This window comes from Pseudarthrobacter sp. NPDC058329, from assembly GCF_042879835.1.
In the GTDB taxonomy this organism is placed as follows: Bacteria; Actinomycetota; Actinomycetes; order Actinomycetales; family Micrococcaceae; genus Arthrobacter.
In genome coordinates this window covers 1-113,833 of record NZ_JBHVZR010000005.1, presented here as the reverse complement: position 1 = coordinate 113,833, position 113,833 = coordinate 1, and the positions used below count along the sequence as shown (strand labels likewise).

Sequence of the window (113,833 nt, the reverse complement as noted above, 5' to 3'; positions counted from 1 at the left end):
ACAGGCCGGGGATTCACCAACGCCAGCAACTACAAAACGCGTATCCTGTTGCGCAGTGCCGCCAGAACAGCGGCATGAACATCCTCACGGCAGAACGTTCACCACGAACCGTGAAGAGCCAAACGCACTCTCTGAGGTCCCAGGAGAGACCCAAACACAACGAGAGACTGCCCATAATTCAGCTCCAGGTTTTCTGGCGGCTAGCCATGCAGAACAGACACTTAAGGCCTTGGAAGAAGAGATCAACTGGCTCTGCAGCAATGCAACCACCCAAGGATGGTCCGTGGTCAAGAACAACCCGACGATGCTTCGCCTAAGGTCGCCCAGGGGGAAGGAATTCACGCTTCCCCGCAAACGCCCAGCTGGCACCCGTGCTGAGCTGAGAAAGTTCGTCACGGAACTACGAGCCAACGGGCTGCGAGTAAACCGGGCACTTCAAGACACCGTCGAGAACTCCCCGTTCGGCTAGACAAGGTCAGGCTCCCCTCGCGCTTTCTGCCAACTCAATGTCACAGTCCCCGCGAGGGGAACAGCGCTCAAACCCGGCCACATACCGGGAGCACCCTACGGGCCGCTGCACCTTGACTTCGTCCCTGAGCTGCTTGGGAGGGCATCGCGCCACAGCACCACCAGGGTGCCCCCGTACAACTTGTAACTCAGCCCTAGAAGGATACGTGATCCATTGAGAACCCTCGCAAACACAGACCACGGCGGCCGCCTCCTTCCTTTGTGGAACAAATGACTTTGATACGTGAGCTCGATATGTCGAGGGCCCGTATCAAACGCGCCCACGAGAACATCAAGGAATTTGCTGAAGTCGTGGATGAATACATTGGAAGACGTCCTGCCGACCTCGCAGCGGACCTAAACGAGCTAGGGCAAGGCAACCTACGCGCAGTCCGTCGTGAACCTATCCCCATTGAGCTACCGATTCTTCTTGGGGAGGCGCTTCAAAATCTCCGCGCCGGCCTGGACAACTGTTTATACGCTGTTGCGATCATCGATTCAGGTATGAATCCACCCCCAGGCGGGACGAAGCTTCAGTGGCCAATAGCCCTTACGCCCAAAGAATGGAGGGAGAACAAGAAGCGTCTAGAGCACTTGTCGCCGCACCTAATCGCGGCACTTCACCGGATCCAGCCATTCCAAGCAGAATGGCCCGAGTGGAACTGTCTGCGTATCCTGCACGACCTCGCGCGGCTGGACCGCCACCGTTCCCCTCATGAACTGTGCATGTGGCTGGAGGAGGTAAAGGGAACCTACGACAAGGAAGCGATTCACAATTTGGCGGTGAAGGAAGGGCCGGTCGGCGAAGACGGCGTTGTCGTGACCTTCACCAAAGTCAGCCCAGAAGAGTTGAGCCCGCAGATGCTCAGCTTGAACGTCGTATTAGGGATCGACGTTCAAGGACTCGAACTTTCTCCTCATCCCAGCACAGGGCAACCTTCTCGACCGTGGGGGCCTCTCGACAACCGCCTGAAAGGCATGTGCAAGGCCGCGGAAGAATACGCCGAAGGTTTGGTGGACATGGCTCAGAACCCTGATGCATGGCTGGGCGACGAGTAAGCAAAAACCGTCGTTTCTGACCTGGGATGAGTAACGCCCTTCCGCAGTAGTGCTGTCCGGGCAGTTCTCTGTCTCATCTATGGATCCCTTGCTGAGATACGTCCGAGGATGCGTCATGTGAACCGCAACAGTAAGCGGCGACGTTTCTGCAACACTAAATATCACCTTGTGGTTCAGAGACGACCCGAATTTTCCCCGCTAACAATCCCAACTCGGTTCTCGAAACCTCGGTATTTCGAACCCATCGAATGAACCGCCGCCTGGCACGGAGGCCATCGATCGATCACAAAACGCGTCACTTACCGCCAAGCTCCACGCCGGTGTAGCTGTGGGGCCATTCAATAGGGACCATGTTGTTGTGCCAGAAGGCGTGCGTAGATGCGATGGGCTTGGCCAGGGGAACGAACGGCGGCGAGAACAGGCCAACTTGACGGTAGACGGTTGAATCGAATCTACGCCGACTCGTCCCCTTTCAAAAAAACTCAACCGATCACTACCGTGGTCTCCGCGAGTTAATCGAACCTGATCGATGACGGGCTCCCCGAACAGCGGTCAGACAGCGGATGGCATTACGGAACTGAGATGCGCCAGTCGAGGGGCAAACAGTGCGGAGGCTCTTTCGAGACGTTCGTAACCCGCTCGCGAGAGATAGACGACAGCTTTTCGTCTGTCATCCGGCGCGGGGCGGCGAAACACGATCGCTCCGTCGGTGAGTTCATCTATGAGCCGGCTCACCGTGGCAGCAGGGATTGTGAGTCTCGATGCGAGTTCTCCCATTAACATCCCGGGGGTTGTCGCTAGAGCATGCATTATCCGCCAAAGGTTAAGGCGCAGGCCGTCCTCCGCGAGGATCTGGTTCATCTCGTGTTCCAAGGCGTGGGCAGCGTTCAGCGAGTTGGCAATCGACTCCAAACGCTCCACATTCTCTCGCTCCAAAAGATCCACCAAAGGTTGCTCTACCCCTCCATTTGCACGACACCTATGCGCCCGTTACACCACAATACAGGATCTGATCCCTCCCATCTGGTAGTACCTTGGCGATTTTCCTGCAATAGGGCGCTTGAGTGCCGAGGGACCAGCGCCTCTGGCCCAGACGGGACGTTTGGATACCGGGCAGCGGATGTCCGGGGCTTCGCTAAAGAAGCCCCTGTGCGTAAGGGAGCAGTGGTCGCCAGAAGCCCAATCCGAGCTGGCTTAACGTACTCGAAACACAGTCGAAACGGCCGAGATATGAGGCCCCCATATGCTTCCACATGAAAGTAATTCATGCGCCCGCCATGGTTCACGGCATCAAAGAATCTGAACACCGGGCAATACGGAATGGCGCAGTCGTGCCTGCGGCCAACTCTATCGAGACCGCGACCTTTGAGAACGACGAGCTTCGGTTTGCGCAGGAATACTTACGCCCGCCTTGACATGATCCACCGCGCGAGCGGCCTATCGAGAGACAACAGCATGCCACTCTGGAAGAAATTCACCGCCGTCGTGCTAACCGCCGGTCTAATATCAGGACTAGCTGGATGCTCCGGCTCGTCTGCCGGCGCCGAAAACGAGACCAGCCTCACGCTTGGACTCAACATCCCGGTAACGACATTCTCCACGGCCGAGGCGGGGTGGGGCGACCAGGCGCCCTATCTTCAGGCCGTTTATGACACGATCCTCCGCGCTGATCCTAATGGGAGCATTGTCGAGGGCCTCGCAACGGCATGGGAGTACAACGAAGACAACACCGTCCTAACATTGACGATCCGTGATGGAGTCGAGTTTACGGACGGCACGGCTCTCGACGCTGATGCCGTCGCGCAGAACCTCCTCCGATTCCGCGATTCGGCCGGCTCCTTAAGCGCATACTTGGCCACTGTCACTGATGTGACTACCACTGGCCCGAACACCGTTGTACTCACGTTGTCAGACTCCAATCCCGCGCTTCTGACTTACTTGACAATGGCAGCGGGTCTTGTCCAGAGCCCCGCAGCGTTTGAGAACACCGATCTGCAAACCAACCCAGTCGGCTCAGGACCATACGTCCTGGACACGGCTAAGACCGTAGTCGGTACGTCCTACGTCTTCGAGAAAAAGGCGGAGTACTGGAACCCTGAGAGCGTGCATTACGACGCGATCACCATCAACGTCTACGGCGACACGACCGCGCTGCTCAACGCGATTAAGGGTGGACAGGTCAACGCCGCGAACTTCAACAACAACAACGTCGCCCACGAAATCGAGGCGTCTGGTTTCACGCTGAACTCCTTCGAGCCGAGCTGGGCTGGCCTCCTGCTCCTTGATCGTGCCGGATCGCTCACGCCCGCGCTCGGTGATGTCCGTGTCCGTCAGGCCATCAACCATGCCTTCGACAAGGATGCGATGATTCAGGCCGTCGGAGTCGGATACGGCACCGCGACCACGCAAGTAATTCCGGAGACCTCAGTTGGTTTCGACTCGACATTGGATGACCGCTACCCCTACGACCTCGGCAAAGCAAAAGAACTTATGGCCGAAGCAGGCTATGCCGACGGGTTCACGATCAATCTGCCGACGACTGCAGTTCTAGGCACGACCGTGTACAGCCTGATCCAAGAGCAGCTCGGACAGATCGGGATCACAGTCAACTACACCGATGCCGGCGACGGTGCTTCTTACGTCGGTGAACTGATCAACGCCAAGGTGTCGGCCGGCTTCCTCAACCTGCAGCAAGACCAGGACTGGGCCCTGATCGGCCTACAGATCGCTGCGGACGGCACCTTCAATCCCTTCCATACCCGGGACCCGCAGGTTGATGCGCTGACGTCACGGATCCACGACGCAACCGGCGACGAGTATGCGACCGCTCTCCGAGAGCTGAACGCCCACGTCGTCGAACAGGCGTGGTTCGCCCCGTGGTATCGCTCGGTCTACTTCATCGCCACGGACGAGACCACGTCAGTGACCACGCAGGTAGGCAACTCGTTCCCGTACCTCTGGAATTTCATTCCCGCCTAATGGTCTGAGGCGCCGGGCATCACTGCGCGGCGCCTCACCCGTCACCTGCGCAAAGGACTCCCTGTGCTCTTCTTCATAGCCAAACGTATCGCCTCAGGCGTCGTTCTCTTGGCAGCCATCTCGCTCGTCGCGTTCTCCCTCCTTTTCGCGGGCGGTGATGACGTCGCTCGACGCATCCTCGGACCGACCGCACCTCAGGCGACAGTGGAAACGAAAGCCTCGCAGCTAGGTCTCGACCGCCCGCTGTGGGATCAGTACGTGGACTGGCTAAGCCACGCAGTTACCGGCGACCTCGGAATTTCCTGGTTCACTGGCGAGCACGTCTCGACCTCTATCGGTTCCCGCATCGCGGTCACCCTCTCGATAATTGTCGGGGCCACCGTCATCACCGCTGTCGCCGCGGTACTTCTCGGCGTAACGGCCGCGCTCCGGCGAGGATGGATCGACCGAGCTGTCCAGGCGATCTCATTCCTCGGATTCGCCGTTCCCGGCTTCCTCGTCGCACTTGCGCTCGTCGTGGTGTTCGCGATCAACCTCGGGTGGTTCAAACCGACGGGTTATATACCTCTGGCTGATTCCCCTGTCAAATGGGCCTCGACGGTCACCCTTCCCGTTATCGCACTGTCGATCGCCGGCATCGCCGGCGTCGCGCAACAAGTGCGCAGCTCCGTGATCGACGCCCTCGAGCGCGACTACGTACGAACCCTCCGCAGCCGGGGCCTCTCCATGAATCGGGTCGTCTTCAAGCACGTCCTGCGTAACGCGGGTGGCCCAGCCTTGTCGGTTCTGGCGCTGCAGTTCATCGGATTGCTCGGCGGAGCCGTGATCATCGAGCAGATCTTCGCGATTCCCGGCCTCGGCCAAGTTGCCGTCTCGTCGACCACTAAGGGCGACACCCCCCTCGTGATGGGCCTCGTGCTAGCCACGGCGATCATCGTCGTCGTCGTCAACCTGCTCATCGACCTCCTTCAAGCCTGGCTCAACCCGAAAGTGCGACTGTCATGACCGCTTCCGTTCACACCGCCCTGCCGATGGTCCCCGATACCGTGGGAGCGGTCCGCCGCCACCTCTTCATCAGATTGCTGACCAATCCTTCTTGGGCCGCCTCGGTCTTCGTTCTCTTCTCCCTCGTCCTGGCGGGCGTCCTCGCGGGACTGCTCACCTCCACAGATCCGAATGCGGCGTCGGCATACGACGGGCTGGCGCCGAATTCCGCGGCTCACCCGCTCGGCGCAGACAGCGCCGGACGCGACGTTCTCGCACGATTGCTCCACGGAACACGTTTCAGCCTGGCCGGAGCCGCACTTTCCGTCGCGATCGCGATGAGCATCGGAGTTACCAGCGGACTCATCGCGGGATACGCCCGAGGCTGGTTCGACTCGGTGTCGTCCTGGGTCAGCGGATTGGTAATGGCCCTCCCCGGCGTAGTCGTCCTTCTCGCCGCGCGCAGCGTCCTCGGATCCTCGATGTGGATCTTGATGGCGATCTTCGGAGCGATCATGGCACCGTCCTTTCACCGCCTCGTGTACGCCTCCGTAGCGGCGGTGCGCAACGAACTGTACGTCGACGCAGCCCGCGTCGCAGGCCTCTCGGACCTGAGAATCATCACCCGACACATCCTCACCGTCGTCCGAGCTCCAGTCATCATTCAGTCCGCGATGATCGCTGGCATCGCCATCTCGGTCCAGGCCGGTCTCGAACTCGTAGGCGTGGGTGATATGACCATCCCAACGTGGGGTGGACTGCTCAATGAGGGCTTCACCAATATCTACCGAGCCCCGCTGCTCACCCTCTGGCCGAGCCTTGCGATCGTAATCGCAACTGTCGCCCTCACCCTCTTGGCCAATGCCACCCGCGACGAACTCGAACGAACCGGTGCGGGAGCTCCTCGGCGTCAAGGCATCCGAAACGCTGCCGCAGCGTCCCTGGATGTCCCCAAAACTTCGACGCCGATCGTCCGGCACCCTGAATCCGATAACTCCGCCACGTCTCGAAGCGGGAGCGAGTTCGGGCCGGAGATCCTGCGCGTCTGCGACCTTTCGGTGGGCTATAACCAGCAGGACGCCTCGACGAAGACGGTCGTCCACGACGTGTCACTCACGATCCGGCGGGGTGAAGTACACGGGCTAATCGGAGAGTCGGGGTCGGGTAAAACGCAGACGGCATGGTCAATCCTCGGCCTCCTCCCGGCCGCAGGCCGCGTTATCGGAGGTGCGATAGTCTTCGACGGCGTCGATCTCGCTCGAGCCGATGAGAAGCAGCTGACCGCGATAAGGGGGCGGCGGATCGGTTACATTCCCCAGGAACCGATGTCCAACCTCGACCCCTCGTTCACGATCGGCAGCCAGTTGGTGGAGCCGATGCGTACCGCTCTCGGTATCACCAAGAACGAGGCAAAACAACGAGTGCTAGCACTCCTCGCTCGCGTCGGGATTCCTCATCCAGACCGTACTTTCGCCGCATACCCCCACGAGATATCGGGTGGTATGGCGCAGCGCGTCCTCATCGCCGGCGCCGTGTCATGCAAACCCGACCTCCTGATAGCAGACGAGCCGACGACAGCACTCGACGTCACTGTACAGGCCGAGGTGCTAGATCTGCTCCGTGACCTTCGTGAGGAGTTCGATATGGGCGTCCTGATCGTTACGCATAACTTCGGTGTCGTGGCCGACCTCTGCGATCGTCTCTCAGTTATGCGCTCGGGTCGGATAGTCGAAACCGGACCCGTCCGTTCCGTCTTCGCTTCTCCACAGCACGCCTACACCCGAGATCTATTCGGGGCGATCCTCGATGAAGAGCATTCACGCGGTGCATGGCAGCCACCCACGTTGGCTACCGCGACCGAAGGAGTGCTGCGATGACTGAACCGATCCTCGACATGTGCAATGTCCAAGTGCAGTATCCGGTCAAAGGCATGAGAAAGCAGCCGTTCATCGCACTGAACGGGGTGAGCCTAGACATCCGACCGGGGGAAACGGTCGGCCTGGTCGGTGAATCTGGATCCGGCAAGACGACTCTGGGACGGACGGTACTGGGCCTTGCCCCGGTGTCAGGCGGACGCATCAACTACCGCGGCCGAGACATCACTCACCTCAGCCGCCACGAACGGCGGGAGCTCTCGGACGAGATCCAAGTAGTGTTCCAAGACCCGTACACGTCGCTCAATCCCGCGATGACGATTGAGCGGATCCTCACCGAGCCGCTCACCGCGCGCCGAATGCCGACGGCGGAGGCCTCCAAGAGGGTCCGAGACCTTCTCGACAGCGTCGGTCTGCCATCAAACGCTGCTCACCGGTTGCCGCGCGAATTCTCCGGGGGCCAGCGCCAGCGCATAGCGATCGCCCGATCGCTAGCCCTGGAGCCGAAACTGATCGTCTGCGACGAGCCGGTATCCGCACTCGATCTTTCCACCCAGGCCCGCGTGACGGACCTCCTCATCGAGATTCAAGAGCGCACCGGAGTGGCCTACCTCTTCATCTCGCACGACCTCGCTGTCGTACGGCATCTCAGTCATCGGGTCGCCGTGATGTACCGAGGAGAGATCGTCGAATGGGGAGATGGTGACACCGTCACGTCTGACCCCGAACATCCCTACACACAGCGACTCCTCCTCTCCTCACCAATCGCCGACCCCGTCCTGCAGGACGAACGACGGGAGAGGCGCGCTCGGTCAGTCGTCGGATGACTGCATCGGCCCATCGCCCGCGCTTCTGTCGCGAGACGAGAAACCAAAAATCGAATGGAGATACCTAAACAATGACCACCGAACAACTCCTGGACGCGGCCTTCAACGTGGCAGCGGTAAACGCGAAATCCGCGCCTGACTGGAACCTCACCGCGGGAATCGAGCTCGCAGGAACTATCCTCGCCCAAGCGGCGGCAGACCACATCGCGCTCGTCGTCTTTCCGGAGCTGTGGCTCCCGGGCTTCGTAAACGACGACTCGGTCCCTCCGCCGAAGAACTTCATGGACTACGTCGACAATGCGATCGAGGTCGGTGACGACAACTGGCTTGCGCTGCTCCGCCTCGGCGCGGAACATCGACTGCACTTCTCAATGTCGTTTGCAGAGCGGCTGGGCAGCAACCTCCACATGGCACAGGTTCTCGTCGGCCCGGACGGAACGGCACTCAGCCTCCGCCGGAAGTTCAAACCGTCGGGAGGTGAACGTCGTTTCTTCTCTGACATGCCCGACCATGAGAACCTCGAAGTCATAACCACTCCTCTGGGACGCATCGGAGCACTCTCATGCGGCGAGCATTTCAAACCTCAGATGACGTTCCCACTCATGGCGCAGAACGAGAACATCCACATCTGCGCCTTCCCCTACAATCGGGTCGAGCCCGACGGCTACGACTGGTCGAACGATGACCACGCATGGTGGCTCCGCTACGAGATGAATGAAACCTGCGCCGCCTACTACTCAATAGTCTCCGGCAGCTGGGTCGTCATGGCTTCAATCGGGCGGTTGCTGATCGTCGACGCGAGGGGTCGTGTTGTCGCCAGGGCCGACAACTCCGACAGCAACTACGCAGTCGCTCGTATCGACCCAACCGAATTCCCGCCAGCGGCCGAGGGAGAAACGAACTACCACTCCTGGGGAGTCCTGCAGCAGATGATCAGTAGCTACCCAGGACCGAAGGAGCCACACTCCTTCTATAGCGGTCTGACGAAAATCGACTACGCCGTGCTCTGAGGGGGTGGGGGGCACGTGATACCGCGCCCTGCCCCCACGCTTCCCTTATCAAGCACGGCCGGACTGCGTCGTTTGGACTTCCTGGGGGAGGACCTCGAACATGAAACCCCGGGCTACGGCGAGATGGGCGCGCGAGTCGTGGGCGTAGGGCTCGTCGGCGTCGTCCGCCGGCACCTCCCTCAAGCGATCCAGGGATGTCGTCAGCTCTCCGCGGGCGTCAAGTTCTGCGAGGTGGAGCAGCGAGTCGTACGCGTGTTCGCCCCAGCTCGTCAAGACCGGCGCATCGTCCCCGACAGCCTTGATCTGCCGCTGGTGCAGCTCCCGCCTTCGCTCTGAATGCACGGAGTTGAACGAGTGCATCGAGGAATACAGATTGCCGCTACGGTCGCCGCCGAGCGCCAGAAGGGTATTTTCCTCGAGCCGACCAGGGGAGTATCGAATTATTCGTCGGTCGTGGCCGAGAGAGCGGGCGGCCTTAAGTAACGTTACGAGGTCCCGGCCGATGACGTTCATGATCACTGCCTGGGCACCACTTGCTTGCGCTCGGTCAACGAGAAGACGTGCCTGACCGGCGGTCAACCCCGGTCGCGTGAGTTCGTCATGTTGAATCCTGCCGCCAAGAAATTCGATCTCATGGCGTTGTGCCTTGCGCGCGGCGCGAGGCCCGACGTAGTCCGTGCCGATGATAGCCCACTCACTCACGCCTCTATAGCAGTTGAACCACTTCAGATGTGACTCCGAACTCACCAACGAGTCACCGCCGCAATAAAAGCCCGGCTCCCCATGTAGTCCCTCATGGTGCGGAATATAAATGTAGGGAGCAGCACGGCCAGCTCGTTGAATGGCCGTTAGATTCTCGTTCGAGTGAACACCGAGAAACGCGTCCACAGTTCCTGCGGACTCAAGGTCGATGATTGACGATACGACGGCGTGGGCGTCCTGCCCAGAATCGACGACAACCAACTCCACGCGCCTAAATCCGCCTGAACGGTTGTAATTCAGTTCTTCGGCGGCAAGCGAGACGGCGTGAAAGATAGTCGGCCCCATGAGGCCGAGATTGCCCGTCATCGGGGCGACAATTCCGACGCGGAATGCCCGCCGGTCAGGGCCAAGAAGCATCGCTTCCCAGCGATCGATCATGACTACGGGACGCGACATAATTCGATCCTACGGGATGACGCAGCGCGTTCTCTGGGGCCGCGCAACCCTATGGCTCGAAGTGCATGCAACTTTCACCCTCGCAACAGCGGCGTGACCCGTGTGACACATTCTGGAAACGCGAACATCATATAGTTCCATATGGAGATAGTTTGGGTTACGAACATAAAATCAAAAGGAGAAACATGAGCTTCACTACACCTTTTCGTGTCGCTGCAGTCAATGCCGAGTCGGCTAAGTGGAACGTTAATGACGGGGTACAGCTTGCGAATCGCATTGTAACCGAGGCCGTCACGGCGGGAGCATCACTCGTTGTCTTCCCGGAACTCTGGCTCCCGGGCTTCGCGAACACCGACTCGGTCGCCCCTCCTGAGGATTTCCAGATCTATGCCGACAATTCCATCGAGGTCGGTAGTTCTGTCTGGAACGACCTTGTCCAGGTCAGCGTACGGAACTCGGCCTATGTGGCCATGTCATTTTCAGAGCGTGAAGGGCAAAATTTGTTCATTGCGCAGGTCCTGATCGGACCCGACGGATCCGTGCTGGATCGCCGGCGCAAGTTCAAGCCATCTGGGCCGGAGCGATTTCTCTTTTCCGACGCACCGGACCATGAGAATCTCAATGTAGTCGATACCCCGCTCGGCAGGATCGGTTCGCTTTCCTGTGCTGAGCACTGGAAGCCCCAGATGACATTTCCAATGATGGCCCAGAACGAGAACATCCATATCTGCGCCTTCCCATACAATCTCGATAAGACGAAAATTCCAGCGGAACATCTTGACTCCCACATCTGGTGGGAGTTCTACGAGATGAACGAGACGAGTGCGACCAATTACGCGATGATCTCGAACACGTGGGTGATCATGGCATCCGTAGGTCGATCAATAGTAGTAAACAACTTCGGGCAGGTGGTGGCGTCCGCAGAAAATTCGGACAGTAACTTCGCTCTTGCAGACGTCGATCCAGCCAGCTTCGGCGACGCCTATGACAATGTGTTCACTTGGGCGACGCTTCAGCGCATGGAAAATTCCTTCCCAGGCCCTAGAGTTCCCGACGAGTTCACTGACACGGATGCAATGGTCGATTACCGCACCGTCGATACCTCGAAGTACAAGTTGAAATATGGCGTCCAGATTGATTGAAAGCGGCCTCTTCCGAGCACGACCCGAAACACCTGCGATGATCGGCACGCCACGACGTCAGAGCAAACCTTTCGCTACGTGTCCGTATGCCCAGGGAATTCAACAATGATCGGTGTTTCATGGCAAACCTCCCCTGCTTCTTCGTTCGGGATACCGAAAACTGTCACCGGAGGCAACCTCTTCGGGTGGCAACTAAAAGCACGACCGCTCCGACCAGGCACACCCAGAACCGCAAGACGGCGGCCTCGGTAGCATGATGACGAAGAACGATACTCGAAGCGGTGAACTCAATGTCGAGGCGGAGACAAGTCCCACACAAAGAGGCCAGGATCGCCATCGCCCCTTCGACGCGCTCCGCGTGCACAATTTCCGGATCTACGTCGCTGCGAATCTTGCTGGCACGACCGCCACATGGGTGCAACGTATCGCTCAGGACTGGCTTGTGCTCGAGCTCACCGGCAGCGCATTTGCAGTCGGAATTACGGTTGCCCTGCAGTTCTTCCCGATGCTAGTCTTCGGACTCTACGGCGGGGTGCTCGCGGATCGTTTCGACAAGCGGCGCCTTCTAATTCTCGCGCAGAGCGCGCAGATGGTGCTCTCTGCCGCCCTCGGGCTACTGGTTCTTTTTGATCTACTGATGCCCATCCACATCTACGTCGCTGCATGCATGCTCGGATTCGCCACGGTCATCGATATGCCGGTGCGTCTCGCTTTCATAGGCGAGATTGTTGGCAAGCAGCATATGGCCAATGCACTGACCCTGAACTCGGCCACCGTTCAGGTTGGGGCGCTCCTAGGACCGGCCGTCGGCAGTGCTCTTCTAGCGTCCGTCGGCGGTGGGCCGGCCTTCCTATGTAATGCACTCGCATGCCTGCTTGCTGTCGCGGGCATCCTCTCCATGAGGACGCGTGAACTCAATCCAACACCGCCTTCAGCCCACGGAAGTGGCCAGCTTCTCGAGGCCCTCCGATTCGCCCTCGGGCGGCCCGACATGCTCTTGCCGCTCGTTCTCGTCGTCGTAGCCGCATTGTTCGCGGTGAACACGGCCATCGTCTACTCCGCGATGGCAGCGACTGTTTACGACGTTGGCGCGGGTGGCTACGGCCTTTTCCAATCGCTAACCGCGGCGGGTGCGCTCGGTGGCGCCTATCTCGCGATGCATCGCCGAACGCTGCGGCTCAGAACCGTCGTCTTCTCCGCGCTGCTCTACGGAGCCGCCCTGCTGCTCGCCGGAATGTTGCCTTGGTACGGTGCATTCGCTGCATCCCTGGTTCTCGTCGGCATCGGCAACATCCTTTTCATCACGGCGACCAACGCGCTCCTGCAATCGCTTGCTCCCCCAGCGTTCCGCGGACGAATTGTGTCTATTTTCATCCTCGCACTTCTTGGGAGTCAAACTATCGGCGGACCCCTTGTCGGCGGGATGACCGAATTGCTCGGTGCTGCGGCCACGCTCGTCGTCATGGGTGCCGTGATGCTGATATCTGCGACAGTGACGGCGTTGCTCATCGCCGTTCGTGGAAACTTTGGAGTTCGATTCAGTCGATCAGGGATGACAGTGGTCGCACCAGGAGAGTGAGCGTGATCGTGCAGTAGGTGAATACCTCAAAGTTCTTCGGAGGCACTACCCGGCTAACGGCCGACAAATTCGTCGACGTCGTGGACTTTCACGTTGCTCCGTCCGACCATGCCGTGCCGAAGAAATCCAGAAACGCCATCGTAAGCTGAGGAATTTCCTGTCGAACAAGGCACGCGGCATATAACGTTCACAGGTTGCCGCCAAAGAGCGATCAAATCCACGCCTCGCCCAGATCCTCCCAATTCCTGTCTCAATAACCGATCCTTTATCAAGATCAAAGGAGCGGCTCGTCGAAGTTTTTCCAAGCCCCGTCTTTTAGCTGTGATTTGCGGCGATAAATGGCGGCGTTTTCACAGCGCTATTTGACGCATGGAGTGTCAGCACAAACTTCCTCGTCGTTTTCGACGCGACGTCAACGGTCCAACGCCTGCCGTTCTCTAGCCTTAGAGGACGCACAAGCATCCGGAGACAAGGAGTAGCCACACCCTTGAAGGTCCCTTGCCCACCCATCGCAGTTCTGCCCGACACGGCCAACACAAGACTGTTAGTCGAGCTGACAAGCCACGCAGGTGACCTCTCGGAAGCCGCGCACGCCTTGAGCTGTGCACTAACCGCGGGTGAGGACTCAGAGCTGTGGATGCCGCTGACCTCTCATGCTGTCACGGCATATATCCGTCCCTTTATCCACTCCAACGTCCGAAGCCGACTCGACGAGATGTCAGTGGTTCCGGCCATTCCGGCCAACCTTCAACCCGTACATGACGTTATTCGGAATTATCGGAACACCACCATCGCGCACTCACAATCGACGCTGGCTATGCCCGTGCCTGTTGCCATTCTCGATGCCCAGGGGAAAGGGGTCGACGTACTGGGTGTCTCTGTCATCCATCAGATGCCGTTAGCCGTGGCTGAACGTTTCAGCGACCTTATCCGTACCGTGGAAGACATTGTTGAGCAGGCAACACAGCCAGTTTTGGAGCGGTTGCGGACCTGGTTCAAGGGGCTAGACGCCGCAGCCATCGACGGCTGGGAGCTACCCGAGATCATTGGCGCCCTCGACTCCGATTTCACGGCTGCCCATCGAAGAAAACGAACCCCTCAGTTCACGGCCTATTGGCGCGTCTTGGAGGAGAACTGCCCGTAGGGGGCACTTCTCCCCGCAGGATCCCTGGTCCAATCCAAGAAATGGCCTCTTTCTGTGATCGCCATATTTCCATGACAGACCCGTGAGCTGTCGCGTATCGCTTGGGTTACGAGGCGTCTTAGCCACTGGGAACACTCCGCATGCATGGAAGCGGTTTTCGAGGCCAAACGGTTCTTACAACTATGTATCGCAACTGGGTGCTTCAACTTCCGTCATCGTCATCGGTTGCGAGACAGAGTTTCCTGGGGAATAACCAGTGTTGGTCCGAAGTCTTCTGCTGGAATGTCCAGAGTCCCTTCGTCAGTTCACTGGTGGCCGGCGTGTCTAACCTTCAAGGCGGACCGTCTACGAACTAATCAACTCGTTTACCGAAAAGCCTCACGGTAACGTCAACCCCCGGAAAGCCTGTCGGTCCCCCACCGGCAGGCTTTCTTGGTACCCGTACGAGCTGGCATTGACGCAGCAACCGAGCCGGGTCCGACTGCTCGATTGGAGTGGGGCCGACTTCACGTGTCCACTTCCCTGGCCGTGCTCACCGCCAAAGGAAGGAGCCTTCAGTGATCGGCTCGTCGGGGCTTAGGATTAGCCTAATCATCTAGCAATCCGGTACTTACCGGTGGGTGGCGGGCCTTACAAGCCCGGACGCCGCAACGGTGAGCATCGCCGAAAGCTGGAAACAGTATGTCTGACAACGACCCACGCACTGATATCTCAGCTGATATCCCTGCCGATGCTTTTACTGATGTCTCTGTGCCGGGGATGCTGCAGGACATGGTGCTTGAAAGTAATGACGTCGAGGGATTCCTGACGAACCTAGCGAAGCTAGCCGCAGAAAGGTTTTCTTCCCCTGACGCTGAGGTTCTCGCCGCGGTGACACTCCTGCGACCGCGAACCAAAGTGACTGTGGCTAGCAGCAACGAACACGCGCAGAAGATGGATGAAGTTCAATACAAGTTCGACGACGGGCCCTGCCTGCGAGCCGCCCGCGAAGAGAAAACCTACACGGTCACGGACTTCCGAACCGAGAGCAGATTCGGCCAGTACCCGGAAGCCATTGCCGGCCACGGCGTTCTCTCAGCGATGGGTATTCCTATCCCCCTCGACGGGGACGCTAATGCAGGACTGAACCTCTATGCACCGACGGCGCGACACTTCACCGCGGAGGACATTGCAGAAGCCGAACTGCTGGCACGCCAGGCGTCGAAGGCTTTGCGCATGGCCGTACGGATCGCGAAGGCCACCGATACAAGTGATCACCTCAAAGCAGCTATGAGTTCCCGCACCGTCATCGACGTGGCTGCCGGGATCGTCATGGCACAGAACAGGTGCAGCCACGACACAGCCATGACGATCCTGAAAGCCGCCTCCAGTGGACGGAACATCAAACTCAACTCTGTAGCCGCCGCTGTCGTGCAATCCATGGGCCACGGAATCCCCAACACCCACTTCGACGGCTAACCGAAACCTGCCAGACAGCGCAAGCACTGCATGCAGCCTTGAACGCGTGCCCGTTGGCGGGTCGACCAACGGGCGCAAAAATTCGAACGCTTGCCCACGCCGGGGCGGCGTCGAGATGCCCGTCAGTGAGCCCGACGGAGGCTTTCCTCAACACCTATTTCGTACCAAAAGATGGCACACGGTTCCGGCGTATAAGTATCAAGGTTTCGATAAAGGGCATCCAGCAGTCGGGCTAGTTCTTCATCCGACAAGCTGGAAGTGATCACTTCCGGCCCTCTGGGGTCGGCGATGATCCTGAAAAGTTGTTGGTCCGTCATCGCCGGCTGTTGCCACTGCCCGGCGCCACAGTCCTCCTGCTGCGTCCCCAGGACGGGCTCCTATATCCGGCCCGCGGCAAGGTCTGGGTCAGCGTCAAGATCCATGCCGCCGTTCTCCTGCACAGTTAACGAGGGTGCTGGCTCTTCCCTAGACGCCTGTGTAAGCGGCAACTTTAAACTGACCGGAGACGGAAAATCTGGCTGACTGTTCGCGGCAGCGGTTTGACCAGCGGCGGCAAGCATTTTTGAACACCACTAGGCCACCTTTTGGTGGTCTTGCGTGCCGGGATTCCCTTGTCCATCCCTCGTGTCGTTACGGGGAGAGCCCCTTCCTTCCGCGGTGAAATGGCGATGCCAATCGTCTGTATTTCACCCGTTGTGGGAAGGAAGGGGCTTGTTGTGAAGTCTCCAGGAGAGTTCATGGAAATTTTAGCTGCTTATGATTTGACCCGGTCGTACCGGGATGCTGCGAAGATCTGCGGTGTTTCACACAACACGGTGCGCTCGTATGTGAAGGCCCGTGAGGAGGGCGCGCAGGCGCCCGTGGCCCGGCAACGCGGTCGGCTGACCGACCCGTTCCTGCCGCAGATGATCTCGTGGGTGGAGCAGTCCCGCGGGAAGATCCGCGGCGATGTCGTGCATGAGAAGCTCCGGGCTTTGGGCTTCACCGGGTGTGAGCGAACGACCAGGACCACCCTGGCTGAATTGAAGGCGAAATACGGGGCCCGGAACGTGCGCGTGCACCGCCCCTGGACTCCTGAGCCGGGTCTGTGGCTTCAATATGACTACGGGGACGGGCCCGTCGTTGACGGAGTGAAGACCGTACTGTTCGTGGCCTGGCTGGCCTTCTCGCGGTTCCGCATCGTGATCGCGTTGCGGGATAAGACCATGCCGAGCGTGTTCGCCGCTCTGGACCGGACGTTTCGCCTGATCGGCGGGGTCCCGACCTACGTATTGACCGATAACGAGAAGACCGTCACGGTCGAGCACGTCGCCGGGATCCCGGTCCGGAACCACCAGATCGTGGCGTTCACCAGGCACTACTCGACCTCGCTACAGACATGCCTGCCGGCCGATCCTGCCTCGAAGGGCGGGGTCGAGAACGCGGTGAAGATCGCCAAAGCCGACCTCGCCCCAAAAGAGACCAATCTGCTGCCCGAGTACCGGCAATGCAAAATCCTTAAACCTCTGCGAGAGATCCTTCCGCCCGGAACGACGCCTCCCCCGCGGACCTTCCTCAGACATACGTAGTGTCTCCCCCGTTGACCTGGACTCAAACTCAATCCTAGAACCGCCAGGTCCAGCATTTTGTCACTTTTCTGCCAGGGGATGGCAGTCAGCGCCACGCCAACTAAGGAATGCTCAGCAGCTGATGCGGAGGGGTTGTGAGGAGCTGCTCCAGGCGTTGGTTGTATCCGGCACCTGGTACTGGGCCTCAACCGCGTATTCCCACGTCCCGCTGGCAGCAGAGTTGGACGAGTACCCTCTTACGGTGGTGGTGAGATCGCGCGTGACCTTGTTGTTCGATGGATCTGTGATGGTCAGGGCGTAGGCGTTCGCTTTGGGCACGGTTCCGTGGCTGACAACAATGATGTCCAAGCGGTGTTTGCCGCTGTTCCCGAGCGGCAGGCAGGTTGCCGTGATGATGTTGTCGGCGGGCGCAGCGAGGATATGCGTGCCGGCTGTGAGTTTGGCGGTAGCGGCCGAGGTGAAGAAGGCGTGTGCGGCTGGTGCGCCGGCGATGAGGCACGACAGGAGCAGGAGCATCACAGCGGTGATGGTCCTCCCATGGATCCTGTCTGTTCCCACAATGCGTCCCTCCCGTGACCTGAGTCCGACCATTGCACTGTGACAGAGCCCGGGACAGACGTCTTTTCTCCACCTTCGCGGAAGAATCTCAAGACCAGGTCAAGACAGTATCTGGAAGTCCTAAATTCACTGGCCCGGACTGTGATTCCCGCCACATTGCACGGCTGACCTGCGGAAATGCGAAGTATTGCGTGATTCTTGAGCCTCTGTGTGGACTTCTCTTGATGCTGTTTTGGGAGGGTGTTCGTGTCAGGCCAAGCAGTGCGCCTGACGTTCGCGCCGACCCATGGGGGGTGGGCCAGTTACCGAAAAGGACTACTCTCTTGGGCATCAGCATGAAGACCACCACCGGTAAGATCCTCGCTTCCGTAGCCTTGGTGGGAACGGCGGCCGCAGTTGCGGGCATGGGCACCTATGGTGCGTTTACCTCTACGACTTCTGCTAGCGAGGAAGTTACTGCGGGCACCGTGAAGATTGCTGTTGGCACTGGAGCGAACAACACGATGAACGTTCCCGTCACCGGTGTCCTGCCCGGGGATAAGAGCGAAAAGCTCGTAACTCTCGCCAACTCCGGCGACTCCGACCTGAATAACGTCACCCTGAGCACGGCGGCCGCCGGTACTACAGCCTCCCTGCTGACGACCGATCAGACTCACGGTCTGCAGCTGACCATCGAGAACTGCACTGTCCCCTGGACCGGGTCTGCCGCACCGTACACCTGCGCCGGTGGCACGTCCTCCGTTGTTTTGACCAGCCCGATTATCACCGGCACCCCCAAGGCCCTGGCAAACCTGACAGCCTTGACCGCCGGCAACACCGACAACCTCAAAGTCACCACGACCCTGCCGGGCACCGCCTCAGACGATTTTCAGGGTCTGACCAGCACCGTCGACTTCACCTTCACCGGCACCCAGCGGACCGCCACCACCAAGTAACGCCGGCCGCTCCACCCCGGAACGAGGACCACCCATGAGTGCTGCCATTGACTTCGCCCAGACCCCCGTCCAGGGCTCGGTCCGGTCGCGCCACGCGACCGGTTTCCGTGCCGGTTTCGGGCCGGTGGTGTGTGTTCTTCGCCGGTCACTGTCGTTCCTGGCCACGGGCGCGCTGGTCCTGGCAGCAGTAGCGTTCCTGATGCTGGCCGTCGGGCCCCGCCTGTTCGGCTACCAGACCTCTACGATGCTGACCGGCTCGATGTCCCCACTCATCAACCCCGGAGACGTCCTCGTCACCAGACCCGTCCCGGCCAACGACATCAGGGTCGGTGACGTCATCACCTACCACATCCCCATTGAGGACCTCCGCGTTGAAACGCACCGGGTAACAGAGGTGGTCACCAACGCGGACGGCAGCATCGCAGTACGGACCAAGGGCGATGCGAATAACGGGGTGGACCCCTGGTTGGCGACTATCAGCGGATCCACCGTGGACCGGCATGTCCTGACCGTCCCCCATCTTGGACAGGTCATCCGGGCGGTCCGCGAACCCCTCGTGCTCAATACGCTCATGTATGGGGCCCCCGCCATCCTGGTTGTAGGGATGCTGGCCAGCATTTGGATAAAGAAGCCCGAGCAGACGGCACCGGCAGCTGAGAAGAATGCCTGAACGGCCAGCACTCTTTGACCCGAACGTCATCAGAAGCCTGGCAGATGAACTGAACAGCCCTGACATCGCACTGCGCTTCTTGGGTGAATATCTCCGCATGCTCCCGGAGCGCCTAAAAAGCATCCTCACCGCCCTGGACGACAGGGACACGGCAGCGTCCCTCGATGCTCTCCTCAGCCTGAAAATCACCTCATCGATGACCGGCGCGCTGCGGGCCGAAGCCTGCTGCAGGACCCTGCACGCACTGGTTCGAGAGAAAAACGTCGAACAGGCACGCGTGGAAGCTGGAGTACTGACCGCCACCGTTGCCCACCTTCACGCAGCAGCACCAACCCTGCTGGGGTGGGCAAAGACGGACCTTGAATACAAATCAATTCAAGGACCGGCGCCCCAAGGGAGTCGTCGCTTTTGATGCGTTCGGAAGTAACACTCCCTGCCCGGTAGCCCGGGCAGGCCTACAGTGGTGGCAACCAAGGTAGCCGGGGGCGTTGATGAAAGAACAGCGGGTGTGCGTTGTCGTTGAAGACGACGCCGATATCCGGACACTGATCGAACTGGTGCTGAAACGTGCCGGCTTTGACGTGCGTGCCGTGAGAACAGGGGCCGAAGGTATCGCCGCTGCCAGTGACCCTGCCGTTGCCCTGATCACGCTGGACCTGGGACTGCCCGATATGGATGGCCACGTCGTTGCCCGGGCGATACGGGCACTGAGCAATGCACCCATACTTTTCCTCACCGCCAGGGCAGACAACGATGATGTTCTCGCCGGCATGGCCTCCGGAGCGGCCGGTTACCTCAGCAAACCTTTCCGCCCCAGGGAACTCGCCGAAACTGCTTTGGACCTGTGCCCGGCAGCGCATGCCCCGAGGCTGAAATCAGCCCCGGACGCCGGGCAGAACAGGTCCAGGCCCAACGGTGCAATACCGGCACCTGCCGCCGCCGTTGTCCTCGACTAGGGCAGGAAAAAGCCATTCGTCCAGGACGGTTCAACGCGCTGCCCTTTGCGCTGACACCGAAACGCCGGGCAGTAACCGCTACTCGTCAATCCTTCGTTGGCTTCGCGATCCTTCTGGGTCTTTCCGGGATCCCGCATGGATCATTGAAGTCCTCAAACTTTCAAAGCGATTTCATGAGCCTGCGGGTTGTAATGGGTGCTGGCTCCAGACGTGCTGAGACCGGGAGCCAGCCCCACCCCCTAGCAGCTACTCCCCGGGCGAAGACACGCTCGTCCTCCCCCCAACAAGGACGAAGAGCAGCCCACTGCAAATCATCGTGCAATACCCGGCACCAGGCAACGGCTGCATACCCGCCGTTCTGCCGAGCAGCCGCCCACGGCAAAGGAAAACCCGCGCTGCAATGTCCCGTTGCAATAAAGACATCCGGTTCGACGGGCGCGGGAGATAATGGCCAAGACCGGAAAAGGCGCACCCCTCTACCGGCACTTCCTCCCCCGCTCCCCTCAACTACTCCGGAGACGGCCGCCGATGCCTGATGCTGCAACGCTTTCCTTCGCCCTCACATACATGGGAACGTTGGCCGTGGCTGCTCTGTTGTTCTTCGGCCAACTAGCTGCCCTCACCATCCTTCTGGCCCTGGCCGGGGTAATCAGGCTGTTAACTCTCCCCTTTTACGCGCTGATTCGGCGTGCGGAAAAGTGAACCCACTGCTGCTGTGGCCGCCGCAGCGGCCCTGCGCTGAACTGCTCGCCGGCGCCGTCCTCTCTCCGGCCTTTAGAGTCTTCAGGGTCATCTTGGGGGCTGAGTCGTCCAACGGGGCCTGTGGATAGACTCGAAGGATCATTCGACGGCACTTTTGGGGAAAAGGCATGAGCGAAGCACTCGTCCACATCAACAATTTCAGGATGGATTTCGGAGACAAGACGGTCATCCGGGATTTGTCCTTCGATGTGGGGCGGGGTGAGACGTTCGGGTTCCTGGGCAGCAACGGGTCCGGGAAAACCACGACCATCCGGGCTCTGCTGGGCATCTACCAGCCCACCGCCGGGACCCTTCACATTGACGGGCGGCCGTTCCGGCCCGAGGACGGCGGACGCCTGGGGTACCTGCCCGAGGAACGCGGCCTGTACAAGAAGGAAAAGGTCATCGACGTGATGACCTACTTCGGCCGGCTCAAGGGCCTGGAGCGGCACGCCGCCAAGACCTGGTCGTTGGAGTATCTGGAGCGTGTCGCCCTGGTGGATAAGTCCGAGGTGCAGCTGGACAAGCTTTCCGGCGGGCAGCAGCAGAAGGTCCAGCTCGGTGTGACCATCATGAACGAACCTGAGCTGCTGATCCTGGATGAACCGACCAAGGGTTTTGACCCGGTCAACCGGCGCCTGCTGATGGACATCATTGGCGAGCAGAAGACCAAAGGCGCCACGGTAGTGATGGTGACCCACCAGATGGAAGAAGTGGAACGGCTCTGTGACCGGGTGATCCTGCTCAAGAACGGCACCGCCGAGGCCTACGGAACCATCGATGACGTGCAGAACCAGTTCGGCGGCCGCGTCATCCGGCTCAAACACACCGGCCCCATCCCGGTGTCAAGACGGTACACGATCACGGTGAACGAGACGAACTACTCCGAGCTGTCCATCGGCGAGGACGCCGACGAGGCCGACATCCTTAAGGAGCTGATCGCTGCCGGTGTCACGGTCCGGTCCTTCACCACCACCAAGATTTCCCTGGAGGAGATCTTCATCCGGGTCTACGGCACCCAAAACGAAGCCCGGACCAGCACCTTCGACATGGCAGAGGCATAACAGTCATGGCACAGCACAACCTCGGCACCGTCGTCAGCTTCGAGTTCGTCCGCACGATCACCAAGGCACGCTTTTGGGTCGGTACCTTGTCCGTGCCGCTGATCATGGCCGTCGTGTTCGGCCTGATCTTTGTTAGCAACAGCGCCACCGCGTCCGCCTCTGATGCCCAGGAGAGCGCTGAGTTCTCCATCTCCTACAGGGACGCCTCAGGGCTGATCACCCCTGAACAGGCTGCGGTGTTCGGAGCCAACCCGGCTGCGTCACCGCAGGAGGGCATCAGCGCAGTCCGGACCGGGGCGGTGGATGCGTTCTTTGACTTCCCGGCCGACCCTGCCACCGCCGAAATTAAGGTCTACGGCGCCGACGCGGGGTTGTTTGAGAACAACAAATACTCCGCTGTCACCCAGGCCATGCTCGACCAGGCCGTCAGCGCCCGGATCGGCGCCGAGGCACTGACGACCCTCGCCGCCGGCGACGCTTCCATCGACGTTACGACGTTTAAAGACGGCAAGGAAACCGGCGGGATCAACGCCGCCATACCTCCGTTGATGTTCCTGGTGATCTTCTACGCCCTGATCATCCTGCTCGCCGGGCAAATGCTTAGTTCCACACTGGAGGAGAAGGAAAACAGGGTCACCGAAATGATCCTGACTACCGTCAAACCCACGACCCTGATCAGCGGCAAAGTCCTGGCGCTCTTCGGCATCGGACTGGTCCAGATGCTCATCTTCGCTTCCCCGGTCATCATCGGCTACGTCTTCTTCCGCGAACAGATCAGCATCCCCGAACTCGACCTAGCCGCGCTGGTCTTTGACCCGGTCCCGATGATCATCGGGTTCCTGCTCCTGGTCGGCGGGTTTGCCCTGTTCACCACGACCCTGGTCGCGATCGGCGCGGTCATGCCGACCGCCAAGGAGGCCGGGAGCTTTATGGGTGTGATGATGGCCCTGATCTTCGTGCCCTTCTACACGATCTCCCTGATCTTCTCCAACCCCGAGTCCCTCATCGTTCAGGTCTTCACCTACTTCCCGTTTTCCTCCCCTGTCACCGCGATGCTCCGCAACGGCCTCGGATCCCTCAGCATTAGCGAGGCCGCCACCGTCCTCGCCATCCTCTACATCGGGGCGGTGCTAATGTTCTTCACTTCCTAGTACGTAAATAGATGGTGAGTTATGCGCTTGCCGGCGTGAGGCTGACCTCATAGCCGAGGGTTTTGAGCTGGCGGACGGCTCGGTTTCTGGCCTTGTCCGGATCGCGCCTGAGGTAGTAGTCGGGTCCGGGGTCGATGTAGATCTCGCCGTTTGCGAGCATGTTCCATGTTGCGGTCAGAATGACGCGTTCAATTGCAACAAGGGCTTTCTTTGGACCCCGTCGGGCAGCGATCCGCCGGTATTTCTGGGAGAGGTACGTGTCCTTGAGCCGGGCTGCCGTCAGCGCAGTCGTGCCCAGGGCAGCCTTCAGGTAATTATTGCCCGGTCTGGTTCTGGTGGATTTGATATGTTCGGCGGACTCATTCGAGCCGGGGCAAACGCCGGCCCATGAGGCCAGATGCGCCGAGGTGGGGAAGATGTTCATGTCCGCGCCTGTCTCGGCGATGATGACATCGGCGACCAGAATGGAGACTCCAGGGATTGTGATCAGTGCCTCTCGTGCGCCACGAAAGGGCGCGATCGCCATCTCGATGCGCTCGGTGTAGTCAGTGACGGCGCTGGTGTGGTGATCGATTTGGTCCAGGTGCACCCGGACCATGAACGCTTGGTGTTCTCCGAACCTGCCGGTGAGCGCTTCGACCAGCTCTGGGATTTTTGACCGCATGCTTTTCTGCGCGTATTCCGCCAACACTTCTGGGTCGCGCTCACCGCCAACGAGTGCCTCCAACATTGCCCGGGAAGAGACGCCGGTGAGGTTGCTGACGACGCTGGAGAGCTTGATGCCGCTGCCTTCCAGAAACTTCTCCAGGCGGTGGATCTCCCGCGTTCTGTCCTGCACGGCAATGGCCCGGGCACGGGTCAGATCCCGCAGTTCCCGGATCGGTTCTGGCGGCACGAAGGAGCCCCTCAAAAGGCCGTGGGATGCGAGCTGTGCCAGCCACGACGCGTCAGAGACATCGGTCTTGCCCCCCGGAATGTTCCGTGCGGCCTTGGCATTGACCAGCATCACGGGCAGGGCCGATTCCAGCAGATAGTAGAACGGCTTCCAGTAGTCACTGGTCGCTTCCATCACCACTACTATGACCTGCTGCTCCTCGAGGAAAGCGCGCAACTGCAGGATCTCATTCGTGGTTGATCCCCAGGTGGTTACCGTCGAGCTGAACCGGCCGCGTTGATGTCCCGGGACCCGCACGCAGACCTTCGCGTCGTGTTTGGAGATATCCATGCCGACGGCGCGCTCATGCACAATATCCATTGTCTAGTCCTTTGTTCAGTAGCGGAGCGTCCACCGCGGGAAGGACAGGGATAAATTCAGGAATCTAGCACTCGTGCTCGAAGCAACAATCCACGGTTCCCGTGGGAGTCCTTCACGTCACGCTTGGAAGCGGGCTCAGTCTCGGCACCAAGGAAGTCCGGCGTCATCCGCGGCAGACACGGCCATCATGCACCCGACGCCCGCAGGAAGACCAGAGCCGGGAAGCCAACCACGCCCCCATTTTCACACCTCACGGCGCGGCAGCGCCCCTAAGCCGCTTGGAAGTGGGACACTGCTCTTCACGTCCCAACGCCTGCCTATAGATGAGTTCTCAGGTCCGCGACCGCGCCGAACGTAACAACGCTATTTAGGGGATGGATGCCATGAGATGCTGACCGTTATGAGCTCTCCCAGCTGGTACCCCAATGAACTCGCTCTCGCTGGCCGAGAGAACTTGGACATGGAACATGTCGCCCGGTACGACGGGAAAATGGACTCCAGTGCCAGGGATGAGCTCTCGGTTTTGAAAGGTTACGGGCTCAACGCGCAGTCGACCATCATCGAATTTGGGGCAGGCACAGGACAGTTAACAGTCGAGGCGGCGCGGGCCTGCGCCCGTGTAGTCGCAGTCGACGTTTCCCCACCAATGCTCGCCTACCTAGAGACGAAACTGTCAGACCAGGATCTGACCAACGTAACGCTGGTCAACGCCGGATTCCTCAGTTACACCCAGCCCGAAAGCCAGGCCGACTTCGTCTACTCCCGCTACGCGCTGCATCACCTCCCTGATTTCTGGAAAGCGATCGCACTGGACCGGATGCGAAAACTACTGTCCCCCGGGGGCATCTGCCGCTTGTGGGACGTCGTCTACGACTTCAATCCCGCGGACGCCACAGGACAAATTGAGACGTGGTGCTCCCAAGGCGGTGCCAACGTCGATGGTGAGTGGAGCCGAGATGAATTCGAAGAGCATATAAGGGACGAGCACTCGACGTTCCGCTGGCTCCTTGAGCCCATGATTGAACGCGCCGGTTTCGACATAGTCGAGGTCCAGTACACGGCAGAAACTTTCGATGCGAAGTACGTACTGCGCGCTACCTAGGACCTAGGTAGCGCCACGAATGGTAGTCGATCAGGATAAATGGGAACTACGAATGGCAGGTGCGGCCGCCCCGTAGGGTCACCGCTCCTCGAAACTGGAATCCCAACGCGCCGCCACCAATGCGTGTCCAAACCTCTGTCATTTTCGAAGTCGTCTGCGCGGAAATCCGCAGGAATACGGGGGTTGTGCAAAGTCCCCACCGGTCAAGGCGCGGCCATCGACACCACCACCGCCTCCGGGAAGCTGGCCTTCGGGATCTTCGCCGCCCTTGCCGAGTTCGAACGCGAACTCATTTCCGAGCGCACCCCTCGCCGGCCTCGCTTCCGCCCGTGCGCGCGGCCGCAACGGCGGCGGCCGCCCCTACAAGATGACGCCCGCCAAAGTCCGGCTCGCCATGGCTTCGATGGGTAAACCCGAGACCAAGGTCAGCGACCTCTGCATCGCGCTCGGCATCACCCGTCAGACCCTTTACCGACATGTATCACCAACGGGAGACACAAAGAAAGCCCGCCGAATGGGGGGCCGACGGACTTCCGGGTGAGATGCTACCGGCAACCAATTACGACATCGAGTGGAGCGATCTCCCCGCCTGGGTCCGTTCACAGGGTTTTCGCAAGGTTTTTGCAAAGTCACGGTCGAAGGGTTTCCCCAAGGTCACCGCTGCATGCTTTCCGTATCTGGCTCAGGAGTTAGCCCTCACGACTTATACAGCCAGTGCGCCGTTCGTGGCATCGCAACCCCCATGCGATGCCACGCCCGGCGGCCAGGTCTCCCGCTCCAGACGTGAACAGCCCACTCGTGCCGCGCGTCGCCGGAGCGCGTCACGGATAGGACTGGGGAAATGCCCATCACCAGCAACGTCGCCTGGGACGAACGACTCGAGGCCTTCAAGGGCAGGGACACGGCCCCATACATCGAGACGGTCAAGGCAAGCAGCCGGGGCAGGGAGCGTCTTGGTCATCAGCGGCGACAACCTGACTTTTACGGACACTGACCTGGAGCTCGCAGCAGCTGCCCGCATCGGCACACTGGTCACCGGAATTGTCCCGGCGTCCTCGGTGCCATGTGTAGGGTCCGGCCACAGCCCTTCGTGGTCAAGGCCAATTGCTTTCAACCTTTTCGGTGCAGACGACTTCGGACATCCCGTGCGGACGACTTCGGAAACTGGCATCACGGATCGGAATGGCGTAACCTCACCGTCCCGGATGATATTCCAAAACCTCTGCCATACTCACCTGTCACTGATACAACCTTCGGTACGGTTGCAGCATGCGCCGAGGGTGCATAAGGCACTTGGTTTGAATGGGAGCCGTGTCAACGTTGTTCAGGCGGTAGTGCGTTTTGCCGCATCCAAAACGACTTCGCGTAACTTTCGGGCACTGTTCATGACGGTTCTCTGCCGACTCGCGCCTGTCCCGTTGGCGAGGATCTGCCGGATGGTTTTCTCCACCAGTGACCTGTCTCCGGTTTCCGACAGGGCTGGCTCGACGTGCTCCAAGAGAGCTGCCACACTTTCTTCTGCCGGACGGGGCCGGTTCAGCTTGGGATGGATGAGCTCATCCTCGATGCCGTACCTGCTGGCTCGCCATGAGGCCAGACGCAGCATTTCGGCAGGAACTGCAGGGGGCGGTTTCCCCTCGGCCCAGTCCGTAGCCGCCATCTCAACCAACGCTCGGACAACGGCGGCCACGGCTACGGCATGGGCTGGGTCGGTACAGACGTCCGGGACGCGGATTTCGATTGTCGGATAGGTCGCCGAAAGGCGGGCATCGAAGTAGATCTGGCCACGGTCCAGGAGGACGTCGCAGGAGAGCAGCATCTCAACCAGGTCGTAATAAGCCCGGGCCGAACCGAATATCTCGGTTGGTCCTGCTGTTGGCCAGCGTCTCCAAACCTGATAGCGGAAACTTGCATAGCCGGTGTCCTTGCCCTGCCAAAAGGGTGAATTCGCGGACAGGGCAATCAGGGTCGGCAGCCAGATCCTGATCCGATCAAGGGCAGCCACCCCCTCATCGGGAGAGTTGACGGAGACATGCACGTGGAAACCACACATCAATTGTTCCCTTAGTGCCAGCCCAAAACGCTCTTCCATGGCACGGTAGCGGGAGGTTTGGACCAGATGAGGCAATTCAGGAAGCGGTGAAGTTCCCAGAGCTGCAATCCTCGCTCCAAAGACCAGGGCCTGACGATTGGCTTCGGCCCTGCCTTCTTTGAGGGCGGCAGCAAGATCCGACAGGCAAGTGAAAGGAGCGGAAACCGCTTCGACTTGCTCGCGCTGTACCTCAGTGGTCAAGGTGTTGCCATGTGTTGCTGTTGACCGGCCGCCGCCCCCTCCTCTGGTGCTTTTGGCGGATGCGGCGGCAACGAGGTTTTCTCCGACCGCGGCATGATTCCCGGTTTGGACGTTGACGAGCAAAAACTCCTCTTCCACCCCGAAACTACGCATAACGCAAGTCTGCCCGTTCCCTCAGAATTCGCCAACGGATGTTCCACGCCAGGGGCTCTTGTGCCCGGAGAACGGGAACCGTACTGGACACGGGCAAGAATGGGAACATAGCGTCAGATTGTAGGGGCTGACAGGGCGAGTTGCCCGATGTGCACCGCCGGCCGAGAAGGAGGTTGCCGTGCCGAAAGTTGCGCGCTTCCTGCTCCTGCCGATTGTCATGCTCGCGGCGGTCACGGCCGCGCAGCCCACACCGACCGTGCCGCCGTCATCTTCCTCGCCGCCGCCCACCTCCATGGCAGCCTTGGGCGACTCCATTACCCGGGCCCTGGCAGTATGTTGTTCCAACGGTGACAACTCGCTCCACTCATGGTCCACGGGGCACAGCCCCGGCGATGGAGTCAGCAGCCACTATGAGCGGCTGACAGGACTGGACCCGGCTATCACGGGCCGCAACCACAACAACGCCATCAGCGGGTCCATAGCCAGACACCTTCCGGACCAGGCCGAAAAGGCCGTCCAGCAGAACGTGGAATACGTGACCATCCTGATCGGAGCAAACGACCTTTGCGCCTCATCTGCAGCCACAATGACATCCGAGGCAGAATTCGCTTCGCACATCACGACCGCCTTGGCGACGCTCCACGGCGGCCTACCCAAGGCACGCATCTTCGTCGGCAGCATCCCGGACCTCCACCAGCTCTGGAAGGTCCTGGAAAGCAACGCCGAGGCACGCAAAGCTTGGTCGAACGGCACCTGCCAATCGATGCTTGCTGCCAGCAACACCGAGGAACAGCGGCAATCGGTCATTGAACGGGAACTCGCGTTCAACCAGATCCTCGCCCATGCCTGTTCCCAGTACAAGAACTGCCGCTGGGACAACAACGCCATGCATGACTTCAAGTTCACGCCAAGCGACATTAGTGTGCTCGACTACTTCCATCCAAGCTTCGAAGGCCAAGCCCGTCTGGCCGAACTCACTTGGCAGGCGTCATGGTGGGGCAACCAGCAATAATCCCTTCGGCGGCGTGCCCATGAGAGCGGGTGGAATACATGTTCAGGCCCGCCTCGGCCTCCCCCACCAGGGCCGACGGTACCGACAGGCTAGTGGAACGCACGCAGAAGCAGAAGTGGGACTGAGCAGCGCATGGTGACTGCATCTTGATCTTGCCCCTCCGGCATCGTCAACGAGCGCCTCAGACCAAGATGGACCGACGTAGGGTCCCTCCTCTGGCTCGTCTGCCAGATAGCTGGTGATGTCCACGTACGCGCAGACCAGTTTCACGCCCAGGTTGGTGGGCAGCTCTTGGGGCCCGTTGGACAACCCTGAAGGGGCTGACCGGGTACAACACCTGCCAGGACCGGGCCAGTGATCCGCCGTGGCACGAAGGCCGCAACCCGGGCGTCCGGGAGCAAACCGTTGCCGGGTTCGGTCATGGCTTTTCCGCCAACAAGAGCACGCCGTAATCGTAGAGCCGGCACGGCGCTGCGGTTGGGAGCGCCGTGGGAAGCCGTCGTCTGTCTGAAGCTCAAGGATCTATCACACGCCGACACCTATTCAATTGCCTGTCGATAGAATATGAGCGAATCTTGATACGTGACAATTGATAATCGATTGGTTATTCCGCTTCGAGTTCTGCTGATAATGGTGTTCCTCGGCCTGCTGGTCGCCCAAGTCATGTCGTTTCCCGGGGAGTTTCTCTTCACAACCGAGGAGGAGCCGGCATTCGATCCCTGGCGGTGGCCGATGCTGCTGTTCTGGGAACTGGAAGCACTGTGTTTGCAGGTTGTGATCGTGTGCGTCTGGCGGCTGTTGACCCTGATCCAGCGCGACCGGATCTTCACCGCGGCCTCGCTGCGGTGGGTGGACCTGATCATGTGGGCGTTCGTTGTGGCGTGGCTGCTGCTGGCAGCCATGGCAGGCTCCCTCGTCGCGTACATCTACTTCACTCCTGAACTGCGCGACCCTGGGACGCCTGCGGTGTTGATCGGCATCACGATGATCGGTGCGGTGCTGGTTCTGCTAATCGTGGTGATGCGGGATCTGCTGCGCCAGGCGACGTCACTACGGACCGACATGGAAGGTGTGATCTGATGGCCATCGTCGTGCGCATCGACGTGGAACTGGCCAAACGCAAGATGAGCGTGGGTGAATTCGCCGAGCGCGTCGGGATCACCCCGGCCAACGTGGCGGTCCTGAAGAACGGCCGGGCCAAGGCAATCCGCTTCAGCACCTTGGACGCCATGTGCCGGGCTCTGGATTGCCATCCAGGCGACCTACTCGACTGGGCCGCCGACGGCGCTGGTGACGACGGGACAGAGAAATCATGAGGTGGCCGGTCCCACTCCTCGTCGTGGTGCTCGGCGTGGCAGTCTTCATCGTCGGCGGCGCCGATGACTCCCCGGGCTTGCAGGGCATCGGGGCGGCGCTCGTGGGTGGCGCGATCCTCCTTGGCCTCCGGGCGGCACGCCGGAACCGCCGGCGGTAAACGGTCGGCCGAAGGACGGCGCATTCCGCCCCTTCCGGGCGTGGGCGCCACACTGTCGTCACCTGCCTGGGAAGGTTAGCCCCCAATAACTCCCTAGTCAGGGAGCCGGGTTTGGCATCGCTCTCACCGACGCCAAGCCCTGCGGCCAGGCCGCAAACCTGAGTGGCCCACGCTCCTGAGATGGCTCTGCAAAGGCGGGGCGTCGAAACCTTTGACCTGTTGGTCGTACGTCTCGGTAAGGTACAGCTTTTCGAGACACTCCTCCGGTCCCTTGAATACTGGTGGCGGCTGCACCTGCGTCCCTTTGCCTGTCGTAGGAACTCGTCTCAACGAAATCTGTCTTGACCTCGTCATCTCCGGACTTGATGAAGCGATGCCCTTGCCCGTGAGCCGTTGCCCGGACGCGAAGATTTTAACGCTTTTCCCACGCTAGGCGGGTGCCGGGATGCGCGTATACCCCGGTCTTTTATTGCCCGATGAAGGTCCCCCAACTGCGGCCGGGCCAGATGACTGGGAGTGTCCCACTTCCTTAGGAGTGAGACATCCTGGCAGTGTCACTCCCGCACCTGAAACATAAGGAACCTACATCATGTGTGTGTCCCGGAGGTTATGCCAAAATACTGGTCTTTCACCCACGTCCGAATTTGAGTTTCCACTGTGCACGTAAGCCGATCCCCTTGCGGGCTGCACCACGCGCCAAATAGCGCTGCGAACCACCGACCCCACGAAGCCTGATTTCCTCCCACAACAACACCTCAACAAAGCAGGTGTTGCAACGACCCCTTGAGGCCAACCATGAGTTGCGGGACAGGGTGCTACTTGATCAGGGGATGGAGACCGCCAGCTAGGCTCAGCCCCATGAACAAAATCATCGCCAGGTTCTTAAAGTAGTTGGTGGGCGGATAATTCCAGTCGCCCGATCGCGCGCACTGGTCCGGGCGCCTGATCGCGCGCACACTGGGACGACTCCGTGAGGACCGCTTTTGCCATCGAACGAAAAGGCCGCCGTGATCACTCCGACCAACCCTGCCTCGGCGACGTCGCCGACGAACCAGCCGGGTGTCGTGCGCGGCCGCGCCTGGGTCCCGTTCCTGATCGGGTTCGGTTTGCTGTGGGGCACCCTCGCCCTGCTCGGCGAATGGGATGCCACCGGACGGTGGGGCATCTTGATCCTGACAGTCGTCGTGCTCGTTGCTGTAGTGGTCGATCGGGCGACCCCGCGGACACCGTGGCGCGCGACGATCCGGCACCTCGGTCTGGGACTGCCCGCCTGGCGCGCCGTTGCACTCTCCTTGGTGGTGTCCATACTGGTGTTGCTCGTCTTTCCGACCACCGAAATCGTCACGGGGGCCGACCTCGAGCTCGTCATCGACTGGCCCTGGATTTTGATCGGACTTTTCGCCTTTCACGGCCTCGCGGAAGAACTCGTCTGGCGTGGTTATGCTTTCCGCCGGCTGCGGCTGGGACGCTCCTTCTCGCGCACCGTTCTCTGGACGATGCCCCTAGTAGCCGCGGCCCACATACCGATCGTCCTCCGAAGTGGATCCACCGTGGGTATAGGTGCACTGCTCGTCGCCGCAAGCACCTCGGTCCCGTTGGCGTATCTCTATGAGACGGGACGCGGCACGATCTGGGCGCCCGCGCTTGTCCATACCGCCATCGACAGTTTCAAGCTGTTCGTTTTGCCGGCATCCGCGGTTTTGACGTTCTCGTTGCTTCTCGTCATGGTGAGCCTGGCCATACCCCTTCTCGCCCTGGTGGTCCCGCGTAGAGTCCTCTCATGTCCTTTGGCGCCACCTTCGCTGACTGCTGTTGGGCATCTGCGCCTTCCACGAACCGGCCGCAGAGCCGGGAAAAGAGCGTCTCGCCATGACGGGTGAGCAATGCGTGCTCTCAGCGACCGTCTTCTTGTCCGGGCTCGCGTGCGGCCTCCTGGGGATGCTGTGCACGATCATGCGGCCGATGCTCGCCGAGATGGACGGCCGGGAGTTCCGCAACTTCATGGAAGCGTTCCTCCGATTCGCGGACCACTCTTGGGGAAAGCTGTACAACCTCGGCTGGTCCCTTGGGATGTTCCTCCTGCCGATAGTGGCACTCGTGCTCCTCTGGGAGGACCGCGGTTCCGCGCCGTTCGTACTCACCGCGATCGGCCTGAGCATCGTGTTCGTCGGCGTCATCATCGTCTCGAACGCCGTGAAAACGCCGCACTACAAAGTGATTCTGGCCTGGGACCCCGAGGCGCTGCCGCCAAGTTGGGAGGCCGGACGGCAGAAGTACTTTACGATCAACTGGATCCAGATGGTCGCAACCTGGTCCGCGTCCGCCCTCTACATTGCGGCGCTGATCGCCCTCTAGAGAGTGCTTCCGAAGCGATCCGATGGCGTCGCGGGTATCTCGCTACCGGCGGTCTCGCTGTTGTCGTCCGGGATGGGAGGATACCCACCTCGATCGACATGATGGCCGCGAGGAGGTCCTCTTCGCGGGATGTGCCGGGGACGGTGGGAGAACACGACGATCGCTTCACGGTGACCGAAGTTCTCGCATGCGGTTCGTATGGCGTGCTCAACTGGTCTCGCCGCATCAGCCGACCCGGGCAAGCACGTCGCGGCGTTCCTGGTTGGGCTGGCAGGCCGCTCATCGGGGAGACCTCGCGCATCTCGATCGAGTGGCGATCGAGTCCGGTCAGTACGCGCTTGGTGCCGGGCAGGTCGCCACAGATGATGAGGGACCTCCGCTCCCCAGGTTCCACTCGTGGGGTTGGCCGGTCACCTCAAGGCCCAGCCATTCACGACTCGGAAACCGAACAAGGGCCTATGAGCCGGAAACACCTGCCTTTACCCTCATGAAACGAGATCCCACAGCGCGTAATGCGTCCGGTGAAGGATGCTTGAACGGATACTCGTCAGTGAGGCTGGTCGGGTTCGCTCAACCCGGTTGGACTCCACGCGCGGCGGCGACGGCCTCCTGGAAACGTTTGGTTGTCGCGTATGCCATCGGCCCCTGGAGGTAGCCCGCCAGGACTCGCTCGCCGGAGTCGGTGAGCTCGTAAATTTTCCGCTTGGCACCGGTGCCCGCCACTGATTCCTGGCTATGGGTGATGAGGTTCAAGCCTTCCACCCGCCGTAGGGCCCGGTGCATGCTCTGCTCATCCACCGCCAGATAACCGCCGCTTAGGTCGGTGATGAAGTCGCGGATCCGACCGGACCACCGCGGTGCTTCGGATAGGGCGAGCAGAATGAAGAGCATCAGGGCGCTCTTTTTGTGGGTGTCGGTCCACGCGGCGAGGACTTTGCGCTCATAGTCGGACAGTTCGACGTCAGGTCCGGCCGCCGCCGGTTCAGACCTCGACATGCTCATAGCCCCTGCTGAGCATGGCCCCGATCGTGTGCGCCAGGAGTCCGGCGCCCCACAGTACGCTCATCGACACCAGCGGGCCGGTCCACCCCTGCTGCAGCATCTCATCGCGTCCGCTCAGCATCAAGATCCAGGCATGCACCCAGAAACTGCCGTTGATGATCAGGTAGGCAACAGCGTGTGCGAAGTAGGTTCCGTAGGCGCGTTGGCGCAATGCGGTCGCAACCCTCACCGTGAACACCACCATGTAAAGCGCCACGGCGGCGAGCAGCAGCGCGGTGCCGGCTGTGACTCGTCCGTCCGCCACGAAGGCGGTGTACCCCTGGACAACAAGTACGCCGACGACGAGGGCGCCCGTATACCGGGCGAGTCCTTGATTGGTGATCGGGGTGACGCCTTCGGGTCGTTTTCCCATGCCGAACTCCTTAGTATGCTAATGGCATAGTACCTATGGATCAGCTTCTGGTCCAGAGAACGATTAGCGATCGGCTTACGGAACGCAATTGGTCGACGCTGCCATCGCGCACTAACTGCGGCAGCTGATGTCTTGCTGCGCGCTCGGTAAGCTAGCGGGAGGACGAATTGGGGGACATCGTGGACGGACATGTTGAATCGACGGCGAAGCGCCCGTGATTTTTGGCTTGGCATGACGATCCCCACGGTGCTTCTCGCCGGGCTGCTCGTCCTTTTCTTCAGCATTGTGCCACTCGATGTGCTTCCGCCTGCACTGTCGATTACGGGGGCTGCGCTTTTGGTTGGCGGCGCCATCGGATTCTTCACCGGCATCCGCGGACCGCACTGGCCGATCTACGCCCTGATACTGACCGGATTGGCCGTACTTCTCTTGTTGCCACATCCCTGGCAGGGGCTCGCCTTCGTGCCCATCCCGGCATCGGCGATCGGGTACGCGATGGGTAAGGAAGTCGCATTCTTCCGTCTGAACCTTCAGAACCCGGTCTCGCCGACCACACTCTGACGTCTACTCACCACTGACTACACCGCGTTCATTCGGTTGCTCCACCATCCCCTTGCGGGCTGCACCATGCGCCAAATAGCGCTGTGAAAACGCCGCCATTTACCGTGGAAAGTCACACATTACCTCGATGAGTGATTGACCCGCGATTCTCGATTCGATGTCTACTCGAAATCCTTCGTTTCCAAGATCGATAGGGCGCGGTAGAACGTAGCTGTGCAGGCTAACCGCATGCATGTTGCGCTACAGAAGCATCCCGGCGATGAAGGCCGCGTAGCACGCGGCAGCGGCAATTCCAACGCCGTCACGGGCTCGCTTCGGTACATCTATCGCAACTAGAACGCCGACCACGGCGAGGAGCGCCCAGCAGGCCGGGTGTCCCCAGCGGATCGCGAGCTCCTGCACTCCGGAGGTATCCGCTGCCTTATCAGGCACAACTGCGAGCCACACTCCGGCCATGCAGGCCGCCACCGCCGCCCCCGTCAGTCCAAGCGGCCTGCGATGGTGTCGAGCCCATGCGGACAGCCTCGTCCGCAGCTGCTCGGCGTCCCGGTTCTGCTGGCCCTTCATGCCTCGGCCACCCTCTCGGCGGTGCCCAGCTCCGCTACTGCCTGGTCGACCCACGCCAGGTTGGCTTCGATCATCGCCAGGCCGTGCCGGACCGTCGCCAGCCAGTAGGGCCGAGCCCGTGATTGCTCAGCGAGCACCACGCCCTCAAGCGCACTGAACTTTTTCCCGGGAGCTGAGAAGGACAGAGCGGTGTCGCTCCAATAGCTAGACAAGTGGACGAGGCGGTTCGTGCAGACCGAAGGCAGAGCCCTGATCATCCTTGCAGAGCTTGTATCTGCCATATTCGGCAGCATGATCCTCGCCCCCAACGTCAACGTCATCGACTGAGCCGCCAAGTTGCCGCACCCTCTCCAACGCGATATCCATGTCTTCCACCCGGAAAAAAAGGTATGGCACAGCGCCGCGGTCTGCGCCGTGCATTCCACCGGGAATCCCTCCTGTGCCGATGTTGAATCCTTCTTCGGACGGCCCAGGAGCGAAGTCCCAGTTGAACAGGGCACTATAAAACGCCTTGCCCCGCCCCGGATCCTCCACTCCGATTTCAAAGAACACCGGCTCTCCAGTCATCGTCCCTCATCCTGTTCGGGAATGACCTGATTGGCAATCAGGTCCATGCGGTCCGCGGCAGTGAGCCGGTCATCGTTCTGGATAGCGGCAACGTCGCCGCCATCGACATCTTCACTGGCCGCCGTGCCCGGGGCCGGCTCAGCTGTGTCGTGGTGGTCGTCTTTGTGGCGGGCTTCTTCCAGATGCTGCTCCAGCTTCACCTCCGCTTCGCGTCGGCGTTGCCCCACGGTACGGATCGGTTGCGAGCTCGGCAGCGCTTCATCCCGGTTTCCATCGTGTCTATCGCTCATAAGGGCATCGTCTCACCGGACGTGCTCCCCGGGAAGACGAGGTCTGAAATGGTCCTGGATCCTGTCACCTCAGCAAAGGATCCTTTGCCGAGATAGCGGGTAGGTGAAAGTCGGGACTCCTACGGAGCGACCACCGACTACTCCCTAGGGTGATCCACGGGTCCTGCCGGCTGAGTACCCCGGCGATGCTTCCCCTAGGCTAAGGACCGGAAGCACCTGAGCTAGTTCATGCCCCGGTGCGGTTTGTCGAATCAACTCAGGGGGAAGTTGTGAAGGTAAGACTTGGACTAGCTGGAATTGCTGCTGCCATCGCACTGGCGGGCTGCGCCAGTGGGGAAACCGCCACGCCCGACGCCGCACCTTCAGTAGCGGCCGCGGTCGAACCTCCGACAACAGTACGTGGGTACGAGGGTTGGTGGAATGCAACCCCGTTGTCCGGCGACGCCACAGGACTCCCCCAGGAGACCGTGGCCGTAAACACCAGGACCGGGAAAGTCGTCGATGCCTTCAACCGCTCGATGAACGACGCCGGGAAAGTCACCAACGTCTCCGATGTTGATTACGCCGTTGTCCCTGACACTGCCTGGCCGGCGGACTCGGTGGTCATTATTGAGACGGCTACAGGCGAAGTCATAGAGAGCTTCCCCGTGAATCAGAACGCCGAGCCCGTCTACGACGCCACGGGCAATTCAAACCGCGAGAGGCCCCACGGGGTCAAGCCCTAGGACGGAGGTAACGGTGAACCTCGCTCCAAGCTTCGGTATCTTGGCCGTGCTCTACATTGTCGTGATGGCTGTACTGATCGGCCTGGCGATCTACGTCCTGATCCTGGTAATCACATTCCTTCGGCTGCGCATAGCTGAGCTGCGACGCACCGCGCCGCCCAAAGGAGAAACGGGTCCTAAGTGAAGCGCGCCGCCCCTGACCCGGAGTTCGTGCTGATGTACCGGAAGGGCATCCCGACATCGCAGATTGCCGCCATAGAGAACGTCGCGGAGACCACCATCCGCTACCACCTACAAATCGCTGCCCGTGCAGAGCCTGGCATCCGGGACGAGCACAAAGCAGCCCTTCCCCCTCTAGCCCGGCGAACGCCCAAGGCGGGCTTGCGGAACCTGGCCGACGTCATCGCCTTCCACGAATCCGAGGGCAGGCTGCCCGTCACCCACGGCAAAACGGCAAGGGAGCGGGCACTGGGTACCTGGCTGGTGCACCGACGGCGGGAAGCGGCACAAGGGACGCTCTCCCCCATTTACAGTGAGGCCCTGACGGTCATCCCCGGATGGGATAAGCCCTCAACACGAAAAGCCGACGACGAGGCACGCTGGCAGCAGCGGCTGGAGGAACTGCAAAACCTCCGGGCCGCCGGCGGCGACTGGCCCAGGCACCAGAAAACGGACGACACCCACGAACGCACGCTGGGTGTGTGGCTGCATGGGCAGCGGATCGACTACCGCGCAGGCAGGCTCGCCCCTGCCAAGGAGACGAAGTTGAACGAGCTCCTGCCTGGGTGGCGGGAAGGCCGCGGATACAGGGGCGGTCGCCGCGCCAGCCGCTAGTCCACGGGTGTCGCGAGCGTGCACTCGTGCATAACCGAGCGGAAGCAAATTTTGGAAGTTGGTAATTCATGAGAAGCGGTCCTCGGCGTCCTTGGAAGGGCGCGTTGATCTTCAGCGGGCTGGTGTTGTTGGCCTCAATTTCAGTGATGGTGTTTGTGCCGACGGAGCAGGTACCGCTGGAGATTGCAGTCCTGATTGCCGGATTGCTGGCGGGGGCCGTGTTGGTGCGTTTTGGTGTGTCTCGGCGGTGGATGAGTTCTGTCGTGCTCGTGTCGTTCATCGCGGTGTGGTTCGCATTGAGTACAGCCGGATACGCCTGGTTCGGAGGTTTTCTTGCAGGAGCATCCGGGGGGGTCGCTCGGGGGCGGATAGTTCGGAACCGAACAGTAAAAGCCGCGGCATCGTAGAAGGAAGGGTGGCAGCAACGATCCGCCGGGCCACGCAGCATGCCCCCCGGCCCCGAGGAATTTTCAGTGTTCAAGATTGACCTGACTGCGAGGGCGACAAGCGGATCTACGACGCCGAGTCCCATACCTCTTTGCGTCCGTAGACCGATCCCTTGCGGGCTGCACCACGCCAAATGGCGCTGTGAAAACACCGCCATTTATCGCCGAAAGTCACAGCCTGCACTCGTGCGGGCCACGTCCATGTCGTGGAGACGCCTCGCATCCGAAAGGATATAAGACAAAAACTAGGCGGCCGGGTTAAGCAACCGCATCTCCGTTGGCAAGGCGGTCAGCTCCGGCCCGGCCACAGTTCGCCCTCATCCGAACAACCCTTGAAAGGCGCATCTCATCGCTGGGGCAGCCGCTGTGGTAGCCTTCCGCCTCAGCGGGCGGGCACTATTAAGACAACCGGGGGATGTCTACTACAGGCGCCCGTATTGATCGACACCAAAACCTTCGGGAAGGAACCGCATGAGCAAGGCAGCAGCCGCGGTGTGGCGGGCCGTCCATTCGGAAAGGCGACGACTTGCCGCTGACCTTTCCGAGTTGCGCGACGAACAATGGGCCCTTCCCTCCCTCTGCCCAGGATGGGATGTCCACGATGTCCTGGCTCACCTCGTGGACACAGCACGAACCGGCCGAGCCTCCTTCATCCGGGACCTGATGACGGCGCACCTGGACTTTGATCGTGCGAACGAGAACGGCATCGCCCGTGAAAAGAGCCAGGACCCGCAGGAGACCATCAAGGCATTCGCGGAAGCTGTCAACCTCACGAGGACGCCGCCGGCTAACCTCGCACCGCGCCTGGTCGAGGCCATCGTGCACGGTGAGGACATCCGCCGGCCATTGGGCATCGCCGGAGATTACCCGGAACCTGCGGTCGTGCAGGCCCTCACCTACCAGTTGCGGACCCCTGTTTCCTTCGGTGGTGGAAGCGAGCGTGCCGCAGGGCTCCGGCTGATCGACCGGAAGACCGGTGCTGGCTGGGGTGAGGGGGACGACGTCGAGGCCGATGCGCTTGATCTGCTGCTCGCGGTTTCCGGGCGCCGCGTGGACCGGGAAAGCCTTACAGGCGGCGGAGCATCCCTCCTCGCCGCCACAGCCACGTCCGCTACACATAAACCACGCCAATAACGAGAGGTGTCAGGAGCGATATGGGCAGATGGCAGAACAAGCACCTATGGGCGCTGGCACACGCAGAGCGCACCGCTCTGACGGAGGACCTGGCCAGCCTCAGCGAAGAGCAATGGCAGCACCGCACTCTGTGCGGGCAATGGAACGTCGAGCAAGTCATCGCTCACCTTACTGCCGCAGCAAGCTTGGACCAGTGGCAGTGGCTGCGCAGCATGATCGGTGCACGTTTCCGTCCCGACGTGCACAACCAGCGCCGCCTGGCCGAGCACCGCGGTAAGAGTCCCGAAGAAACACTGGACCGTTTCTGCACCATCATCAGCAGTACCACGGCACCCTCAGGACACACCCCGGCCTACCTTGGCGAGGTCGTCGTGCACGCCCAAGACATCCGCCAGCCCCTGGGCCTTTCCCGCACACCAAGCATCGAGGCGCTGACACCCGTGGCCGAGTTCTTCGCCCGTCGTGACTTTACCGTTGCCAGCCGCACCCACACTGCCGGCCTGCAATTACGTGCAGATGACGGGCAATTCACTGCGGGCTCCGGCCCTCTTGTCACCGGATCGACTCTCGCTCTGGTGATGAGCATGGCTGGACGCGAGGCCTACCTTGACCAGCTCGATGGCCTCGGAGTGCCGATCTTCCGATCGCGCCTTCATTAGGGGGCCGCGGTTCCTCACTCCCGACGCGGACCGTGAGTTAGTACGCTCCTATCATCAGCTCATCTACCGGCTATCGAAGGGAAGCGCCATGCGCACCGTCGTTGTCAGCAACATCGTTTCCTTGGACGGCTTCTACGCAGGCACTGATGGCAATCCGCTTGTACTGAACATGGATGAGGCCTTTGACGAATACAACCGTGAACGAATTGAAGCCGCAGATACTGTGCTTCTGGGCCGGAACTCGTTCGAGGGCTTCAGCGCCTACTGGCCCAGCGTCGCCACTGCCCCCGCGAACCCCGGCAACCGCGCACTCAGTGAGGACAACCGGCGAATAAGCCGCGCGTACAACTCCCTTCCCAAGGTGGTCGTGTCCGATAGCCTCGCAATTTCCCCCGCCCACCCTTGGTCAGAAAGCACCACTGTCATCCCCAGAGCTGAGACTGCTCAATGGCTTAGGGCGGCCCGTCACGAAGGTGACCGGGACATCCTGATTTTTGCCAGCAGGATCATGTGGAACGGCCTGCTCACCCAAGGCCTGATTGACGAGCTGCATTTCATGGTCAGTCCGACAGCGATCATTGAAGGCATACCAGCCCCCGCTGTCCCTGCAGCCCTTGAGTTGGTGGAAAGCCGGCAGTTCCACGACTCCAGCAATGTGCTCCTCCGTTATGCAACAAAGAAGCAGTAAACCGTGCACCGCCAAACATGTCCTTTGGCCGGCTCTTAGCTTCACGGTGACGTGCGCACGAGCTGACTCCCTTGGCAGCCGAGCCCGTTGACCAGTTGAGGGCCATATGTACAGTTTCGACTCCTTGAATCGGAATCTTACTTCGCTCAAGAACCATCGCAGCAACGGATCCTTTGATGGGATGATCCCCTGCAAAAGCTGAGTCGGTGACCACCGTGTGGATCGCAACGTATTTGGCGTCCAGCACCTCGACTGGCCCTAAGAGAGCGTGTCTCCAGCTCGGCGTGAAGGATTAGGACTCCTTCCCCCTTGGATCGAAATGACCCACACTTGTGCCAAGAGTTTCGTCCCTACATCGGTGGAAGGCAGATCAGGTCATGGTCTCTCTCATCTCGCTGGCAACATTGATTGAGCCGCAGGACCTCAAGCCTGTTGGCAGCTCTCCCCGGATCATCTCCGCCACGGACCTGCCGAAACTCGCAGATCTTCGCTTGAATGCCTACAACGACGGAACATCACGTCCGGACACTGAAAAGGATGCCGACAGGATACCCGCCGTTTTTGAGGGCTCCCACGGAACCCTCCTCCCCCACGCTTCCCTGCTGACCGATGATGCAGAAGGCCGCATCACCGCCGCCATCATCACTACGGAGCGAGCCTTCAGCGACGGACCCAGGACCGCTTTCATCGCAGAACTTTTCACCCACCCTGGTTGCCGCCGGCAGGGCTTGGCCGAAACGCTCCTCACACACGCCATGCAGGCCCTGCACGAGACCGGCCACAAAACCCTGGCTGTGACCGTCAACAGTTCCAACGCCGCCGCTCTAGCTCTCTACCTGTCCCGGGACTTCCGCCGCCTTGCCGCGGCCGTGCACGAGGACTAAGCCGCCGCCTGCGCGGGTCCACGTGAAGGGCCGGATAATCTACCTACCTGCCCCTCCGGTGACGTTGCATTACCGGAGCCTAGCGAACGGCATCCTCCCGCCGTCGGAGGCTAGGCGTCAAAGTGCGTCTGGATTCTGGTGTCCTGGGACAGTGACGCGACCACTGACGCTGCGACGTCCCGGAGCTTAGTGTTCCGGGAATTGGAGGCGATTCTCAGGATCTTCATCGCAGATTCCTGGCTGCACCGGTTTTGCGCCATGATCGCGCCGGCTGCCAGATCGATGACGGTGCGCGACTCCAGCGCGGCAGTCAGGTTGTTCTTTGCCTCGGCCAGCTGGCTGATCCGCACCGCGAGCCGGAGAGCCTTGGACGCGTGATACGCGTAGGACTCGACCCGTTCGATGTCTTCACCACTGAATCCATGGGAGCGGGTGGAGTACATATTCAAACCAGCTTCCGCTTCCCCCTCCAGGATCAACGGTACGGACAGACTGGAACCGACTCCCTCCACCAGTGCCGAAGCGGTGTAATCGGGCCAGCGGTTTTCGCGCCTTACGTCCGGCAGATGTATGACAGTCTGCTCACGGATGGCGGCCAGGCAGGGCCCGTCGCCGACGCGGTATTGGCTCTCATCAAGCCGGACCGCACCCTTTTCGCTGCTGGCTACCGTCACTGGCTTCTTGCGTCGCACCAACGTGATGCTGCAGAAGGCAACAGCAGGGTCAGAAAGAGTCAGAGCCGTAAAGACAGCCAGCTCATCCAGCATCTCCTTCACGTCCTCGGTCTGCAGGACCAGGTCCTGCAGGTGATCAACGACAAGCTCAGACGGCAATGGACGTAATTCGTGGGCCATGACGGCCTCATTCCTCTTTATGCCCAAACAACAACCCCTTTGCAAGGAGGGCGACCCAAGGACAGTGAAACCGCATACGCGGCCTCCCCCTAGTATGCTCCCCACACCGCGCCAAGTACGGCTCATGCCCACCAGAGGGGCAAGGGTCTTAGCTACAACGTGAACGTCCATCTGCCGCACTCCCCCGGCTCATGTTCAAAAACAATCCACTCTCGCCATGACTGATTTTGATAAAGACAACGAGTTCTGACAGTACGAGGGTCTCCCTCTCAACTGACAGTTCAGACTACTTCCGGAGCAGCAGGTATCAAACGGTCGTTTGTGACCGCGCACAAAGTCCGGATCGGGTTGGGCCAGGACGTGCATCTGAATGAAGTTGTTCCCCGCTGCCACCAGAAGGGCTGATCCCAGACCCGAACGGCTGGCCGGGCCTTTGGTCTGGGGATCAGCCTCTCCCGCCCTCTCCCTTGGCGGCCACCCGAAACCCCGGCCATCCTTTAACAGCGCGACTGTGTTAATTGCCCCGCGCGATGGCGGCCTCTGCGCAGGGCCCCTATTAGCATGGTTGCAGGCCGTAGGCGCAGCCATGCTGCTTGTTGCGCCACAGGTTATGCCGTCCATTTCGCGACCAACAATGTTCCATGCCATAAGTAATGCCATATCTCCTGCTTGACGACTACTTGACAGACTCGTTGGAAGGATGCTTGGAACTCCGGCCATTTGATGCGTAAGGCACAAAGCCTACGATCAGGCTAAAGGGTCAATTGAGGACCAAATAACCAATCAAGCCTGACCTCGCGTACGACAACAAGCCGGTCCAAGTGCGGGAAATACCACCGGAAGAACCACCCCCTAGGCAATAAGAGTCCTCACGGGACCAACGGCAATAACCGCATTGTGAAGCCACGTTGAAGCGCCAATGAAGCACCCTGCGTGGGGTTATGTGGGGAAACGGGCGTCACGCCCAGCCATGTATATAACGCGACGTGCCGTGTACGACCCTGCTCTACGCACCGTTATTCCTCTTACGCGTGTCACTGCCAGCATTCCCAGGGGAGTGCACATAGCGTTGACAGCAGAACAACATGCACCCCAGCAAGTAGGAGAGTCGCCGGCCAATGGCACGATCACTGGAAACCCCCGTACCCCCGAAACCCCAAGCAACACGGGCCATTGACCGTGTCGTCTCTCTGGCGAACGGCAAAGGCGGAGTTGGTAAGACGACCACTGCAGCCAACGTTGGCGGGTACGTGGCGCTGGCCGGCTCACGTGTGCTGCTGATCGACCTTGACCCGCAGGGCGATCTGGCCCGCGACCTCGGATACGAGCGGCAGACAGGGAGAGAATTCTTTCAGGCCCTGATCGCCGGTACGCCACCGATGATCCTGCGCGACGTTCGGGAAAACCTTGACGTAATCCCGGGCGGCCAGGACCTCGAAGACATCCAGGGCCTCATGGTGTCCCGTTCCAGCCGCTCCGGCGCCGGCGACTTCGGCGACATGCTCTACGCCGTCCTGGCCCCGGTGGCAGACGAGTACGACTTGATCCTGATCGACACCCCGCCGGGGGAGCGGATCCTCGTAGAAGGCGCCTTCGCGATCTCCAGTGCAGTCGTTGTTCCTACCCGGTCCGATGATGCGAGCATCGATGGTGTCGAACGCATTGCACGCCGCTTCATGGCTGTACGTGACCGGAACCCGTCCCTGCAGTTGGCAGGGATCGTCTTGTTCGGTGTAGGACCGCGCTCCATGCGCCTGGAACGCAGCGTCCGAGACACTTTGGAACAAATGCTCGGCACGGTCGCCCCGGTCTTCGCAACCCGCATCAGGAACCTCGAGAGCGCTAGCGCGGACGCCCGCCGCAAGGGCCTGCTCTTCCACGAACTTGAAGGTGCCGTTACCGAAGCTCAGAAGACCCGCCTGAAGGCGCTCCGGGCGGGGGAGAAGCCGACGGACGGCTTCTTCTCGCGAAACGCCGGGGGACTCGCTGAAGAGTACGAGCAGCTGACCGGCGAGATCCTCGCCCGACTGAACGAGATCGAAAGCGGGAACGAATCGTGAGCGGCCGACAGAGCCTCGCGGGCGCATTTGCACCTGTAGCGCCTGCCCGCGGTGCAGCACTCCAAGGGCTGCTGGCTCCGAAGCGGGGGAGTGCTCCTGCACCGGAACCCAAAGCCGGAGAGTCTGTGGAGGCGCCGGCCCGGGAACTTGTACAGGTGCAGCCAGCAGCATCACCCGGTCCCGCACAGATACCTACTGAGCAACCGCAGGCGGATGAGCGGCCAGCTGAACAGGCACCTGTTGAGGAGGCACCCCTTGAGGCGGCAGGAGAGCAGGAGGAGCCCGCGCCTACAGCCGTCAAGGCCGCAAAGGCCACCACTCAGCGTCAACCTGCTGGCAAGAAGGCAGCTAACGCGACCAAAGCCTCCGAGCTGGTTCCAGGGGCGCTGCGCAACGTTGGGGTGTACCTGCCGCCGGCGCTCCTGGCCCAGGTCAAGGATGCCGCCTATCAGGAGCGGACCACGTACGCGGACCTGTTGATTGACGCCTTCGAAGCCGTCGACGACAAACAGATCGCCAAGGAGTTCACTCCCGAGACCACGCTGACCAGCTCCGGCATGCCCCGCCGCGCACAGCGAAAACGGGGAGAGGCCGGCATTCAGATCCAGCTGCGCCTCGACGGGCTGCAGGTTGCCTGGCTGGATGAGAAGGTCACAGAGTTCGACGCACCATCACGCAGCGCGCTCGTCTCAGCCGTCTTCAAGCTTCATATCCAAGCGGGACAAACTGCGGGGGAGTGATGCTGGAACTCCTTGGGACAAGCATGGCTTGCCTTCCCGTACTGCTTATGGCGTGGCTTATGGCACAAGAACGGAGAGTGCCAAAGTTACACCGGGGTGTGGATGCGGCGGCCGGCCGCATCGACACCCGTCAAGCTGCACAAGCGGGGGAGTTGGGCTCACAACTGACAGGCCTTTGGCGCTGACCCTCATCCGGTTCTGTTGAAGGCCATGTCGGACAGTGACCATTCATCGGGTGGCCCCTCGAACATCTCCCAGGGATAGTCTTCGTCGGGGGAGAGCAGCTCCGGGACGGTAATCACGTTCTTGGCGAGCCATTCCCGCCAGATGATCCGGTCGTTGCGGTAGCGCTGTAACTGGAGAGCCACCGCTTCGAGGACCCCGAATTGTTCGGCGAGCTGTCTCAGTGATGTCCCGGCCACGATTGACCACGCCCGGCTGGGACTGCGGACAACCAGGTTCCAGGCGGCAAGGACCTCCAGGGCTTCGTGGACGGCGGAACGAGACAGCCGGGTGGTCCGCACAATCTCGGCGGTCGGCATCCCGGGGGAGTGCTCCAACGCTTCGTAGACGAACGCGGCCGGCAGCCCCAGTTCCCGGAAGACAGGCCGCAGGGCGTGGATTTTCCCTTTCTGCCAAGTAGCATCCTCGGCGACACTTTTCACCTCTTCGGGGACAGTCAGCATATAGAGATCGCCTTTGGTTCCCCTGGCTTTTTCAACGAGGGTGACCAGAGGGTCCTTCTCCGCACGCAGCTGCCTCAAGTGCAGGCCAACAGTGGTGTGGTCGAGACCCGTGGCCACGGCAATGGACCGCACGCCGAATTCAATGAACCGAGAGGCCGCCATGTGAGCTGCCTCCCCTAATGCCCTAAGAACCATCCGCCGCGCCATTCCCGTCCTGGATTGTTGGTAGTTCACCTCCCTAATTCGCAGGGCGTTTCGCCAGGTCCGGAGGAACCGATGCTCTGCATCGGGGTTTGAAATCGGATGAATCCTCATTACCTCTACCGCCTGTGTATTTGGTTGGCTTGTGGGGGATCTGCGGACGTTGTCATTCCGGTAAGTTTGGGCCGCCTTTTTGCTCAAGTAGCTGAGGGCGCTCATCCAGTCGCGGCGCAATGACGGGAAGCGGTGGCGGGCTGCATAGCGGGCGTAGAAGGAGGCCAGTCCAGGCCAGGTTCCCTGCAGCATCCGGCGCTCCACATCCACCAGCTCCAAGCCAGCGGCCGCAGCACTGAGGATGACCGCCTGACGGGCGTCAGAGTCAGAGGCATACCGGGTGGTGTCATATATGCCGGTCTGGGCGAGCACTTGCATGGCCCGGGACATTCGCCCCACCGGCTGCTCAACCACGGGTACATCGGAGGTTGCCGGAGTGAAAGTCTCCTCCAGCCGCAGTGCCCTGACGGCCTTGATCTCGGCGGCCAGGTCGTTGGTCATGGCCGCCCAGACGCCGGCGCTATTGGGCCGGCGGGCGATGTCGTAGGCCATGGACAGGCTCATCGCCAGTTCCTGGTGGCCGCCGCGCTTGTGCGGCGAACCGGGGGTTCGCATGCAACCGTGAAGCAGGTTCTGGTGCGGGGTCTTATCCAGGGTCCGGTACCGGGTGCCCAGCGCCTCGACAAGATCACGCGCTTCTGAAAAGGTGACCCGCCGTGCGAGCGGGACATAGAGATGGCGACCGCCGTTGGGGGAGTAGTCCTCAATCCAGCGGGCCCCGACCGAGTGCAGCCAGGACTGAACCGCGCGGACGTCGGCCTGTACCCAATCGAGCCCGGCTACTGAGGAGTCAAAGTCGAGAAAGATTGCCGCGCAGGTACCGTCCTTGCCGAAAATTCTCACGGCCGCGGGCAGCGAAGGGAGTGCTTCGGTGAGGTTCCGTTCGTGCTTCTGCGGGTACGTTTTACCTGCATCACGAGACAGGCGCATTCTAGGCTGGCCCGCTAGCAAGGGAGCTAGAGCTGCCCAAACGGTTGCTGGGTCGTCTGGCTGCGTTGACACGCCAACAGCGGGGCGTGCTGGCAGCACGGAGACGTGCTGATGTACGATGTGAGTAATCCTCTCGGGGATTGAGGTACGAAAAAGGGCCGATCCTGCCAGATCGGTTCATAGCAACACAAAGGATGGCCTGTTCAGGCTCTCCACGACTTACAATCTGATCCGCCGGCAAGCAATCCAGAGGGTAAGTCTCAAGCTTCGAAGGCCCGCCTAGTGCGGGCCTTCTTTTTTGTTATGAGGCGATGCGGATGGGCAGCTCCTGCTGGTAGTCATCCTGGTCGAGTGCGGCCAGATCCTCTTGCAGCTTTGGCTCTACAACGGACAGAACGTATTCAGTGACGGTGAGACCCTTGTGGGCGGCCACCTTGGCGATCCCGTCAGCGGTGTGTTCCTGTGTGCGGAAACCAATGAACTTACGCAGGCCTTTACTGGGGCGCCCGCCGCCTCGATTTACTGCTACTGCCGTCATGTGCTGTGTCCTTTGAATTTTGTACCCGCTAGAGCGGTTACAGCTTCATCGTTGTATTGCCTGCCGCTCAAACTGACTGGGTTGTCATTGCGACTGCTCTGAAGCTATCACCGGGCAATTGAACGCACGGGGATTTGTTTTCAGAAAACGGTAGCGTGTCGCGTTTGTGACTTTGAGCTCGATCTTCGACTCGGAGGGGGCCTGGGTTCCCAGCAGCAACCACTCAGCACTAAGGGGCGGGCCAATGACTGCTCTGGCCCAAGGTTGACGATCGGTTACGTACCGGCCCGAGCCCTTCAGTCCGCTCAACGTGTTCAGCACTCCCATGCCCCTTCCGCGGCTCTATGCCGTCAACGACTGCCACAGCGAAGTTGCCTATTTGTTCCTTCAAAAACCCAATCAAACGACAGACTATATACATGCTCCGCACATGTACAACTCATTGCCTGTACCCTCCGGAAGTCATCAGGTAACATTTTGAGTCAGCTGCCCGCCTACTCTGTGGGGCGGTCTACACAAGAGGCTGAGCTTGGCTAAGGAGCTATCTAGATGGCAAATGGGGGCCGCAGCGTGTTTCTCACGCAGCAACAGAAGAAGGAGCGGCTGGCGGATCGCATGGGCATCCTGGTGGATATCTGGGAGTCCGATAACAACACCGCGCTCACGTACCCCCATGTGGAAGAAGCACTTTCCGTCCACGGAATCCACCTGTCACGGACACGCTGGTCCTACTTGATCAATGGCACCGGAAGCCTGGTGACAGATCAGGAACTGCTAAAGGCCATAGCCGAGTACGTTTTCGCCGTACCCGCCACTTATCTGTGTGATCTAAACAGTGAGACACCCCCTGAAGTAGAAGCGCGTATGGAATTCCTTGTGCAGATGCGCAAGCTCAAGGTGAAGAACTTTGCCGCGAGAAACTTGGGGGCCACCTCGCCAGAAATGCTGAGGACGATCACCAGGATCATTGATGCATCGATCAACGGCGAGGAGGAAGACTGAATGGGCCTCCCGCCGGTCGCAGAAAAGGTCCAAGAGCTATGCGGAGACGGCACGACGTCGATGCAGGAAGTTGTCGACCGCTTGACCCTGATCTGTGAGAAGCCGATCAATCTGATCGAGTACAAGGAGTCCTGGGGCGCCTTGACGGCCTTCAAGGCCGAATTTGAAGATCGCATTAACGTCTATTTCCCGCCGCAGGAGTCGATGCAGTACAAACTTCACTGCATCTACCATGAGCTGGGGCACATATATCTCGAGAGCTTTCGGACTCCCTTGGCTCTGCCGGATCTTTCGGAAGAGATGTTGCGGGAAACGGCGGACGCAATCAGCGTTACCTGCCGGTCCGTGCCGAATCATCCTGTCGAACGATGGGTAGAGGACTTCGCTTTCGAGATGTCAAAGATGACGCGTGCACGCAGCTCGTCCGATCCTGCTCCTTTCCTGTAGAGCATGAAACATTTTCTCTTTGCGCTGCTGAGTGCCCTCTGCCTCCTTCGGATCCCCTCGGTGGTTAAGGTGGCGGAATCCCGAACGTCGTGGTTGGCATCGATGTTCGGCCTCGTGGCGCTTTATGTCCTGGGAACTGTTACACCGCTAGCGGCCATCGACAGCTACCTCGGTGGCGTCAACGTGACGAACCTGCTTCAGGCCATCTTCGCGCTGCTGGCGATCTTCTTCTTCAACGACAGCGTGCGGCGGTTAGCGAACGTACCAGTTAGATGGACCTACTACGCTCCGTTGCTGAGCATTCCGATCATGGTTGTCAGCTTCGCCTTGATTGAGGGCAAAGCTCCAACGTCTGCCGACTTCATTGACCACCGCATGGACCAGCTCGCAACTGCCACGTACAGCGGTACGTACATGCTCGCGCTGCTATTCACCGTGCTCAGGATTATCTACATGCTTCGATACAAGGCGAAGGGCCTTTACGCAACATTCTCAGCGGGTCTGCTAGTGGTTGCGGCGGCTTGCTCGTGCCACATTGCATACGTACTGTTGTTCCACTTCTCGCCCTGGCATGCCTTCGCTCGGGCGATCGGAGCTTGGTTTGACCGTCTTTTTTATGCTGGCCTCTCGGTGACGGCTGCGGGATGGTTGATTCTTTTCCTGTCGAAGCAGCTGCCGAAGTTGCGGCTCTGGATGATGGATGCGCTCTGGCTTGCTGCCCTGAGGATCCGGGTACATGCAGATCATTCCCGAGTCAGTCCGGCGTGGGACCTTTTCAATGAGACGCTGGAAAATGCGGTCTACAAAAGCCTCATTGTTCTGCACAACTACCAGCGGGGGAACATGACGACATTCCCGGAGTCTGTTCAGGGCAGGATCAGCCATATCGAGGCAAAGCTGGACGCGCAGGTCTAGCCTTGCTCGGTCAGAATCGTTTTGCTGATCCAACTCGTGAGTTCGTTGGTGAAGGTAGGAGGCGACGCATTCCACTCCTGGGTATGATGCGCCTCAGGTAGGGAAATCAGGGTGACGGTGTCCGGATTCGAGCGTTGGAACGCTGCCGAGATTTCCCAGGGAACCTCCTGATCCGCCCTGGAGTGCAAGACCAGCGTCGGGACTGCCACCCTGTTAGGTACACCGACCCATTCAAGGGCATTGAAGTTGATCGGTTCCTCCAGCCCGATCATCCTCGCGAATGGGGGAGCCTGCAGCAGGGATATGACAAGGCCGGCCCCTGCCGCCGGCACGCCGGCCCGCGCGGCCCCTGCTGTGATGGTTTTACGCCAGCTGGTGACCGGCCCTACCAGGACAATCCCGACGATCCGGTCCCGGTAGGCGCTGCACTCCGCTGTGAGCAGGGCAATGGTCCCACCCATTGACCAGCCCGAGAGGATGATTCGCTGCGCTCCGTGAAACACGGCGTAGGCCACAGCGCTTTCCACGTCACGCCATTCTGTTTGCCCAAGGTGGCTTGATTCGGCCTGTGGGGGACTGACCTCCAGGTCACTGCGGAATGACGGGACCAAGGAGGTAAATCCCAGGGGACTGAAAGCGTGGACGTCACGGAACATAATCGAGCGGTCAGTCCAGCTGCCATGGATATGGATTACCCATGTGTCTGGCGTTTGTCCAAGGAACAGCCATGCAGGCGCTGCACCGAAGTCTGTGGGGATTTGCACCTCCTCGAAGCCTCCGGCCACTGCAGCGGGTTCGAAGAAGACGTCGGGGGTCCAGTCGACCACGGGCCCCAGTGACGCCGGCGCGGACTCCGGCGGATGGATCCGCCGCTCCACGTACTTTCGATCCTCATCGATCAGCGTTACCTCGCCGACTCTCGTGTAGCGATCTGTCACAGGGTCGAACACGCCAAAGTCGCCTTGGGCTTTCGTGTAGTCGTCCAAATCGATGCGAACTCTGCGGCCATCATCTGTCAGTTCGGCCCGGCGGTAGTCCTTTGGTCCCCTTTTGACGATCTTGCGGGCCATGACAACGGCGAACCCAGATAGTGCGGCCACCGGTACAAGGAACGCCAGGCCGACCAGCCCGCGCCGTGTCGTCAGCATTAGGTCTTTCCCTCCAGCGCCGGCCAGGAAGAGCAACGGAGCCCAATTATCGTAACGTTCACACAGTTACTGACCTATGAACATGTCCGCTACAAGCTTCACACATGTTCACTACACGCGTGTATCGTTGTGGGAGCCAATCGATAGCGGGGGTTCGAAGGGGGATTCACATGCAACGGAAGTCGCTCGACTTCGTCGCACTGATCCTGGTCCCCTGCCTCTTGTTCGGGCTGGTTTTCTCCATACTCTTGCTCCTTGCCCCAGTTAAGGGCGCCGCTGCTGACTGCGGCCCAACCGTCTCAGTGGCCTTCAATGGCAACACCAAAGTGGATGGCTATTCCCAGGAGCAGTTGAAGAATGCTGCGGCGATCCTGAGCGCCGGCAAGGCGCGGGATCTGTCGGTAAAGGGCCAGATGATCAGCCTCATGGTGGCCCTGGGGGAGTCGGGGCTGCGTGCTTTGGACTACGGCGACGGACCCGGTCCGGACTCCCGGGGGTTGTTCCAGCAGCGCGACAACGGCGCGTGGGGCTCCTACGCGGACCGCATGGACCCGACCATCAGCGCCACGAACTTCATCAAGGCCTTGCAGAAGGTCGAGGGCTGGGAGCTGCTGGAGCCGACCATCGCCGGCAACAGGGTCCAACGCAACGCAGACCCTTACCACTACCAGAAGTACTGGCCGGAGGCGGTCAAGCTCGTCCAGGCACTCTCGGACGGGAAGTTCTCGCTGGAAGGCGGCGACTGCGCCGTCCCGGGGAAGTCGGGTGCCGGGGATGACGACTACCCGTGGAAAGACTCTCCGACCTGGGTGCAGGTCGGAGCCAACGACGCCAGTACTTCACCGCTGAACTTCTACTACCGGGAGTGCGTGGACTTCGCGCTGTGGCGGGTGAACCAGCAGATGGGGTCCACCGGCGAGCCGTTCAAGTTCCTCAACGGCAACTTCCGCCCGGACGGCCAGCGCCTTGGCTCGGCACTGACGTGGAAGGCCGGCTGGGACGCCAAAGGCTGGCCAACCGGTCCCGTCCCCCGGGTCGGGGCGGTCGTCTGGTACGCGCCAGGGGCTGGGGGAGCGGACCCCACCTTCGGTCACGTCGCCGTGGTGAAGGAAGTCAAGGACAACGGGACCTACGTCGAAGAGGGCTACAACGGCAACCCGCCCCCGGATGACCACAACTACTACACCCGGACCGTCAGCAACACCGTTCCGTCAGCGTTCCTGTACCTGCCCACCCAAGAGGAGAAGAAATGAAGAAGCCCCTGGCCCTCATCGCAGTAGCCCTGCTCTGCGCCGGCTGCGCACCGGCTGCGAACACCACGCCGGCACCGGCAGAATCGACCGCCACGCCTTCCGCGCCCGTTTCGTTGAGCGCCAGCAGCGGCCCGCAGGCTCCCGGCGGCACGGCTCCGGCCACGATCGGCATCACCTGGGATCAGGCGAGTAAGGACGCGGCCGTGGACGTCGCCGAGAAGGCCATGGCCGATTTTGCCCGCCCTGGTCTGGCGGAAAAGCAGTGGGCTAACGATCTTGCCCGCTGGCTGACGCCACAGGCCACCGCCGATTACTTAGCCGTGGACCCGGCCAACATTCCCGCCAGCCGCGTCACCGGCCCGGCCACGCTGAGCGTCGATGAAGCCAATGGCTACGGCGTCATGGCAGCTGTACCGACCGACGCCGGGACCTACACGGTGCAGCTGCTCCGCACGGGCAGGGAAGCCCCGTGGAAGGTCAACCGTTTCACGCCCCCCTCGTCCTAAAGCGCCGGAACTCCCCCATCTCACACACGTAAGGAAGAAGCCCATGAGCACCACATCAACCGAGGTCCTGGCCTTTCCAAACATCAGGGCCATCGTCCGGGACAACGGAACCGCCGAGATCGTCGTCGCCGGTAACTCCCGTATCGTCCCTGCCGGGCAGTCCCTGCAGGATCTTCGCACCAACGCCCTGGCCCTCGTCGTGGGCGAGGCACAGACGCTTAACCGTCCCGTCAGGGTCCAGATCGAGGATCCCGAAGGACACGGTGAACTGATCGTGCACCCGGACAACAGGATTGAATCCGTCTCCTACAAGGCGCGCCCCGCCCGCCGCCGGGCAGAAGCACCCGGAACCGCGCCCGAGGCGCCAGCTCCCATCGTCATTGATACCGTGCCTGCTCCTGCACCTGAGCCTGCTGCGGCGCCGGCAGAACCCACGGCTGCAGCCGCCGCGGCGGTGGACCGCCAGCCGTGGCCCCCCAATCCCGTCGCGTCAGAGACGACACCAGCGCCGACCTCGGAGCCTGAAACGGCAGTGGTCACGGAGGAAGCCCCGGTGACCCGGCGCAGCTTGAAGGAAACCTCCTTCCTGGTCAGCGCGCCGGTCCTGGAACCGGCCACCCAGGGCTGGCGGGGTGCCCTCACGCGCCTCGGCTTCCGGATGGACCCCTCCGCCGAAGAGCTCTCCGAGCGGGAAGATATCCGCACGGTCAGCCAGCACTGGCCAGGTCCCCGGACCATTGCCGTGGTCAACCGCAAGGGCGGGGCGAACAAGACCCCCACTGTGGTCATGCTCTCGGCCATCCTCGCCCGCTACAGCGGGGCCGCCACCGTCGCCTGGGACAACAACGAATCCCAAGGCACCCTGGGGTGGCGGACCGAAAAGGGCGCCCATGACCGGAGTGTCCTGGACCTGATTGATTCCTCGACCGAACTGCTCTCCCCGTCAACGAACGCCGCCGAGATTGCCAAGTTCGTCCACCACCAGACCGCAGACAAGTTCGATGTCCTGCGCTCGGACGAGAACGAAGAAGGCGACCACGAAGTCACCGCTGAGGAAGTCGACATCGCCCACCAAGTCCTCACCCGCTATTACCGGCTGGTGGTCATGGACTCCGGCAACACCGCCCGGGCGGCTAACTGGCGCCGGATGATCCACCACACCAACCAGCTCGTTGTGCCTGTAACGGCCATTGAGGACCGCGCGGAAGCCGCCCGGCTGACGCTGCAGACCCTCGAATCCCGTGGCGGCCACGACGCCGAGCTGGCCCGCAACGCTGTTGTCATCGTCTCTGAGTCCACCGACGCGAAGCGCGCCATGTCAGGGGACGCGTTGAAGCGGGCCAAGGACGAGGCCCAGCGGATTGCGGACGGCTTTGAACCGTTCGTCCGGGCCGTCGTCCGGATTCCCTACGACCCGGCACTGGTCAACGGCCCCATCCGCTACGAAGCCCTCCAGCCCGCCACCCAACGGGCATGGCTGGCCGCCGCGGCCGCCGTCGCCAAAGGCTTCTAAACCCACCCACCATCCGGACTTTCGAAAGGAGGAACCATGCAACAGTCCCTGAACCCCTGGATCACCAGCCCCACCACCGACACTGCTGAACAGGAAACGCCGGATACATACATGCCGCCAACGGCAGTCATCAGTGCGCCTTTAAAGGGAATGGTGGAACCCGACGCAGCCGACCGGCTGTCCCGCCGCACCATGACCGTTTCCGCCGCGTTATGGATCATCGGCGCCCATGGGGGAGCAGGCGAAAGCACAATCGCGGACCTCCTAGGTGCACGCGCCACCGATCACTGCTGGCCCGTCCTCCAGAACGGAAGCAAACCCCGGGTCCTGCTGGTCTGCCGCGCAGACATGCGCGGCCTCACAGCCGCAAGGAACGCCTTGACCCAATGGGTGTCAGGAGCCACACCGAAAGCTGACTTACTCGGCCTCGCGATCCTGGCGGACGCACCGGGAAAGACTCCCAAAGCGCTGCGTGACTTCGCCGCGATCGTCGGCGGGGGAGCGCCCCGGCTCTGGGCCCTGCCCTGGGTCGAGGCATGGCGGATCGGAGACACCACGGCCCCGTCGTCCCGCGAATACCAACGCTTCATCACCGACATGGCCGCCCTGGCGCTCGACAACACATCAACCACCCACTGAAAGGTCTCACCATGAACTACTTCTCCGCACTTGCAACCAGCGTCATCCCTAACCCCACTCCGACCATCCCTGCAGAGGCAGACGGGCTGCTCCTGGTCCTGAACTGGGCCTCCGGTATCGGCCTGGTCCTCGGCGTCCTTGGCGTGATCATCGTCGGCATCGGCATGGTCATCCAGCTCCAGCGAGGCGAAGGCGCACAGGCCATCGGCAAGCTCGGCTGGGTCCTCCTTGGCTGCATCATTATCACCGGTGCCGCCGGCATCGTCCGCGCCTTCGTCTAAGCCAGCACCAACAACGGGAGGTTCACCATGAGCCAGTCAACAGAGAGCACCACCGCAAGCAATCCGTTCACCAAGCCCGGTTTCATCATCGCTGCCGCGCTGGTGGTCGCGCTGATCGCAGCAACCATCATCATTTTTCTCCTCCCCAAGGGCCAGGGAAACGCGCAGCCGGCCCCTGCCCCGGCAGAAACCAGCGGTTCAGCCACTGTCAGCCCCAGTGCTTCAGCTGGGGCTGACAAGAGCGTCTGCGGGCTTCCCGGCAGCAGCGAAACTGCACTTGGAACCGCGCCACAGTCCAAGTGGGAGTTGCTGGGAACCATGGCTGTTCCCGCAGATCCGTCAACGGCAGGCCCTGGAACGGTCGCCCCGGATGGTCTGAGGTCCTGCTTTGCCCAGTCCCCGACAGGAGCCCTCTATGCGACGGCAAACATCTGGGCATCGTCGTTCAATGGCTATGCCAAAGAGGTCTACCTGGACCTATCTGCTGACAGCCCTTCGCGGGACAAAGCTGTGCAGGCCATCCAGGAAGGCAAGGACGTCGGTGGAGGCACCTCACTGAAAGTTCAAATTGCCGGCTTCATAATCCATTCCTACACTCCCGAAGTAGCAGTCGTTGAGCTCGCTTTCAAGACCGCAGATGGCGGATACGGCGCTCTCTCAACGTCCCTGCTTTGGGAAGACGGCGACTGGAAAATGGATATCCCAGCCGCTGGCGGCGGCGCAGTTCGGGAACTCAGCGACCTGAGTTCATTTATCCCCTGGGCTGGCGTCTGACATGGCAGAAAAGGAATGCGAAGTTTGGAACGTCGTCTGTATGGGCGAACAGCGCCTCGGCAATGTTGCGGCAGGGATCGCGGACGACGCGATCACCAATCTGGCTAAGGCCATCATGGAGGGCATGAGCCAGATGGTGACGACACTGTCTACCTTCTGGATTTCAATGCCCACCGTGAACTTGGCCAGCCAGGACGGCAGCACACCAAGCCCCGTTGTCTCTGCGGTAAACAGCGAACTGATGCCCTGGACGCTGACACTGGCAGTTCTCGCCGTGATCCTCGGCGGTATCCGGATGATCTGGGAACAGCGCGGAGCACCGCTGAAAGACCTGCTCCGTTCGCTGCTAACGCTGACTCTGGTGTCCGGCCTTGGACTGGGTGTTATCTCGATTCTGGTGGTCGCGGCCGATGCTTTTTCTGTCGCCATCATTGAGCGTTCCACGGACGGTAAAGGCTTCGCTCAGTCAATGAATGTCCTCGTCATGACCGGCCAGACGGACGTTGGGGTGTTCATCCTCATCGTCATGGGCCTGATCGGGCTGATTGCTTCACTGGTCCAGATCGTCCTGATGGTCGTCCGCAGCGGCATGCTCGTGATCCTCGCGGGCATCCTGCCCACTACCGCCGCGTTCACAAACACGGAGATGGGCAGGCAGTGGTTCCAGAAGGCGGTTGGCTGGACCATCGCCTTCATCCTCTACAAGCCCGCGGCAGCGATCGTGTACTCGGTCGCTTTTCTCTTGATGGGCAATACCAGCGGGCAGGACGCCCTGGTTGGCTCGATCACAGGCTTCACCCTGATGATCGTTGCCCTCTTCGCGCTTCCGGCATTGATGCGGTTCGTCACGCCGATGGTCGGTGCCGTCGCCTCGGGCAGCGGAGCAGCCGCAGGAGCAGCCGTTGGTGCGATGGCCACCGGTGCAGTGTCCCTGGGTCGCGGCGGCAGCGGACGAGGCAATGCCGCGCCAATCCCCGCGACAACAAGCACTACGGCCAGTACGCAGAGCACTTCCGCCGGTGCTTCGCCGAAAGGCAGTGACGGAGCGTCTGGTCCGCGGGGCGGTGGAGGTCAGCCGACCCCCGGTGTTACGGGTCCGGGCGGAGCCGCTGGCGCTGCGGCCGCGAGCAAAGCAGGCTCCGCAGGAGCAGCGGCAGGGGCAAGCGGCGGGGCAGCAGCAGTTGGCCCGGCCGGCATGGCTCTAGCCGCCGGGGCACAGGTAGCTACCAAGACGTCACAGGCAATCGAAAAGGCCGCGCAGGATTCAACCGGGGAGGGCCCCAGTGGCAGCAATTAACACCGAATACAAGGAACCGTCCTACGGCAATTGGCGCGTGCCGCGCTCCGCCGGCCTGGGCAACCTCGGTGCCATTGGCACCGGGATTGTCATGGCCGGCCTGTTGCTGGGCATCACCACCTTCGCTATCTGGGGCCTGTTCCCGGGCCTCGCTGTCCTCGCCCTTGCCGGGGCCAGCGCCCTGTTGCTGACAGTCAAGGACAAGCACGGCCAGTCCGTTGTAGACCGCTTCGGCACCCGCACGGCCTTCCGGCTTTCCAAGTCCACTGGTACGAACCTCTACCGCTCCGGCCCTTTGGGCGTGACGGAGTGGGGCATGTACCAGCTGCCTGGTCTGGCCGCGAAGTCGACCCTGTACGAGTTCGCCGACTCCTACAAGCGCCCGTTCGCCATGCTGCACGTGCCAGCCACCAGCCATTTCACCGTCATCTTCTCCACCGAACCCGATGGAGCCTCCCTGGTGGACCCTGAGCAGGTCGACGCGTGGGTCGCCAACTGGGGAGGCTGGCTCGCCGACCTTGCCGACGAAGCCGGCCTGGACGCCGCAGCCGTCACGGTGGAGACCGCACCAGATTCCGGGTACCGGCTCCGGAACGAAGTCGAGATGAACATCGACCCGAACGCACCGGAATTTGCCCAGGCCATTCTCCGCGAGGTCGTAGACACCTACCCGGAGGGATCGGCAACGGTCCGCGCCTGGGTGTCCCTGACCTTCAACGCCTCCCTGCGGTCCGGGTCAAAGAAGCGCACGCCTGAAGATGTTGCCCGGGACCTCGCCTCCCGGATCCCCGGGCTGTCAGCCCGGCTGCAGTCCACCGGTGCCGGTATCGCCCGTCCGATGTCGGCGCAGGACCTCTGCGAGGTCGTCCGTATCGCCTACGATCCCCCCGCCGCGCTGATCATCGACGAGGCCCACGCCGCCGGTTCCCCCGTTGCCTTGGCCTGGGGTGAGGTCGGCCCCACCGCGACGCAGGCGAACTGGGATGACTACCGCCACGATTCCGCGTTCTCTGTCTCCTGGACGATGACGGGTGCGCCCCGGGGTTCCGTGAACTCCTCGGTCCTGTCCCGGCTGCTCGCCCCGCACGGGGACATTGACCGCAAACGGGTATCCCTGCTCTACCGTCCGATGGATTCGGCAACGGCCGCCACCGTGGTCGAGCGGGACCAAAACAACGCCAACGTCCGCATCACCTCCGGAACCCGGCCCAGTGCCCGCGCCCTGGTCGATGCCCGTTCCGCCGTGCAGACCGCCCAGGAAGAAGCCCGCGGCGCCGGCCTGGTGAACTTCGGCATGGTCGTCACCGCCACAGTGACCGATAGGGAACGGCTGCCTGATGCCGTGGCCGCCATTGAACAGACTTCCGGTACTGCCCGGGTGCTGTTGCGCCGCGCCTACGGCGCGCAGGACACCGCGTTCGCGGCGTCCCTGCCGCTGGGTCTGGTCCTGCCGAAGCACAGCATGGTGCCCTCCGAGATCAAGGACGCGCTCTAATGGCCCGCATGAATGTCTTCGCACGCCCCGCTCAAAAGACCACCAAACCGGCTGCACCGAAGAAGATCGAAAAGCAGACCCGCGAATCCGGGCCGGGTGCCCGCGGATGGGGTGGACGTGGCGGCGGCATGGCCCAGCTCGTCCCGTCCGTGAAGGAGTACCGGGGAACCACTGTCCAGGTCTGCGGCCTGTGGCCGTTTTCCTCCGGCGCGTCCTCACCCATGATCGGCGTCCCGCTTGGCCGTCACGAGGAAACCCAGGCCACGATCTGCTGTGACCCGATCAGCTGGTTCCAGCGCGCACGGCTCATTTCCAACCCCTCCGCTTTCATCCTCGGCAAACCCGGGCTGGGCAAGTCCACACTGGTCCGCCGCATGTTCCTGGGCCTTGCCGCCCAAGGCGTCAACCCACTGGTTCTCGGGGACTTGAAAGGCGAGCACGTCAAAGCCGTCGAAGCTCTCGGCGGGCAGGTCATCAAGCTCGGCCGCGGCGTCGGATACTTGAACATTCTCGACCCGGGCCAGGCCGTCGAAGTAGCCCAACTCCTCGAGGACCACGGGCACCACGAAGCGGCCACCCGGGTCCGGGCCGACGCGCACGGCCGCCGGCTGAACATGATCGTCTCCCTCATCACCATCAGCCGGAACAACCCGCCCACTGACCAGGAACAAACCATCCTGGACCGGGCCCTGCGGGTCCTCGATGACCGGTTTGATGGCGTCCCGGTCCTGAAAGACCTCCTGGATGTCATTGTGTCTGCCCCGGATGAGCTGCGGCAGGTTGCGCTGGACCGTGGCGACATGAACGTCTACCTGCAGGAGACCCGGGCGCTGGAAGCAACCCTGCTGGGCCTGACCGGGGGAGGGAAGCTGGGCGAAATCTTTTCCTTGCAGACCACCAGCCCGATGAAGCGTGACCGCGCCGTGGTCTTCGACGTCTCCAGCATCGACGAGACCGAGACTGACCTGCAGGCCGCCGTGCTGCTGGCGTGCTGGTCCTACGGCTTCGGAACGGTGAACGTTGCCAACGCCCTGGCGGACGCCGGCCTGGAGCCGCGGCGGAACTACTTCGTAGTCTTGGATGAGTTGTGGCGGGCGCTGCGCTCCGGCAAGGGCATGGTGGACCGGGTGGACGCCCTCACCCGCCTGAACCGGTCCGTCGGCGTCGGGCAGATCATGATTTCCCACACCATGTCCGACCTGCTGGCCCTACCGGCAGAAGAGGACCGGATGAAAGCCCGCGGGTTCGTCGAGCGCTCCGGCATGGTGATCTGCGGCGGTCTGCCCGCCTCGGAGATGCCGCTGCTGACCTCAGCGATCCCCCTTTCCCGGCAGGAGCAGCAAAAGCTCATCTCCTGGCAGGACCCGCCCGCCTGGGACTCACGCGGCCTCGACGTCGAACCCCCGGGCCGGGGCAAGTTCCTCATCAAAGTCGGCGGCCGTCCCGGTATCCCCGTCCAGATCGGGCTGACCTCCATCGAGAAGAACGACGGCCTGAACGACACCGACACCCGTTGGCATCCACCCGCGGAAACGCTCATGGAACCGGCAGCACCAACGCCGCCGACAGAAGGAGGCGCGCTGTGAGTGCACCGAACCGCAAAGGAATGGGCCTCGAAGATGCCCTGCTGGTCTGGCTGGCCATCGGCGCCATCGTCGTCTTTGGCGGCGGCACCTACGCGGCCGCCCACCTCGGGTCCTGGATGGCAGGCATTGACGCCCCGCCTGCCCACCCGATTGACCTGGTCGCCGGGCTCATCAAGGGCAAGGTGCCCTGGCCAACCGAAGCCACGGTCGCGGCGTGCCTCATGGCCAGCCTGATACTGGTTCTGGCGATCGTCGTGCTGGTTGCCTGGCGGAAAGGCGCATCGAAGCGTGCCCGCGTCGACAAGGCCGCCCGCTACCTGGGCCGCGGCAAGTCCCTCGCAGCGTTCTCCGAAAAGGGAGCACAGGCCAAGGCAGAGCGGCTGGGTATAAAGGACACCCCGGGGATCGTAGTGGGCAAGGTGGTCTCCACCGGTCAAAAGTTCGTCCAGTCATGGGAAGACCTCAGCCTCGATATCTGGGGACCACGAACGGGTAAGTCGACCTCCCGGGTGATGCCGGCGATCCTGGACGCGCCCGGAGCTGTTGTCTCGACGTCGAACAAGCGTGACGTCGTGGACGGTACCCGTGGCGTCCGCGAGGACGTGGCCCCGGTGTGGGTGTTCGATCCGCAGAAGATCGCCCAGGAAGACGCCCACTGGTGGTGGAACCCGCTCTCTTACGTCACCGACGAAGAGAAGGCCTACAAACTCACCCAGCACTTCTCGGTCGGTTCCCGGGTGCCGGGGTCAAAGCCGGACGCCTACTTCGATCCCAAAGCCGAGGACATTCTCTCTTCGTACTTCCTCGCGGCCGCCCTGGGCGATTTGCCGATCACGCAGGTCTACCTGTGGGTGACGGAGCAGGTCAGCCAGGAACCCATCGAAATCCTCCGGGAGCATGACTACGAGCTGCAGTACAAGGGCCTGGAGTCCACGCTGAAGCTGGCTGACAAGCAGCGCGACGGTATCTTCGGCACCGGCGAGAAGATGATCCAGTGCCTCAAGAGTCGGAACACGCTCCGCTGGGTCGCCCCGACCGGCGGCGCAAGCGTGGCCAGTGATGCCCGCCGGCAGTTTGACCCGCACGCCTTCGCTGCCTCTCAGGAGACGATCTACATCCTCTCCAAGGAAGGGGCCGGCTCAGCCGCCCCGCTCACCACGGCACTGACCGTGGCTATCGCTGAGGCGATGGAGGAACGGGCAGAGCGCAGCGGCGGCCGACTGCCCAAACCGGCCTTGTTCGCCCTCGATGAGCTGGCGAACGTGGTCCGTTGGGCCGGCCTGCCGGACCAATTCAGCCACTACGGCTCCAAGGGCCTGATCGTCATGGGCATCCTGCAGTCCTGGTCTCAGGGCGTCGAACTCTGGGGCGAAGCGAACATGCGGAAGATCTGGTCAGCCGCGAACGTCAAGGTCTATGGCGGCGGCGTCGCGGAAGAAGGGTTCCTCCGCGCCCTCTCGGACCTGATTGGGGACTACAGCTACATCAACGTTTCCGTGTCATCAGGGAAGTCTGGGTCCAGCCGCTCCCGCCAGGAGTCCAAGGAGCGCATCTTCGATGTCTCCAATCTGGCGGAGCTGGACCGCGGCCGCGCCGTTATCCTCGCCTCCGGCGCCCCCGCCACATTGGTCCGGACAATGCCCTGGTACACAGGGCCACACAAGGACGCTGTCGAAGCGTCCATCAAGAAGTACAGCCCGCAGCCAGAGGAAGAACCAGTACCGGTAGCAGCGGCGCCGGTCGCAAATCCATGGGTGACCGGGTAGGGGAGTAGGGCATGACTATCGGGATTGGCCGGTTCAGTGAAGCCCCCACCTCGGACGTCGAGGAAAGTGGCGCTAAGGCCGGGGAGCAGCAGAAGCCCCCGCAGTTGGTCTACGGCTCTGCCGAAGAGTTCCTGCACGAGCAAATGCTCCCAACTTACGTCCGCGATGTTGACGGGCGCGCTGCAAAATGGTGCCTCGAATGGTATTTCCACCCGGAAGCTGTGTCCCGGGTGGAAGCGTTGTGGCGGGCTTGGGAACATCTAAGACTCGACGGAGCCACTGGCATCAGTGTGTGGTTCAAAGACCATGCAGACCACCATATGAGTGTTCTTTTAGACCCTCGCGGGCCGTTCTATAAATGCGATATGCAAAAGCACCGCGACCCCGAGCATCTGGAGCCCAAAAAGGCCCCGGCTGGGTGGTTCCCCGATGTTCAGACTATTCCTGCCTGACAGGGATGGCTGCAGGATGACCTAGGATCGAAATAAAAATCTGGGCTGGAACCAGTTATAGGTTTCCAGCCCAGATTTTGTTTTGTTCTGGTTCTAGTGAGCGGCTTCGTATTTCTCTACGACTTCCGCCTGGATACGACCGCGCGTGTTTACCGGGATGCCATTTTCAGCCGCCCACATCCGTACCGCTTTGGCGGCCGGGCCGCCGTGCCCGGACTTAGTACGGGATGTAGGACGGCCCCGTCCGCCGGATACCTTGCGTCCAACCTGGGTAAAGCGGGCCAGGGCGTCACGCAGTTCCTTGGCGTGGCCCTCATTGAGGTCAATTTCGTAGTCACTGCCGTCGAGTGCGAAAGATAATGTTTCGGTCGCTTCCGAGCCGTCGATATCATCTTCCAGCAGCACGACTGTCTTTTTTGCCATGAATTAAGGCTAGCAGTCCAGAGCCCAACCGGATTTCCTAAGAACCATTGCCCAGTCAGAAACTCAGCACCATCAGGAAGAAGCCTTGGCTTTAGGAGTAAATCTCAAGGGAAACGCCGAACGTAGCTGAACCCGGGGAGGCAAGCAGTCCATAGTTGGGGTCAATCCGGGTTATCCACGGCTGGAGTTCGGGAGCCATTGGGGTAGCTCGCCTCAGCAGCCGTAGCGGTGGATAAGCCATCAAGATTGTCCCCCGGCTGTGGGCAGCGGTACTAATTGTCCAGACAGTCTCTGGACAATTGTGCAACAGGCTGTTGCACAACTGCCAAGCACCCGCCCCCGCAAGCTCATCACGGCGTCCGCTGTCAGGTTTGAGTCTGAGACTGTCCTCCAGGCATGTGCAGGAACTGCCTTCCGGACCCTATTCTGACCCTCTTTTCCTTGCTGACTGCTGTCAGGTTGGGGTGTGCCCTTGCGTGAGGTCTCCCTTGGTGATCGGCTTCGCTGCGTCCTTTGAACGACGAGGCCTTTCAAAGTTGAAGCTTGCAGGTACGTCTTCTTTTACAGGTAGCCCCAGCGCCTTGGCTTGGCTCGCGCAGGGCCTTTCAGCATCTGAGGGTGCTGCGACGAGCGTCACGCCAGCTGATTGGCGTGGGCAGAATGATCACATCACTTTGTTCCAGCCCAATGTGTGCCAGCAACGAGCACTGCGGTGGTGGCCAGGGCGGCGCGCACTGTGTTGGAAGTCGTCCAGCGGCGACGGTAAACCGCCCAAAAAGCTGCGCCTTCTCGTTCGAGCCTCCGGTTAAGTGGGACGTTTACCCCGAGGGTCACTATCGTGCTGGCCAAGGATGCCCCTGCAATGACCAGGTCGGTGACGGCACCGCGTGGCGCTGCTGTTACGGCTAATCCGGTGGCTGCTGCGGCGGCGAATCCGAAGACCAGGATAAACGGGCCTCGCTCGGCCGCGCGGTTGATGCTGACCATTGCGGCGGTGGCGTCCCGTTCGCTGAGGCGTCCAAGCGCTGGCATGACCATTGTTGAGAATGCTGCGTATACGCCGCCAACCAGCCCGGCTCCTACGACTGTAACTACCTGGATCATGACCAGTCCCCGGAGTTTGCTGTCCGTTGCGCGTATGCGTTGAGCGGTGAAGCGGGTCGGTCTAGTAATTGTGCGATGTCATCGGTTATCGAGGCGTTTCGCCCATCAAGGATCTCTGTGAAGAGCCGGGCAAGTGGCTCGGCTTCTTGTGCTGGTACTCCGTCGGCGGCGAGATCGTGGACGAAGGTCGGCACATCGACCTCTTCGAACGTGATCGGTCGATCACAGGCGTGGGCGAGGATGGCGGCGGCTTGAGTGAAGGTCAGCAGTTCAGGGCCTGATAGCTCATAGGTGGAATCTTTAGGTGGTGTGCGGGTCAGTGCGACTACCGCTGCGTCGGCTACGTCGTCAAGATCGACGAATGCTTCAGGAACGTCAGGGGCCGGCAGCCGCAGTCGACCGCGGCGGACGGGGCCGGCGAGGAAGTGCTCGGAGAAGTTCTGCTGAAACCATGAACAGCGCAGAACCGTGGTCGCCACGCCGCCCTCCCGCAGGGCTGCCTCGCTTGCCCGGGCCCCTTCCTCGCCACGGCCCGAAAGCAGCACAAGCCGCTCAAGGCCTTCGGTGGCCGCTATCCGGCCGAGGGCTTCCATCTTTTCCGGTACTCCGGGGAAGGCGAGGTCGGGTGTGAAGCAGACATACGCACCAGTGGTGCCGCGGAGGGCGGGGGCCCACGTGGAGCTGTCATCCCAGTCGAAGCCGGTGCGGCGGGAGGCGGGCAGCGCCGGTAGCGCGGCGGCGGCCAGGCGGGTAAGGACGCGGGTGCCGGAGCGACCAGCGCCACCGAGGATAAGAGTAGTCATGCATCCAGTGAACAGGCAGAACGGTAGACGCGGAATGGGTAAAGCTCGCCCTTACCTTTGTCATCGTCTAGAGTTCGTCGAGTGGACCCTCTGACGCATTTCTTCGACGGCCCTCGCGCGGTAGGGGCCTTCGCTCTCTCGATGCATATGAGCGCTCCTTGGGGGGTCAACGTTTGTGACAACGCTGCCCTTACCGTTCTTGCGGTTACCAAGGGCCGGGCCCGCGTCGACGGCACCCTACTCCAGTTCGGAGATGTTGCCCTCATACGTGGCCCTGAGCCCTACAGCGTGACGGATGCCGCCGGCAACGCACCCTCAATTGAGATCGGCCCCGGCCAGCGCTGCACCAGCCTCGATGGCCGGGACCTCCGCGACGAGCTTAGGCACGGTATCCGCCGATGGGGCAACGCCGCGGACGGAGAGACAGCGCTGCTCATTGGCACCTACGAACGTCCCGACGAGGCTGGTGGACTCGTTACTCGTGCCCTTCCCCGACTTGCCATCGTCCAGAGTGAACATGCTGACGGCGCCCTTGTCAGCCTGCTCGCAAACGAGCTCGCACACAATGACCCCGCGGCTCAGGTAGTCGTCGATCGCCTGCTCGACGTGCTCGTCGTCGGCACCATCCGCCGCTGGCTCAACAGTACCGACCGCCCTGCCGAGGGCACTTGGCTCACCTGCAATGATCCGCTAATAGTGCGCGCCCTCGAGTGCCTGCATGCAGAACCCGCAGCACCCTGGACAGTGGAGAGTCTCGCCCGCCGCGTAAACACCTCGCGCGCCTCATTAGCCGCCCGCTTTCGGACAAGCGTCGGTGAACCACCCATGGCCTACCTCACCCGCTGGCGCCTCACGCTCGCTGGCGATCTGCTCCAGGCCCCGGGCTCCACAGTCTCAGGCGTGGCCCGGACCGTCGGCTACTACAACGCCTACGCATTCAGTACAGCTTTCAAGCGTCAGGTAGGGACAACGCCGACGGAATATCGCCAGCGCCGCCCCACACTCTCGCCAGGACCCGTCCCTCTCAAGGAATCGTCCCATCAGGGATCATTCATCTGACTCATTGTGTTTAACCCCCCGTTCGAATCGCTAAGTATGGGAGGGGTGCCCCTCTAACTCGGTGCCTCGGACCGTCCCGATGAGACCGTTTGCCTGGTACTTCTCGTGGTCACCTCAGAGGCATAGCTTGAACTCACCGTCCTGCTTAACCGCGATATTTCTGCTGCTGCCAAGGAGCCCCACGTCCACGAGACGACCGCTGACCACCCCGTCACCGCTGCCGTCCTGGCCGGCCCCCGTTGGGCTCGGCCGGGCGCCGGCTGCTGCCGAACCCAATTAGTTGCGAGCCGATCTTGCCGCATGGCCGCTTCGGGCCCAACAGCAAACCAACGGCAAGCAAGGGCTTGCAGAACGGAAGTGCAGGGGCGAGGAGACCGGAGCAGCCTTGCCTGCGAAAGCCCCTTTGTGCGTGGAGGCACGTATCTGCGGGAAGCCATTGACCGCCTGGTCGGTCTTGGCTACACCGTCCAGGGCGGCCAAGGTGATGACCCGGAGTTGATCGACCCGGGAGGATCTGCGGTCGAGACCTGGCGGGAGGACTACCCGTACGGGGAGCGGGTCACCCGCGAAGAGTATGACCTGCAGAAATACCGGCTGCAGATCGAACTGCTCAAATTCCAGTACTGGAGCCAGGACCAGGGCTTGAAGGCCGTCATTGTGTTCGAGGGCAGGGACGCCGCGGGCAAGGGCGGAACAATCAAGCGCTTCACCGAACACCTCGATCCGCGCTCTGCCCGCACGGTTGCTCTGGCCAAGCCCTCGGACCGGGAACAAGGACAGTGGTACTTCCAACGCTACGTCCAGCACCTGCCCACGGCCGGGGAAATCGTGATGTTCGACCGCTCATGGTACAACCGCGCCAACGTCGAACGCGTCATGGGTTTCTGCACCAAGGACGAATATCAAACCTTCATGTCCCAGGCACCCCTGTTTGAGCAGATGCTCGTCGATTCCGGGATCCACCTGACCAAGTTCTGGTTCTCCGTCACCCGGCTGGAGCAAAGGACCCGGTTCGCGATCCGCCAGATCGACCCGGTCCGGCGCTGGAAACTCTCCCCAATGGACCTGGCGTCCCTGGACCGCTGGCAGGACTACACGGACGCGAAAGAAGAGACGTTCCTGCGCACCGACACCGACCACGCGCCATGGATCACCATCAAGTCCAACGACAAAAAACGGGCACGCCTGAACGCCATGCGCTACTTCCTCAACCAGTTCGACTACGAAGACAAGGACCCATCCATCGTGTTCGGCCCGGCCCCCCCATCATCCGCCGCGGCCGCGACGCCGCCGGCGACTGATCAGCCAGCGGCGAGGACTCGGTGGCCGTTCCGCACCAGCAGCGGTCCGGGACGCCCCGCCATCTGCCGATCACCTTGCAGACACGGCCGGGCAACCTTAACCAGTCATCGTGTAGCCATGAACGTTACTGACAACGGCAGCCCAGCACAGGGACCCGGGCGCGCGGTGGTCCTGACCACCGATGACCTCATGCCCGGCGACACGATCGAGGCCTTTTACCGGGGAACTCTTGTCCACCGCGGCCCCGTCACGGACATCGCACCGAACCATGGGCTCTTTTGGATTCTGGACCAGCTCACAGGCGGCCGCCGGTTGCTGGACATCGTGGAGTTCCAGATCGTCCGCGGAGGCACCCCGGACACCAGCCCGGATGTGCTGGTCCCGGTGGCTGCAGGACAGGTTATGCCGGGCGCTGCCTAACTAGCTGCCTGGCTGGTTCTTCCCGCGGGCGCTGTTCGCCTGGTGGGTGGCTGCGTTCGATGTTCTGTGTGGACCGGACAGGTGGCGCGCCGGCGCTGCCGATGGCGCGCAGCCGTGGGGCGGGGGCGTGCCGTGGGGCGGGGTCGGGAAGAGACCGCCGTGGAGGTGGTGGCCAAGCAGTTCGGCACGGAATTTCACGGCATCCACGAACGCCTGCAGGATGTGATCGGTGTCGGCGCCGGTCCCGTCAAAGAGTCTGGGCGGGACGCCCTTGGTGGTTTGTATGACAGTCAGATGGGTGAAGCCGCCGTGGTCGGACAGCGACACAGTGCGCGTGACCCTGCCCAGACCGAGGGAAAGCCAACGGGTCCATGTAATGGTTCTGCCCGGGATCAAGATGACCCGGAACCGGAGTGTTCTCCTGCCGCTGCCCGCAATCCGGACGCGGACAGTGCTGCCGGGCCGCAGTTCCCCGCTCACAGCCTTGATGCCGGAATCCCACACGGTGAAGTTGCCCGTGTCAGTGAGGACTTCCCAGACGGCACCAGTCGCTGCAAGGATCAGGGCCTGGGCCTGGAACGATTTCATGCTCCAAGGCTATTCCCGGACAGCAGTGGGTGCCCTTGGATGACGCGTCCCGGAGCTGTGATTTTGATCCAATGAAAGCCCGGCTTGCGCTAACGCTCGGGCCGTAAAATCGTTTATCCGTCAGGTTTGGGTGTACCCTAACCGGGCAGCCTACCCGCCCATGTTCACGTGAGAACTGCCGTCCGACACTCCCTCCGGGAATCCCTTCCCCGTGAACCGTCAAGAGCCGGTGCCGGGGTTTTCGGGCCGGAGCTTTTTGCGCGGACAACCACTTATAGGTGCCTCCCTTGGAAGGCGACCTATACGTGGTTGTGTGGGCCGTGCTCTGCCCTTATGACACCGGGCTCTCTAGCTGAACTACGCTGCAACCGCCGCGAGGCTGTTGTAGGCGTCTTCGGCCGAGACGCCGTCGTGGACGACGGTCATCAGGGCTCGCGTGATGCCGACGGGGTCGGTGTGCTGGACGATGTTGCGTCCGTAAACGATGCCGCGGGCGCCCTGGTTGAGAACTTCCGCCGTCCGGGTGAGGAGTTCCAGATCCGTGGTTTTGCCGCCGCCACGCACCAGGACGGGGATGTTGCCCGCTGTCTGGATGACGCGGTAGTAGTCCTGCGGGTCTGTTGTCGGGTCCGCCTTGACGAGGTCCGCTCCGAGTTCAACGGCTAGCCGGACCAGGGTCACGATCTTGTCGGCGTCCCCGTCAACCATGTAACCGCCATTCTTGGTGTTGTCCTGCATAACGAGCGGCTCGATCATGATGGGCATGCCATAACGGTCGGCTGCCGTGCGGAGGTCCAGGATTGTCCTAATGGACTGCTCTCGCAGTTCAGGGTGGCCTGGGACCTGCAGAAGGTTCGCGACGACACAAGCGGCGTCGAGTCGCACTGCCCGTTCGATGGCGTCTTCAGCGTGAACGCTGAACAGGTGGCTGTCCAGAGGATTTCCGTACACGTTGGCTACGTCAGTGCGCATCAACAAGGCCGGCTTGTTCCGGTTGGGGATGCTTTGGAGGATCGGTGCCATACCCGGGGTCAACTGAATAACGTCCGGGTTGGCGTTGACCAGAGTGTTGATGGCGGCGACGGGATCTTCCAATCCCGTGAGGAAGGACGGCTCACCAAAGATGCCGTGGTCGATAGCGACGTCCAGAAGACGTCCGCTCGCGGGGTTAAACATCCGATTGAGACGGTACTCTTTCAATTTCTCTCCTTGGCTTACTTCTTTGTTTGTTGTGGATCTGGATTGCTTGCTTTACTGCCCTCGGGCGGGCTCTACGGCGACTTTCAGCGCTTCCGGTGAGGCTGCGGTTTTGAGAGCTGTTTCGATTTCATCGAGGCCGTAGCGGTGGGTGACAAGTGCTTTGACGTTGACCCTGCCGTCAGCTATCAGGGCGAGAGCAGTCCTGTATTCCGAGATGGTGGAATTTGAGCTGCCTGTGACAGTGATCTCTTTGTAATGGATAAGGTTCGCGTCAATTTGGGCTGCAGGCTCTTTGGGGAAGCCGGCGAACAGGGATACTTTGCCCCGCTGCCTAGCCAGTTCCAGCGCGCTGTTGACCAGTTGGGGGACGCCGATGCAAACGATTACAACGTCGGCGCCTCGACCGTCGGTTGCGGCAGAAACGATGGCGGCGAGGTCTTCCGTGAGGGGGTCAACGACGATGTCAGCGCCGAGGGTGAGCGCAATTTTGCGCCTTGATTCGACAGGTTCGCTGACGATGACGGTGCGGGCGCCGGCAACTTTGGCGAGTTGGGCGTGAAGTTGCCCGATTGCACCGCCGCCTATAACCACGACGACATCGTCGGTTTGGATTCCCATGAGGTTCTGCCCGTGCAGCACGCAGGATAGGGGTTCGGCCAGTGCGATTTCATCCGGTTCTAAGTGTTGGGGTGCTTGGATAAGATTTCCGTTTGCCACAGCCGTTGCCGGGACCAGGAAATATTCGGCCAGTCCGCCGTTGATGTCGTGGCCGAGGACTTGTGCTGAAGCACATAGGTTGAAATTGCCGTCCTGGCACTGATGGCAGGCATTGCAGGCGATACTGGGAGTCATGCCGACTCTGTCTCCCGCTTTCAGTCCGGTGACGCCTTCGCCTAACTCGGAAACTGTTCCGGCCAATTCGTGGCCCAGAATAACGGGAGGGTAGACGCCTTTGCTTTTGGTTCCGTTGGCGATTCTCAGGTCAGTTCCGCAGATGGTGTTGGCTCCGACTTTTACAAGTACTTCGCCCCGTGCCGGTTTCGGTCGGTCAATGTCTTTTACGACCAGGTTCCCTGACCCGAGATAAACTACGGCATGCATGCCTTCTCCTTTTAGTCTCTTGTTGGCTTGTTTCTTGGTGGACACGCAGCATTGAGCTCCAAGCAGGGAGCCCATTTTTTGTCTTGAGCGCGGCGAGTCGGTTTCAGTGGCGCACAGTGCGTGACTCTTGGTTCGCTGCCACCGGCCGGAGGCGGGCGAGTGTGAGCACGGCCTGCATCGTTTCGTCGTCTGTTGCTATGGCGTTGACTATTCCGCTGCGGAGTGCGGCGTGGATAATTTCGACTTTTTCAATTCCTGTCGCGACTGCGAGCACGGTCGGAATAGCGCGCAATCGCGACTCATCAAGGCCTACTGTTCGTTCGCTTAGCTTTGTATGGATCGTGGCCCCGTCGACGGACAGGATGTGACCCCCTGCGTCGCCGACCCCGCCGGCCATTCGGACTTCTTGCAGGTCTTCTTCTTTTGCGAATCCGGAACGGAGGAGCGAGGAAATTTCGGGCCTCATCCCGCCCAACCCGATGACCGCCATCTGTGCAGCCGCTGCCATGTCAAGTACCCGGGCTACGGATTCCTCGCGAAGCAGTGCCTGCGCAAGCGCTGGGTCGTCGACAATGAGAGGAGCGTTCAGGGCGATATGGTTCCCTCCCAGCTTGGCGGCCATGTTTCGCGCCAGCTCAGACCCGTCAACTTCCGGGTGCCGGGAGCCAGCAGCGCCAATCATCTGAACGACTCTATTCCCGGCATTCCGGTTGCCGGATAACCCGTCGACCGTCGCGGCCAAAGAGGTTCCCCAGGAGATGGCGATGGTCGTGTTTTCCTGGAGCGTTGATTCAAGATACTGAGCTGCCAAGGCACCGACCCGCTGCAGCCGGGGTCCGTGGATCCCGGGGGTCGAGAGGATTAGCGCGTTCTGCAGGGAGAATTCCTTGATAGCCAACTGCTGGAGACTGTCGTCAACAGGAAGTGGCCGGTTGACCCGGATCTCCACGATTCCGAGTTCCCTGGCCTCGGTGATCATGCGGGACACGGTGGAGCGCGAAAGCCCGATGCGGCCAGCGATCTCACGCTGGTCAAGCCCGTCCACGAAATACAAGCCAGCAACTTCTGCCAGGGCTTCATGTCTGGAGTTGCCGAGGTCAAAGTTTCGGTTCGCTGCGCTCATCGCTGGATTTCCGCTCTTTCCCATGCAGTGTTTTCAATTGAAAGACTCCGACGCATCAGTGATTTCATGGCTTGGTATGTGTCTACATACAAATCCATGTAGGGTGCATAGTCCTCAGTAGCCCGGAGGTTGGGTTCCACTACGCTACCGGAGCGCACCATAGCGGCGGTGGCTTCAGTGATTGAGCTATACAGGCCAGCCCCTACGGAGGCGAGGATGGCGGAACCCAGCGTGACCGCTTCCGGAACTGCAGTGGTCCTAATGGGTAACCCTGAAACATCGGCATGAATTTGCATCCATGTAGGACTGTTCGTTGCACCACCACAAGCGACGACATCGTTGATCTCATGCCCGTGGGCACGCATGGTGCGAAGCACGTTTTCCGTTCCAAAGCACACAGACTCCAGGAGGGCTCGAAACATGTGGCCCTGCCCGTGATGGAGCGATAGCCCCCAGAACATGCCCCGGGCGTCGGCGTCGACGTAGGGCGTTCGGTTGCCCTGCCAGAAATCCAACGCCATGACACCTTCGGAGCCCGGCCGAATCTCCCCAGCCATGGCACTGAGCTCAACCAGGGAAGGTCCGTTGGCCGCGCTGGAACCGACAATTCTCCGGAACCAATTGATGACGGAGCCTGTCGATGACTGGCCGCCTTCAACGGTGAACTGGCCAGGAATCACAGCATCCGTATAAGCACCGAACAATCCGTCCGCATAGTGCGGTTCTTGTGCTTGCAGCAGGTGCAGATGGGATGAGCCGGTAATGAGCGCCATGGACCCTTGTTGCACCACTCCAAGCCCAATCATGCCAACGAAAGCGTCGGCCCCGCCTTGGGCCACCGGCATCCCGACACGTAAGCCCATCTCTTGGCCAGCCGCCCGGGTAAGGTGCCCGACGACCTCACCCATGTCCAAAACGCGAGAGGCGAGCTTCCCGACAAGATCACTGGCTCCAACCGCCTCAAAGAGACTCTCCGGCCAGCCACCCCGAAGCCTGTCGTAGTAACAACGGATGGCAGATGAGTTAACCGATGCCGCCCGTTCTCCCGTGAGCCTGAACCCCATCCATTCCACGTAATCCGAAATCCATGCAGAGGCCGAATAGGTAACCGGTTCATGCCGCTTCAGCCACAGGGCTTTAGAAGGCATCCACTCTGCGGACGCATGCGTATATCCCGTATATCGCAAGGATTCGTCGCCAGTAGCGGCGATGTCCTCCGCTTCCTGCCGCGCGCGGACGTCCATCCACATCATCGCCGGGCGCAGGGGACGGCCAGCTTCGTCGCTGCACACCAGTGTGTAGGAAGTGCAGGCCAGAGCCATCCCAGCAATCGCTGCCGGGTCGATGCGTGCCTCATGTAGAATCCGCCGGACTCCGCGGACGGCGCAATCCCACCAGTCTTGGGGTGACTGCTCAGCCCAGCCCGGCCGTGCGTGGCTGGACTCGTAGGCCTCCCTGACAAACATGACGGGTTGTCCCAGAGCGTCGAATAGCCCGACCCTCATCCCCTCGGTCCCCCCGTCCAATCCCAGGACATAGGGGCCGGATCCTACAATTTCAGCGGTCGACACGGCTTCTCCGAGCCGCCTTGGAGAGGGCGACTTGCTTGAAGTTCTGCTGCATATTAATTCCTTAGTCACATCGGCGTGAACATTTGTGCAACCAGTGAGATTTGGTGCAGTAAGTCACGCCACAGTAGCACCGGATTTTCCCGCGCACAAGGCAGGGGGAGTGAGCCCTGGGTTCTATTGCACGATCATTTCAACGGTGTTACGGTCGTCACATCAAAACTTATTGCACGCCTTGCACATATGTGCAACGCGCCCCGGGGGCGGGCACTTTCCCCTCTGATTTGTTCTTGGAAGGTAATTCACACATGAGCGGTACATTCAGCGGCTCACGAGCCATCGTGACCGGAGCAGCCAGTGGTATTGGTCTTGCATGCGCAAAGGCTCTCCTCTCGGAAGGAGCGGAGGTCCTCGGCCTGGATCTTGATCCGGCTGTTGCCAGCGCAATTACTGATGACAGGTGGACGGGAACAGTCTGCAACGTCGCCGATGAACAAAGCGTCCGTGATGCGATCTCAAGCTATGTCGCTAAGAACGGTAAGGTAAATTTCCTCGTGTCCAACGCTGGCATCTTCACGGCCGGCAGCTACATTGCGGAACTTTCTTTGGACACATGGCACAAGAGCCTGGCAGTGAACCTGACCAGCCACCTTCTGGTCCTGCAAAACACCATTCCCGGCATGGTGGATGGCGGAAGCGTCGTAATTATGGGCTCCCGCAACGTTCCCGCACCAGGGCCCGGTGCTGCCGCATACTCCTGCGCCAAGGCAGCTGCTACCCAGCTGGGCCGTGTCGCGGCCCTCGAACTGGCTGAACGCGGAATCCGGGTCAACGTCATACACCCCGATGCTGTGTTCGACACTGCCATCTGGACGGATGCCGTGCTTGAGAAATCAGCCAGCCGCTACGGGATGACAGTTCAGGAATACAAAACCAAAAACCTGATGAAGGCCGAAATATCCCAACACGATGTAGCTGCGGGGGTTTGCGCCGTCCTTGGCCCGGCCTTCGCGAAGACAACGGGCGCACAGATTCCGATCGATGGTGGCAACGACCGCGTCATCTGATTCCACCGCACCTGGCGGTGCACCCTGCGGACCTGGCTTCCCTCAAATCAGGCGAGGCATCAGGCCCGTGAACGGCCTTGTTTCACACTCATACATGACGACGAAGTCTTGGAGGCAACACGCATGGCGCCCAGCAGTCCCTTAATCTTGGAGATGCGGTCCATCACCAAGGAATTCCCCGGCGTTAAGGCTTTGGATAACGTGAGCCTGCGGGTGAAGGCCGGTGAGATCCACGCCATCTGCGGCGAGAACGGCGCCGGCAAGTCCACGCTGATGAAGGTTCTCTCGGGCGTTTACCCCTACGGCAGCTACGACGGCGACATCGTCTACCAGGGCCAGGTACAGCAGTTCCGGGACATCCGGGCCAGCGAACAGGCGGGCATCGTGATCATCCACCAGGAACTCGCGCTGATCCCCGAGCTCTCCATCATGGAGAACATCTTCCTTGGCAATGAGCCCACCAAACGCGGTGTCATCAACTGGGCAGAGGCCCGGCTGCGTTCCCTGGACCTGCTGGCCCGGGTGGGACTGCGTGAGGATCCGGACACGCCCATCAAGGAGATTGGCGTCGGCAAGCAGCAGCTCGTTGAGATTGCCAAAGCGCTCAACAAGTCGGTGAAGATCCTCATCCTGGACGAACCCACCGCCGCGCTGAACGAGTCCGATTCCCAGCACCTGCTGGACCTGATGCTGGGCCTGAAGGCGAAGGGCATCACGTCCATCATCATTTCGCACAAGCTCAATGAGATTGAACAGATTGCCGATTCGATCACCATCATCCGCGACGGCAAATCCATCGAAACCCTTGACGTCAAGGCTGACGGCGTGGACGAGGACAGGATCATCAAGGGCATGGTGGGGCGGACGCTGGAATCCCGCTTCCCCGAGCACACGCCGAAAATCGGCGAAGTGTTTTTTGAAGTGAAGAATTGGACAGTGGCCCACCCCACTGTTCCTGACCGCCTCGTGTGCAAGAACTCAAGCTTTCACGTCCGTCGCGGCGAGATTGTGGGCTTCGCGGGTTTGATGGGCGCGGGCCGCACCGAGCTTGCCCGCTCCGTTTTTGGCCGGTCCTACGGCCGGTTCATCAGTGGCCGGATCTACAAGGACGGCAAGGAAATTACCCTCAAATCCGTCCGGCAGGCGATTGACGCCGGTCTGGGCTATGTCACAGAGGACCGCAAGTCCCTGGGACTGAACCTGCTCGACGATATTAAGACCACCACGGTGGCAGCCAACCTTCGCAAGATCAGCCACAACATGGTGGTAGACCCAAACCAGGAATTCACCGTGGCGGAGCAGTACCGCAAATCCCTGCGTACCAAGACGCCGTCAGTGGAAGAGGGCGTGGCCAAACTCTCGGGCGGTAACCAGCAGAAAGTGGTCCTCGCAAAGTGGATGTTCACTGATCCGGATTTGCTGATATTGGATGAACCGACACGCGGCATTGACGTCGGCGCCAAGTACGAGATCTACGGCATCATCCAGCAGCTCGCCAACCAGGGCAAGGGGGTCATCGTCATCTCCTCCGAGCTCCCCGAGCTCCTTGGCCTGTCCGACCGCATCTACACCATATTCGAAGGCGCCATCACCGGTGTCCTGAACAAAGACGAGGCCAGCCAGGAAAGCCTGATGAAACTGATGACCTCCGCCCGCAAAGCCGAAGCCGCCTGACCCTCTGGATTCTCCAGAACCTTCCGGACACAAGGACTGACACCATGAACGCCCTCAAAAAGCTGTTTGGCGGCAACACCCGCCAATTCGGCATGATCTTCGCCCTGGTGGCACTGATCATCTTCTTCCAGATCGCCACCGACGGCCGGACGCTCACCCCCGGCAACGTCATCAACCTCTTCAACGGCAACTCCTACATCCTGATCCTGGCCATCGGCATGGTCCTGGTCATCATTGCCGGCCACATCGACCTCTCCGTGGGTTCCGTAGCAGCATTCGTGGGCGTCACAGTTGCACTGGCCATCCGCGACTGGGGCATCCCCTGGTACGCCGGCGTACTACTGGGGCTGGTGCTGGGTGCATTGATTGGCGCTTGGCAGGGCTGGTGGACGGCGTACGTGGGGATACCCGCGTTCATCGTCACCCTTGCCGGTATGCTCCTGTTCCGCGGCTTCAACCAGTTTGTTGGCAAGTCCAACACCATCCCGGTCCCCAACGATTTCCAGTACCTTGGATCGGGCTACCTCCCCGAGGTAGGCCCGAACACAGGGTTCAACAACCTCACTTTGCTGTTGGGCCTCGCCGCCGCAGCATTTGTTGTGGTCGGCGAGCTGCGCTCGAGGGCACGCGCCAAGGCTTTGGGTGCCGAGGTACCGGAAATGTGGGTGACCGCCCTGAAGCTTGTCCTGATCTGCGGCGCCATCCTCTATGCCACCTACCTCTTCGCCACGGGCCGCCCGGGCACGTCCTTCCCCATCCCCGGCCTGATCCTTGCCGTACTGGTCCTGCTCTATGGCTTCATCTCCTCCCGCACCATCCTGGGCCGCCACGTGTACGCCGTCGGCGGCAACCGCCATGCAGCGGAGCTCTCGGGCGTTCAATCCAAGAAGGTCAACTTCCTGGTAATGATGAACATGTCCATCCTGGCCGGCCTGGCCGGCATGATCTTCGTGGGACGCTCCACCGCATCGGGTCCTTTCGACGGCGTGGGCTGGGAACTGGACGCCATTGCGGCTGTCTTCATCGGCGGCGCTGCGGTCACGGGCGGCGTGGGCACGGTTGTCGGCTCCATCATCGGCGGCCTGGTCATGGCCGTCCTGAACAACGGCCTGCAGCTGCTCGGCGTCGGGGCCGACCTCACCCAGATCATCAAGGGTTTGGTGCTCCTGATCGCCGTCGCCTTCGACGTCTACAACAAGAGCCAGGGCAAAAAGTCAATCATCGGCTTGCTGACCCAGAACTTCAACCGTCCCTCCGGCGGCGGCCCCAGCAATCCGCTCCAGCCAGACGAAACCACCTCCACCAAGGAAACGATCCACCAGGAAGCGTGAACGACATCAACTTTCGATCAGCTCACCTACTACCGACCAACCAAGCCCTTCCACAACGAAAGTGAAATTCAACGGTGAAAATCAGCAAATCCCTCATTCAGCTTGCCGCTTTAGCCACAGCATCAGCTCTGGCGCTAACAGGATGCGGTCGCGGCGATAGCGAAGCCAGCTCCCAGAACTCGGCCGCAGGTTTCAGCAAGGACTCAGTCATCGGGGTAGCTCTTCCTCAGAAGACCTCTGAGAACTGGGTGTTTGCCGAGAAACTGTTTAATGAAGAACTGAAGGCCGAGGGCTACGACGCCAATGTTCAGTTTGCTAACGGCGGAGTCACTGAGCAGCAGAACCAGATCAGCGCCATGATTACAAAAGGTGCCAAGGTCATCATCGTCGGAGCCATCGACGGCTCCCAGCTGGGTACCCAGCTCAAGCAGGCCAAAGAGGCCGACGCTACCATCATCGCCTACGACCGCCTGCTGCAGAACACCGGGGACGTGGATTACCACGTAGCCTACGACAGCTTCAAGATTGGGCAGCTCCAAGGCCAGGCCCTTATCGAAGGAATGCAGGCCAAGAAGCCCTCCGGCCCGTACAACATCGAACTGTTCGCCGGCTCCCCGGACGACGCCAACGCCAAGATATTCTTCGACGGCGCCATGGACGTCCTGCAGCCGAAAATCGACGACGGCACGCTCAAGGTCGCTTCAGGACAGACAGATTACAACCAAGTTGTCACGGTTGGATGGAAAGCTGAAAATGCTCAAAAGCGCATGGATACACTCCTGACCGCGGCCTACTCATCCGCGACACTCGACGGGGTTCTGTCGCCCAACGACACCATCGCCAGAACGATCATCACTTCCGTAAAAGCCGCCGGAAAGCCCCTGCCCGTAGTAACCGGCCAGGACTCTGACGTCGAATCCGTAAAGTCGATCATGGCTGACGAGCAGTACTGCACGATCAACAAAGACATCCGAGAGCAGGTCGGTGCCACGCTCCAGATGGTCGCTGATCTACAAGCAGGAAAAACTCCTGAAACAAACTCCACGTCAAACACCGGAGTGAAGGAGATTCCTGCCAACCTCCTGGAACCGACCGTGGTAACCAAAAAGAACGCTAAGGAAGTCTACGCCGACAACCCCACCCTCGCTCCACTGACTGCCTGATCCAATACAAACGACGGCTGGACGCCAGGACAAGCTCCTGGCGTCCGGCCGTCGACCTCTAACACCCGTAGTCCACTTTCATTTGTCTGGCTAAGGAACAGCGGCACCGCAGCTAAAAGCTGATCGGCCTTCTGCGTATTCCTACCTATCGCCGGGGGCGGTAGTTTCGCAATGACTAGCTAGACGCTTTGCTTCACATTTTCGGTCCCTTTAAAAGCCGATGACCGGCCTTCCGTCAACCTGCCCACGCCTGGACAAGCCTTTGCTGCCTGCCCACTAGGGTGACTTTAAGCGGTCCACGGCTGGGGTTAATTCAGGTTATCCACGGCTGGAATTGGGAGCCGTTGGAGTAGCTCCCTTGCAGTAGTAGCGGTCGATAACCTATGAGAATTGTCCCTGGCTGTTGGCCGCGGAAGCTGCATTATCCACTTGGTTTTGGAAGCAAGATTAGGAATTGTTTGCACGTCGCGACTTATCGTCGTCAGGTTGGGTGTGCCTCACCCATACGATCACAACGCCGTGACGCGAGGTTCTCCGACTTCTCCGAGTCTGGGCCGGCCAGCAGGCCTGGTCCCACAGCGTTGATAAGCAGGTCTGAGTAGTTCGAAATCGGATACGGCCGCCTGGCAGTTACTACCCCTCGGCCAAGCTCCCCCGCCTCTGGACCGGGTGGCGCCTTGGCGAGATGTAGGAATCCGTAAATGCAGGCCAGCTCAGCTGCAGTTTCCGCTTAACCGGCGGATTACTGGTCTGTCTTTACAATTAGCACGTCGCAGGGTGCATTGTGCGCCACGCTGCTCGCGACGCTGCCCAACACACGGCCGATGCCCTTCATGCCGACATTTCCCACAACCAACAGCCGGGCTCCGGTACGCGCCGCTTCCTCGACCAAGGCCTCTTGCGGCTTACCGCGAACAGCGGCGGGGCGGATGCCCAGATCGGGATGTTCCTCGCGCAGTTTAGCTGCAACCCGTTCCGCCACTTTTTGCGCTTTTTTGGCGTCGTCAAGTATCCAGGTGTCGTTCCCGATCTTGATGGCCTCGGCATTTTCCTTGACGTGTGCGCTGAGTACGGCGAGTTCTGCGTGGAGAGCCTCTGCGATGAGTGCCGCCTGGGACGCCGCTTTGAACGCGCTGTTGCTGCCGTCCACCCCGACCATCACGATATTTGCCATGGTATTCCCTCCCGGGACGCGCCAATTGTGGGCCTTGACACTGCCGACCGGCCAGTATGAACTGGGTCAACTGGATTTAAAGCTACATCAACTAGTTTCCGTATAAAGCCAGTGTGCAATTTGCGGAAATGTGTAATGTCCGTGTTGATACCGCCGTCAGCCTCGTCGTCGACGGGTGAAGGCGGCGATCGATCAGGCCATAGTGAGGGGGTCGATGTGGCTACGGCGCCCAAGGACCCCGCCCTTCCCCGTATCGGCAGGAGCAGTCTATGATCGCCCTTCACACCGCGATAGCCATCGTCGTCATCATCCTGCTCATCATCAAGGTAAAGGTCGACCCGGTGATCTCGCTGATCATCGGCTCGCTCTACCTCGGCCTCGCTACCGGCGTCGGTTTCACGGCGACGATCGTGGCAATCGCCACCGGTTTCGGCGAAATCATGGGCGAGGTTGGCCTGCTCATCGGTTTCGGTGTGCTCATTGGGGCGATGCTCCACGCGATCGGCGCCTTCAGGAAAATGGTTTCGATGCTTGTCAACGGCGTCGGCGCGCGTCGGCTCCCGTACGCTTTGACCGCGGCGATGTCAACAATATTCCCCTCGATTTACGTGGACGTGCAGGTCGTGCTGGCCTCTCCGGTGGCGCGCTCCAGCGGCCCCCTGATCGGCCGGACCGGTTTGCCACACATGGCCGGTGCGCTCGGGACCGGGATTTTCGCCGGCTACGTTTTCGTGATCCCGGGACTGGCCGCGGTCTCCATCGCGGGCCTGATGAACATCCCGTTAGGCCTTTGGCTGATCTACGGCCTCATACTCGGGCCGCTGACCGCGATCGCGACAACCTTAATCTTCCGCTGGCTCTTGCGCGGGCGATATTGGAAAGCGGACAGGGATGAAGAGGTCGACGACGCGATGGTCGAACTGGAGACCACCGAACTGGTCGAAAAGGACACCAGGACTCCTCCGCTGTTCGTCTGCATGCTGCCCATTCTCGTGCCGCTGGTGATGATCGCCTTTGGTGCGTTCGCGGACCTGTTCGGTTTCTCCAACGACTTCATCGCCTTCCTCGGTAACGCCAACTTCGCACTGTTCGTCGGCCTGCTCGGTGCCTATGTGCTTTGCCGGCGCACTCTGGGTTCGAAGGGAACGGACACGGCCATGAGCGAAGGTTTCCACACCACCGGTGAGATCCTGCTCATCACCGGCATCGGCGGATCGCTGGGCGCCGTCATCGGGGAGACCGGGCTTGACACGATCCTGGCCGGCCTCTTCACGGCGGACGCATCGGCGCCGGTCATCCTCAGCATCTTGCTCGCATGGGTCATCGCCGCGGTGCTGCACCTGGCCATTGGGTCCGTGTCAGTGGCGGCCATCGCAGCCGCCGGGATCATCGGCCCGGTGCTCGGATCGATCGATGTCCCGCCCATCGTCATCGGCCTCGCCATCGCTTCGGGTGCCATGTTCGCTCTTCAGGTCAACAGCAACTTCTTCTGGATGTTCAAGTCGCTGATCGGACTGTCCACTCAAGGGACGTTCAAGACGCTGACGATGGTCACTTCCATCGCCTCCGTGGTCTCGCTGCCGATGGTTATGGCAGTGGCCCTCATCGCATAGGGCAGGTGGCGGGTGATTCCCAGACGGCTGTCCCTTAAGCCGCTCCAGCGCACCCGCCCCAGGAGGGATCCAGTCGTTGGGAAGGTGTCTGGGGCACGCTTTGGTGGTGTGTCGGTGGCGTGCCGCGGGCCGCTGGGTGGTGCGGAGTCGGGAACAGACCGCCGTGGAGGTGGTGGCCGAGCAGTTCGGCACGGAATTTCACGGCATCAACGAACGCCTGCAGGATGCGATCGGTGTCGGCGCCGGTTCCATCGAAGAGTCTGGGCGGGGCGCCCTTGGTGGTTTCCATGACGGTCAGATGGGTGAAGCCGCCGTGGTCGGCCAGTGCCACCGTAAGGGCGATCTTTCCCAAACCGAGGGGAAGCCTCCGGGTCCATGTGATGGATGTGGGCGGGATCAGGGTGACCCGGAACCGGAGTCTTCTCCGGCCGCTGCCCCCAGTCCGGACGCGGATCGTGCCGCCGTGCCGCAGGTCTCCGCTGACAGCCGTAATGCCGGAATCCCACACGGCGAAGTTGGCCGTGTCCGTGAGCACGTCCCAGACGGCACCAGGCGCTGCAAGGATCAGAGCCTGAGCCTCGAACGATTTCATGCTCCAAGGCTATGCCCGGATAGCGCCCGGTCGCCCGTGTATGACGCGGCCCCACACTGTGATTTTGGTCCACCCGGCGGACCGGAGAGCGTTTCACGGGCCGGCTAAGCATGGAACACATGGCGTGCACGGCGGCGGGGCTGTTGGCCCGGTTCTTGTTGACCCCCGGCGATGGCTGCAGCCTCAGTGACCCGGACGAGTTCCAGGGCACAGGATAGGGGGTGGCGCTCTAGTCTTTGAGGCTGAGGTGCCCCTGGAGGGGCGGTAATACCTATTGCGGCGGTTAAGGATGACGGCACCGATAGTCGCGGCAAGAAGGGAGCCCGCGAGGACTCCGACTTTCACGTGGCCCCCGATGATCCCGTCCGTGCCGTAGGAGAGCTCACCGACCAGGAGCGAGACGGTGAAGCCGACCCCCGCAACGAACGCCATGCCAATGACGTCGGACCAAGTGAAGGACACATCCTTGGTGATGCCAGGCAGCCGGGTGATCAGGAAGGTGGCCCCGGTCGGAAGCATGCCCAGGCCGAGCAGGAAGATCCGTGCGTGGGCGTTTTGCAGAAGCTTCCTCAGACGAGGCTCCATGTGGCCGTCAGACGCCTGAAAGAGGGTCAAGCAGCAGCCAGGTCGTGGCTTCCGTGCGGGAATTGAAGAACTGTGTAGGGCAAGGCAACGTCTGCATGCCCATGGACCAGTTGGCAAGGATCCGGTCCACCGGGCTGCGGCCGAGCAGAGCGAAGCGTGAAGCGGCGCACGGGAGACTGAACACAGTACGCGCGTGCCGGCTCAACGAGGCCGTCATTGTCATGTCGACCAGCAACGGGTACTCGTCGCCATCCGCAAGGATGTTTACTGCCGCCGTGGCAGCCCGCGCGTCCTCGCCCTCGATCTCCGCATTGGGGTTCCAGATTGAGGCGGATAATTCCGTCCCCGCGAAGGGCCAGCGTACCTTTGCCGCCCTCGACTGGTACCTTCCCGCTGCGGCCGCCCCTGCCGCCAGTCTGGCACTCCAGAACCTCTTTCAGGCGATGCTTCCTGCGCGCTTCAACATCAGGCTGTTTTGTGGATGGTGCGCGCGCCAACCCGGGATGGCGTCCAGCGCCTCAACACAAGCGGGGGGAGAGGGTGCCTTGCGCTGCCTCCTGGCGTTGCCGGCTCAGACACTCACCGAGCTGGGCCATGCAACCCTTGGCTTGGACAGGTCGGCAACCAACCTACAAAGGTCGACTAACTTGCCAGCGTTAGGCATCCGTTGTCGGCCAATGCCCGATTATCCCTGAGTTCTGACGCACCGTGACATTAGACAGTGGTGGCACTACCGGCCCGACGGTGTTGGTGCCCTGGACATGAGGACCGCCCGCACAGCTAAGCCTGTGCGGGCGGTTTCCGGTATCGGCCGGATGGGTTGGAGGTTGTGCGTTGAGAGGCTAGGCGGTGGGAACCGGGACAGGCCGGGTCTCAGATTCCGTTGCCGCAGGTTCGCCGTGGTGGTGGGCCAGCATGGTTGCCTCGTCGAACGGTTCCCGGCCGGAGAGGACGTCGTCCACCTGGCGGCCGTCGATCTCCTTGACCCAGGTGCCAATGAGGACGGTGGCTACGGCGTTGCCGGTGAAGTTGGTCAGGGCGCGGGCCTCGGACATGAACCGGTCGATGCCGACGATCATGCCCACGCCGCCCAACAGTTCGGGCTTGTGGGCCTGCAGGCCGGCGGCCAGGGTGGCCAGGCCGGCGCCGGTAACACCGGCGGCACCCTTTGAGGCAATGATCATAAAGACCAACAGGGAGATCTGTGCGCCCAGGTCCAGCGGGGTTCCCATGGCGTTGGCAACGAACAGGGATGCCATGGTCAGGTAGATGGCCGTGCCGTCGAGGTTGAAGGAGTAGCCGGTAGGTACCGTGACGCCGACGACGGGCTTGGAGACGCCGAGGTGTTCCATCTTGGCGATCAGGCGGGGCAGGGCAGCTTCGGAGGAGGAGGTGGAGAAGATGAGCAGGTACTCCCGGCCCAGGTACTTCATCAGCTTGAAGATGTTGACGCCGGTAACCACCTTGAGCAGGCCGCCGAGGATGATGACGATGAACAGTGCGCAGGTGATGTAGAAGGCAGCCATCAGGGTGAACATGCTGACGATGGCCTGGAAGCCGGTTGCTCCCACGACGGCGGCGATGGCACCGAAGGCGCCGACGGGGGCGAGCCACATGATCATGATCAGGATGCGGAACACAAGGACCTGGCCGTGGCCGATGACCTTGAGGATCGGCGCGCCCTGCGGGCCCATCTTTTGCAGCGCGAAGCCAACGAGGATGGCGGCGAACAGCGTCGGCAGGACCGGAATATCGCCTGGGATGATGTTGAGGAGGAAGGCTACGGTGCTGTCGACCTCTGCCTTCTTGTTGGGATCGTACGGCGCCAGCTTCAGTCCCTCGCCTGGGTGGATCAGGTTGCCGACCACCAGGCCGATTGCCAGGGCGAACGTAGACATCGCGACGAAGTAGCCGAGGGCCAGGCCGCCCACTTTGCCGACCGTGGCGGCCTTCGCGATGGAACCGATGCCCAGGACGATGGTGCAGAAGATCACCGGAGCGATCATCATCTTAATGAGCTTGATGAACCCGTCGCCGAGCGGCTTGAGCGATTTGCCCACCTCGGGGAACATCAGGCCAACCACGGCGCCGAGGATGACGGCGGCGATGACGGCGATGTAGAGGTAATGCGATTTGTCGATGCCCTTGCGCCGCGTCTTCACGGTGTCAAGCGACTCTCCTCGTTGAGAAGCCATGATGTGTCTCCTTTGGATAATCTGATAGACGCTGCGGCGCAGTCTCTGGGCTCGACACGTCCTTTGGTGTGACCTCCATCATGGGGCGCATGGTGATCCAGCTCACCGTTGCGTTCATATTGGTCGCAACTGGTGGTGGTTCGCTCGGAAGAATGGCGTAGGGTCTCGATTTGAGAACCGGCACGTGTTGCCGGATGCCCTTTTTGCTTAGCATCTTCGGGCGCTCATTCAGCAAGCCACAACCACTTTTCTTGGGTCCATTCCGGGCGCAGGTCCATGTGCCGTGTTTGCACGGCGAGCAAGAGGAGACAACGACGTGTCCATTGACGCAATTGCAGCCCCTGATAATTCCGCAGCCACCGCGCTGAGCGAAGCCGAGATCTTCGACGCCCACCAGGGCGGCAAGCTCTCCATCGCCAGCACCGTCCCGCTGTCCAACAAGCGCGACCTGTCCATCGCCTACACCCCGGGAGTGGCTGAGGTCAGCCGCGCCATCCACGCCAAACCCGAACTGGCCCGCACCCTCACGTGGGCCGAGCGCCTGGTGGTGGTGGTCAGCGATGGCACGGCCGTCCTGGGCCTCGGCAACATCGGCGCGAGTGCTTCCCTGCCCGTGATGGAGGGCAAGTCCGCCCTGTTCAAGACCTTCGGTGAACTGGACTCCATTCCGCTGGTGCTCAACACCACGGACGTGGACGAAATGGTGGAAACCCTGGTTCGCCTGCGCCCCAGCTTCGGTGCGGTCAACCTCGAGGACATCTCCGCGCCCCGCTGCTTCGAGCTTGAGGAAAAGCTCATCGAGGCCCTGGACTGCCCCGTGATGCACGATGACCAGCACGGCACCGCCGTGGTTGCCCTGGCCGCGCTGACCAACGCCGCCAAGGTAACCGGCCGCGAGCTGGAGACTCTGCGCGTGGTGGTCTCCGGTGCTGGCGCCGCCGGCATCGCCGTCGCCGAAATCCTGCTCACCGCGGGCATCACCGACGTGGTCCTGCTCGACTCCCGCGGCATCATCAACAGCACCCGCACGGATCTGGCCGCGGACCAGGCCACCAAAAAGGCCGAAATCGCCGGCCGCAGCAACCCCCGCGCCCTGGAGGGCGGCCCTGCCGAGGCACTGGCCGGTGCCGACGTGTTCATCGGAGTCTCCTCCTCAAAACTGGACGAGGAACACCTGGCCCTGATGAACCAGGACGCCATCGTGTTCGCCCTCTCCGACCCCGACCCCGAAGTGCTGCCTGAGGTTGCAGTGAAGTATGCCGCGGTAGTGGCCACCGGCCGCAGTGACTTCCCGAACCAGATCAACAATGTGCTGGCCTTCCCGGGTATCTTCCGCGGGGCCCTGGACGCGGGGGCCCGCCGCATCACCCCGGCCATGAAGCTGGCAGCGGCCTATGCCATCGCGGAGCTCGCCGCGGAGGACCTCGCCGCCGACTACATCGTGCCCAGCCCGCTGGACCCCCGGGTTGCCCCGGCTGTCACCGCCGCCGTCGCCGCAGCCGCGAAAGCGGAGTAACGGCTGAAAAATAGGACGGGTCTGGTGACCTTCCTAGGGTGGCGTCACAATGCTTCGCAGGCGGACCTTGACCCGCCATGGAGACATCTTCCGAGCCCCGAAACGGGCTTCTGATCCGCGCATTTCCGGGGGACCAGCCTGCGTCAGGGCATCTGCAGGCTGGTCCCACTTCTTTCATCAGCGGTCGTCAGACGGAGGCGCCTTCGAAGGCGATGCGTTTGGCCGCTGCCCGGGCCTCGTTCTTTCCGCATCTGCCGGGACCTGTTCCGCTTCGTCGCGTCGGACCACGACAACTCCGTCTGCGTCCGCCCCTAGGATGTCGCCGGGGGCCACGATGTTCAATCGTTCAGACAGGGTCTGGACAATAGAACTCAAGCGCTGACGCCACAGACGAGGCGTTAAGCTCAGCTTGGATTGGCCAACGCGGACTGCCCTCACGGCCGCTCCGCCCGAGCAGGGCGACAAGTTACGCTCCACGATGAGGCCCAGCCACCCCGGGCCCCACACTGCGCGTGAAGTTCGTGAGCGGAAGCTCCTTGAGGCCCGTGCTTCATCTCCAACTCTCGCGCGACTTTTTGAGTTCTGAGGAAGCGCGGCAGTAATCCCACTTCGTGAACGGCCCTACGTATCGAATTCGGATGCGAGGTCGCACCAACGCGTATTGCCCCGGATCAGCGGTTTATACGGTGGCGCCTTCGAAGGCGATGCGTTTGGCTGCTTCGCGGGCCTCTATTTTTTCTGCATCTGCCAGGACCTGTTCCGCTTCGTCGCGTCGGACCACGACAACGCCGTCAGCATCCGCGACTACGATGTCGCCGGGGGATACCACAACGCCGTCGATCGCCACGGGGAGCTGGAGCCTGCCTGGGCCGAACTTGTAGGGTCCTGCGGGGGTGACGGAGCGGGCGAAGACCGGCAGTCCGCACTCGGCAAGTGCGTCGGCGTCTCGGACGGCGCCGTCGATGACGAAGCCGGCGATGCCCAGGTTTTTGGCCCGGATGCCGATCATGTCCCCGATGAGGGCGCGGGACTGGTCCCCGCCGCCGTTGACCACGATTACTTCACCGGGTTGCGCTTCGTCGAGGGCCTTGTGGATGTAGAGGTTGTCTCCGGGCCGGGTCCACACGGTGTAGGCGGGTCCGGCGAGTTTTGCGCCGGTCCAGGATGGTGACAATGCGGATGCCACCCCGAGGCGCTCCTGTGCATCGCCGATATTGGCTGCCGGGATGGAGGCCAGGCGGCGCACCAGCTCGGCCGTGGATAGGGGCGAATTGTGTTCTGCCTGCATTGTGTTGCCGGCCTTTCTGCTGGTGTGGTTACTGCTGGGTGAGGAGTTCATCGATGACCGGCTTGATCAGGGTTTCGCGTTCTTCCCACATCTTGCTGACGTCCGCGGCGGGGACCCAGGTGGGCTGGGTAGCGGCGCCCTTGAGCTTTTCCTGGACCTCGGTGCTTTCGCTGGCCTTCTTAAGGGAAGCCTCCAGCTTTGCCACGATTTCCGCGGGGGTCTTGGAAGGGACGGACAGGGCGAAGTTGCTGGCCATCGGTTTGACGTCGTAACCGGCGCTCTTCATGGTGGGGACATCCGGCACGAAGGTGCTGGGGTTGTCTTCGATGACGGTCAAAAGCTTGATGTCGCCGGACTTGTACTGGCCGAAGAAGCTGGAGACGCCGCCGAGGGCAAAGTCGGTTTCGCCCGAAACGATGGCGGCTACTTTGTCCGCTCCGCTGTTGTAATGCACGATGTTGAAGTCCAGACCCAGCGCGTCTTCCAGAAGGCGGAGGTTGATGTGATCATCACCGGCGCGGGAGTCGGTGCCCACGGTGATTTTGCCGGGTTCGGCCTCAACGGCGTCGAACAATTCCTTGATGGTCTTGTACTTGCTGTCCTTGTTGACGCCGATGACCACGGAGTTGGTCGCGAAGGAGCCGATGGGGGTGAAGCTGCTCCGGTCAAAAGCTGCCTTCTTGCTCGGATCGAGGTAGCGGCCCAGGATGGACGGGATGTTGGTGTTACCGAAGGTCAGGCCGTCCGGTTTGGACTGGGCCACGTAGTTCAGGCCGACCACCTGGCTGCCGCCCTCCTTGTTGACCACCTTGATGTTGGCGCCGAGGTCTTCCTGCATGGCCGGCGCCACGATGCGGGCCAGGATGTCGTTGCCTGCGCCTGCTGCTGAGGGGACGATCCATTCGACGGTGGATCCGGCTTTCGGGAAGTCTGCGGCTGCCGTAGTTGCGGTGCTGGCAGCCTGGCCGCCGCAGCCCGTGAGGGCCAGGGCAACGGATGCGGCGAGGGCGGTGGCGGACAGTGTTTTGAGTTTTTTCATTTCGCAAGCTCCTTTGGTGCGATGGGGGTGGGGGTCTTTTTCTTCAGCGTTGAAGCAATGAGGGGGCGGACCGCGCCGAACAGGATGGCCAGGATGATCACGCCGATCAGAGTGAGGTTGATGGGGCCTTGCAGGAAGACGTTGTAATCGCCGCGGGAGAGCGCAAGTGACCGTTGGAAGTTTTCTTCCAGCAGCGGGCCCAGGATCAGTCCCAGGACCAGGGGAGTGAGCGGCACCTTGACCAGCTGGAAGATGTAGCCGAGGATGCCGGCACCCAGCATGATCAGGATGTCGAACGGGCTGCCGTTGATGGAGTACGTGCCCAGGAACATGAACGCCAGGATGGCGGCCATGAGGTAGTGGAACGGGACCTTCAGGACGGCGATCCAGACCCGGGCGAGTGGGACGTTGAGGACCAGCAGAATCAGGTTGCCCACGATCAGGCTGGCGATGATGGCCCAGGCGATGTCGGGATTGTCGCGGAACAGCAGCGGCCCCGGGATCAGCCCGTTCATGGTGAACGCGCCGGCCATGATCGCCACGGTAGCGGACGTAGGGATGCCGAGGGTGAACAGCGGGATCATGGAGGACACCGCCAGGGCGTTGTTCGCCGACTCGGGTCCGGCGATGCCTTCCACGGCTCCCTTGCCGAACTCCTTGCTCCGCTTGGAGATCCGCTTTTCGGCGGCGTAGGAGGCGAGGGACGTGGCTGCTCCGGGGGAGCCCGGGAGCAGGCCCATAAAGAAGCCGATCAGCGATCCTCGGAGGGAAGGGAACGCTGAGCGCTGCAGGTCCGTCCGGGTGGGCAGCAGCCTGGCAACCTTGAGCGGACTGGGAATACCCAACGGCCCTTTCTGGGCTTGGCCCAGAACTTCGCTAAGGCCAAAGACGCCCATCACAACGGCTACGAGTCCCAGGCCGTCGAACAGTTCGGGCATTCCGAAGGTGAAGCGGGCAATACCGACGCCGGAGTCAACACCTACCGTGGCGATCGCCATCCCGGCCGCGGCGCTGAGCAGGGCCTTGGCAGGGTTGTTGCCCGCGAAGCTGGTGATCAGTGCGAAGCCGAGCAGGGAGACCAGGAACAGTTCAGGGGCGCCAAATTCCAGGGCCAACCGGCTGAACGGTGCCACCACCACAAAGCCGATGACGCCGATCAGGCCGCCGACAAATGAAGCGAGTGCGGCAATGACTAGGGCGGGACCGCCGCGTCCTTTTTTGGCCATTTGGTAGCCGTCCAAGGTCGTGGCAATCGAGGAGGCTTCGCCGGGAATCCGCAGCAGCACCGCCGTCGTGGTTCCGCCATAGGCCGCGCCATAGAGGATGGCGGCCAGCATGATGATGGCCGAGGTCGCGTCCAGTCCGAACGTCACCGGGATAAGCAGTGACACGGCGGCAGCCGGGCCAAAGCCCGGCAGTACGCCCACCAGCATGCCTAAAACACAGCCCAGCAGCGCGAACAGGAGATGCTCGGGGGTGAAAACGGTGGCCAAGCCACCGAGGAGCTGATCAAATCCCATGGCTACAGCCCCAGTCCTGCGAGGAATTCGATGCTGGCCGTGGGCAGCGCTGTTCCCAGCCAAACCTCAAAGACCAGACGGGAGGCCAGCGCAGCACCCACCGCAACCACGGCCGCAACCCAGAGTTTCCGCTTGCTAACGAAGAACAGGATGGTTCCCAGCATCAGCGTCATCACGATGGTGTAGCCCAGGAGGGGGAGCAGCAAGGCGGCCAGGAGGATGGCGCCGGCGATGATTCCCAAGCGTGCCCAACCTTGCCGGTCCGGGAAATCCGGCGCATCGGGTTCGTCGCTGTTGTCATCGTCGAGCAGGGACACAAGGGCGGATTCCGCCTCGTGGTGGGGCGGCAACGACTCGACGGTGTCGCTGGTGACAGGTGCCGGGACGGAGGCGCGGCGTGCCGCCACCAGCTGGAGGGCCCACAGGACGCCGGCCAGCGCCATCAGCGCCCCGGCCACTGCAGGAAAGAACCCGGCCCCCACGCCGGAGGTGTTCGTCAGCCCGTAACCGGCGCCGACCATAGTCATGGCCAGCCCTCCGGCGACGGCCGCTGCGGCCACCGTCCATTCAAGCGCAACAGGTGCGTTGAGGGTTTGCATCTTCGTTGTCCGCCTCTCTGCGGCAAAGTGGAGAAAATTGGGAAGGCAGGATTGGTATTCAACCGTACTTGCAATCTTGCACAGGATTGCATGTCCATGAGAGAGTGTCAAGCATCACAGTTTTTCCAAGCGGGATCTCAAAGGAGAGCCAGAGTGAGTTTCAAAGCAGTAGTGGCCAGCAGCACGGTCCGGCTCAGCGCCTCCGAAGAGCGCGTTATGAACGTCCTCATGGGCGATGACATGTCCGGGATCCCTGCCGCAGAGGTCGCGGAGCGCGCCAACACGCATGAGTCCACAGTGGTTCGACTAGCAAAGAAGCTGGGCTATCGCGGCTACCCGGACCTGCGGAACGACCTGCGCACAGATGAGTCCAAGGCGGAGGACCAGCAGGTCAACATCATGCGCGCGGAGTCCGGCTATGACTTGTCCGCATTCGTGGCAGACGAAATTCGCGCGTTGAAGAGGTTGCCGCACTTTGTTTCCCAGGAAGACCTGGACGCCGCTGCCCGGACCCTTCACCAGTCCCGAACCGTCTATCTCTTCTCCCGCGACGACGAAAAACCCACCCGGGATCTGCTGGCCCGGCGGTTGCGCCGGCTGGGGCTCACAATCGTAACGCTGGGAACCACACCCAAGGACCTGGCTGAACGCTTCATCAGCTTCGACGAGACCAGCACCCTCATCGCCCTCGCTCTGCGCGAGGCACCCGGCCAGTTGCCCACCCTCGTGTCCGAGGCCGCCCGGCGCGGCGGCAAGAGCATCCTGATCTCAGATGTTCCGGGCTACCGCTTCCGCCCCAGCCCCGACCACCTCATTACTGCCCGCCGGGGCGATGACACTGAGTACCGGACACAGGTTATTCCCGTGGTGCTCGCGTACGCCCTGCAGTTGGCAATTTTCCACCTGGACCCGGCGCGATACAAAGCCGCCCGTGACGGCATTGATGACTTGACCAGGCTGCTCGGTGGTGCGGACGAAATTCCGCTTCGGGCGTGACCTTCCGGTGGCGGAGGGCGCTCAGTGCGCAGGCCGTCCTGGCCCAAGCCTCGTGGGTAGGAATCAGGCTCATCATCGGGTACCGGGCACTGTCCGAGGGCGCCGACCCCGTCTTCCTCGGCCTGCTCGCGTCCAGCTTCGCGCTGCCCGCGCTTTTGACTGCCCTGCCCGCCGGCAGGTTGGCGGACAGACTCGGTGGCACCGCTATGGCCTTCGCCGGGCTGCTGATTGCTGCGGCCGGAACCGCGACAATGCTCGCCGTCCGCGGACTACCCGTCCTGCTGGCTGCCAGCGCCCTCATCGGGCTGGGCCACCTGCTGGTGATGGTGGGCCAACAGGCCTTTGTGGCACACGTCAGCACCAGCGGTTCAACTGACAGCGCCTTCGGCACGCTGACCGCGGCCGCTTCCATCGGCCAGCTCATCGGCCCGCCCGCGGTAACCCTCGCCGCCTCCCTCGGCGTCCCGGCGGGGGAGCAGCCGGACACCACCCTCGGACTCCTGGTCTGCCTGGCGTTCAGCGCCCTGGCCACACCTGCCTACTTCTTCCTCCGCCGCACGGACGCAGGGCTCCGCAAGGGCCGACATAAAACGGCCGCTGAGCCCGTCCGCATCGCCGGCGTCCTCAAGGCCCCCGGACTCTGGCGCTCACTGGTTGTCAGCGGGGCCGTGTTGGTGACGGTGGACCTGATGTACGCGTTTGTCCCCGTCTGGGCCACACAACAGAACGTCAGTGCCGCCGTCGTCGGGATGCTCCTGGCCCTCCGCGCCGCCGTCTCCGTGGCGAGCAGGGTAGGCCTGACCCAGCTGATCGGGCGCTTCGGACGCAAGGCGATGCTGATTGTATCCATTGGCGCGGCCGTACTGTCACTGACGGCCCTGCCGCTGGTCGGTCCGTTTGGTGCGATCGCGGTGATGATCGGGCTCGGCATGGGACTCGGCATCCCGCAGCCGCTCACCATGGCCTGGGTGGTGTCGCTGACGGCCTCTTCGAGCCACGGCGCGGTCCTTGGCCTGCGGATGACGGTCAACCGGTTGGCTCAAATCACGCTGCCCATCGCCGTCGGCTCCTTTGCCGCCCCCTTGGGGGTGCTCGGGATATTCTGGGCCAATGCCGCGCTGTTGGTGGGAGCGATTGTGGTGGTCGCAGGTGCTGACGCTGGGCTAGCCTCACAGCCTGACGAATAAGCGAGCCGGTCAACTCTCACCATGTTGAACAAGCTGGGATGAGTCTGTTGAACCTGGCTGGCCAGTTCTGAGCCCCGGAATTCCGGGAGAAAAGGGCAGGGAACAGAGGTTACGCCCACACCCGTTGGCGGGACTCACGCGCCGATTCAGACCGCCGATTATGGACCTTCCGTCAACCTGCCTCGGACGGACAAAACATGTGTTTTGCTGATCACAGGGCCGGCACTGGGCGACTTTGATCCGTCCATGGCTGGGGTCAATCGGGGCGTTCTTCCCTGACCAAAACTCGCAGCACGAATTTCAACGCCAAGCACCGGTCATCAGGGCTTAGGCCCCCGTCGCTTCCCCACATAACCAAGGTGTGGGACAGCTGAGTGCTGCGGGGACCTCAAGCGATTGATTGGCCGAGGGCAGACAATTATCGTTGGCGCCCGTTGGACGATTCGTACTCCTGAATCTCAGTCCGTTGCTTCCTTGTTAGTACGTTACCGACGAGAGCGGGTGTCCCTATTGGGCCGGATACTTCCCTTGATTCCCTCGAGGTCGCACAAGGGGTGCTGCTGTTTTTCCCCGGCTAGGGTGAACCTGGAGGGATGCCGGCACCTCTGTGCTGTTCAGCGGCCAGCCTACGAGGGTCTTGGGCCGGGGCGCTGCGTAGGTCCGGACTTTGGATGTGGACAGCCGCATGCGGACCAGAGATTCGGCGATCGCCACAGCTGATGCCACTCCATCCACCACCGGCACACCCGCGCGCTGCCGAATCTGTTCATCCAGACCGGCCATTCCGCCGCACCCGAGCACAATCACCTCGGCCTTATCCTGGGTTACGGCAAGCATGGCTTGGTTGATGATGGCCTCCACTGCGCGTTCCGGTTCCTCCTCGAGTTCCAGGACGGCCATGCCGCTGGCCCGAACCGAGGCGCAGCGAGCGTCCAGGCCCGCCAGCTTGAGCCGGTCCTCGATGAGCGGGACGGTCCGGTCCAGGGTGGTGACCACCGAGTACTTGTGGCCCAGGAACATCGCGGTGCTGGCCGCCGCCTCGGTGATGTCCACCACCGGAACGTCCAGCAGTTCCTGCAGCCCCTCGCGTCCGTGCTCGCCATAACCGGCCTGGACGACGGCATCGAACGGCTCACGGTAGTGCGTCACCGCGTCCATCACGGCGATGGCGGCAAGGTAGCTCTCGAAGTTGCCTTCACAGGAGTCGGCACCAAATCGCGGCGTTATCCCCACAATTTCCGTTCCGGGGGCCGCAATGCTGCGTGCCTGCGCAGCAACTGAGTTGGTCATGGACTCGGTGGTGTTGACGTTCGCGACGAGAATGCGCATTGCGGTTCCTTGGTCATTGTTCGAGGGCAGTATGAGCGGGTGGCGCGTACTGCCCCCGAGCGGTTTTAGGGGTACGGCTTGACGGGTGCTGGTGACGGGCGATGGTCTCGCCCGCGGTGGTTTTCGAGCTGCCGTGCGCGGTCCGCCATAAAGAGGGTTCGTAGAGGAGTCAAATTCAACATGGCAGGCTGACGATAAACGCCTCCCGAAGAGACTTCAGGAGGCGTTTATCTATGCTTAGTCCCACTGCTGCCAGTTGGTTAGAGGGCTGCGGAAACAGCGCGGCCGTCACTGAGAGTGCCGTTAGCGGCAGCGTCACCGGACAGGTCAACCTTGATCATCGGTGCTTGGCGTTCCAATGCCCAGAAGATGACGTAACCCAGAGCGCAGCCCAGGAACCAGCTGTAGTTGCCGATCCATGTCGCATTTACCGTGGTGGTGCCAGTGTCCAGCAGGATCTTAGGAATCAGGACCGAGGCAATGGATATTGCCCCGCTGATCGCCACGGCTTTCACTGCGTTCGGGTTGTAGCCGTTGCGGAACCAGTACCTGCCTGTCGGCTTCATGGTGTACATATCATCGACCCACACCTTTTGCTTGCTGACGAGGTAGTACCCGGCGATGAGGATGCCGAACAGTGGGCCGATCAGTGCACCCAGGACCCCCAGCGTGTAGTGGATGGCGTCGTTGTTGGAGTACCAGTTCCAGGGCGTGAGGATCACGGACCCGACGGCGGCGATCATGCCGCCGGCCCGCCAGCTGATTTTCTGTGGGCTGACGTTGGAGAAATCGAAAGCCGGGGAAATGAAGTTGGCGACAATATTGATGCCTACGGTAGCGATGACGAACGTGAGGCCACCAAGCAGCACGGCAAACACTGTGTCGATTTCCTGGACAGTCTTAACCGGATCGGTGATGAGGCGTCCGAACACGGGGATGGTGGCTGATGCCGTGATGACGGTCAGCAGGGAAAAGAAAAGGAAGTTCACGGGAAGGCCCAGGAAATTGCCCTTTTTGACCGCTTTGTAGCTCTTGCCGTAACGGGCAAAATCTCCGAAATTCAGCATCGGGCCGGAGAAGTAGGACACCACCAGGGCGATGGCCGATATCATCACCGGGATAGAGGCTGCGAAGTCCAGTGGCTCACCACTGGAAAGGTTGAGGCTGATGTTGCCGATGCCGGCTTCGGAAACAAGGTAGATGGCCAGGATCAGCATCACGACGTAGACGGCGGGACCGGCGAAGTCGATGAACTTGCGGATGCTTTCCATGCCGTTCCAGAAGAGCGCAGCCTGTGCCACCCAGAGGATGCCGTAGCAAATCCATCCCAGGGCGGAAAGTCCTAGGAAACCGTTCTGTTCGACGTCGTACAGGGGCGCCATAGCGGGGAAGAATTTAAGGAAGACGATTACCAGGGCCTCGGAGGCCAGGAAGGTCTGGACGCCGTACCAGGCGACGGCGATCAGGCCACGGATGATTGCAGGGATGTTCGCACCCTTCACCCCAAAAACGGCCCGGTTGATGACTGGGTACGGGACGCCTGTGAGCTGGCTTGGCTTGGCTACAAGATTACAGAAAATGTTGACGATGATGATCCCGACCAGGAGCGCCACGAGAACCTGCCAGCTGGCAAGACCAAGGGCGAAGAGGCTGCCGGCCGTGACATAGCCGCCGATGCTGTGTACATCCGACATCCAGAACGCGAACAGGTTGTAACTGGTCCAGCGCTGGTTTTTCAGCGGAGCGAGGTCTTCATTGCTAAGTCGGGGATCATAGGTGGGATCGTCGGCTGAAACAGGAGTTTGCAGCTGTGGTGCGGCCGTTGCTGGTTCTGACATGAGTTCCTAAGGATGATCAGGGACAGCCGCCGGTCCGGCTGTTTCATAAGATCAATTAGATGGAACTGATGTTTCAAAGCTGTTTCGGCTGCAACACGTTCTCTTTACTTCTTACTCGCTGGATTTCGCTTTTAGCTCATCCTTCGATTTCGCCTAGAGAATCGAACATGCCGGAGACGTCCCTCACCCGATCGCGGCCTGCCCTTCCCAGCGAGTTGAGGACGCCGTTGGCGAGAACGCCGATTAGGCTCATGGCAGCGCCATAGCTGTCGAATGCATACGCGCCGTCGATGGGGCATTCAATCCAAATGCTTGCATCCGAAGCGAGACGCCGGGCGCTCGAGTCGCCAATGAGGACAGTGCTTGCACCGGTAGCTGACGCCGCTTGGAGGATTCCCCGGAAGCCCGCCGGACGGCGTCGGAAACCGAAGAGGACCACCACGTCATCCTTGCCCAGTCCGGCCAGCTCCTCACCAAGGCTTTGGCCGGGCTGGGGTGCCACATTAACCGAAGGACGGCATTGGAGCAGTTGCTGCCGAAGGTGGAGGGCCAGTGGAAAGCTATTGCGGAAGCCGAGCAGGAGGACTGTCGGGGCAACGGCAAGCGCGGTCGTGGTGGCAGCCAGCCGTTCCTCATCGAGGGATGCACCGAGCCGGCGGAGGTTGTCCTGTTCCTGGACGAGGTGGGCAGCCAGGCCAGAGTCGGAAAGTTGGGGCCCCAAGGGCATGCCGCTTGAACGGACTAAGCGCGCGTGCTCCTTAACCTCGTTAAAATCGGAAAAGCCCAGCCGCCGGAACAGCCGGCTCATAGTGGCCTTGGACACGCCGCTGAGGTGGGCGAGTTCCACAGCGTTATATACGGCAATGTCGCCCAGCCTGTCCAACAGGGTATCCGCCGCTTTCTGTTCCTGCGGGCTCAACTCGGCATAGTGCTGTTCTATCCGCTCATCAATCCTCACGAATTAACCGTCTCATGACCCACCGCTACCTTAGAATCACGAGGACCGAGGGTTGCCTTTGTCCCTGCGGGCAACTCCCCGCGTGTTCTTGTGTTCACTAGCTCTGATTTCCTAAATCCTCCGTCGCAGGATGAATTGAGGAGTGCCACGCCCCGCCCGTTAGCACGTATTTCACCTACGTGCAGTGCTGTTGGGTAGAAACCTCAGCAACGCCGTCCCCAGCCGGCGAGGACGACGACGATACAGTCCTCCCAGCAACTTCGATCAAGGCTGTCCATAGGCATTGCGCCGATTGCATCGAAAATGACCGGTGTGCGGCGAGTGCGCGGGGAGTGCCTGACTACATCGTGCGGGTCGGCGTCGTGGATGGCTACGAGTACTTACGTTCCAACAGAAAATGACGAAACTGCCCGGCATCAACCACACCTCTCGCATCCCATGATGAACTCCCCCGAGAGTATGGATCCGGCACCGGGCGGAAACTTCCAATACGGACTAGTTCAGTGAGCACTCGCGTCCGGCAAGCGCTCACAACTCGCTCGGCCCTCAATGAGCGCCTCTCCTGCCCGACAGACATGGATCTTTAGCTTTTGATGCGTTGGCGGTAATGCCGCGGGGTTTCTCCCATATCGTTCAGGAAGTGCCGGTTGAAGTTGGACAGGTTGGTGAAGCCGACTTCGTAGCAGATGTCCGAGATGGGCTTATCGCTGGTCTCCAGCAGGCGCCGGGCGTGGGCCAAACGCAGCTTGCGCACCAGGTCACTAAAGTTCTGGCCGGTGGCGCGTCGAAAGTACTTCGAAAAAGTGGCTTCTTGCATTCCGACCATCTCCGCGGCCTCGGATAGCTTGACGCTGCCTGCGTGGTTGCTGAACACGTACTCCAAGACGAGGTCCACCACCGCGGCAGCCCGCCCATCGAGCTGGGGTCTGAACCATTCCTCGGCCAGGTAGCGGCGATCTTCCTCGGGGGCCCGAGTCAGGACCCGGAACAGGGCGAAGAGGTGCTGCAGACGTTCCAGACCGGTGGAGATACCCATGGCCTCGATAGCTGTTGCCGCTTCCTGGGCCGAACGCCCTAAAAATTCGATGCCCCGCGCGGACTGCTCCAACAGCGGCTTCACCTCCGCCATCTCGGGAACCAGGGAAGCCGCCTGATCCACCCAACTTGCCTCGAACTGGATGACGGCGTCCCGGTTCTCCAGTACTTCGCCGGGCTCCAGGTCACTAACCCAGTCGTGCGGCAGACCCGACCCGACCAGGGAGACGTGGCCCGCCTCGAAGGTACCGATGTGGTCTCCCACGATGAACTTCCCCGTGCCCTTGCGGATGAGGTGAATCTCGTACTCCGGGTGGTAATTCCATCGCGCTACAGGGCTGGGATAGCTGTGCTGATGCCACCGGACGGAGTGGTTGGGGTCGGGCGGTATAACCTCCCTGTTGGCCCGAAGGCCCAAAAGCCTCTCGGCCAAGCGGGCCGTAGCTCCATCGGTGGCAGCCATCGTCTTCTCCGGTCAGTCAGGTCTTGGGAAATATGGGCAACGTTGTTACGCCCTTACTCAGACTAATGGCTGCCACCAGTCCATTGGGGTGTCAGATTTGTATCAGAAGTCGGAAACTACGGCGCTAGTGTGCCCTACGCCACCGGCCTAATCTTGAAAGACATCAGCGGGGCCCCAGCTCTCAGAGTCTGTGCCCGCTTCAGTTTCCTTTCCTGGCAAAGCAGCCGGCGAGGGTAACTGTGCACCCCATGAAGAACAAAGGAGTCCTTAATGCGCTCAAAAATGCGCGCTGCCTCGCTGGCCGCCGGTGCCCTGTGCATCGCCCTGTCCGCGTCGGCTTGTTCCGGCGCCGGCGGCGGCGGCGGCACTGCCGGTGACCAGAACAGCATCAATGTCCTGATGGTGAACAACCCCCAGATGGAGGACCTGCAGAAGCTCACCGCCGATAACTTCACCAAGGAAACCGGCATCGCGGTCAATTACACGATCCTGCCGGAGAACGACGTTCGCGCGAAGATCAGCCAAGAGTTTTCCAGCCAGGCGGGCCAGTACGACGTAGCTTCCCTGTCTAACTATGAGATCCCGTTCTACTCCGCCAATAAATGGCTGGCGCCGCTGGACAGCGTGGCGAACGACCCCGAGTTCAATCAGAACGACATCCTGCCCGCCTACACCGCCTCCCTCACCGGCGAGGATGGAAAGCTCTACGGCGAACCGTTCTACGGCGAGTCTTCCTTCCTGATGTACCGCAAGGACATCCTGGAGGCCAAGGGCTTGACGATGCCGGAGAAGCCCACCTGGGACCAGGTGGCTGAAATCGCAGCCCAGGCTGACGGCGCAGAGCCGGGCATGAAGGGCATCTGCCTTCGCGGACAGCCCGGTTGGGGCCAGGTCTTCGCCCCGCTGACCACCGTGGTCAACACCTTCGGCGGCACCTGGTTCGACAAGGACTGGAACGCCCAGGTCAACTCCCCGGAATTCGTCGAGGCAACGAAGTTCTATGTAGACCTGGTGAAGAAGCACGGTGAGGCCGGCGCCGCCCAGGCCGGGTTCACCGAGTGCTTGAACAACATGAGCCAGAGCAAGGTGGCCATGTGGTACGACGCCACCTCCGCAGCCGGTGCACTGGAAGCCGAAGGTTCACCGGTGAAGGGAAAGATTGGCTATGCCCAGGCTCCCGTGAAAGAAACGGATTCCTCCGGTTGGCTCTGGACCTGGTCCTGGGGCGTGCAAGCGGCGTCTAAGAAGCAGGATGCTGCGGGCAAGTTCATTGCCTGGGCCAGCTCGAAGAAGTATGAGGAACTGGTGGCCTCGAAGCTGGGTTGGGCCAAGGTTCCGTCCGGCAAGCGCATCTCCACCTACGAGAACGCCGAGTTCCAGAAGGCCGCACCGTTCTTTGAAGCTGAGCGCTCTGCCATTGAGAACGCGGACCCGAAGAACCCCGGCGTTCAGGAACGTCCTGTTGTGGGGATCCAGTTTGTCGGTATCCCTGAGTTCGCCGACCTTGGAACCACTGTTTCCCAGGGCGTAAGCTCCGCCATCGCCGGGCAGGGCTCTGTAGAGGACGCGCTGGCCAAGGGCCAGGAAGCGGCGCAAAAAATCGGCGACAAGTACAAGAAGTAACCACCCACCACTGGTTCTGTGGCCCGCCTGACGGCGGGCCACAGAACCGCAGGAGAACATCATGAGCACCGCAACAGCGCGCGCCGCCCATAAAGGACACAGCGCCCCTAAACCTTCCAAAGACGCCAGGGCCCGTGAACGCTCCACGGCGTGGGCACGGCGCGCGCCGCTGCTGCCGGCCCTGATCTTCCTCATCATCGTCACCCAGCTTCCTTTCGCTGCGACCCTGATCATTTCCTTCATGAACTGGAACAGCCTGCGCCCGGACCAGACGGGTTTCGCCGGCTTCAGTAACTACGTGGAGGTCCTCACCAACGCCGACCTGCGCCAGGCGATCTTCACCACCATCGTCCTGACCGTCTCTGTAGTCCTGGCCAGCCTGGTCATCGGATTGGTCCTGGCACTGCTGCTGGATAAGAAGTTCATTGGCCGCGGCCTGGCCCGGACCCTGTTGATCGCACCATTCCTGGTCGTGCCGGTGGCGGCGGCACTGGTGTGGAAGCACGCCCTGCTGAACCCGACATACGGGCTGATCAACGGAACCCTGACCTGGATCTGGTCCCTCTTCGGCAGTGACACTCCGCCCCAGCCGGACCTCCTCTCCCAAGCCCCACTGATGGCCGTCATCCTGTCCCTCGTCTGGCAGTGGACTCCGTTTATGATGCTCATCCTTCTTGCCGGCCTGCAGTCCCGGCCCATGGATACCGTGGAAGCGGCGCAGATGGACGGCGCCAGCCCGTGGGAGATATTCACCCACCTGACCCTGCCGCACCTTCGCCAGTACCTGGAACTCGGCGGCCTGCTCGGAGCCATCTACATCGTGCAGAACTTTGACGCCGTGTTCACCCTCACCTCCGGTGGCCTGGGCACCGCGAACCTGCCCTACTCGATCTACCAGACCTTCTACTTCGCCAACGAATACGGCCTGGCCTCAGCTACCGGCGTCGTGGTCGTCATCGGCACTATCATCGTGGCGACCTTCGCGCTGCGCACCGTTTTCTCGCTCTTCAAGAAGGAGGCAGCACGATGAGCACAACGACTCCTGCCGCACCCCGCAACACACCTCCCGGCCCTACCGCTTTGAACACCGGATCCCGACGCCGTGGCCTCGAGTGGTTCGGCTTTAAGATGTCCGGCCGGGGCAAGTCACGGATGGACCCGACCCGGAACAACACCGCCGCCGGTATCGCCGCGTGGCTGTTGGCCCTGCTGTTTGTTGCCCCGGTCCTGTGGATGGTCCTGACGTCCTTCCACGCCGAAACAGACGCCGCGACCAACCCGCCCTCGGTCTTCGCGCCCCTGACGCTGGACGCCTACGCACAGTTCTTCGGCGCCAGCTCCGGGGTGAGCCCCTGGCCGCCGTTGATTAACTCGGCCACCGCTTCGGTCCTGTCCACGGTCTTGGTGCTGGTCCTGGCCATCCCGGCCGCTTACGCGCTGTCGATCCGGCCGATCAAAAAGTGGACAGATGTCATGTTCTTCTTCCTGTCCACGAAAATGCTGCCCATCGTAGCCGCCGTCCTGCCGCTGTTCCTGTTCGCCAAGACCATCGGCGGCCTGGACAACATTTGGTTCCTGATCCTGATGTACACCTCGATGAACCTGCCCATCGCGGTCTGGATGATGCGCTCATTCCTCGCCGAAGTGCCGGTGGAGATGCTCGAAGCCTCCCAAATCGACGGAGCCGGTCTCCTGTTGACCCTCCGCGCTGTGGTTGCTCCCGTCGCGATGCCCGGTATCGCCGCCACCGCCCTCATATGCTTCATCTTCAGCTGGAACGAACTACTTCTGGCCCGGGTCCTGACCGGCGTCATGGCCGGCACCGCCCCAGTCTTTTTGACTGGCTTCGTCTCCAGCCAGGGCCTGTTCCTGGCGAAGGTGTGCGCAGCCGCCGTCGTGATCTCGCTGCCGGTGCTGTTCGCAGGGTTCGCCGCCCAAGACAAACTCGTCCAGGGCCTCTCGCTCGGCGCCGTGAAATAGCCCGCCGGTTCCCCATCAAAACTTTTTCGAGGATTCTTTCGATGACAACAACAACCACCCAGTCAGCTGCTACCGGTTCCGAACTGCCCGCCACCATGCGCGCCAGCATCCTGAAAAGCCAGGGCGACATGGCCATGGAAACCCTGCCCCTCCCGCAGCTCGACGCCGACCAGGTCCTCGTGCAGGTCGCAGCCGTCGGTGTCTGCGGCAGCGACGTTCACTACTACGAGCACGGCAGGATCGGCCCCTACGTGGTGGACCACCCGTTGATCCTGGGCCACGAACTCTCGGGCAGGATCGCCGCTGTCGGCAGCGCCATTGACCCGTCCCGTGTTGGCCAGCGCGTCGCCGTCGAACCACAGCGCCCCTGCCGCAAGTGCAAGCAGTGCAAGGCCGGACGGTACAACCTCTGCCCGGACATCGAGTTTTACGCCACCCCGCCGATCGACGGTGCCTTCGCCGAATACGTCACCATCCAGTCCGATTTCGCCTACGACATCCCGGACAGCGTCAGCGACGAGGCAGCCGCCCTCATTGAGCCGCTCTCCGTGGGTCTTTGGGCCTGCGAACGTGCCGAGATCCGCCCCGGGAGCCGGGTGCTGATCGCCGGGGCCGGACCCATCGGCATCATCGCCGCCCAGGCAGCCCGCGCCTTCGGCGCCACCGAAATCTACATCAGCGACATCGCTGAGGACCGCCTCGCGTTCGCCCTCGAACACGGCGCTACGCACGCGCTCAACGCCAGGACCGACAGTGTCGAAGGGCTCGACGTCGACGCGTTCATCGACGCGTCCGGCGCACCACAGGCGGTCCGGTCAGGGATCAAGGCCGTTGCCCCGGCCGGCAGGGTGATCCTGGTCGGGCTCGGCGCGGATGATGTCGAGCTGCCGGTTTCCTACATCCAAAACCGCGAGATCTGGCTTTCCGGAGTGTTCCGCTACACCAACACCTGGCCGCTGGCCATTCAGCTCATCGCTGACGGCAAAGTGGACCTGGACATCCTGGTCACCGGCAAGTTCGCCCTCACCGAATCCGAGGATGCGCTCAAGGCGGGCAAGCAGCCGGGCCAGCTAAAAGCTGTGGTGTACCCGGGCCGCTAGTCTCTGCCATTACCCGCGTTTAGCAATCACCTGCAAGGAAGCAGCCATGCCAGCACTACAATACGGTTCCGTGGCGGACCCCACAGCGGGCGCACTGGTCACCGTCATTGGCGAGTCACTCGTTGACATCATTGAAGACCCTCGCCAGGAAACCAAGCGTCAGGCACATCCGGGCGGCAGTCCCCTTAACGTCGCCGTCGGATGTGCGCGCCTGGACCTCGGAACCACGCTCGTCACGCATTTCGCTGACGACCCTTATGGGCAGCTAATCTCTGACCATCTGCGCAGCAACGGCGTTGGGGCCCTGGTGGGCGGTTCCCTCCCCACCTCAACCGCACTGGCGTTGTTGGATCCCGAGGGGGCGGCCCACTACGAATTTTCCATCAACTGGGACATCAACGGGGCGTCCATTCCTGCCCTGGCGGCGGTGGAGAGTTCGCGTCACGTCCACACCGGGTCCATTGCGACCGTTCTGGCGCCGGGCAACGTAGCGGTGCGCGGCTTGGTGGAGGCTGCCCGCACGCACTCCACGATTAGCTTTGACCCCAACTGCCGGCCAGGCATCAGCCGCGACGCCGCCGGGGACAGGCGCCAGGCAGAGGACTTTGTGGCCGCCAGCGATATCGTCAAGGCCAGTGACGAGGACTTGCGTTGGCTCTATCCGGACAGGACGGTGGAGGAGTCGATGGCAGCCTGGCTAGAGCTCGGACCTGCCCTGGTGGCGCTGACCCGCGGTGCGGACGGGCCGGTGATCCTGACCCGGCAAGGGCGTGTGGACATCCCGGGGGAGCAAGTCACCGTAGCGGACACGGTGGGGGCAGGTGACTCCTTCATGGCAGCGCTCATTTCCGGACTCGCGCAGCTGAACCTGCTTGGCGCTGCCGCCCGGCCGCGCCTGCAGGACCTGGGCCAGGAAGAACTGCACGCCCTTGCCACATACGCCAACCAGGCCGCCGCCATCACCTGCTCCCGGCCCGGCGCAAACCCACCCATCTCATCCGAGCTGGGTTCGTTATCCGGCACCCTCACCGCATAGGAAAGTTGACCCATGCCTGCCCTCGAGCCCCGTGTCCTCGCCGAACTGCCAGATTCCCTGGCGGTCCCGTCCTATGACCGGAAGTCCCTGACCGCGGGAATCGTCCACTTTGGCGTCGGCGGCTTTCATCGCGCGCACCAAGCCATGTACCTGGACCGGCTGATGAACACCGGGCAGGCCTACGACTGGGCTATCTGCGGCGTAGGGGTCCTGCCTGGCGACGCCCGGATGAAGCAGGTCATGGACAGCCAGGACTGCCTCTTCACCTTGGTGGTGAAGAACCCGGACGGAACCCGGGAAGGGCGGGTCATCGGCTCGATCATCGAGTACCTGTTCGCCCCCGATGACCCTGAGGCCGTCATTGAGAAGATGGCCTCCGACGCCGTCCGGATCGTTTCACTGACCGTCACTGAGGGCGGCTACAACTTCCACCACGTCACCGGGGAGTTCGACGCCGACAATCCTGATGTGGTTCACGACCTCGAACCGGGGGCCGCACCCCGAACATCCTTTGGCCTGATCACCGAAGCCCTGTCCCGTCGTCGTGCGCGCGGACTGGCTCCCTTCACTGTGATGTCGTGCGACAACATCCAGGGCAACGGTGACGTGGCCCGGAAGATGTTCACTGCATTCGCCACCCTCAAAGACCCAAGCCTCGGCTCGTGGGTCACCGAAAACGTCCCTTTTCCCAACTCCATGGTGGACCGGATCACGCCTGTGACCACCGACGCCGACCGCGCAACGATCGCCGAGGAGTTCGAGGTGGAGGATGCCTGGCCGGTGGTATGTGAGCCGTTCGAACAGTGGGTCCTGGAGGACAACTTCAGCCTCGGGCGCCCTCCCTTCGAGGATGCCGGGGTCCAGCTCGTCGAGGACGTTGAACCGTACGAGCTGATGAAGCTCCGTCTGCTCAACGCCAGTCACCAGGGCATGTGCTACTTCGGCTACCTGGCCGGCTACCGCTACGCCCACGAAGTCGCCCAAGACCCGCTCTTCGCGCAGTTCCTGCTCGACTACATGGACAAAGAAGCCACCCCAACCCTAGAACCGGCCCCGGGCATAGACCTGACCACTTACAAGCACACCCTGATCGAGCGGTTTTCCAACGAACACGTCCGTGACACTCTTGCCCGGCTCTGTGCCGAAAGCTCGGACCGCATCCCAAAGTGGCTGACGCCGGTCATCCGCATCAACCTCGAACGCGGCGGACAGATCCACCGCTCGGCCGCGATTGTCGCCAGCTGGGCACGCTACGCCGAAGGTGTCGACGAGCAGGGAAACGCGGTTGACGTCGTTGACCGTCTCAGGGACAAATTGATGACCGCCGCAGCGCGGCAGCGTGAAGAACCGCTTGCCTTCATCTCTGACCGGGACCTTTTTGGTGACCTCGTCGACGACGAACGCTTCGTGCGCGCATTCAGGACGGCCTTGGATGACCTCCACGCCGTCGGCGCCAGGGCTGCATTGACATCGTTGGTGTCAGGCCCCTGATAGAGGTCCTGCAGCCGGGAATGGAGCGACATCCGCTTATGTGCGATCGATTCTTGCCGTCCTGCGGCAGGGGCCGCTGAAGAGGTAGGGAGTCCCTATGCGCGCAACGGTTACGGGCATGCTGCCGTGGGCTTTGGCTGCCGGAGTCATCTTTGGTCTTCCCTGCTGCTTGGTGTTGCAGTTGGAAATCCATCCGGGCACAGCGTACCTAGACCACCTGCCCGGTACCTTCGCGATACTCGCCGGGGGGTTCCTTTTGATCATTCGGCCAGCACCGGAATCGGAACAGATCAACTCTTTGCCGGATGCACATGTTGACGTTTTCAGATACGCCGTTCACTCCGGGGTGCTCCCGATTGCGAGTCTTTTCAGCGACTGGAACGACGAGCTGGTCCGGATACGTAAGGTGCTGACACTGACCCTCCGCAGCTTGCCTACGGCAACGGGGGCAGTTTTGGTCATCGAGGTTTACGGCATCTTCACCTACTCCGAGGTCCAAGTCTTCTTTCTCGTAAGTGCCTTGGCCTCCACGGCGTTCAGCTTGTTCGCGTTCTCACGCTCGACTATTGCCCTCATGAATATCAACCTCATTGAGGGACGCCTCCGGGTTCAACAACACCTCCTTAGAGCCGATTGATTTGCACCACACAGGGCAGCTTCAGTTGTCCGCCTGATATGGAACAGACCCGATGAGCTCAACTAACAGATAAGGCTAGGTATGAGAAGCGCTAAAATTGTGGCTACGTTTGGCCCGGCAATTGCCAGCTACGAAAACACCCTCGCGGTGCTGGAGGCCGGTGTTGACGTCGCCCGCATGAACATGAGCCACGGTGACTACACGGTGCATGACAACACCTATGAGAACGTCCGGAAGGCAGCAGAAGAGCTGGCCAAGCCGGTGGCCATCATGGCTGACCTGCAGGGGCCCAAGATCCGCCTGGGCAGGTTCGTTGACGGCCCGCACGCCTTGGCTGTTGGTGACACGTTCAGCATTACCACGGAGGACGTTCCGGGCACCAAGGACATCTGTTCCACCACGCTGAAGAGCCTCACCGAGGATGTCAACGTGGGTGATGCCCTGCTGATCGACGACGGTAAGGTGGCGCTGCGTGCCACGGCTGTGGACGACGTCAAGGTCGTTGCTGAGGTTACAGCTGGCGGCATGGTGTCCAACAACAAGGGCATCAACCTTCCCGGTGTTGCTGTCAACGTTCCCGCGCTGAGTGAAAAGGACGAGGACGACCTCCGCTGGGCCATGCGCCGCGGTGTTGACCTGGTGGCCCTCTCGTTCGTGCGTGACGCTACCGACATCGCCCGCGTGCACGAGATCATGGACGAAGAAGGCCGCCGCGTGCCGGTCATCGCCAAGATCGAAAAGCCGCAGGCTGTTGAGCAGCTCTCCGAGATCATCGACGCCTTCGACGCCATCATGGTGGCCCGTGGCGACCTTGGCGTGGAGCTTCCGCTGGAGGAAGTGCCGATCGTCCAGAAGCGTGCCATCGAGCTGGCCCGCCGCTGGGCCAAGCCGGTCATCGTGGCAACCCAGGTCCTGGAATCCATGATCGACAACCCGCGCCCCACCCGGGCCGAAGCCTCAGACTGCGCGAACGCCGTGCTGGACGGCGCGGATGCTGTTATGCTCTCCGGCGAGACCAGCGTGGGCAAGTACCCGATCGAGACGGTCAAGGTCATGGCCCGGATCATCGAGTCCACTGAGGTCCACGGCCTCGAGCGTGTTCCCCCGCTGGGCACCAAGCCCAAGACCCGCGGCGGCGCCATCACCCGTGCCGCCGTCGAAATCGCCGACCAGCTGGACGCCAAGTACATCTGTGCTTTCACCCAGTCCGGCGACTCCGCGCGCCGCCTCTCGCGCCTGCGCCCCATCAAGCCGGTCTTCGCGTTCACTCCGGTGGAGCAGGTCTGGAACCAGCTGGCGCTGACCTGGGGCATCCAGCCGGTGCTGGTCCAGATGGTGGACCACACTGACGAGATGACAGCACAGGTCGACCGCAGCCTCCTGGAGATGGGCCTCGTGGACGACGGCGACCTGGTGGTCATTGCCGCCGGTTCCCCTCCCGGAAAGGCCGGTTCCACCAACTCCCTGAAGGTGCACAAGGTGGGCGACCTCGCCGATTCCACGCGTGTTGGCGAAGCGGCCAGCAACAAGGAAAAGCTCGGCCCGTGGCCGGAGAAGAAGAATTGAACCTCCGGCTGATTGAGTTACGGCTTCAATCGAGTCAGCAGACGCGGAAAGAAGTGCACTATGCCGCTAGTTGCGGGAATCGACAGCTCCACCCAGTCCTGTAAGGTGCTGGTCAAAGACGCGATAACGGGCAGGCTGGTCAGGCACGGGAAGGCGTCCCACCCCTCAGGCTCCGAAATCCATCCAGAGCACTGGTGGAGTGCCTTCCAGGAAGCGACTGCGGCCGCCGGGGGACTGGACGATGTCGCAGCCGTCTCCATCGCCGGGCAGCAGCACGGCATGGTTTGTCTGGACTCTTCCGGCGATGTTGTCCGCCCCGCCCTGCTGTGGGATGACACCCGCACCGCCAACGATGCCCGCGAGCTCATCCTTGAGGCCGGGGACGGCGATTTCGAAGCTGGGGCACACCACTGGGCACGAACAACGGGAACCGTCCCGGTCGCGTCGCTTACAGCGACAAAGCTGCGTTGGCTCGCCCGGCATGAACCCGAGAACGCGCGGCGCGTCGCTGCCGTCTGTCTGCCCCACGACTGGTTGTCGTGGCGACTGGCAGGTTACGGCCCCGGATCAGGCCCACGCTCGCTGGAAAAGCTTTACACCGACCGCTCGGACGCTTCCGGTACGGGTTATTTTTCTGCATCCCGTGGGGCTTATCTGGCGGATGTTCTTGAGCGCACACTCGGCCATGTTCCATCGTTGCCGACTGTCCTAGCACCACTGGAGTTCATGGGTGAAACACCTGCCGGTACCCTAATCGGCCCAGGGGCGGGCGATAACGCAGCAGCCGCGTTGGGGGTCAACGCAGCCGTTGGTGATGTCGTAATCTCTCTGGGAACTTCAGGGACAGTGTTCGCCGTCTCAGAGGTACAGGCGGCAGATGCTTCTGGCCTCGTTGCGGGCTTTGCCGATGCTACAGGAAAGTACCTTCCCCTGGTTTGCACGCTGAATGCCACGACGGTTTTCGACGTCACAGCCCAGCTCCTAGGCACCGACTTGCCCGGCCTTGGTGAGCTGGCCCTGTCAGCACCTGCCGGCTCCCACGGCCTTACCCTGATTCCCTACTTTGAGGGGGAGCGAACACCGAACCTGCCGGACGCCACAGCGTCCCTTCACGGAATGACATTAGGCAATTACACCCCCGCCAATCTTGCACGGGCGTCAATCGAGGCGATTATTTGCTCTTTGGCTGACGGCCTCGCGGCTTTGGAAGCACAGGGAGTGACAGCCCGAAAGATCATCCTCGTCGGCGGAGGTGCTAAATCGCCGGCCGTCCAGCAGATTACTGCCGATGTCCTCGGTTTATCCGTGATCGTACCCGCGCTGAGCGAATACGTCGCCGATGGTGCCGCGCGGCAAGCCGCAGCCGTTCTTCGCCGCCAATTCATCGAGTGGCCGCTGGACGCCAAGCAGGTGATGCTATCGACGTGCGGGACTGTCCAGACACCTTCCAATGTGCTCGCGCGGTACCGCGAGCAGACGAAAGCATCATACCCATCGCTCCGATAAACAGTGCCGACTGAGGGTCTGTGAACTGCCGCCATCATTATCGCATCACGCCAAAAACCGCCGACTCGCCACGAAGGGGAGTTATCGCAGCTACTTCCACTCCTGTGCCTTCAAACACCAATACCCGGCCTAATGTCTTCATTCGACGGGCGTAGGTTCTTGGGGACAACGCTTTCGTCGGCGTGGAAAGTGCCTAGCCCGGGCCCGCCCGCAGGAGCGGGCCCGGTTGGTGGAGGGTCAGTGGGCGCCGTGGTCGGTTTCGAGCAGCTGGGCCAGTTGGTTTAGCGCTACCTCTGCACCTTGGCCTTCTGAGCGGAGTACGACCTTGTCGCCGTGGCTGGCGCCCAAGCTCATCAGGGAGAGGATAGAGCTGGCGTCGCGGGCATCTTCTTCTGGTTCGCCCTCGGCAGCGATGGTAATTTCCAGGGTGTCGTACTTGGCAGCGGCCTCGGCAAATGTGGCTGCCGGCCTGGCGTGCAGTCCGACAGGGGAGGCGATGGTGGCGATGCGTTCGATCATAGCTTTTTGGTGTCCTTACAGTGTTGATAGGTGTTGGATGAGGTTACGAAGTATCGGCAAGTGGGAGCCGATGATCGGTTAGGCGCTATTGCAGCATCGCTCCGTTTGTGGCTATGACGGTGCGGTACCAATCGAACGACTTCTTCGGGTAGCGCTCCAGCGTTCCAGTGCCGTCGTCATTTCGGTCTACGTAGATAAATCCGTAGCGCTTACTCATTTGCGCCGTTGAGGCGCTGACCAAGTCGATGCATCCCCAAGTCGTATAGCCCAGCACATTCACACCGTCGGCAACCGCCTCGCGGGCCTGGACCAGGTGGTCGTTGATGTAGTCAATCCGGTAGTCATCCAGCACTGTCTTGGTGCCGTTGGCCTCGACCAGCCTGTCCATCGCCCCGATCCCGTTCTCTACGATGAACAGCGGTTTCTGCCACCGCTCCCAATAGTCGTTGAGCACTACGCGCAGTCCCTGCGGATCGATCTGCCAGCCCCACTCCGAGGCTTCCAGCGTGGGGTTGGGGACGCCGCCCAGCAGGTTTCCTTTCCCTTTGAGCTTCTTGGACGGGTCCGCGGTCTCGCAGGTGCTCATGTAGTAGCTGAAGGAGACAAAGTCCACAGTGTTCTCCAGGTCTTCACGGTCCTGGGCAGTGATGTCCAGTGTGATGCCGTTTTCCCGGAAGTGCCGCAGCAGGTAGCCGGGGTACTTGCCGCGGCAGTGGATGTCCCCGAAGGCGTAGCTGGCGTGGGCGCTGTGCATCGCGGCCACGACGTCGGAGGGGTCCGGAGTGAGCGGGTACACCGGCATTGCAATGATCATGCATCCGACCTGCGCGTGGGGCATGACCTCGTGGGCCAGGCGTGTGGCCCGGGCGGAGGCCACCAGTTCGTGGTGGATGGCTTGGTAAAGATCCTGTTGGCTCAGTTCATCCTTTGGGGTGGGGATGCCCCCTGACATGAACGGGAAGTGCAGCACCGAATTGATCTCGTTAAACGTCAGCCAGTACCTTACTCTTGCGCCGTAGCGCTCGAACAGGGTGCGACAATAGCGTTCGTAATAGCCGATGAGTTTCCTTGACGTCCAGCCGTTGTAGGCCCGGGCCAAATGCAGCGGCGTCTCGTAGTGGCTGATCGTTACAAGCGGCTCGATACCGTGGCGCTCCAGCTCATCAAGGACGCGGTCGTAGAAGGCCAGTCCGTCCTCGTTGGGAATTTCCTCGTCGCCCTGGGGGAATATCCGGCTCCAGGCGATGGAGAAGCGGAAGACTTTGAAGCCCATTTCCGCGAACAAGGCGATGTCCTCGGCGTACCGGTGGTAAAAATCGATGCCGACCTGTTTGAGGTTGTCCTCGGTGGGGCTTTCAGTGGGAGACGTCTGCAGGCCGTCGGGCATAACGTCTTGAATGGACAGGCCCTTGCCGTCCTTGTCAAAGGCTCCTTCGATCTGGTTGGCGGCGATGGCGCCGCCCCACAGGAAACCCTGGGGGAAGGTCGCGGGGAAAGTGGTAGTCAAATGGTGCTCCGTCGTTCGTTTGTGCTCAATCTGGGGAATTGCTCTTAGACCTGCACGGTAATAGCCGGCTGACCCTGGGTCAGTGTCCCCTGGTCGACCGGGGTTACGCCCTTGAGCTGAGCAGCGTTGGTGACGACCACCAGGGTGGTGGAGTTGTAGCCGGCTGCGGCTACGACGTCCAGGTCGACGACGGCGAGCAAGTCCCCAGCTCGTACGTGGTCGCCGTGTGTAACCGCGGGGCTGAAACCGCGGCCCTCGAGCTGGACGGTGTTGATGCCGATGTGGACGAGCACTTCGACCCCCTCGGGGGACTTGATGCCGTAGGCATGCCCGGACTTCATCGCCGCCTTGATGGTTCCGGAGATTGGAGCGTAAACGTGGCCTTCCGCGGGAACAATTCCTAGTCCCTGACCGATTGCACCGGAAGCGAAGACCTTGTCCGGCACGCTCGCTAGTGCCACGGCCCGGCCGTTGACCGGGGCGAGAACCTCAACAGTGTCGACGACCTCGCTGACCGGGAAGGTGCCATCGGGCACCTGGGCGTCATCTGTTGGGGCGGTTGTCGAGGCAGGCTCGGTCTCTTTGAATCCAAAGAGGAAGGTGAGGGTGAAGGCGATGACGATAGCGGCTCCCGTACCAATCAGCAACAGGGGGAAGCTGCCCACCGATGAGAAGGCCGGCAGGGCCAGCATGGAAGGGAAAACGAAGGAGGAGGGAGCGCTACCGCCGGCGGCAACGACGGCACCGCCTACGGTGCCGCCTGCTATGCCGAAGTAGAAGGGCTTTTTCAATGGCAGGTTCACCCCGTAGATTGCCGGCTCAGTTATGCCGGCCAGGAACCCGGACAGGGCGGCCGGGCCGGCGACCTCACGGCGTGCGGCGTTGCGGGTACGGAAAACCACGGCCAAAGTGGCGGCGGCCTGAGCGAGCACGGCGGGAAGCAGCGGCCCCTGGATCAGGGAAAAACCTTGGGTGGCGTGCTCATTCACTATCAGTGGCAGGAAGCCCCAGTGCAGACCGAACAGGGCAAACACCTGCCAGAACCCGCCCATAATTGCACCAGCGAGCCACGGGGCGAAGCCGAAGGCGGCGCCGATGGCTGCAGAGATGCCCTGGGCGGCATAAGTGGTGACAGGGCCCACCGTCATGAGGATGAGCGGGACCATGATAAGGATGGTCAGCAGAGGCACACTGAAGTTGCGCACTGCAGCGGGGAGCATCCTGTTGAGAAAACGCTCCAAATATCCCTGCAGCCACACCGCTACAACGATCGGAATCACCGAGCTCGCATAGCTCATCATCACCACTGGCAAGCCCGCGAACGATACCAGGGCTCCTGCGGAGGCCAGTTCCACGATGGAGGGGTAGACCAGGGCACCGGCGATGGCCATAGAGGTGAATTGGTTGGTCTTGAACCGTCTCGCCGCGGTGACCGCCAGGAACAAAGGCAGGAAGTAAAACAGGGCGTCTCCCGCGGCGGCGAGAATCGTGTAGGTCTCGGACTCCGCGTTCAGCCAGTTAAACTGCGTGGCCATGCTAAGGAATGCTTTGAGCAGACCCGAAGCTGCCAGCGGCCAGATGATCGGCTGGAAAATCGAGGACACCAGGTCGATAAAGCGGTTGAAGATGTTCCCTGTCGCTGCCTCAACATTTTCGCCGGGTGCGTTTTCATCTGTCACTTTGCTGATCTTGCCCAGTTCCGCGTAGACGGAGGGGACGTTGTCACCGATGACGACCTGGTATTGGCCGCCGGCCTGCATCACGGTAATTACCCCTGGCAGCTTCTCGATAGCGGCCTTATTGGCCTTGGACTCATCCCGCAGCTTCAGACGCAAGCGGGTGGCGCAGTGGGTTGCGGTGGTGATGTTGTCCTCGCCTCCGACCTCGTGCAAAATGTCTTCGGCCAACGACCGGTAATTCACGGCAGCCATGACGGCCCTCTCTGTAGTTAGGTGAGTTTGATGACGGATTTGATCATGTCGGCTGGCTTGTTGCGTGCGGTTTCAAGGCAGCCTGCGATGGAGTCCCAGCCCTCGTAGCG

The 113,833-nt window shown here is 61.5% G+C and carries 107 protein-coding genes and 4 pseudogenes (1 of these 111 cut by a window edge); 73 read left to right on the top strand and 38 right to left on the bottom strand.

From position 1 onward, the window contains the following. Both ACFVYC_RS09295 and ACFVYC_RS09290 read left to right on the top strand, forming a co-directional pair. A pseudogene (locus ACFVYC_RS09295) lies at positions 1-78 on the top strand (ISL3 family transposase) (its annotated part extends 1,068 nt beyond the left edge of the window); the annotation flags it as partial. A gap of 651 nt (positions 79-729) precedes the next feature. Beyond that, positions 730-1,566, top strand: coding sequence for a hypothetical protein (locus tag ACFVYC_RS09290; protein WP_387549223.1), 837 nt, complete (start codon positions 730-732; stop codon positions 1,564-1,566). Positions 1,567-2,118: 552 nt separating this feature from the next. On the opposite strand, the gene ACFVYC_RS09285 is transcribed toward ACFVYC_RS09290, so the two are convergent. After that, positions 2,119-2,511, bottom strand: coding sequence for a MarR family winged helix-turn-helix transcriptional regulator (locus ACFVYC_RS09285; RefSeq protein ID WP_387549221.1), 393 nt, complete (start codon positions 2,509-2,511; stop codon positions 2,119-2,121). A gap of 510 nt (positions 2,512-3,021) precedes the next feature. Here ACFVYC_RS09285 and ACFVYC_RS09280 point away from each other — a divergent pair. From ACFVYC_RS09280 to ACFVYC_RS09260, 5 genes are all read left to right on the top strand, one after another. Further along, on the top strand, positions 3,022-4,545 hold the full coding sequence (locus ACFVYC_RS09280) for an ABC transporter substrate-binding protein (RefSeq protein WP_387549219.1): 1,524 nt from the start codon (positions 3,022-3,024) through the stop codon (positions 4,543-4,545). Between the two features lie 63 nt (positions 4,546-4,608). After that, complete coding sequence (locus ACFVYC_RS09275; protein ID WP_387549217.1) at positions 4,609-5,550, top strand: ABC transporter permease; 942 nt, start codon at positions 4,609-4,611, stop codon at positions 5,548-5,550. Continuing rightward, positions 5,547-7,406, top strand: coding sequence for a dipeptide/oligopeptide/nickel ABC transporter permease/ATP-binding protein (locus tag ACFVYC_RS09270; protein WP_387549215.1), 1,860 nt, complete (start codon positions 5,547-5,549; stop codon positions 7,404-7,406). The genes ACFVYC_RS09275 and ACFVYC_RS09270 overlap by 4 nt, the downstream gene beginning before the upstream one ends. Next, positions 7,403-8,230 carry an ATP-binding cassette domain-containing protein gene (locus ACFVYC_RS09265; protein WP_387549213.1) on the top strand — a complete coding sequence of 276 codons (828 nt, stop codon included), beginning with the start codon at positions 7,403-7,405 and terminating at the stop codon, positions 8,228-8,230. The genes ACFVYC_RS09270 and ACFVYC_RS09265 overlap by 4 nt, the downstream gene beginning before the upstream one ends. Positions 8,231-8,301: 71 nt before the next feature. Further along, positions 8,302-9,240, top strand: coding sequence for a nitrilase-related carbon-nitrogen hydrolase (locus ACFVYC_RS09260; protein ID WP_387549211.1), 939 nt, complete (start codon positions 8,302-8,304; stop codon positions 9,238-9,240). Positions 9,241-9,288: 48 nt separating this feature from the next. On the opposite strand, the gene ACFVYC_RS09255 is transcribed toward ACFVYC_RS09260, so the two are convergent. Continuing rightward, complete coding sequence (locus tag ACFVYC_RS09255) at positions 9,289-10,398, bottom strand: ABC transporter substrate-binding protein (RefSeq protein WP_387549209.1); 1,110 nt, start codon at positions 10,396-10,398, stop codon at positions 9,289-9,291. A gap of 185 nt (positions 10,399-10,583) precedes the next feature. Between ACFVYC_RS09255 and ACFVYC_RS09250 the strand changes: the two genes are divergently transcribed. The 6 genes and pseudogenes from ACFVYC_RS09250 to ACFVYC_RS09225 all read left to right on the top strand — a co-directional run. Further along, positions 10,584-11,540 (top strand): nitrilase-related carbon-nitrogen hydrolase, encoded by a 957-nt coding sequence (locus ACFVYC_RS09250; RefSeq protein ID WP_387549207.1) that lies wholly within the window; start codon positions 10,584-10,586, stop codon positions 11,538-11,540. Between the two features lie 253 nt (positions 11,541-11,793). Then, complete coding sequence (locus ACFVYC_RS09245; protein WP_387549205.1) at positions 11,794-13,119, top strand: MFS transporter; 1,326 nt, start codon at positions 11,794-11,796, stop codon at positions 13,117-13,119. A 637-nt stretch (positions 13,120-13,756) separates the two neighbouring features. Then, on the top strand, positions 13,757-14,263 hold the full coding sequence (locus tag ACFVYC_RS09240; RefSeq protein ID WP_387549204.1) for a hypothetical protein: 507 nt from the start codon (positions 13,757-13,759) through the stop codon (positions 14,261-14,263). A gap of 681 nt (positions 14,264-14,944) precedes the next feature. Then, entirely contained in the window at positions 14,945-15,721 is a 777-nt protein-coding gene (locus tag ACFVYC_RS09235; protein ID WP_387549202.1) for an ANTAR domain-containing protein, read from the top strand. A gap of 302 nt (positions 15,722-16,023) precedes the next feature. Further along, on the top strand, positions 16,024-16,167 hold the full coding sequence (locus ACFVYC_RS09230) for a hypothetical protein (protein WP_387549200.1): 144 nt from the start codon (positions 16,024-16,026) through the stop codon (positions 16,165-16,167). Between the two features lie 270 nt (positions 16,168-16,437). After that, positions 16,438-17,202 (top strand): annotated as a pseudogene (locus ACFVYC_RS09225) (DDE-type integrase/transposase/recombinase); the annotation flags it as partial. 198 nt (positions 17,203-17,400) lie between these two features. Here ACFVYC_RS09225 and ACFVYC_RS09220 read toward each other — a convergent pair. After that, positions 17,401-17,847, bottom strand: a complete 447-nt coding sequence (locus ACFVYC_RS09220; RefSeq protein WP_387549199.1) for a hypothetical protein — start codon at positions 17,845-17,847, stop codon at positions 17,401-17,403. Positions 17,848-18,170: 323 nt separating this feature from the next. Here ACFVYC_RS09220 and ACFVYC_RS09215 point away from each other — a divergent pair, with 323 nt between their 5' ends. The 7 genes from ACFVYC_RS09215 to ACFVYC_RS09185 all read left to right on the top strand — a co-directional run bounded on the left by ACFVYC_RS09215 (position 18,171) and on the right by ACFVYC_RS09185 (position 23,364). Continuing rightward, the gene (locus tag ACFVYC_RS09215; RefSeq protein ID WP_387549197.1) at positions 18,171-18,782 is read left to right on the top strand and encodes a TasA family protein; all 612 of its coding nucleotides are present in this window, start codon (positions 18,171-18,173) and stop codon (positions 18,780-18,782) included. 34 nt (positions 18,783-18,816) lie between these two features. Next, complete coding sequence (locus ACFVYC_RS09210; RefSeq protein WP_387549196.1) at positions 18,817-19,452, top strand: signal peptidase I; 636 nt, start codon at positions 18,817-18,819, stop codon at positions 19,450-19,452. Then, complete coding sequence (locus ACFVYC_RS09205) at positions 19,445-19,864, top strand: Hpt domain-containing protein (RefSeq protein ID WP_387549195.1); 420 nt, start codon at positions 19,445-19,447, stop codon at positions 19,862-19,864. Before ACFVYC_RS09210 ends, ACFVYC_RS09205 begins: the two co-directional genes overlap by 8 nt. Positions 19,865-19,943: 79 nt before the next feature. Further along, complete coding sequence (locus ACFVYC_RS09200) at positions 19,944-20,408, top strand: response regulator transcription factor (protein ID WP_387549194.1); 465 nt, start codon at positions 19,944-19,946, stop codon at positions 20,406-20,408. A gap of 528 nt (positions 20,409-20,936) precedes the next feature. After that, on the top strand, positions 20,937-21,110 hold the full coding sequence (locus ACFVYC_RS09195; protein WP_387549192.1) for a hypothetical protein: 174 nt from the start codon (positions 20,937-20,939) through the stop codon (positions 21,108-21,110). A gap of 167 nt (positions 21,111-21,277) precedes the next feature. After that, positions 21,278-22,213 (top strand): ABC transporter ATP-binding protein, encoded by a 936-nt coding sequence (locus ACFVYC_RS09190; protein WP_387549191.1) that lies wholly within the window; start codon positions 21,278-21,280, stop codon positions 22,211-22,213. Between the two features lie 5 nt (positions 22,214-22,218). Beyond that, positions 22,219-23,364 (top strand): ABC transporter permease, encoded by a 1,146-nt coding sequence (locus tag ACFVYC_RS09185; RefSeq protein WP_387549189.1) that lies wholly within the window; start codon positions 22,219-22,221, stop codon positions 23,362-23,364. Positions 23,365-23,383: 19 nt separating this feature from the next. On the opposite strand, the gene ACFVYC_RS09180 is transcribed toward ACFVYC_RS09185, so the two are convergent. Continuing rightward, positions 23,384-24,619 carry an IS110 family transposase gene (locus ACFVYC_RS09180; protein ID WP_387549187.1) on the bottom strand — a complete coding sequence of 412 codons (1,236 nt, stop codon included), beginning with the start codon at positions 24,617-24,619 and terminating at the stop codon, positions 23,384-23,386. Positions 24,620-25,019: 400 nt separating this feature from the next. Here ACFVYC_RS09180 and ACFVYC_RS09175 point away from each other — a divergent pair, with 400 nt between their 5' ends. From ACFVYC_RS09175 to ACFVYC_RS09165, 3 genes and pseudogenes are all read left to right on the top strand, one after another. Continuing rightward, positions 25,020-25,721 carry a class I SAM-dependent methyltransferase gene (locus ACFVYC_RS09175; RefSeq protein WP_387549186.1) on the top strand — a complete coding sequence of 234 codons (702 nt, stop codon included), beginning with the start codon at positions 25,020-25,022 and terminating at the stop codon, positions 25,719-25,721. A gap of 189 nt (positions 25,722-25,910) precedes the next feature. Continuing rightward, positions 25,911-26,262: pseudogene (locus ACFVYC_RS09170) on the top strand (recombinase family protein); the annotation flags it as partial. Between the two features lie 300 nt (positions 26,263-26,562). Next, entirely contained in the window at positions 26,563-26,715 is a 153-nt protein-coding gene (locus tag ACFVYC_RS09165) for a hypothetical protein (protein WP_387549184.1), read from the top strand. A gap of 330 nt (positions 26,716-27,045) precedes the next feature. Here ACFVYC_RS09165 and ACFVYC_RS09160 read toward each other — a convergent pair whose 3' ends face one another. Then, positions 27,046-28,167 (bottom strand): glutamate--cysteine ligase, encoded by a 1,122-nt coding sequence (locus ACFVYC_RS09160; protein ID WP_387549182.1) that lies wholly within the window; start codon positions 28,165-28,167, stop codon positions 27,046-27,048. Between the two features lie 178 nt (positions 28,168-28,345). Between ACFVYC_RS09160 and ACFVYC_RS09155 the strand changes: the two genes are divergently transcribed. The 6 genes from ACFVYC_RS09155 (at position 28,346) to ACFVYC_RS09130 (ending at position 33,008) form a co-directional block, all read left to right on the top strand. Further along, positions 28,346-29,179 (top strand): SGNH/GDSL hydrolase family protein, encoded by an 834-nt coding sequence (locus ACFVYC_RS09155; protein ID WP_387549180.1) that lies wholly within the window; start codon positions 28,346-28,348, stop codon positions 29,177-29,179. 582 nt (positions 29,180-29,761) lie between these two features. Beyond that, complete coding sequence (locus ACFVYC_RS09150; protein ID WP_387549178.1) at positions 29,762-30,259, top strand: DUF2975 domain-containing protein; 498 nt, start codon at positions 29,762-29,764, stop codon at positions 30,257-30,259. Then, positions 30,259-30,495 (top strand): helix-turn-helix domain-containing protein, encoded by a 237-nt coding sequence (locus ACFVYC_RS09145; protein ID WP_387549177.1) that lies wholly within the window; start codon positions 30,259-30,261, stop codon positions 30,493-30,495. Before ACFVYC_RS09150 ends, ACFVYC_RS09145 begins: the two co-directional genes overlap by 1 nt. After that, positions 30,492-30,653, top strand: a complete 162-nt coding sequence (locus ACFVYC_RS09140) for a hypothetical protein (protein WP_387549175.1) — start codon at positions 30,492-30,494, stop codon at positions 30,651-30,653. Before ACFVYC_RS09145 ends, ACFVYC_RS09140 begins: the two co-directional genes overlap by 4 nt. 1,007 nt (positions 30,654-31,660) lie before the next feature. Beyond that, a complete protein-coding gene (locus ACFVYC_RS09135; RefSeq protein ID WP_387549173.1) occupies positions 31,661-32,533 on the top strand; it encodes a CPBP family intramembrane glutamic endopeptidase in 873 nt (290 codons plus the stop codon). Next, complete coding sequence (locus tag ACFVYC_RS09130) at positions 32,523-33,008, top strand: hypothetical protein (RefSeq protein ID WP_387549171.1); 486 nt, start codon at positions 32,523-32,525, stop codon at positions 33,006-33,008. Before ACFVYC_RS09135 ends, ACFVYC_RS09130 begins: the two co-directional genes overlap by 11 nt. A gap of 570 nt (positions 33,009-33,578) precedes the next feature. Here the strand turns inward: ACFVYC_RS09130 and ACFVYC_RS09125 are convergent. Together ACFVYC_RS09125 and ACFVYC_RS09120 are read right to left on the bottom strand one after the other, a co-directional pair. After that, a complete protein-coding gene (locus tag ACFVYC_RS09125; RefSeq protein ID WP_387549169.1) occupies positions 33,579-34,004 on the bottom strand; it encodes a PadR family transcriptional regulator in 426 nt (141 codons plus the stop codon). Continuing rightward, the gene (locus tag ACFVYC_RS09120) at positions 33,991-34,422 is read right to left on the bottom strand and encodes a hypothetical protein (protein WP_387549167.1); all 432 of its coding nucleotides are present in this window, start codon (positions 34,420-34,422) and stop codon (positions 33,991-33,993) included. Before ACFVYC_RS09120 ends, ACFVYC_RS09125 begins: the two co-directional genes overlap by 14 nt. A 231-nt stretch (positions 34,423-34,653) precedes the next feature. Between ACFVYC_RS09120 and ACFVYC_RS09115 the strand changes: the two genes are divergently transcribed. Then, positions 34,654-34,983: a hypothetical protein gene (locus tag ACFVYC_RS09115; protein ID WP_387549165.1), complete on the top strand. Its 330-nt coding sequence runs from the start codon at positions 34,654-34,656 to the stop codon at positions 34,981-34,983. 240 nt (positions 34,984-35,223) lie between these two features. Here ACFVYC_RS09115 and ACFVYC_RS09110 read toward each other — a convergent pair whose 3' ends face one another. Genes ACFVYC_RS09110 through ACFVYC_RS09095 form a run of 4 tightly spaced genes read right to left on the bottom strand, consistent with a single transcriptional unit; the run spans position 35,224 to position 36,407 of the window. Next, positions 35,224-35,550, bottom strand: a complete 327-nt coding sequence (locus tag ACFVYC_RS09110) for a hypothetical protein (protein ID WP_387549163.1) — start codon at positions 35,548-35,550, stop codon at positions 35,224-35,226. Continuing rightward, positions 35,547-35,762, bottom strand: a complete 216-nt coding sequence (locus tag ACFVYC_RS09105; protein WP_387549161.1) for a hypothetical protein — start codon at positions 35,760-35,762, stop codon at positions 35,547-35,549. Before ACFVYC_RS09105 ends, ACFVYC_RS09110 begins: the two co-directional genes overlap by 4 nt. Next, complete coding sequence (locus ACFVYC_RS09100; protein ID WP_387549159.1) at positions 35,755-36,102, bottom strand: VOC family protein; 348 nt, start codon at positions 36,100-36,102, stop codon at positions 35,755-35,757. The genes ACFVYC_RS09105 and ACFVYC_RS09100 overlap by 8 nt, the downstream gene beginning before the upstream one ends. 11 nt (positions 36,103-36,113) lie before the next feature. Continuing rightward, complete coding sequence (locus ACFVYC_RS09095; protein WP_387549157.1) at positions 36,114-36,407, bottom strand: hypothetical protein; 294 nt, start codon at positions 36,405-36,407, stop codon at positions 36,114-36,116. A gap of 269 nt (positions 36,408-36,676) precedes the next feature. Between ACFVYC_RS09095 and ACFVYC_RS09090 the strand changes: the two genes are divergently transcribed. From ACFVYC_RS09090 to ACFVYC_RS09060, 7 genes are all read left to right on the top strand, one after another. Next, positions 36,677-37,132 carry a hypothetical protein gene (locus tag ACFVYC_RS09090; RefSeq protein ID WP_387549155.1) on the top strand — a complete coding sequence of 152 codons (456 nt, stop codon included), beginning with the start codon at positions 36,677-36,679 and terminating at the stop codon, positions 37,130-37,132. 13 nt (positions 37,133-37,145) lie between these two features. Further along, on the top strand, positions 37,146-37,316 hold the full coding sequence (locus ACFVYC_RS09085) for a hypothetical protein (RefSeq protein WP_387549153.1): 171 nt from the start codon (positions 37,146-37,148) through the stop codon (positions 37,314-37,316). Next, on the top strand, positions 37,313-37,966 hold the full coding sequence (locus tag ACFVYC_RS09080) for a helicase associated domain-containing protein (RefSeq protein ID WP_387549151.1): 654 nt from the start codon (positions 37,313-37,315) through the stop codon (positions 37,964-37,966). Before ACFVYC_RS09085 ends, ACFVYC_RS09080 begins: the two co-directional genes overlap by 4 nt. 917 nt (positions 37,967-38,883) lie before the next feature. Next, positions 38,884-39,546: a maleylpyruvate isomerase family mycothiol-dependent enzyme gene (locus ACFVYC_RS09075; RefSeq protein ID WP_387549149.1), complete on the top strand. Its 663-nt coding sequence runs from the start codon at positions 38,884-38,886 to the stop codon at positions 39,544-39,546. A 20-nt stretch (positions 39,547-39,566) separates the two neighbouring features. Then, positions 39,567-40,205, top strand: a complete 639-nt coding sequence (locus ACFVYC_RS09070) for a maleylpyruvate isomerase family mycothiol-dependent enzyme (RefSeq protein WP_387549147.1) — start codon at positions 39,567-39,569, stop codon at positions 40,203-40,205. Positions 40,206-40,293: 88 nt separating this feature from the next. Next, positions 40,294-40,893, top strand: a complete 600-nt coding sequence (locus tag ACFVYC_RS09065) for a dihydrofolate reductase family protein (RefSeq protein WP_387549145.1) — start codon at positions 40,294-40,296, stop codon at positions 40,891-40,893. Between the two features lie 377 nt (positions 40,894-41,270). Continuing rightward, entirely contained in the window at positions 41,271-41,777 is a 507-nt protein-coding gene (locus ACFVYC_RS09060; RefSeq protein ID WP_387549143.1) for a GNAT family N-acetyltransferase, read from the top strand. A 110-nt stretch (positions 41,778-41,887) separates the two neighbouring features. Here the strand turns inward: ACFVYC_RS09060 and ACFVYC_RS09055 are convergent, their stop codons facing one another. Continuing rightward, positions 41,888-42,631: a GAF and ANTAR domain-containing protein gene (locus tag ACFVYC_RS09055; protein ID WP_387549141.1), complete on the bottom strand. Its 744-nt coding sequence runs from the start codon at positions 42,629-42,631 to the stop codon at positions 41,888-41,890. A 1,118-nt stretch (positions 42,632-43,749) separates the two neighbouring features. Between ACFVYC_RS09055 and ACFVYC_RS09050 the strand changes: the two genes are divergently transcribed. Both ACFVYC_RS09050 and ACFVYC_RS09045 read left to right on the top strand, forming a co-directional pair. Then, positions 43,750-44,691: a ParA family protein gene (locus ACFVYC_RS09050; RefSeq protein ID WP_387549140.1), complete on the top strand. Its 942-nt coding sequence runs from the start codon at positions 43,750-43,752 to the stop codon at positions 44,689-44,691. After that, entirely contained in the window at positions 44,688-45,431 is a 744-nt protein-coding gene (locus tag ACFVYC_RS09045) for a hypothetical protein (RefSeq protein WP_387549138.1), read from the top strand. Before ACFVYC_RS09050 ends, ACFVYC_RS09045 begins: the two co-directional genes overlap by 4 nt. Before the next feature lie 188 nt (positions 45,432-45,619). Here the strand turns inward: ACFVYC_RS09045 and ACFVYC_RS09040 are convergent, their stop codons facing one another. Together ACFVYC_RS09040 and ACFVYC_RS09035 are read right to left on the bottom strand one after the other, a co-directional pair. Further along, entirely contained in the window at positions 45,620-47,362 is a 1,743-nt protein-coding gene (locus ACFVYC_RS09040) for a MarR family transcriptional regulator (protein ID WP_387549136.1), read from the bottom strand. Between the two features lie 301 nt (positions 47,363-47,663). Continuing rightward, positions 47,664-47,900: a hypothetical protein gene (locus tag ACFVYC_RS09035; protein ID WP_028272859.1), complete on the bottom strand. Its 237-nt coding sequence runs from the start codon at positions 47,898-47,900 to the stop codon at positions 47,664-47,666. A 549-nt stretch (positions 47,901-48,449) separates the two neighbouring features. On the opposite strand from ACFVYC_RS09035, the gene ACFVYC_RS09030 reads away from it, so the two are divergent. From ACFVYC_RS09030 to ACFVYC_RS09020, 3 genes are read left to right on the top strand one after another with little or no spacing between them, the layout of a single operon-like run. Next, positions 48,450-48,902 (top strand): hypothetical protein, encoded by a 453-nt coding sequence (locus ACFVYC_RS09030; protein ID WP_387549134.1) that lies wholly within the window; start codon positions 48,450-48,452, stop codon positions 48,900-48,902. Beyond that, positions 48,903-49,349, top strand: coding sequence for a hypothetical protein (locus tag ACFVYC_RS09025; RefSeq protein WP_387549132.1), 447 nt, complete (start codon positions 48,903-48,905; stop codon positions 49,347-49,349). It abuts the gene before it with no gap. 3 nt (positions 49,350-49,352) lie between these two features. Next, complete coding sequence (locus ACFVYC_RS09020; RefSeq protein WP_387549131.1) at positions 49,353-50,264, top strand: hypothetical protein; 912 nt, start codon at positions 49,353-49,355, stop codon at positions 50,262-50,264. Here the strand turns inward: ACFVYC_RS09020 and ACFVYC_RS09015 are convergent. Further along, positions 50,261-51,412 carry an alpha/beta hydrolase family protein gene (locus ACFVYC_RS09015; protein WP_387549129.1) on the bottom strand — a complete coding sequence of 384 codons (1,152 nt, stop codon included), beginning with the start codon at positions 51,410-51,412 and terminating at the stop codon, positions 50,261-50,263. The genes ACFVYC_RS09020 and ACFVYC_RS09015 overlap by 4 nt on opposite strands. Positions 51,413-51,582: 170 nt before the next feature. On the opposite strand from ACFVYC_RS09015, the gene ACFVYC_RS09010 reads away from it, so the two are divergent. The 11 genes from ACFVYC_RS09010 to ACFVYC_RS08960 are packed head-to-tail and all read left to right on the top strand — an operon-like array spanning position 51,583 to position 62,974. Continuing rightward, positions 51,583-52,665 carry a CHAP domain-containing protein gene (locus tag ACFVYC_RS09010; protein ID WP_387549127.1) on the top strand — a complete coding sequence of 361 codons (1,083 nt, stop codon included), beginning with the start codon at positions 51,583-51,585 and terminating at the stop codon, positions 52,663-52,665. Then, positions 52,662-53,171, top strand: coding sequence for a hypothetical protein (locus ACFVYC_RS09005; RefSeq protein WP_387549125.1), 510 nt, complete (start codon positions 52,662-52,664; stop codon positions 53,169-53,171). The genes ACFVYC_RS09010 and ACFVYC_RS09005 overlap by 4 nt, the downstream gene beginning before the upstream one ends. Positions 53,172-53,214: 43 nt before the next feature. Then, positions 53,215-54,684 carry a chromosome partitioning protein ParA gene (locus ACFVYC_RS09000; protein WP_387549123.1) on the top strand — a complete coding sequence of 490 codons (1,470 nt, stop codon included), beginning with the start codon at positions 53,215-53,217 and terminating at the stop codon, positions 54,682-54,684. A gap of 36 nt (positions 54,685-54,720) precedes the next feature. Further along, positions 54,721-55,323, top strand: coding sequence for a DUF6668 family protein (locus ACFVYC_RS08995; RefSeq protein WP_387549121.1), 603 nt, complete (start codon positions 54,721-54,723; stop codon positions 55,321-55,323). An 11-nt stretch (positions 55,324-55,334) separates the two neighbouring features. Then, entirely contained in the window at positions 55,335-55,604 is a 270-nt protein-coding gene (locus ACFVYC_RS08990; protein ID WP_104189693.1) for a hypothetical protein, read from the top strand. Positions 55,605-55,631: 27 nt separating this feature from the next. Further along, entirely contained in the window at positions 55,632-56,378 is a 747-nt protein-coding gene (locus ACFVYC_RS08985) for a hypothetical protein (protein ID WP_387549119.1), read from the top strand. A gap of 1 nt (position 56,379) precedes the next feature. Beyond that, on the top strand, positions 56,380-57,675 hold the full coding sequence (locus ACFVYC_RS08980; RefSeq protein ID WP_387549117.1) for a hypothetical protein: 1,296 nt from the start codon (positions 56,380-56,382) through the stop codon (positions 57,673-57,675). Further along, complete coding sequence (locus ACFVYC_RS08975; protein WP_387549115.1) at positions 57,662-59,170, top strand: SCO6880 family protein; 1,509 nt, start codon at positions 57,662-57,664, stop codon at positions 59,168-59,170. Before ACFVYC_RS08980 ends, ACFVYC_RS08975 begins: the two co-directional genes overlap by 14 nt. Beyond that, the gene (locus ACFVYC_RS08970; protein ID WP_387549113.1) at positions 59,170-60,756 is read left to right on the top strand and encodes a helicase HerA domain-containing protein; all 1,587 of its coding nucleotides are present in this window, start codon (positions 59,170-59,172) and stop codon (positions 60,754-60,756) included. Before ACFVYC_RS08975 ends, ACFVYC_RS08970 begins: the two co-directional genes overlap by 1 nt. After that, a complete protein-coding gene (locus ACFVYC_RS08965) occupies positions 60,753-62,522 on the top strand; it encodes a type IV secretory system conjugative DNA transfer family protein (protein WP_387549111.1) in 1,770 nt (589 codons plus the stop codon). Before ACFVYC_RS08970 ends, ACFVYC_RS08965 begins: the two co-directional genes overlap by 4 nt. Positions 62,523-62,533: 11 nt before the next feature. Beyond that, positions 62,534-62,974 (top strand): DUF4913 domain-containing protein, encoded by a 441-nt coding sequence (locus ACFVYC_RS08960; protein WP_387549109.1) that lies wholly within the window; start codon positions 62,534-62,536, stop codon positions 62,972-62,974. A gap of 93 nt (positions 62,975-63,067) precedes the next feature. Here ACFVYC_RS08960 and ACFVYC_RS08955 read toward each other — a convergent pair whose 3' ends face one another. The 3 genes from ACFVYC_RS08955 to ACFVYC_RS08945 form a co-directional block, all read right to left on the bottom strand. After that, on the bottom strand, positions 63,068-63,397 hold the full coding sequence (locus ACFVYC_RS08955; protein WP_387549108.1) for an Lsr2 family protein: 330 nt from the start codon (positions 63,395-63,397) through the stop codon (positions 63,068-63,070). 669 nt (positions 63,398-64,066) lie between these two features. Beyond that, on the bottom strand, positions 64,067-64,429 hold the full coding sequence (locus ACFVYC_RS08950) for an anthrone oxygenase family protein (protein ID WP_387549106.1): 363 nt from the start codon (positions 64,427-64,429) through the stop codon (positions 64,067-64,069). A 68-nt stretch (positions 64,430-64,497) separates the two neighbouring features. Next, positions 64,498-65,304: an NmrA family transcriptional regulator gene (locus ACFVYC_RS08945; RefSeq protein ID WP_387549104.1), complete on the bottom strand. Its 807-nt coding sequence runs from the start codon at positions 65,302-65,304 to the stop codon at positions 64,498-64,500. Positions 65,305-65,385: 81 nt separating this feature from the next. Between ACFVYC_RS08945 and ACFVYC_RS08940 the strand changes: the two genes are divergently transcribed. The 3 genes and pseudogenes from ACFVYC_RS08940 (at position 65,386) to ACFVYC_RS08930 (ending at position 68,085) form a co-directional block, all read left to right on the top strand. Further along, positions 65,386-66,363, top strand: coding sequence for an AraC family transcriptional regulator (locus ACFVYC_RS08940; RefSeq protein ID WP_387549102.1), 978 nt, complete (start codon positions 65,386-65,388; stop codon positions 66,361-66,363). 405 nt (positions 66,364-66,768) lie between these two features. Beyond that, positions 66,769-67,664 (top strand): annotated as a pseudogene (ppk2, locus tag ACFVYC_RS08935) (polyphosphate kinase 2). 118 nt (positions 67,665-67,782) lie between these two features. Continuing rightward, the gene (locus ACFVYC_RS08930) at positions 67,783-68,085 is read left to right on the top strand and encodes a hypothetical protein (protein ID WP_387549100.1); all 303 of its coding nucleotides are present in this window, start codon (positions 67,783-67,785) and stop codon (positions 68,083-68,085) included. Here ACFVYC_RS08930 and ACFVYC_RS08925 read toward each other — a convergent pair whose 3' ends face one another. The 5 genes from ACFVYC_RS08925 to ACFVYC_RS08905 form a co-directional block, all read right to left on the bottom strand. After that, complete coding sequence (locus ACFVYC_RS08925) at positions 68,086-68,673, bottom strand: SRPBCC family protein (protein ID WP_387549098.1); 588 nt, start codon at positions 68,671-68,673, stop codon at positions 68,086-68,088. It lies immediately after the preceding gene. 357 nt (positions 68,674-69,030) lie between these two features. Then, positions 69,031-69,873 carry a class I fructose-bisphosphate aldolase gene (locus ACFVYC_RS08920; protein WP_387549096.1) on the bottom strand — a complete coding sequence of 281 codons (843 nt, stop codon included), beginning with the start codon at positions 69,871-69,873 and terminating at the stop codon, positions 69,031-69,033. Between the two features lie 51 nt (positions 69,874-69,924). After that, positions 69,925-71,019 carry a zinc-dependent dehydrogenase gene (locus tag ACFVYC_RS08915; protein ID WP_387549094.1) on the bottom strand — a complete coding sequence of 365 codons (1,095 nt, stop codon included), beginning with the start codon at positions 71,017-71,019 and terminating at the stop codon, positions 69,925-69,927. A gap of 58 nt (positions 71,020-71,077) precedes the next feature. Further along, the gene (locus tag ACFVYC_RS08910; RefSeq protein ID WP_387549092.1) at positions 71,078-72,121 is read right to left on the bottom strand and encodes a sugar-binding transcriptional regulator; all 1,044 of its coding nucleotides are present in this window, start codon (positions 72,119-72,121) and stop codon (positions 71,078-71,080) included. Next, a complete protein-coding gene (locus ACFVYC_RS08905) occupies positions 72,094-73,668 on the bottom strand; it encodes a ribulokinase (RefSeq protein ID WP_387549090.1) in 1,575 nt (524 codons plus the stop codon). The genes ACFVYC_RS08910 and ACFVYC_RS08905 overlap by 28 nt, the downstream gene beginning before the upstream one ends. Positions 73,669-73,973: 305 nt before the next feature. On the opposite strand from ACFVYC_RS08905, the gene ACFVYC_RS08900 reads away from it, so the two are divergent. From ACFVYC_RS08900 to ACFVYC_RS08885, 4 genes are all read left to right on the top strand, one after another. After that, entirely contained in the window at positions 73,974-74,732 is a 759-nt protein-coding gene (locus ACFVYC_RS08900; RefSeq protein ID WP_387549088.1) for an SDR family oxidoreductase, read from the top strand. 123 nt (positions 74,733-74,855) lie between these two features. Then, positions 74,856-76,406, top strand: coding sequence for a multiple monosaccharide ABC transporter ATP-binding protein (gene mmsA, locus ACFVYC_RS08895; protein ID WP_387549086.1), 1,551 nt, complete (start codon positions 74,856-74,858; stop codon positions 76,404-76,406). A gap of 44 nt (positions 76,407-76,450) precedes the next feature. Continuing rightward, positions 76,451-77,737 carry a multiple monosaccharide ABC transporter permease gene (gene mmsB, locus ACFVYC_RS08890; protein WP_387549084.1) on the top strand — a complete coding sequence of 429 codons (1,287 nt, stop codon included), beginning with the start codon at positions 76,451-76,453 and terminating at the stop codon, positions 77,735-77,737. Positions 77,738-77,811: 74 nt separating this feature from the next. Beyond that, a complete protein-coding gene (locus tag ACFVYC_RS08885) occupies positions 77,812-78,900 on the top strand; it encodes a substrate-binding domain-containing protein (RefSeq protein ID WP_387549082.1) in 1,089 nt (362 codons plus the stop codon). A 742-nt stretch (positions 78,901-79,642) separates the two neighbouring features. Here the strand turns inward: ACFVYC_RS08885 and ACFVYC_RS08880 are convergent. Next, complete coding sequence (locus ACFVYC_RS08880; protein WP_387549080.1) at positions 79,643-80,074, bottom strand: universal stress protein; 432 nt, start codon at positions 80,072-80,074, stop codon at positions 79,643-79,645. A gap of 269 nt (positions 80,075-80,343) precedes the next feature. On the opposite strand from ACFVYC_RS08880, the gene ACFVYC_RS08875 reads away from it, so the two are divergent. Then, complete coding sequence (locus tag ACFVYC_RS08875; RefSeq protein ID WP_387549079.1) at positions 80,344-81,687, top strand: GntP family permease; 1,344 nt, start codon at positions 80,344-80,346, stop codon at positions 81,685-81,687. Positions 81,688-81,721: 34 nt separating this feature from the next. Here the strand turns inward: ACFVYC_RS08875 and ACFVYC_RS08870 are convergent, their stop codons facing one another. From ACFVYC_RS08870 to ACFVYC_RS08860, 3 genes are all read right to left on the bottom strand, one after another. After that, on the bottom strand, positions 81,722-82,279 hold the full coding sequence (locus tag ACFVYC_RS08870) for an SRPBCC family protein (protein WP_387549077.1): 558 nt from the start codon (positions 82,277-82,279) through the stop codon (positions 81,722-81,724). A 183-nt stretch (positions 82,280-82,462) separates the two neighbouring features. Next, positions 82,463-82,864 (bottom strand): Na+/H+ antiporter NhaA, encoded by a 402-nt coding sequence (locus ACFVYC_RS08865; RefSeq protein WP_387549075.1) that lies wholly within the window; start codon positions 82,862-82,864, stop codon positions 82,463-82,465. Positions 82,865-83,706: 842 nt separating this feature from the next. Beyond that, a complete protein-coding gene (locus ACFVYC_RS08860) occupies positions 83,707-85,059 on the bottom strand; it encodes a cation:dicarboxylate symporter family transporter (RefSeq protein ID WP_387549073.1) in 1,353 nt (450 codons plus the stop codon). A 316-nt stretch (positions 85,060-85,375) separates the two neighbouring features. On the opposite strand from ACFVYC_RS08860, the gene ACFVYC_RS08855 reads away from it, so the two are divergent. Continuing rightward, complete coding sequence (locus tag ACFVYC_RS08855) at positions 85,376-86,575, top strand: NADP-dependent malic enzyme (protein WP_387549071.1); 1,200 nt, start codon at positions 85,376-85,378, stop codon at positions 86,573-86,575. Between the two features lie 679 nt (positions 86,576-87,254). Here the strand turns inward: ACFVYC_RS08855 and ACFVYC_RS08850 are convergent. Genes ACFVYC_RS08850 through ACFVYC_RS08835 form a run of 4 tightly spaced genes read right to left on the bottom strand, consistent with a single transcriptional unit; the run spans position 87,255 to position 91,021 of the window. After that, positions 87,255-87,863, bottom strand: a complete 609-nt coding sequence (locus tag ACFVYC_RS08850) for a methyltransferase (protein ID WP_387549069.1) — start codon at positions 87,861-87,863, stop codon at positions 87,255-87,257. 28 nt (positions 87,864-87,891) lie between these two features. Then, positions 87,892-88,902 carry a Bug family tripartite tricarboxylate transporter substrate binding protein gene (locus ACFVYC_RS08845; RefSeq protein ID WP_387549067.1) on the bottom strand — a complete coding sequence of 337 codons (1,011 nt, stop codon included), beginning with the start codon at positions 88,900-88,902 and terminating at the stop codon, positions 87,892-87,894. Further along, on the bottom strand, positions 88,899-90,422 hold the full coding sequence (locus ACFVYC_RS08840; protein ID WP_387549065.1) for a tripartite tricarboxylate transporter permease: 1,524 nt from the start codon (positions 90,420-90,422) through the stop codon (positions 88,899-88,901). The genes ACFVYC_RS08845 and ACFVYC_RS08840 overlap by 4 nt, the downstream gene beginning before the upstream one ends. A gap of 2 nt (positions 90,423-90,424) precedes the next feature. Next, positions 90,425-91,021, bottom strand: coding sequence for a tripartite tricarboxylate transporter TctB family protein (locus ACFVYC_RS08835; RefSeq protein WP_387549063.1), 597 nt, complete (start codon positions 91,019-91,021; stop codon positions 90,425-90,427). A 153-nt stretch (positions 91,022-91,174) separates the two neighbouring features. Between ACFVYC_RS08835 and ACFVYC_RS08830 the strand changes: the two genes are divergently transcribed. Together ACFVYC_RS08830 and ACFVYC_RS08825 are read left to right on the top strand one after the other, a co-directional pair. Then, entirely contained in the window at positions 91,175-92,017 is an 843-nt protein-coding gene (locus ACFVYC_RS08830; RefSeq protein ID WP_387549061.1) for a MurR/RpiR family transcriptional regulator, read from the top strand. Next, positions 92,014-93,204, top strand: coding sequence for an MFS transporter (locus ACFVYC_RS08825; RefSeq protein WP_387549060.1), 1,191 nt, complete (start codon positions 92,014-92,016; stop codon positions 93,202-93,204). Before ACFVYC_RS08830 ends, ACFVYC_RS08825 begins: the two co-directional genes overlap by 4 nt. A 507-nt stretch (positions 93,205-93,711) precedes the next feature. On the opposite strand, the gene ACFVYC_RS08820 is transcribed toward ACFVYC_RS08825, so the two are convergent. The 4 genes from ACFVYC_RS08820 to ACFVYC_RS08805 form a co-directional block, all read right to left on the bottom strand. Then, entirely contained in the window at positions 93,712-94,533 is an 822-nt protein-coding gene (locus tag ACFVYC_RS08820; RefSeq protein ID WP_387549058.1) for an aspartate/glutamate racemase family protein, read from the bottom strand. Between the two features lie 260 nt (positions 94,534-94,793). Further along, complete coding sequence (locus tag ACFVYC_RS08815; RefSeq protein WP_387549056.1) at positions 94,794-96,371, bottom strand: NCS1 family nucleobase:cation symporter-1; 1,578 nt, start codon at positions 96,369-96,371, stop codon at positions 94,794-94,796. A 136-nt stretch (positions 96,372-96,507) separates the two neighbouring features. After that, complete coding sequence (locus ACFVYC_RS08810; protein WP_387549055.1) at positions 96,508-97,329, bottom strand: MurR/RpiR family transcriptional regulator; 822 nt, start codon at positions 97,327-97,329, stop codon at positions 96,508-96,510. A gap of 583 nt (positions 97,330-97,912) precedes the next feature. After that, a complete protein-coding gene (locus ACFVYC_RS08805) occupies positions 97,913-98,827 on the bottom strand; it encodes an AraC family transcriptional regulator (protein ID WP_387549053.1) in 915 nt (304 codons plus the stop codon). Positions 98,828-99,097: 270 nt separating this feature from the next. Between ACFVYC_RS08805 and ACFVYC_RS08800 the strand changes: the two genes are divergently transcribed. The 9 genes from ACFVYC_RS08800 (at position 99,098) to xylB (ending at position 109,766) form a co-directional block, all read left to right on the top strand. Then, positions 99,098-100,450, top strand: a complete 1,353-nt coding sequence (locus ACFVYC_RS08800; RefSeq protein ID WP_387549052.1) for an ABC transporter substrate-binding protein — start codon at positions 99,098-99,100, stop codon at positions 100,448-100,450. Between the two features lie 61 nt (positions 100,451-100,511). Next, positions 100,512-101,480, top strand: a complete 969-nt coding sequence (locus ACFVYC_RS08795) for a carbohydrate ABC transporter permease (RefSeq protein ID WP_387549050.1) — start codon at positions 100,512-100,514, stop codon at positions 101,478-101,480. Further along, positions 101,477-102,430 carry a carbohydrate ABC transporter permease gene (locus tag ACFVYC_RS08790; RefSeq protein WP_387549048.1) on the top strand — a complete coding sequence of 318 codons (954 nt, stop codon included), beginning with the start codon at positions 101,477-101,479 and terminating at the stop codon, positions 102,428-102,430. Before ACFVYC_RS08795 ends, ACFVYC_RS08790 begins: the two co-directional genes overlap by 4 nt. A 41-nt stretch (positions 102,431-102,471) precedes the next feature. Then, positions 102,472-103,530 (top strand): NAD(P)-dependent alcohol dehydrogenase, encoded by a 1,059-nt coding sequence (locus ACFVYC_RS08785; protein ID WP_387549046.1) that lies wholly within the window; start codon positions 102,472-102,474, stop codon positions 103,528-103,530. Between the two features lie 46 nt (positions 103,531-103,576). Then, positions 103,577-104,566, top strand: coding sequence for a carbohydrate kinase (locus tag ACFVYC_RS08780; RefSeq protein ID WP_387549044.1), 990 nt, complete (start codon positions 103,577-103,579; stop codon positions 104,564-104,566). Positions 104,567-104,578: 12 nt separating this feature from the next. Beyond that, positions 104,579-106,057 carry a mannitol dehydrogenase family protein gene (locus ACFVYC_RS08775; RefSeq protein WP_387549042.1) on the top strand — a complete coding sequence of 493 codons (1,479 nt, stop codon included), beginning with the start codon at positions 104,579-104,581 and terminating at the stop codon, positions 106,055-106,057. Between the two features lie 97 nt (positions 106,058-106,154). Then, positions 106,155-106,694, top strand: a complete 540-nt coding sequence (locus tag ACFVYC_RS08770; RefSeq protein ID WP_387549040.1) for a hypothetical protein — start codon at positions 106,155-106,157, stop codon at positions 106,692-106,694. A gap of 81 nt (positions 106,695-106,775) precedes the next feature. Beyond that, complete coding sequence (gene pyk / locus ACFVYC_RS08765) at positions 106,776-108,260, top strand: pyruvate kinase (RefSeq protein ID WP_387549038.1); 1,485 nt, start codon at positions 106,776-106,778, stop codon at positions 108,258-108,260. 60 nt (positions 108,261-108,320) lie between these two features. Further along, positions 108,321-109,766 (top strand): xylulokinase, encoded by a 1,446-nt coding sequence (gene xylB / locus ACFVYC_RS08760; protein ID WP_387549036.1) that lies wholly within the window; start codon positions 108,321-108,323, stop codon positions 109,764-109,766. 237 nt (positions 109,767-110,003) lie between these two features. Here xylB and ACFVYC_RS08755 read toward each other — a convergent pair whose 3' ends face one another. From ACFVYC_RS08755 to ACFVYC_RS08745, 3 genes are all read right to left on the bottom strand, one after another. Beyond that, positions 110,004-110,285 (bottom strand): HPr family phosphocarrier protein, encoded by a 282-nt coding sequence (locus tag ACFVYC_RS08755; protein ID WP_387549034.1) that lies wholly within the window; start codon positions 110,283-110,285, stop codon positions 110,004-110,006. Positions 110,286-110,370: 85 nt separating this feature from the next. Beyond that, the gene (locus tag ACFVYC_RS08750) at positions 110,371-111,792 is read right to left on the bottom strand and encodes a glycoside hydrolase family 1 protein (protein ID WP_387549032.1); all 1,422 of its coding nucleotides are present in this window, start codon (positions 111,790-111,792) and stop codon (positions 110,371-110,373) included. A 44-nt stretch (positions 111,793-111,836) separates the two neighbouring features. Continuing rightward, the gene (locus ACFVYC_RS08745) at positions 111,837-113,723 is read right to left on the bottom strand and encodes a beta-glucoside-specific PTS transporter subunit IIABC (RefSeq protein WP_387549030.1); all 1,887 of its coding nucleotides are present in this window, start codon (positions 113,721-113,723) and stop codon (positions 111,837-111,839) included. Positions 113,724-113,833: the final 110 nt, after the last annotated feature.

What these genes read in the sequence shown, in the direction of transcription:
- ACFVYC_RS09280 (WP_387549219.1), top strand. Translation starts at nt 3,022, where the DNA reads ATGCCACTCTGGAAGAAATTCACCGCCGTCGTGCTAACCGCCGGTCTA.
- ACFVYC_RS09270 (WP_387549215.1), top strand. Translation starts at nt 5,547, where the DNA reads ATGACCGCTTCCGTTCACACCGCCCTGCCGATGGTCCCCGATACCGTG.
- ACFVYC_RS09265 (WP_387549213.1), top strand. Translation starts at nt 7,403, where the DNA reads ATGACTGAACCGATCCTCGACATGTGCAATGTCCAAGTGCAGTATCCG.
- ACFVYC_RS09260 (WP_387549211.1), top strand. Translation starts at nt 8,302, where the DNA reads ATGACCACCGAACAACTCCTGGACGCGGCCTTCAACGTGGCAGCGGTA.
- ACFVYC_RS09255 (WP_387549209.1), bottom strand. Translation starts at nt 10,398, where the DNA reads ATGTCGCGTCCCGTAGTCATGATCGATCGCTGGGAAGCGATGCTTCTT.
- ACFVYC_RS09250 (WP_387549207.1), top strand. Translation starts at nt 10,584, where the DNA reads ATGAGCTTCACTACACCTTTTCGTGTCGCTGCAGTCAATGCCGAGTCG.
- ACFVYC_RS09245 (WP_387549205.1), top strand. Translation starts at nt 11,794, where the DNA reads ATGATGACGAAGAACGATACTCGAAGCGGTGAACTCAATGTCGAGGCG.
- ACFVYC_RS09240 (WP_387549204.1), top strand. Translation starts at nt 13,757, where the DNA reads ATGCCGCTGACCTCTCATGCTGTCACGGCATATATCCGTCCCTTTATC.
- ACFVYC_RS09235 (WP_387549202.1), top strand. Translation starts at nt 14,945, where the DNA reads ATGTCTGACAACGACCCACGCACTGATATCTCAGCTGATATCCCTGCC.
- ACFVYC_RS09210 (WP_387549196.1), top strand. Translation starts at nt 18,817, where the DNA reads ATGAGTGCTGCCATTGACTTCGCCCAGACCCCCGTCCAGGGCTCGGTC.
- ACFVYC_RS09205 (WP_387549195.1), top strand. Translation starts at nt 19,445, where the DNA reads ATGCCTGAACGGCCAGCACTCTTTGACCCGAACGTCATCAGAAGCCTG.
- ACFVYC_RS09200 (WP_387549194.1), top strand. Translation starts at nt 19,944, where the DNA reads ATGAAAGAACAGCGGGTGTGCGTTGTCGTTGAAGACGACGCCGATATC.
- ACFVYC_RS09195 (WP_387549192.1), top strand. Translation starts at nt 20,937, where the DNA reads ATGCCTGATGCTGCAACGCTTTCCTTCGCCCTCACATACATGGGAACG.
- ACFVYC_RS09190 (WP_387549191.1), top strand. Translation starts at nt 21,278, where the DNA reads ATGAGCGAAGCACTCGTCCACATCAACAATTTCAGGATGGATTTCGGA.
- ACFVYC_RS09185 (WP_387549189.1), top strand. Translation starts at nt 22,219, where the DNA reads ATGGCACAGCACAACCTCGGCACCGTCGTCAGCTTCGAGTTCGTCCGC.
- ACFVYC_RS09180 (WP_387549187.1), bottom strand. Translation starts at nt 24,619, where the DNA reads ATGGATATTGTGCATGAGCGCGCCGTCGGCATGGATATCTCCAAACAC.
- ACFVYC_RS09175 (WP_387549186.1), top strand. Translation starts at nt 25,020, where the DNA reads ATGAGCTCTCCCAGCTGGTACCCCAATGAACTCGCTCTCGCTGGCCGA.
- ACFVYC_RS09165 (WP_387549184.1), top strand. Translation starts at nt 26,563, where the DNA reads ATGCCCATCACCAGCAACGTCGCCTGGGACGAACGACTCGAGGCCTTC.
- ACFVYC_RS09160 (WP_387549182.1), bottom strand. Translation starts at nt 28,167, where the DNA reads ATGCGTAGTTTCGGGGTGGAAGAGGAGTTTTTGCTCGTCAACGTCCAA.
- ACFVYC_RS09145 (WP_387549177.1), top strand. Translation starts at nt 30,259, where the DNA reads ATGGCCATCGTCGTGCGCATCGACGTGGAACTGGCCAAACGCAAGATG.
- ACFVYC_RS09140 (WP_387549175.1), top strand. Translation starts at nt 30,492, where the DNA reads ATGAGGTGGCCGGTCCCACTCCTCGTCGTGGTGCTCGGCGTGGCAGTC.
- ACFVYC_RS09130 (WP_387549171.1), top strand. Translation starts at nt 32,523, where the DNA reads ATGACGGGTGAGCAATGCGTGCTCTCAGCGACCGTCTTCTTGTCCGGG.
- ACFVYC_RS09125 (WP_387549169.1), bottom strand. Translation starts at nt 34,004, where the DNA reads ATGTCGAGGTCTGAACCGGCGGCGGCCGGACCTGACGTCGAACTGTCC.
- ACFVYC_RS09120 (WP_387549167.1), bottom strand. Translation starts at nt 34,422, where the DNA reads ATGGGAAAACGACCCGAAGGCGTCACCCCGATCACCAATCAAGGACTC.
- ACFVYC_RS09115 (WP_387549165.1), top strand. Translation starts at nt 34,654, where the DNA reads ATGACGATCCCCACGGTGCTTCTCGCCGGGCTGCTCGTCCTTTTCTTC.
- ACFVYC_RS09110 (WP_387549163.1), bottom strand. Translation starts at nt 35,550, where the DNA reads ATGAAGGGCCAGCAGAACCGGGACGCCGAGCAGCTGCGGACGAGGCTG.
- ACFVYC_RS09095 (WP_387549157.1), bottom strand. Translation starts at nt 36,407, where the DNA reads ATGAGCGATAGACACGATGGAAACCGGGATGAAGCGCTGCCGAGCTCG.
- ACFVYC_RS09075 (WP_387549149.1), top strand. Translation starts at nt 38,884, where the DNA reads ATGAGCAAGGCAGCAGCCGCGGTGTGGCGGGCCGTCCATTCGGAAAGG.
- ACFVYC_RS09070 (WP_387549147.1), top strand. Translation starts at nt 39,567, where the DNA reads ATGGGCAGATGGCAGAACAAGCACCTATGGGCGCTGGCACACGCAGAG.
- ACFVYC_RS09065 (WP_387549145.1), top strand. Translation starts at nt 40,294, where the DNA reads ATGCGCACCGTCGTTGTCAGCAACATCGTTTCCTTGGACGGCTTCTAC.
- ACFVYC_RS09060 (WP_387549143.1), top strand. Translation starts at nt 41,271, where the DNA reads ATGGTCTCTCTCATCTCGCTGGCAACATTGATTGAGCCGCAGGACCTC.
- ACFVYC_RS09055 (WP_387549141.1), bottom strand. Translation starts at nt 42,631, where the DNA reads ATGGCCCACGAATTACGTCCATTGCCGTCTGAGCTTGTCGTTGATCAC.
- ACFVYC_RS09050 (WP_387549140.1), top strand. Translation starts at nt 43,750, where the DNA reads ATGGCACGATCACTGGAAACCCCCGTACCCCCGAAACCCCAAGCAACA.
- ACFVYC_RS09040 (WP_387549136.1), bottom strand. Translation starts at nt 47,362, where the DNA reads ATGCGCCTGTCTCGTGATGCAGGTAAAACGTACCCGCAGAAGCACGAA.
- ACFVYC_RS09035 (WP_028272859.1), bottom strand. Translation starts at nt 47,900, where the DNA reads ATGACGGCAGTAGCAGTAAATCGAGGCGGCGGGCGCCCCAGTAAAGGC.
- ACFVYC_RS09030 (WP_387549134.1), top strand. Translation starts at nt 48,450, where the DNA reads ATGGCAAATGGGGGCCGCAGCGTGTTTCTCACGCAGCAACAGAAGAAG.
- ACFVYC_RS09025 (WP_387549132.1), top strand. Translation starts at nt 48,903, where the DNA reads ATGGGCCTCCCGCCGGTCGCAGAAAAGGTCCAAGAGCTATGCGGAGAC.
- ACFVYC_RS09020 (WP_387549131.1), top strand. Translation starts at nt 49,353, where the DNA reads ATGAAACATTTTCTCTTTGCGCTGCTGAGTGCCCTCTGCCTCCTTCGG.
- ACFVYC_RS09015 (WP_387549129.1), bottom strand. Translation starts at nt 51,412, where the DNA reads ATGCTGACGACACGGCGCGGGCTGGTCGGCCTGGCGTTCCTTGTACCG.
- ACFVYC_RS09010 (WP_387549127.1), top strand. Translation starts at nt 51,583, where the DNA reads ATGCAACGGAAGTCGCTCGACTTCGTCGCACTGATCCTGGTCCCCTGC.
- ACFVYC_RS09005 (WP_387549125.1), top strand. Translation starts at nt 52,662, where the DNA reads ATGAAGAAGCCCCTGGCCCTCATCGCAGTAGCCCTGCTCTGCGCCGGC.
- ACFVYC_RS09000 (WP_387549123.1), top strand. Translation starts at nt 53,215, where the DNA reads ATGAGCACCACATCAACCGAGGTCCTGGCCTTTCCAAACATCAGGGCC.
- ACFVYC_RS08995 (WP_387549121.1), top strand. Translation starts at nt 54,721, where the DNA reads ATGCAACAGTCCCTGAACCCCTGGATCACCAGCCCCACCACCGACACT.
- ACFVYC_RS08990 (WP_104189693.1), top strand. Translation starts at nt 55,335, where the DNA reads ATGAACTACTTCTCCGCACTTGCAACCAGCGTCATCCCTAACCCCACT.
- ACFVYC_RS08985 (WP_387549119.1), top strand. Translation starts at nt 55,632, where the DNA reads ATGAGCCAGTCAACAGAGAGCACCACCGCAAGCAATCCGTTCACCAAG.
- ACFVYC_RS08980 (WP_387549117.1), top strand. Translation starts at nt 56,380, where the DNA reads ATGGCAGAAAAGGAATGCGAAGTTTGGAACGTCGTCTGTATGGGCGAA.
- ACFVYC_RS08970 (WP_387549113.1), top strand. Translation starts at nt 59,170, where the DNA reads ATGGCCCGCATGAATGTCTTCGCACGCCCCGCTCAAAAGACCACCAAA.
- ACFVYC_RS08960 (WP_387549109.1), top strand. Translation starts at nt 62,534, where the DNA reads ATGACTATCGGGATTGGCCGGTTCAGTGAAGCCCCCACCTCGGACGTC.
- ACFVYC_RS08955 (WP_387549108.1), bottom strand. Translation starts at nt 63,397, where the DNA reads ATGGCAAAAAAGACAGTCGTGCTGCTGGAAGATGATATCGACGGCTCG.
- ACFVYC_RS08950 (WP_387549106.1), bottom strand. Translation starts at nt 64,429, where the DNA reads ATGCCAGCGCTTGGACGCCTCAGCGAACGGGACGCCACCGCCGCAATG.
- ACFVYC_RS08945 (WP_387549104.1), bottom strand. Translation starts at nt 65,304, where the DNA reads ATGACTACTCTTATCCTCGGTGGCGCTGGTCGCTCCGGCACCCGCGTC.
- ACFVYC_RS08930 (WP_387549100.1), top strand. Translation starts at nt 67,783, where the DNA reads ATGAACGTTACTGACAACGGCAGCCCAGCACAGGGACCCGGGCGCGCG.
- ACFVYC_RS08925 (WP_387549098.1), bottom strand. Translation starts at nt 68,673, where the DNA reads ATGAAATCGTTCCAGGCCCAGGCCCTGATCCTTGCAGCGACTGGTGCC.
- ACFVYC_RS08910 (WP_387549092.1), bottom strand. Translation starts at nt 72,121, where the DNA reads ATGGGAAAGAGCGGAAATCCAGCGATGAGCGCAGCGAACCGAAACTTT.
- ACFVYC_RS08900 (WP_387549088.1), top strand. Translation starts at nt 73,974, where the DNA reads ATGAGCGGTACATTCAGCGGCTCACGAGCCATCGTGACCGGAGCAGCC.
- mmsA (WP_387549086.1), top strand. Translation starts at nt 74,856, where the DNA reads ATGGCGCCCAGCAGTCCCTTAATCTTGGAGATGCGGTCCATCACCAAG.
- mmsB (WP_387549084.1), top strand. Translation starts at nt 76,451, where the DNA reads ATGAACGCCCTCAAAAAGCTGTTTGGCGGCAACACCCGCCAATTCGGC.
- ACFVYC_RS08880 (WP_387549080.1), bottom strand. Translation starts at nt 80,074, where the DNA reads ATGGCAAATATCGTGATGGTCGGGGTGGACGGCAGCAACAGCGCGTTC.
- ACFVYC_RS08875 (WP_387549079.1), top strand. Translation starts at nt 80,344, where the DNA reads ATGATCGCCCTTCACACCGCGATAGCCATCGTCGTCATCATCCTGCTC.
- ACFVYC_RS08870 (WP_387549077.1), bottom strand. Translation starts at nt 82,279, where the DNA reads ATGAAATCGTTCGAGGCTCAGGCTCTGATCCTTGCAGCGCCTGGTGCC.
- ACFVYC_RS08865 (WP_387549075.1), bottom strand. Translation starts at nt 82,864, where the DNA reads ATGGAGCCTCGTCTGAGGAAGCTTCTGCAAAACGCCCACGCACGGATC.
- ACFVYC_RS08860 (WP_387549073.1), bottom strand. Translation starts at nt 85,059, where the DNA reads ATGGCTTCTCAACGAGGAGAGTCGCTTGACACCGTGAAGACGCGGCGC.
- ACFVYC_RS08850 (WP_387549069.1), bottom strand. Translation starts at nt 87,863, where the DNA reads ATGCAGGCAGAACACAATTCGCCCCTATCCACGGCCGAGCTGGTGCGC.
- ACFVYC_RS08845 (WP_387549067.1), bottom strand. Translation starts at nt 88,902, where the DNA reads ATGAAAAAACTCAAAACACTGTCCGCCACCGCCCTCGCCGCATCCGTT.
- ACFVYC_RS08840 (WP_387549065.1), bottom strand. Translation starts at nt 90,422, where the DNA reads ATGGGATTTGATCAGCTCCTCGGTGGCTTGGCCACCGTTTTCACCCCC.
- ACFVYC_RS08835 (WP_387549063.1), bottom strand. Translation starts at nt 91,021, where the DNA reads ATGCAAACCCTCAACGCACCTGTTGCGCTTGAATGGACGGTGGCCGCA.
- ACFVYC_RS08820 (WP_387549058.1), bottom strand. Translation starts at nt 94,533, where the DNA reads ATGCGCATTCTCGTCGCGAACGTCAACACCACCGAGTCCATGACCAAC.
- ACFVYC_RS08815 (WP_387549056.1), bottom strand. Translation starts at nt 96,371, where the DNA reads ATGTCAGAACCAGCAACGGCCGCACCACAGCTGCAAACTCCTGTTTCA.
- ACFVYC_RS08805 (WP_387549053.1), bottom strand. Translation starts at nt 98,827, where the DNA reads ATGGCTGCCACCGATGGAGCTACGGCCCGCTTGGCCGAGAGGCTTTTG.
- ACFVYC_RS08800 (WP_387549052.1), top strand. Translation starts at nt 99,098, where the DNA reads ATGCGCTCAAAAATGCGCGCTGCCTCGCTGGCCGCCGGTGCCCTGTGC.
- ACFVYC_RS08795 (WP_387549050.1), top strand. Translation starts at nt 100,512, where the DNA reads ATGAGCACCGCAACAGCGCGCGCCGCCCATAAAGGACACAGCGCCCCT.
- ACFVYC_RS08790 (WP_387549048.1), top strand. Translation starts at nt 101,477, where the DNA reads ATGAGCACAACGACTCCTGCCGCACCCCGCAACACACCTCCCGGCCCT.
- ACFVYC_RS08785 (WP_387549046.1), top strand. Translation starts at nt 102,472, where the DNA reads ATGACAACAACAACCACCCAGTCAGCTGCTACCGGTTCCGAACTGCCC.
- ACFVYC_RS08780 (WP_387549044.1), top strand. Translation starts at nt 103,577, where the DNA reads ATGCCAGCACTACAATACGGTTCCGTGGCGGACCCCACAGCGGGCGCA.
- ACFVYC_RS08775 (WP_387549042.1), top strand. Translation starts at nt 104,579, where the DNA reads ATGCCTGCCCTCGAGCCCCGTGTCCTCGCCGAACTGCCAGATTCCCTG.
- ACFVYC_RS08770 (WP_387549040.1), top strand. Translation starts at nt 106,155, where the DNA reads ATGCGCGCAACGGTTACGGGCATGCTGCCGTGGGCTTTGGCTGCCGGA.
- pyk (WP_387549038.1), top strand. Translation starts at nt 106,776, where the DNA reads ATGAGAAGCGCTAAAATTGTGGCTACGTTTGGCCCGGCAATTGCCAGC.
- xylB (WP_387549036.1), top strand. Translation starts at nt 108,321, where the DNA reads ATGCCGCTAGTTGCGGGAATCGACAGCTCCACCCAGTCCTGTAAGGTG.
- ACFVYC_RS08755 (WP_387549034.1), bottom strand. Translation starts at nt 110,285, where the DNA reads ATGATCGAACGCATCGCCACCATCGCCTCCCCTGTCGGACTGCACGCC.
- ACFVYC_RS08745 (WP_387549030.1), bottom strand. Translation starts at nt 113,723, where the DNA reads ATGGCTGCCGTGAATTACCGGTCGTTGGCCGAAGACATTTTGCACGAG.